Origin of the sequence: Pseudomonas sp. LM13, from assembly GCF_041381355.1 — a bacterium.
GTDB classification, from domain to species: Bacteria; Pseudomonadota; Gammaproteobacteria; order Pseudomonadales; family Pseudomonadaceae; genus Stutzerimonas; species Stutzerimonas frequens.
The window spans coordinates 1-115,343 of sequence record NZ_JACBXH010000005.1 but is presented as its reverse complement, the minus strand read 5'-3'; the positions used below and the strand labels follow the sequence as shown (position 1 = coordinate 115,343).

Below are 115,343 nucleotides of genomic sequence, written 5' to 3'. Positions count from 1 at the left end.
GCTGGCCAGCGTGCCGAGACCGATCAGGCAGCCGATCAGCGCCGCCATCGGCAGCATTTCGTACAGCCGGCGCGGCGAGGTCAGCAGGACGTATTGCAGAGCGTCACCCAGACCGTAGCTGCCCTGGACGTCACCCAGCTCGTCGATGAACGCGAACAGCAGCGCCAACCCAACGATGATGCCGAGCACCGTGAGGATGGCGAGAAAGACATGGATACCGATGTAGCGATCGAGCTTAACCACGAGCCACCTCCAGCTGCGCGTGGCGCTTCTTCATTCGCAGCCTGATCGGCTCCCAGAACAGCATCAGCAGGCCGATCGCCAGGAACAGCCCGTGCACCCACCACAAGCCCAGCGCCATGGGCAGGCGACCCTTGTCCAGCGCGCCGCGCACCGCGATCAGCAACGCGAGATAGGTCATGTACAACAGGATGGCCGGCAGTAGCTTGAGGAAGCGCCCCTGCCGCGGGTTGACCTTGGCCAGCGGCACGGCGAGCACGGTGACGACGAACACCAGCAGCGGCAATGACAGCCGCCATTGCAGCTCGGTTCTGTGCCTGATGTTGTCGCTGCCGAGCAACTCGTGGGTCGGCATGGCCTCGCGCTCGCTCAGCTCCATGCTCACCTCCGGCTTTGGCAGCAACACACCATAGGTGTCGTACTGGATCGCCCGGTAATCCGCCTGCCCCGGGTTACCGTCATAGCGGTAGCCATTTTCCAGGATCAGATAACGACTACCGTCCGGTTGAATTTCCTGACGCCCGCTTTCGGCAACGAGCACGGACAGCCCGCTTTCCTTGCCGGTCTGGCGTGAAACATTGGTCTCGGAAATGAACACCCCGCCCAGTTCGCTGCGGTCGGCCGACAGCTCACGGGTATAAGTCACGCGCGAACCGTCGCGCAGGGTCTGGAAACGCCCCGGAACGAGGGTGTCGAACTCGGTCAGCGAATCCTGCTGGCTGAGAATGCGCTCGACCTCGGCGATCCCCTGCGGCGCCAGGCCCAGACTCAGCCAACCGACCAGCGCGGCGACCAGCGCAGCCGGCGCCAAGCTGTAGACCAGCAGCCGGCGCTGGCTCATGCCGGTAGCCGAAAGCACGGTCATTTCGCTTTCCAGATAGAGGCGCCCGTAGGCCAGCAGGATGCCGAGGAACAGCCCCAGCGGCAGGATCAACTGCAGAAAGCCCGGCAGGCGGAAGCCCATGATCAGCAGCAGCACGCCCGGATCGAGCACCCCCTGCGCAGCCTGGGCCAGATACTTGATGAAGCGGCCGCTCATGATGATCACCAGCAGCACGGCACTGACCGCGCTCATGGTGATCAGCAGCTCTCGGGACAGGTAACGAAAGACGATCAAACCAGACACTCCAGGGTTGTCAGGCTCTGGCGGCAACGCTCAAACTAGCCGCCAGTTGCCGGCCCGCCGCAGCAGACCGTTGGAATTGATAATGGCGCGCAAGTCGCGTCGGCGCGATCACTGACAAGCTCAGGTGATTGCAACGTTTCTAGCCTAGCGCAGTCGCTTACAACGACCGAACAGGCGAACCACCGGAAAATAAGCCCGGCATTATCCTGCAAACCCGACTCTTTGTCTTGGGGACACCACGTCATGGAATTTGTTGTCAAAAGCGCCAAAGCCTCCACCCAGAAGACCGCCACCCTGATCCTGCCGCTCGGCGAGAACTGCCTGCTCGGCAGCGTCGCACAGAGCGTGGACAGCGCCAGCGCTGGCGCGCTCAGCACTGCGCTCAAGCGGGGCGACATCCAGGGCAAGTCGGGACAGACGCTGCTGCTGCACGGCCTGCCCGGCCTCAAGGCCGAGCGGGTGCTGCTGGTCGGCACCGGCAAGGCGGATGAACTCGACAGCCGCCAATGGCGCAAAGTGGTCAATGCAGCGCTGGCTGTCATCAAGAATCTGGGTGGTGGCGATGCCGCTTTCGCCATGCAGGACGTGCAGGTCAAGGGGCGCGACAGCTATGCCCGCACGCGCCTGCTGGTGGAGATCGTTGCCGACGGCCAGTACGTATTCGACCAATTCAAGAGCAAGAAGGCCGAACCGCGCGCACTGCAGAAGATCATCCTGCTCTGCGACAAGGCCGAACAGGCCGGTGTCGAGCGCGCCGCCCGCGAGGCCTCGGCGATCGCCACCGGCATGGCCTTCACCCGCGACCTGGGCAACCTGCCGCCGAACGTCTGCCACCCGACCTTCCTCGCCGATCAGGCCCGGCAGCTGAGCAAGGCCTACAAGGGTGTCAAGCTCGATGTGCTGGACGAGAAGAAACTGCGCGAACTCGGCGCCGGCGCGTTCCTCGCGGTATCACAGGGCAGCGACCAGCCGGGCTGCATCATCGTTCTGCAGTACAACGGCGGCAAGAAGGGCGATAAGCCCTACGCACTGGTCGGCAAGGGCATTACCTTCGACACCGGCGGCATCAGCCTCAAGCCGGGCCTGGGCATGGACGAGATGAAGTACGACATGGGCGGCGCCGCCAGCGTGCTCGGTACGCTCAAGGCCGTGCTCGAACTGCAGTTGCCGATCAATCTGGTCTGCCTGCTGGCCTGCGCCGAGAACATGCCCAGCGGCGGCGCGACTCGCCCGGGTGACATCGTCACCACCATGAGCGGCCAGACCGTTGAAATCCTCAACACCGATGCCGAAGGCCGACTGGTGCTGTGCGACACCCTGACCTACGCCGAGCGCTTCGAGCCGCGCGCCGTGGTCGACGTGGCCACCCTGACCGGCGCCTGCATCGTCGCGCTGGGCAGCAACACCTCGGGCCTGCTGGGCAACAACGACGAGCTCATCCAGCAGCTGCTGCAGGCAGGCGAGAGCGCCGCCGACCGCGCCTGGCAATTGCCGCTGTTCGACGAGTATCAGGAGCAGCTGGACAGCCCCTTCGCCGATATCGCCAATATCGGTGGACCCAAGGCCGGCACCATCACTGCCGCCTGCTTCCTCTCGCGCTTCACCAAGAAGTACCCCTGGGCCCACCTGGATATCGCCGGCACCGCCTGGACCAGTGGCGGCAAGGAAAAAGGCGCGACTGGCCGCCCCGTGCCCCTGCTGACCCAGTACCTGCTGGACCGGATCAACTGATGAGCCCGATCACCGCGCGCGACAGCGGCCGGCACGGCCCCGCGCTCGCCGGGCCGGCGGGCGCACGTCCATGACACGCATCGAGTTCTACGTACTGCCGGACGACAACCCGCTCGGGCGGCTGCGCGCCGCCTGCCAGCTGGCGGCCAAGGGCTGGCAGCATGGCCTGCAGGTGTTCGTCCGTTGCAGCGACGAAGAACAGTCGACCCGGCTCGACGAGCTGCTCTGGAGCTTTCGCGCGGAACGGTTCATCCCGCACGAGCCGTACGCCGAGGAGGTGCAGGCGCCAGTGGTCATCGGGCTCGAACAGGAACCACCGACCGCCCAGGGCCTGCTGATCAACCTGGCACCGACACTCTCGTCACATATCGACCGCTTCAGTCGGGTCATCGAGATCGTCAACCAGGAGCCGCAGCTGCTGACCGCCTGCCGGGAGAATTTTCGCCTGTATCGGCGCCAGGGCTATGATCCACAAAGGGTTGAGCTCTAGCCGCTCCAATTTAGATAGCAAGGGATACCCCCTGGCAAACAGCCGGGATGCACCAGCCCGGAACCACGCAGATGACACCGAAAGCCCCGAACAAACCCGCCGAACTGCTGAGCGATCTCGAATCCATTCGCGCGCTGCTCGGCGACGATTTCCCCGACACCGCCGCAACAGGCGCCCCCGTGGATCCCGATAGCATTCCGCTGCTCTCCGATATCGTAGAACCCGGACCGGCCATCGCAGCCACCACCCCCAGCGACGACGAGTCGCGGGAAACCAGCGTGCGCAGCGCCTTCCGCTCGCTGGCCGAGCGGCATATCGATCACGAGTTGCGCACCGCCGCGACCCTGATCCTGCAGGAAGTGATCGACGACTTCGTGCCGCAGATCGAAGCCGAGCTCAAGCGCCGCCTGGAAAGCCGGATCGACCGGCTGGTGCGTACACCCCCGCCCCGCCCCTGAGCCATCCCGCGCCAATGCAGAGTTAATCCGCACGGCCGCGAAATCTCGCGGCCGTTTGCCTTTATACTTGCCCGTTTTTCCGACCAGCCGTTTTAAGGGTCCCGCCGCATGGACAAGACCTACCAGCCGCACGCCATCGAGACTTCCTGGTACCAGACCTGGGAATCGAACAACTACTTCGCCCCGCAAGGCTCCGGCGAGCCCTACACCATCATGATTCCGCCGCCGAACGTCACCGGCAGCCTGCATATGGGCCATGGCTTCAACAACGCGATCATGGACGCGCTGATCCGCTGGCGCCGCATGCAAGGCCGCAACACCCTGTGGCAACCAGGCACCGACCATGCCGGTATCGCCACGCAGATGGTGGTCGAGCGCCAGCTGGCCGCGCAGGGCACCAGCCGTCACGACCTGGGACGCGAGAAGTTTCTCGAGAAGGTCTGGCAGTGGAAGGAAGAGTCCGGCGGCAACATTACCCGGCAGATCCGTCGCCTGGGCTCATCGGTGGACTGGTCGCGCGAGCGCTTCACCATGGACGACGGCCTCTCCGAGGCGGTCAAGGAAGCCTTCGTACGCCTGCACGAGGATGGCCTGATCTATCGCGGCAAGCGCCTGGTCAACTGGGATACCAAGCTGCACACCGCCATTTCCGACCTGGAAGTGGAAAACCACGACGAGAAGGGCCACCTCTGGCACCTGCGCTATCCGCTGGCCGATGGCTGCAAGACCGCCGATGGCCTGGACTACCTGGTGGTCGCCACTACCCGTCCGGAAACCATGCTCGGTGACGCCGCCATCGCAGTGCACCCGGAGGACGAGCGCTACAAGAGCCTGATCGGCCGCCACGTCATGCTGCCGCTGGTCAATCGCCTGATTCCCATCGTGGCCGACGATTACGTCGATCTCGAGTTCGGTACCGGCTGCGTGAAGATCACCCCGGCGCATGACTTCAACGACTACGAAGTCGGCAAGCGCCACCACCTGCCGCTGATCAACATCTTCGACCAGAATGCCTGCATCCTGGCCCGTGCCCAGGTGTTCAACCTCGACGGTTCGGTGAACGACAAGATCGACGGCAGCCTGCCGGACGGCTACGCGCACATGGATCGCTTCGATGCGCGCAAGGCCATCGTCGCCGAGTTCGACGCCATGAGCCTGCTGGAAAAGATCGACGACCACGCGCTGAAAGTGCCACGCGGCGACCGCTCGGGCACCATCATCGAACCCTGGCTGACCGACCAGTGGTACGTTTCTACCAAGCCGCTGGCCGAGAAGGCCATCGCCGCCGTGGAAAGTGGCGAGATCCAGTTCGTGCCCAAGCAGTACGAAAACATGTACTTCAGCTGGATGCGCGACATCCAGGACTGGTGCATCAGCCGCCAGCTCTGGTGGGGCCACCGCATCCCGGCCTGGTACGACGAAGCCGGCAACGTCTACGTCGGTCGCGACGAAGTGGAGGTGCGCAGCAAGTACAACCTCTGCAACAACGTCGAACTGCGGCAGGACGAGGATGTGCTGGACACCTGGTTCAGCTCCGGCCTGTGGACCTTCTCCACCCTCGGCTGGCCGCAGCAGACCGAGTTCCTCAAGACCTTCCACCCCACCGACGTGCTGGTCACCGGCTTCGACATCATCTTCTTCTGGGTCGCCCGGATGATCATGCTGTCCACCCACCTGACCGGGCAGATTCCGTTCAAGACCGTCTACGTGCACGGCCTGGTCCGCGATGGTCAGGGGCAGAAGATGTCCAAGTCCAAGGGCAACGTGTTCGACCCGCTGGACATCGTCGACGGCATCACCCTCGACGAGCTGCTGACCAAGCGCACCAGCGGCATGATGCAGCCCAAGCTGGCCGAGAAGATCGCCAAGCAGACCCGCGCCGAGTTCCCCGAAGGCATCGCCAGCTACGGCACCGATGCCCTGCGCTTCACATTCTGCTCGCTGGCTTCCACCGGTCGCGATATCAAGTTCGACATGGGTCGCGTCGAGGGTTACCGCAACTTCTGCAACAAGATCTGGAACGCGGCCAACTTCGTCTTCGAGAACACCGAAGGCAAGGACACCGGCGCCAACGACGAACCGGTGGAATTGTCCTCGGTGGACCGCTGGATCATCTCCGCGCTGCAGCGCACCGAGGCCGAAGTGACCCGCCAGCTGGAGGCCTTCCGCTTCGACCTGGCCGCGCAGGCACTCTACGAGTTCATCTGGGACGAGTACTGCGCCTGGTACCTGGAGCTGGTCAAACCGCTGCTGTGGGACGAGACCGCCAGCGCCGAACGCCAGCGCGGCACCCGCCGCACCTTGGTGCGCGTTCTGGAAACGGCGCTGCGCCTGGCCCATCCGTTCATGCCGTTCATCACCGAGGAAATCTGGCAGCGCGTCGCGCCGCTGGCCGGCAAGTCCGGCCCAACGCTGATGCTGCAGCCCTGGCCGGAGTTCAACCCGGAGCGCATCGACGAAGCCGCCGAAGGCGATATCGAGTGGGTCAAGGCCTTCATGCTGGGCATTCGGCAGATCCGCGGCGAGATGAACATCTCCATGGCCAAGCGTATCGACGTGGTGCTCGGCAACGCTTCGGCTAGCGACCAGCGCCGCCTGGCGGACAACGAGCCGCTGCTGAAGAAACTGGCCAAGCTGGAAAGCGTGCGCCTGCTCGGCGACGGTGAAGAAGCACCGCTATCGGCCATTGCGCTGGTGGGTGACATGCAGGTGCTCGTGCCGATGGCCGGGCTGATCGACAAGGATGCCGAGCTGGCGCGTCTGGACAAGGAGATCGCGCGACTGGACGGTGAGGTCAAGCGCGTCGGCGGAAAGCTGTCCAACGCCGGCTTCGTCGACAAGGCGCCGGCCGAGGTGATCGACAAGGAGCGCGCCAAGCTGGCCGAGGCCGAACAGGCCAAGGCCAGGCTGCTGGAGCAGCGCCAGCGGATCGCCTCGCTCTGATCCGCGAAGCGGCAAAAATGAAAAGGCCAGCCCGAAAGGTGCTGGCCTTTTTGCTTAAGGAGGTCATCTTGATTAATGACAAGTTATTACCGGCAAGGCTGTTACACTATGTCGCACACGAAACACCCTTTACAAACTGGCAGGCCGTTAAAGCCCAGACGATCAGCTCGACAACATGAAATGAGCCCTCAGCAGCGAGGCGTGATGCCTGATGCATTCCGCTGACGCGCGACCGTTTTCCCGTGGCAGGCGACTGCCTCACCTTCGCGGTTCCCGACTTGTTTCACCAGTGACAGCCAATCGTGCCCCTGCCAGCCGCCGAGGCTGCGTCGCCACGTCCGCATGCCCGGCAAGGTTCCTTAAGATGGAGTCCCTCCGATGTATGCACTCATGGCTGTCGTGTTCGTCATAGGCTATCTATGCATAGCCTTTGAACATCCACTGAAAATAGACAAGGCCGCCGCGGCGATCCTTACCGCCGTGCTCACCTGGACCATTCTGGTACTGGGCGCCGACCACATCCTGCCGCTGCTGCAGCATGGCAGCCATGACCCGGCCGACTCGTCGGCGGTGGTGGTGGAGGCGCTGCGTCACCACCTGGGCGAAGTCTCGGAGATCCTCTTCTTCCTCCTCGGGGCGATGACCATCGTCGAGCTGATCGACTCCCACGAAGGCTTCAAGGCCATCACCGACCGCATCCAGACCCGCAAGCGCGTACACCTGCTGTGGATCGTCGGTTTCCTCACCTTCTTCCTCTCCGCGGCGCTGGACAACCTGACCACCACCATTGTCATGGTCTCGCTGCTGCGCAAGCTGATCCGCGGCCGCCCTGAGCGCTGGCTGTTCGTCGGCGTGGTGGTGATCGCTGCCAACGCTGGCGGCGCCTGGTCACCGATCGGCGACGTGACCACCACCATGCTCTGGATCGGCAGCCAGATCACCGCCTCGGGCGTGATCAGCGGACTGTTCCTGCCGAGCCTGGTGTGCCTGCTGGTGCCACTGATCATCCTCAGCTTCACCCTGCGCGGCGAAGCGCCACGGCCGCGGCCGCGTGCCCACCTGGCCGAGAAGCATCCGCCGACCACTACGGTCTTTGAGCGCAACCTGGTGCTGGGCCTCGGCCTCGCCGCCCTGCTGTTCGTGCCGGTGTTCAAGACCGTGACCCACCTGCCGCCGTACATGGGCATTCTCTTCGGTCTCGGCGTGCTCTGGGTGACTACCGAATTCATCCACCGCAACAAGAACGCCGAGGACAAGCACCCGCTCTCGGTGGTCGGCGTACTGCGCAAGGTCGACACGCCCAGCGTGCTGTTCTTCCTCGGCATCCTGCTGGCGGTTTCCAGCCTCGCCACCGCCGGCCACCTGAACCAGGTCGCCACCGCGCTGCGCGAGTCGCTGGGCCATATCTATGCGATCAACTACGCCATCGGCCTGCTCTCGGCCGTGGTCGATAACGTGCCGCTGGTGGCTGGTGCGATGAAGATGTACCCGCTGGTCAGCGAGAAGATGTTGGCGGCAACCGCTGCAGAAGAACTCGGCTGGATGTCGCAGTTCGTCGTCGACGGCAACTTCTGGGAAATGCTGGCCTACTGCGCCGGCACCGGCGGCAGCACGCTGATCATCGGCTCGGCCGCGGGTGTCGCCGCGATGGGCATGGAGAAGATCAGCTTCACCTGGTACATCAAGCACGTCAGCCTGCTGGCCTTCCTCGGTTACACTGCGGGCGCCGCGACCTACATCGGCATGCTCGCCCTGCGCTGAACGTAGCGAGCCCGGCCAGGTCGCTGTCCCCACAGACGACCTGGCCAGGGACCTTCCATGACCGTCAGCAAGACCAAAACCAGCTTCTACCGTCGACTCTACGTCGCCTGGCTGATCGACAGCGGCACCGCCTGCAGCGTCCCGGCGTTGATGGAAGCCACCGGTATGCCGCGCCGCACCGCCCAGGACACCCTGGCCGCCCTGGCCGACCTGGATATCGACTGCGTCTTCGTCCAGGACGACGGCGAACGCCACAACGCCGGGCACTATGTGATCCGCAGCTGGGGCGCCATCGACAAGGGCTGGATCGAACGCCAGCTGCCGCAGATCAAAGCCATCCTCGATTACCCCTGATTGCCATGAACGGCGATCTGCTTCTGGTCCTCGCCCTGCTGGCCGGCTGCGTCGGCCTGTTCGTGCTGAACAGGCCGCGCATGGACGTGGTCGCGCTGCTGGCCATGGTCGCCCTGCCCCTGACCGGCGTGCTCAGCGTGCAGGAGGCATTGGCCGGCTTCAGCGATCCGAGCGTGGTGCTGATCGCCGCACTGTTCGTCATCGGCGACGGCCTGGTACGCACCGGCATCGCCTACCGCCTGGGCGACTGGCTGATGCGCGCCGCGGGCAGCAGCGAAACGCGCCTGCTGGTGCTGCTGATGCTGGCGGTCGCCGGGCTCGGCTCGGTGATGAGTTCCACCGGTGTGGTGGCCATCTTCATTCCCGTGGTACTGGGTATCGCCAACCGCATGAAGGTCTCGCCGCGGCGCCTGCTGATGCCGCTGGCCTTTGCCGGCCTCATCAGCGGCATGCTGACCCTGGTGGCGACGCCGCCGAACCTGGTGGTCAACAGCGAACTGCGCCGCGCCGGGCTCGACGGCTTCGCCTTCTTCGATTTCACGCCCATCGGCCTGGCGATCCTGCTGCTCGGGATTGGCTACATGCTGCTGGCACGTCGCTGGCTCGGCTCCGACAAGCACGGCCCCGCCCTGGAGCCGCGACACACCCTGGCCGATCTCGCGCGAGATTACCGGCTCGACGAGCGCGAGCGACGCCTGCGCGTGCTGCCCGGCTCGATCCTGGCCAATCAGGCACTGGACGCCCTGCGGCTGCGCAGCGAGTACGGTATCAACGTGATCGCGGTTGAGCGCCACGAACGTTTGCGCAACCTGCTGCTGATCGCCACCGGCAATACCGAACTGTTCGTCGGCGACGTCTTGCTGGTGGACCTGGCCAGCCCGGCCATCGGCCTGCTTGGTGCCTACCGCGAACTCGGTCTCGAGCCGCTGCAGCTGAGCACCTCCTACTATGCCGACCACGCCCGCGAGCTGGGCCTGGCGGAAGTGGCGCTGCCACCGGACTCGCGCCTGCCGGGCAAGACCATCCAGCAGCTGGGTTTTCGCAGCCGGCACAAGCTCAACGTCGTCGGGCTGCGGCGCAATCGAGAGGCGCTGCAGGGGCTGCTGGTGGACGAGAAGCTCAAGCCGGCCGACACCCTGCTGGTTGCCGGCAGCTGGAAGCACATCCACCGCTTGCAGGGTCTGAGCCGCGACTTCCTGGTGCTGAGCCTGCCGGCGGAGGTGGACGACGTGGCGCCCGCAGCCAACCAGGCGCCATTCGCCCTGCTCGGCCTGGCGCTGATGGTCGCACTGATGGTCAGCGGCCTGGTGCCCAACGTGCTGGCGGCGCTGATCGGCTGTCTGGTCATGGGCCTGTTCCGCTGCATCGACATGGACAGCGCCTACAAGGCGATCCACTGGCAGAGCCTGGTGCTGATCGTCGGCATGCTGCCGTTCGCCCTCGCGCTGCAGAAGACCGGCGGCATCGCCCTCGCCACCTCGGGGCTGGTCGGTCTGCTCGGCGATGCCGGGCCGCACGCGCTGCTCGCCTGCCTGTTCCTGCTCACCGCACTGATCGGCCTGTTCATCTCCAACACCGCCACCGCCGTGCTGATGGCGCCGGTGGCGCTGGCCACCGCCGAACAGCTGGGTGCCTCGCCCTACCCGTTTGCCATGATCGTCGCGCTCGCCGCCTCGGCCGCCTTCATGACGCCGATCTCCTCGCCAGTGAACACCCTGGTGCTCGGCCCGGGGCAGTACCGTTTCGGCGACTTCGTGCGCATCGGCGTGCCCTTCACCGTGCTGGTGATGATCGTCGCAGTGCTGCTGGTACCGCTGGTGTTTCCGCTCTGAGGGCGGCATCGCGCAGGGCACCGTGACGCTCAAAGTGGCATGGCGGGCAAGCGGCACAGCCGTTAAGCTCGGGGCCTCATTCGAAAAAGAACAACTCCATGCCTCAACGCGTCGCGCTGTTTCCGGTCCTGCTGGCCGGTGCCATTCTCTTGCTGGTCGTCCACGGCCTCGGCCGCTTCGTATACACCCCGCTGCTGCCCTGGCTGGTGGAAGACGGCCTGCTGAGCGTGCAGGAAGGCGCCAGCATCGCCAGCTGGAACTACCTCGGTTACCTGATCGGCGCGCTGCTCGCGGTGCGCTGGCACCGCGTCGCGCAGATCCGCCGCAGCCTGCCCTGGGCACTGGCGTTGCACGTGCTCAGCAGCCTGCTGCAGACCCAGGCCGAATCCGCCGATGCCCTCGCCGCGTTGCGCCTGGCCAACGGCATCAGCAATGGCCTGGTGTTCGTCCAGGCGCCCTCGCTGATCCTCGAGTGGCTGGCGCGCCAGCAACGCGTGTCGGCCAGCGGGCTGGTCTACCTCGGGGTTTGCGTCGGCCTGATCCTGTCCAGCCTGCTGGTCAGCCTGAGCGACGGCTACCTGCTGGGCGCCGATCGCTGGTGGCCGGCGGCGCTGCTGTCGATACCGCTGGCCTGGTGGGGCTGGCGCCAGCTGTCGCGGCTGGACCTGCCAACCGAGCAGGCACCCGCCCCGTCCGCGACGGCGCCGAGTGGCAAGCTGCTCGACCGCGCCAGCACGCCGCTGTTTCTTTCCTACGCCGGCGCCGGGATGGGCTACATCCTGCCGATGACCTTTCTGCCCATGGTGGCGCGCCTGCAGGTGGAGCCCGGCGACTTTCTCATCGGCGGCAGCTGGCTGGTGGTGGCGCTGGCAACCCTGCCCTCGCCCTGGCTGTGGAACCGTCTGGGTGTGCGCCTGGGCGACGACATCGCCCTGCGCCTGAGCTATCTGACCCAGCTGCTCGGCGTGCTGGCCGCGCTGCTGTTGCCGGGTGCCGTCGGCATCCTGCTGTGTGCGGTGCTGGTCGGCGGTACCTTCCTCGGCACCGTACTGCTGACCCAGCGCCTGGCCCGCGCGCTGCAGCCGCATCAGGGCCCGCGCCTGTCGGCGGCACTGATCGCGCTGTACGGCCTGACCCAGCTCGCCGCGCCCTGGCTGACCAGCATCTGGATGGGCATGGGCGGCAGCCTGCACAGCGCCTTCTGGCTTGGCGCCGGCGCGCTACTCTGGGGGCTGCTGTGGATGCTGATGGTGCCGCGCCGGCACTAGCCAGCCGAGGCGGTTGTGGGACAATGCGCGCCCAGCCGCCAACCTCCAGTCGATCCAATGCCACGCAAAACCTCGTCCCAGCCGCGCCCTGCCGAGCCGAAGGCCGTGCTGCATCCACGCAACCGCCACAGCGGCCGCTACGACTTTCCCAAGCTGATCGCCGCCTGCCCGGAGCTGGGCGAGTACGTCATTCTCAATCCCTACGGCAAGCAGAGCATCGACTTTGCCAATCCGGATGCGGTGCGGGTATTCAATCGCGCGCTGCTGCGGCAGTTCTACGGCATCCAGCACTGGGACATTCCTGCCGGCTACCTCTGCCCGCCGGTGCCGGGACGGGCGGATTACCTGCACGGCCTGGCCGACCTACTGGCCGCCGATAACGGCGGCGTCATCCCGCGTGGCGCCGCGGTCCGGGTGCTCGATATCGGCACCGGCGCCAACTGCATCTACCCGCTGATCGGCCATCGCGAATATGGCTGGCGCTTCACTGGCAGCGACATCGACGCCACGGCGCTGGCCTCGGCGCGCACCATCGTCGCCGCCAACGGGCTCGACAAGGCCATCGAACTGCGCCGGCAGGACGCGCCGAAGCAGGTCTTCAAGGGCATCCTGGCGGCGGAGGATCGCTTCGAGCTGACGCTGTGCAATCCGCCATTCCACGCCTCGCAGGCCGAGGCTGCCAGCGGCAGTCAGCGCAAGTGGCGCAATCTCGGCAAACTGGACCCGAGCCGCAAGTTGCCGAAGCTGAACTTCGGCGGCCAGGCGGCAGAGCTCTGGTGCGAGGGTGGCGAGGCGGCATTCGTCGCGCGCATGGCGGATGAGAGCCTGGCCTTCACCAGGCAGGTCTATTGGTTCAGTACGCTGGTATCGAAGGGCGGCAACGTGGCACCGCTGATGGCGCGCCTGCAACGCCTCGGTGCGCGGCAGGTTCAGGCGTTGGATATGGCCCAGGGGCAGAAGAAAAGCCGCTTCGTCGCCTGGACCTTTCTCGATGCAGCCGAACAGGCTGCCTGGCGCACCGAGCGCTGGCCGCGGACCTGAACCGCGGCGGCGCTCGACTGCCGATGCATCAGACCGCGAGATCCCAGACCTGACGGTCCTTGAGCGCCAGCGTACGGATGTAGCGCGGCTCGCCGTTGATCTCTTCCAGTTCGGTCATCCCGGCCAGCTCGCCTACCACGCGGTATCGCTTGCCGACGCGCTTGTCCTGCAGCGGATAGAGCTTGGCGATTTGCTGGGCGAGTTCGGTGAGAGTGGACATCGGTTATTGCTCCATTGACTGCGTGCGGCAGGTATTTACCAACTGTTGATGACGGTTATGCGACAGCCACGCCTGGAATCAGGGACCTGGACTGCCGCGTGTTCATGGGCGTGCACGCACAAATGCCGATAGCTTGCTGCTAAGAACCGGCGATTTGTTCTTAACTTCTTCTACGCCGCTTCGTCTTTGAGCAGTGATTGGCCGATTGATTCCCTACCCACCGTACCGTTTGGCGGCCGTTGCGCTCGCCATGCCTGCAGGCAGGAAGTTCAGGAAGCATCGGAAAGGTTGGAACCGCCGGAACGGCGTGTTCTCAGCAGGTGCCCAGGCCCAGCTGCAGCAGCGCCAGACCGCCACGCTGCCAGCCCCACCAGGCGAGTAGCGCCAGCGCGCCCAATAGCAGGGCACCCGCCGCGCCGAGCCACAGGCGACGCATCAGTTGGCCTGCGCCGCGCGCAACCTATCCACCGGCTGCTCGCGAATCGGCCAGTTGAGCAGCGCGGCGATCAGGCTGAGGGCGATCGCGATCTGCCAGACCAGGTCATAGCTGCCAGTACGGTCGTACAGCCAACCGCCCAACCAGCCGCCGAAGAACGAGCCCAGCTGATGGAACAGGAAGGCGATGCCACCGAGCATGGACAGGTTGCGCACGCCGAACATGGTCGCCACCGTGCCATTGGTGAGCGGTACCGTGGACAGCCACAGCAGGCCCATGGCAATGCCGAACGCATAGGCGCTCCAGACGGTCAGCGGCATCAGCAGGAAAACACTGATCACCACCCCGCGGATCAGGTACAGCCCGGCGAGCAGCTTCGGCTTGGAATAACAGCTGCCCAGCCAGCCGGCGGTATAGGTGCCTACCACGTTGAACAGCCCGACCAGCGCCAGCACGGTGGTGCCGACCTGCGCCGGCAGGTGCTGGTCGACCAGATAGGCCGGCAGGTGCAGACCGATGAACACCACCTGAAAGCCGCAGACGAAGAAGCCCAGCGCCAGCATGCGGAATCCGGAATGGCCAGCCGCCTCGCGCAACGCCTCGCCTAGCGACTGCTGCGTACCGGCCGCTACCGGTGCCTGCGCGGGACTGCGCATCATGCCGGCGAGCGGCACGATCAGGGCGACCAGCAAACCCAGCGCCAGCAGCGCCGAAGACCAGCCCAGCCACTCGATCAGCCCCAGACTGCCCGGCAGCATGATGAACTGGCCGAAGGAGCCGGCCGCACTGGCGATGCCCATCGCCATGCTGCGCTTCTCTGGCGGCACCGCCCGGCCGACAGCGCCGAGAATCACGGAAAACGAGGTACCCGACAGGCCCAGGCCGATCAGCAGTCCGGCGCTGAGGGTCAGCGTCGCTGGCGAATCGAACACCGCCATCAGCGCCAGCCCCACCGCATAGAGAATGCCGCCGATGAGCACGGCACGTGCGACGCCGAAGCGATCGGCCAACGCGCCGGTGACCGGCTGCACCAGACCCCAGATCAGGTTCTGCACAGCAATGGCGAAGGCGAACACTTCGCGCCCCCAGCCGAACTCGGCACTCATCGGAGGCAGGAACAGGCCGAAGCCGTGGCGTACCCCCAGCGAGATGGCGAGAATCAGCGAACCACCGGCGAGGATCCAGGCCGAGTTGCGCCATGCAGCAGTCATGAGCGTCATTCCTTGGAGAAAAGGCGAGCAGTTTACTCAGGATACCCAGAGCCTTAGCAACTGCTCGTCGAACTGTCCCGCTCGGTTAAACTGCAGCTGTTCTACCCACCTCTATGAGTGCCTCATGCCGATTCGCCACTGCATTGTTCATCTGATCGAGAAAAAGCCGGACGGAACCCCAGCCGTCCTCCACGCCCGCGATTCGGAGCTGGGCGAATCGCAGGCCATGGAAAACCTGCTGGCGGACCTCAACGAAAGCTACAACGCCAAGCAGGGCAAGGCCTGGGGCTTCTTCCACGGCGAATCCGGCGCCTATCCATTCAGTGGCTGGCTGGCGCAATACATGGAAGGCAATCAGGACTTCACAGCGTTCAGCCGCCAGGCCGTCGAGCACCTGCAGAAGCTGATGGAGGAATCCAACCTGTCCACCGGTGGCCACGTGCTGTTCGCGCATTACCAGCAGGGCATGACCGACTATCTGGCTATCGCCCTGCTGCATCACAGCGAAGGCGTGACGGTGACCGAGTCGCTGGATGTGGCGCCGGCCAAGCATCTGGACCTGGGTCAGCTGCATCTGGCGGCGCGCATCAACATCTCCGAGTGGCAGAACAACAAGCAGTCGAAGCAGTACATTTCCTTTATCAAGGGCAAAAACGGCAAGAAAGTATCGGAGTACTTCCGCGACTTCATCGGCTGCCAGGAAGGCGTCGACGCCCCGGGAGAGACGCGCACCCTGCTCAAGGCCTTCAGCGATTATGTGGAGAGCGAGGACCTGCCGGAGGAGCAGGCGCGCGAAAAGACCTCGGCACTGGTGGACTACGCCAGTACCCAGGCCAAGCTGGGCGAGCCGATCACCCTCGAGGAACTCTCCGGGGTGATCGACGAAGACCGCCCGCGGGCCTTCTACGAGCACATCCGTAACAAGGATTACGGCCTGTCACCGGAGATCCCGCCGGACAAGCGCACCCTCAACCAGTTCCGCCGCTTCACCGGCCGCGCCGAGGGGTTGTCGATCAGCTTCGAATCGCACCTGCTGGGCTCGAAGATCGAATACGACGAGGACCGCGACATGCTGATCATTCGCCAGCTGCCCACCCAGCTCAAGGACCAGCTCAAGCGCCGCAAGGACTGAATCCGCCATGCGCCTGCCGGACAGCCTGCTCGACGACTGCCTGTGCGACCCCGGCGCGCCGCTGGGGCGCGATCCGGCACGGGACTATGGTCTCGCCAAACAGCAGGCACAGGCGCAGCTGGCAGGCCTGAAGGACTGGCTGCGCGAGCAGCAGAGCATGCTCATGGCCAACCGACGTGACGTTCCGCTGCTGGTGCTGCAGGGGCCCGACTGCTCAGGCAAGAACGGCGTGGTGCGCCGCGTTCTTGCCGGCCTCGACCCGCTCGGCATGTCAGCCATCGGCTTCCAGGCGCCGAGCCCGGACGAGCGTCGCCAGGCATTTCTGCAGCGCTACCGCGAGCGCCTGCCGGCCCCGGGCACGCTCGGCGTGTTCAACCGCAGCTACTACGAGGCGCTGGTCAGCGATGTACGTGACGGCCTGTGCGCGGCGGCGGAGCTGCCACAACGCTACGCGGCGATCGCCGAGTTCGAACAGCAGATGGCCACGCGACGGATTCACCCGCTCAAGTGCTATCTGCAGCTTTCGCTCGCCGAGCAGAAGCGGCGCCTGCATCGCCGCCTGGATCATCCGGAAAAACGCTGGAAACTGACCCTCGGCGATCTGCGCGACCACCGCCACTTCGCCGAGCATCAGGCGCAATGGGCCGATGTGCTGAGGCGGACCCACCGCGATCCAGCACCCTGGTATGTGATTCCTGCTGACCATCGCTGGCTGCGCGACCTCATCGTCGCCAGCCTGCTGGCCCGTAAGCTCGAACGCCTGGCGTTGAGCTGGCCGAGCGGCCCGGCGCCGTTCAGCCATGCCGACCTGGACGGCACCCCATGAGCCGTTTCGCCTGGCTGCTATGGCTGCTATGGCTGCTGCCGTTGCTGGCGCGGGCGCAGGACGGCGGCGCGACGCCCGAGCCGTCGGTGGACGCGGTGCGTTTCACCGTGGCCAACGCCGAGTTCACCCTGATGCACGAAATGGGGCACCTGCTGATCAGCGAACTGCAACTGCCCGTGCTCGGTCGCGAGGAGGACGCTGCCGACCAGCTCGGTTTCATGGGCCTGTTCCTGCTGCAACGCGAACAGCACCGCGACGACTTCTACGCCAAGCTGATGGATGTCGCCGATTACTGGCGGCTGGAGTGGCAAGGCGCCGAGCGCAGCGGCACGCAGGTGCCGGTGTGGGACAGTCACGCGCTGGACGCCCAGCGTTTCTACAACATTGCCTGCCTGGCCTATGGCAGCGATCCGGACCGACTGGACTGGGTGCTGGAAGTCAGCGGGCTGCCGATGGAGCGCGCACTGTACTGCCCCGACGAGTACGAGCAGGTCGCCCATGCCGTGCAGTGGTTTCGTGAGCACTTCGGGCGCAGCAGCACGCAACCGCTGCGACACCGAATCAAGGTGGTCTACGACACGCCACCTGCGCACCTCTCCGGTGGTGCCGAGCTGCTGGCGAAGATCCGTGCCAGCGGCGAACTCGAAGCGGTGGCGGCCAAGGCCAGCGAAGCCTTCGCGTTGCCACGCGATCTGACCCTGCGCATGTCCACCTGCGGCGCTCCTGATGCCTGGTTCAACCGCATCAGCGGCGAGCTCACCCTATGCTACGAGCGCATCGCCTACTTCCGCGAACTGGCCGCGGAGCTGCCGAACGTGCGCCGCGCGGCCCCGGCGGCGCAGTAGGTCTCAGCGCGCCTCGATGCGATAGCCGCTGCGCGGGAAGTGCACATGCACGACGCCGGCGCGATCGTCTCTGCGGCGCAGGATCAGCTCCTCAGCACCAGCGAACACCAGCTCACCCTCGACCGGGTCGGCGCCGTAGTCCACCGCGGCGATCGTCACCGGCTGGCCTTCCTGGAAACCGTTCGGATCGACGAATGCTTCCTCGGGCAGCGCCGCCGGCTCGGCCTCGCGCGCGACGCGCACAGCATCCTCGCCGGACATCTCGCTGCTCGAGCCATGGCCGACGCCCAGCACCTTGCCCAGCCACGCATGGATATCCGGATAGCCGTCCACCAGCGGTGCGGTGACCGGCGTCGCGCGCAGGAACCAGAGGCAGTGCGCGACCGCGAAATCCGCCAGCGAAGGCGCAGCGCCGAGCAGGAACTCGCCCTCCTCGCGCGCCAGCTGCTGTTGCAGGCGCGACATGAACACCGGCCAGTTGCTCTTGGCCTGCTCCAGCGGCACCCGGTTCACCGAGCCGTTGGCGAACAACTGCGCGCGGTCCTGGCTGAACACCTGGACGAACTCCTTGGGCACCTGGGCGAAGCGCACGACCATGGATTCAGGCTGGAAGGCCAGGCTTACGGCATTCAGGAACAGCACCGAGTCGGCCCACTGGGCAAGTGTCGCTGCGGTGAATTCCTGGCCTTCGGGGAACAGCGCCGGGGTGGCCTTTTCGGCCTCGAGTCGACGCGCGATCAGGGCGGTGTCGCAGTAGATGTCGGCGCCGACCTGCAGCACCGGGGTGCGCCGGTAACCACCGGTCAGCGCGGTGAGATCAGGCTTGGGCATGACCGGCGGGATCATCACCGAACGCCAGGACAACTGCTTGAATCCGAGCATCAGGCGCGCCTTCTCGGCGAACGGTGAGGTGGGATAGTGGTGCAGGATCAGCTCGTGCATGACAGGTTCCGCCAGAGTGGATTGGGTCAAGGAGCATCAGCTTAGACGCTCCGCTCGGGCGAGCCTACCGGCTGATTAGCGCGTCATTCACGCGACGGTGCCGGCCGCGCTGACCAGACGCTCCTTGGCACGCTTGTCCAGACGCTTGATGGCGATTTCTCGGCGCAGCGCATCGCCCTTGCTGGCGCAGGCCTCGACATAGACCAGCGCCTGCGCCGGGCTGGAATGGAAAAAGCGCGCGCCACGCCCGCGCTGGTGCTCGGCGAAACGCCGCTGGGCATCGTCGCTGATGCCGCAGTACAGCGCACCGTTGGCGGCACGCACCAGGTAGACGAACCAGGGCTTGGGCTGGACCTCGGTCATGTTTGGCAACGATCTCGACGGCGGGGACAACAGGGCCGGCATTATGCCGAACTGACGCGCCGCGGTCGTCCATCCGGGCTGCGTCTAGCAGAGAGGCCGTTCGCTGTCCAGATATGGTGGCGGTTCGCCTTTGCGTATACTGCGCCGATGTTTGCCCATTCCCTGTTCCGCAAGCGCTGCGCCACCTGGCTGTTGGCGATCGGAATCTTCCTGATGCTCGGCAGCTGCGCCGAAAAGCCCAGCGAGCTCGAGCGCATTCAGGAGGAAGGCGTACTGCGCGTGATCACCCGCAACAGCCCTTCCACCTATTTCCAGGATCGCAACGGCGAAGCCGGCTTCGAATACGAACTGGTCAAGCGCTTCGCCAATACCCTCGGCGTCAAGCTGCAGATCGAAACCGCCGACAGCATCGAAGAAATCTTCAACCGCCTCAATCGCCCCGGTGGCCCGGCACTCGCCGCCGCCGGCCTGGTGGCCAGCGAAGGTCGGCAGGAGCTGGCGCGCTTCACCCGCTCGTATCTCGACGTCACCACCCAGGTCGTCTACCGCAGCGGCCAGCGCCGACCGACCAGCCCGAAGGATCTGATCGGCAAGCGCATCATGGTGCTCAAGGGCAGCAGCCAGGCCGAGAAGCTGGCCGCGTTGCAGGCCGAGTATCCGGACCTGCGCTACGAGCAGTCCGATGCGGTGGAAGTGGTCGACCTGCTGCGCATGGTCGACGAGGGGCAGATCGACCTGACCCTGGTGGAGTCCAACGAGATGTCCATGAACCAGGTGTACTTCACCAACATCCGTGCCGGTTTCGACGTCGGCGAGCAGAATAGCCTGGCCTGGATCGTACCCAAGGGCGAGGACGACAGCCTGCTCCAGGCAGCCAACTCCTTCCTTGAACAGGCCCAGGAGAACGGCACGTTGCAGCGCCTGCGCGAGCGCTACTACGGCCACGTCGACGTGCTCGGCTACGTCGGCGCCTATGCCTTCGCCAAGCATCTGCAGCAACGCCTGCCGCGTTACGAGAAAGCCTTTCGCGAGACGGCCAAGAAGCATGGCATCGACTGGCGCCTGCTGGCCGCCATCGGCTATCAGGAATCCCACTGGCAGCCGGAGGCCACCTCCAAGACCGGCGTGCGCGGGCTGATGATGCTGACCCTGCGCACCGCCAACGCCATGGGCGTGACCAATCGCCTCGACCCGGTGCAGAGCATCCAGGGCGGTGGCAAGTATCTGGTCAAGGTCCATGCCGGGCTGCCGGAAAGCATCTTGGAACCGGATCGCACCTGGTTCGCCCTGGCTGCCTACAACGTCGGCGGCGGCCATCTGGAGGATGCGCGCAAGCTGGCCGAAGCCGAAGGGCTGGATCCCAACAAGTGGCTGGACGTAAAACAGATGCTGCCGCGCCTGGCGCAGAAGCAGTGGTACAGCAAGACCCGTTACGGCTACGCCCGCGGCGGCGAACCGGTACATTTCGTGGCCAACATTCGTCGCTACTACGACATCCTCACCTGGGTGACCCAGCCGCAGATGGAGGGCCAGCAACTGGCCCACAGCGAACTGCACATCCCCGGCATCAACTCCACCGACCTTATGGAAGAGCTGCCGCCGCTCTGACCGGCACGCCGCCCGCTCCGCCTCAGGACGTGCCGACACCCATGCGCCGCAGCAGCGCCTTCTCGACCTCCAGGATCACCAACACCGCCACACCGGTCAGCACCACCAGCGCACCGGTGGCCAGCGGCAAGGCCTCGGAGGCGAACAGCGACTGCATGAACGGCGCGTAGGTGAACAGCAGCTGCAACGCGAACACCCCGAACACCGCCAACAGTACCCGCGGCGTGCCCTTCACACCCTGTACGGTGAACGACGGTGCTTTCAGATAGCGCACGCTGAACAGGTAGAACACCTCCATGCACACCAGTGTGTTCACCGCCACGGTGCGTGCCGTTTCCACCGTCGCGCCCTGCGCCAGCATCCACTGGAACATGCCGAAGATTCCAGCGAGGAACAGCGCGGAAACGAAGAAAATCCGCCAGATCACGAAGCGCGACAGCATCGGCTCGTCCGGTCGCCGCGGTGGACGCCGCATCACATCCGCCTCGGTCGGCTCGAAGGCCAGCACCATGGCCAGCGCCACGGAGCTGACCATGTTGACCCAGAGCACCTGAACCGGCGTGATCGGCAGCGCCAGGCCGAGCAGCACCGCCAGCAGCAGCGACAGCGACTCGCCGCCGTTGATCGGCAGCAGGAAGGTCACGGTCTTGCGCAGGTTGTCGTAGACGGTACGTCCCTCTTCCACCGCATGCGCGATGGAGGCGAAGTTGTCGTCCGCCAGCACGATGGCACCGGCCTGCTTGGCCGCCTCGGTGCCCTTCATGCCCATCGCCACGCCGACATCGGCCTGCTTCAGCGCCGGCGCATCGTTGACGCCGTCGCCGGTCATGGCGACCACCTCGCCATTGGCCTGCAGCGCACGCACCAACCGCAGCTTGTGTTCCGGGCTGGCACGGGCGAACACCCTTGCCTCGGCGACGGCCTGGCGCATGGCCGCATCGTCCATGGGCTCCAGCTCCGGGCCGGTGATCGCCTTGATGTCCTCGCCCATGCCCAGCTGCCGGGCGATGGCGCTGGCGGTCACGCCGTGGTCACCGGTGATCATCACCACACGAATGCCGGCCGCGCGACACTGGGCCACCGCCCGGATCGCCTCGTCACGGGGTGGATCGATGATGCCCACCAGACCGAGCAGGGTCAGCCCGCTGGCGACATCGGCATGCTCGAGGTCCTCCTTGCCCGCCTCCAGCCGGCAGCGGGCGAAGGCGAGCACCCGGCGTCCGGCGCGTGCCTGCGCCTCGATCTGGGTGTGCCAGTGCGCCTCATCCAGCGCCTGCTCCACGCCATCGGCCTGCAGCTGCTGGGAGCACATGGCCAGGATGCGTTCCGGCGCGCCCTTGACCAATACCTCGCTGCCGCCGTCGCAGGCGTGCAGGGTGGCCATGAAACGGTGCTCGGATTCGAAGGGAATCACGTCCAGCCGCGGCCGGTCGACCTGTCGTGCGGTAGGTGAAAGCCCGGCCTTCATCGCCAGGGTCAGCAGTGCGCCCTCGGTAGGATCGCCGGCCAGCACCCAGTGCTGATCCTTCTCATGCAGGCTGGCGTCATTGCACAGCGCGGCGGCCTCGACCAGCGCGGCCGCAGCCGGCGAGTGGGTGGTCAATGCTGCCGCATCGACCGCCGATCCCTGCAGCAGCAAGCTGCCAGTCGGCGCATATCCGGCGCCCTCGACCTCCAGTGACTGGCCCGCACAGATCACCTCCTGCACGGTCATCTCGTTGCGCGTCAGGGTGCCGGTCTAGTCCGAGCAGATAACCGTCACCGAACCCAGCGCCTCCACCGCCGGCAGCCGACGGATCACCGCGTTGCGCGCGGCCATGCGCTGCACGCCGATGGCCAAGGTGATGGTCATGATCGCCGGCAGTCCCTCGGGAATCGCCGCGACCGACAGGCCGACCGCGGCCATGAACATCTCGCCAGCGCCCATGCCACGCACCAGCGTGCCAAACAGGAACAAGAGCGCACCAGCCGCGAGAATGACCGCCGTCAACGCCCGGGCAACCTCGGCCATCTTGCGCAGCAGCGGCGTGGTGCCCTGCTCCACCGATTCGAGCATGCGGCCGATACGGCCGATTTCGGTGGCCGCGCCAGTGGCAACCACCACCGCCCGCGCCTGCCCCTGGGTGACCAGCGTGCCGGCGTAGCCCATGCAGAGCCGATCGCCGATCGCCGCGTCATCGACGACGGCATCGACCTGCTTGTCCACCGGCACCGACTCCCCGGTCAAAGCCGCTTCATCGACGCGCAGATTGCGCGCCTGCAGCAATCGCACATCGGCCGGCAGGCTGTCGCCGGAGGCCAGCAGCACCACGTCGCCGGGCACCAGATCGGCGGCATCGATATCCTGCTGCCGGCCGTCGCGCAGCACTACCGCATGCGGCGCCAGCAGATGGCGGATCGCCTGCAGCGCCTTTTCCGCCTTGCCTTCCTGGACGAAACCGATCACCACGTTCACCACCACCACCGCCAGGATCACCGAGGTATCGACCCAATGTCCCATCAGCCCGGTGACCAGCGCCGCGGCCATCAGCACGTAGAGCAACAGGTTGTTCAGGTGGCGCAGCAGGCGCTGCAGGATGCTCGTCGGCTTGGCCTCGTCGAGCCGGTTCGGCCCGTAGCGGAGCAGTCGTTCCCGTGCTTGCTCGTGCGTCAGGCCGGCGCTGGTGGAGTCCAGTTCCAGCAGGGCCTCCTCGGCCGGACGAGCGTGCCAGCGGGTCGATTGGGTCTGCTGTTCGGGCATTGGGTTCTCCAGGGTGGCTGATTCATTGCCGGGCGCACTGCAAAGCTAGCCCATGAGAGCCGAAACAGAGCGGCTCTGGCCATCGCAACGAAACGGCTTGCAACACTCGGGCAGTGGTCGATTGCCGCATGCCGGCCCGCTGCGCGCCGAGCCGATCCTCGCGCTATTCTTGTCCTCTTCATGAACTTCGAGATTGTTCCATGCCAAAGAACATACTGATTGTCGGCGCCTCCCGCGGCCTGGGCCTCGGCCTGGCGAAGCAGTTTTCCAGCGCAGGCTGGCAGGTGATCGCCACCGTGCGTGATCCGCAGCGCGCCGACGCGCTCAGTGGAATACCACAGCTGCGCATCGAAACCCTGGACATGGATGATGCAGCCAGCGTCGACCAACTGGCCGCGCGCCTGGCCGACACCCCGCTCGACGTGCTGTTCGTCAACGCCGGCATCGCCGGGCCGCAAGACAAACCGGCCACCCAGGCCAGCCAGGCGGAAGTCGGCCAGCTGTTCTTCACTAATGCTGTGGCGCCGGTGCGCCTGGCCGAGCGGCTGCTGCCGCGGGTGAACCCCGATCAGGGCGTGATCGTTTTCATGAGCTCAATCCTTGGCAGCGTCGAAACCGGTCCGGGCATGGGTATGGACCTGTACGGCGCGAGCAAGGCCGCGCTGAATCACATGACCCGGACCTTCGTCGCCGCGCTCGGCGAGACGAAGCTGACGGTGCTGTCGATGCATCCCGGCTGGGTCAAGACCGACATGGGTGGAGATCAGGCCCCGCTGGATGTCGAGACCAGCGCTCGCGGCATGGCCGAGCAGGTGACCCGGGCCATTGGGCAGGGTGGGCATCGATACATCGACTATCTGGGAGACGCACTGCCCTGGTGAGAAGGTAGGGGCGTGATCGACCGTGAACGGACTCTCCCGCTGCAGCTCCATTCGCGATCGAGACCGCCGCACTAACCGGCCCTTGGCAGCCCCCGCGGCATCCCTTATCGTTCCGCACCGCGGAAGAGGCAACCCTCCGCCCCTGGATCAGCAGACAGGGCATAACTGAGCTGGCTACTCTGAACTCAACCCTTCAGGAGAAAGCCGGCCATGCCTGCTGAGCGTATCTGGATCAAGAATCCCCTCGCCCTGTTCACCGCCAACGACACCCAGGCCCCTGGCGGGCTGGTGATCGAGAACGGCGTCATCGTCGAAATGCTCGCCGCCGGGGCCTCGCCCGCGCTGCCGGTGAACGAGACCTTCGACGCCCGCGAACACGTGGTGCTGCCGGGGCTGGTCAACACCCATCACCACTTCTACCAGACCCTGACCCGCGCCTGGGGGCCGGTGGTCAACGAGCCGCTGTTCAACTGGCTGCTGACCCTCTACCCGGTCTGGGCGCGGCTCACGCCACAGGCGCTGCAGCTGGCGAGCAAGGTGGCGCTGGCCGAGTTGCTGTTGTCTGGTTGCACCACGGCGGCGGATCACCACTACCTGTTTCCGGGCGGGCTCGAGGATGCCATCGACATTCAGGTCGAGGCCGTCCGCGAGCTGGGCATGCGCGCCATGCTCACCCGCGGTTCGATGAACCTGTCCAAGGAGAACGGCGGCCTGCCCTGCAAGAGCGTGGTGCAGGACGCCGAGACGATTCTTGCCGACAGCAAGCGGCTGATCGATCGCTACCACGAGCGCGGCGACGGCGCGCAGATCCAGATCGCCCTGGCGCCCTGCTCGCCCTTCTCGGTCACCACCGACATCATGCGTGCCTGCGCCGAGCTGGCCGAAGCGCGCGACGTACGTCTGCATACCCATCTGGCCGAGACGCTGGACGAGCAGGAGTTCTGCGCGCAGCGCTTCGGCATGCGCACCGTGGACTATCTGCAGAGCGTCGGCTGGCTCGGCCCGCGGACCTGGCTGGCCCATGGCATCCATTTCAACCAGGTGGAAATTCACCGCCTGGGTGCAGCCGGTGTGGGCATCTGCCATTGCCCGAGTTCCAACATGCGTCTGGCCTCCGGCATCTGCCACACGCTCGAGCTCGAGGACAAGGGCGCCATCATCGGCCTGGGCGTGGACGGTTCGGCCTCCAACGACGCCTCCAACATGATGCTCGAAGCGCGTCAGGCGTTGTTCATCCAGCGCCTGCGCTACGGCGCCGAGAAGATCACCCCGCAGAAGGTACTCGGCTGGGCGACCCGCGGCTCCGCGCGCCTGCTCGGGCGCAGCGACATCGGCGAGTTGGCGGTCGGCAAGCAGGCCGATCTGGCCCTGTTCAAGCTGGACGAACTGCGCTTCTCCGGCAGCCACGATCCCATCGCCGCGCTGCTGCTTTGCGCCGCCGACCGTGCCGACCGGGTGATGGTCGGCGGTAAATGGCGCGTCGTCGACGGTCAGGTCGAAGGCCTCGACGTGCAGGGACTCATCGCCGATCACCAGCAGGCGGCCCGGCAACTGGTAAACGGCTAAACAACCACGATCGAGGCTTGCACCAAAGCTGGGCGCCGTGGATTACTGGCGCACCAGCGCAAGTCTCGATCGAGCCTCGGCGTCGCGTCGAATCGGCCGCAATCCGGCACAACGAAGGTATCTGTCCAGTTGGTCAGCTTTTTGCTAACCAGCTATCAGCCAACACAGGCTCTGTAGCTAGACAAACAGGAGCGTCACCCGCCATGCAGAACAACTCACGGAAAACCCTGCTGCGCGCCCTTGCCGCAGCGATCGGCTTCAGCGCCGCTCTCACCACGGCCGCCGCTTCGGCCGCCGATCCGCTGAAGGTCGGCTTCGTCTATATCGGCCCGATCGGCGACCACGGCTGGACCTACCAGCATGAGCAGGGTCGCAAGTACATGGAAGAGCAGCTGGGCGACAAGGTGAAGACCAGCTTCGTCGAGAACGTGCCGGAAGGCGCCGATGCCGAGCGGGTCATCCGCAACATGGCCAAGAGCGACTATGACCTGATCTTCACCACCTCCTTCGGCTACATGAACCCCACGCTGAAGGTCGCCAAGCAGTTCCCCAAGGTCACCTTCGAGCACGCCACCGGTTACAAGCAGGCGAAGAACATCGGCACCTACCTGACCCGCTCCTATGAAGGCCGCTATGTAGGCGGCTTCCTCGCGGCGAAGATGACCAAGACCAAGAAGGTCGGCTACATCGCGTCCTTCCCGATTCCGGAAGTGATCCGCGACATCAACGCCATCCAGCTGGCGCTGGACAAGTACAACCCTGGCACCGAGATCAAGGTGGTGTGGGTCAACACCTGGTTCGATCCGGGCAAGGAAGCCGATGCCGCCAACGCGCTGATCGACCAGGGCGTCGACGTGATCTTCCAGCACACCGACAGCCCGGCACCGATCCAGGCCGCCGAGCGCCGTGGCGTCTATTCCGTCGGTTACGCCTCGGACATGCAGCACTTCGGGCCGAAGGCCGTGCTGACCTCCATCGTCAACGACTGGGGCCCGCACTACACCAAGTCCGCCGAAGCGGTAATGGCCGGCAACTGGAAATCCGAGGACTTCTGGGGCGGGCTGGCACAGGACAGCATCAGTCTGCCGATCAGCGATCTGGTGCCTGCTGACGTCAAGACCGAAGCCGAAGCGATCATCGCCAGCATCAAGAGCGGTGAGTTCCACCCGTTCACCGGCCCGATCAAGGACCAGGCTGGCGAAGTGCGCATCGCCGAGGGCGAGACCGCCAGCATCAAGGACCTCGCCTCGATGAATTACTACGTCCAGGGCGTCAAGGCTGAAATGCCGAAGTAAGCGTCACCTGCGCCGGTCCGACCGGCGCACTGCGGAATCTGCCTGCCGTCCCGCCTCCGGGCGAACCGCACGCAGGGGCATTGCCCTCGAAGGCCGCCGGTACGAGAAGACCGGCGGCGCCGTACCCGGAGTCAGCCATGAACTCACTGCCCATCATCGATATTTCACCGCTCTATAACGCCGACGAAGCCGGCCATCTGGCCGTCGCCGAGGCGATCGACCGCGCCTGCCGCGAGTGGGGCTTCTTCTATATCAAGGGTCATCCGATCAGCGCCGAGCGCATCGCCACCCTCACCGACCATGCCCAGCGTTTCTTTGCCCTGCCCGCCGACGAAAAGCTGAAGATCGATATCACCAAGAGCCGCCATCACCGCGGCTATGGTGCCGTCGCCACCGAGCAGCTGGACCCGAGCCAGCCGTGCGACCTCAAGGAAACCTTCGACATGGGTTTCCATATGCCTGCCGACCACCCGGACGTGCTGGCCGAAAAACCACTGCGCGGGCCCAACCGTCATCCGCTGCAGATCGAAGGCTGGACCGAGCTGATGGAAGGGCACTACCGCGACATGCAGGACCTTGCCTGCACGCTTCTGCGTGCCATCGCACTCGCCCTTGGCATCGAGCGGGACTTCTTCGACAAGCGCTTCGTCGAGCCCATCAGCGTGTTTCGCATGATCCACTACCCGCCCCGGCAGACCGCCACCGGCGCCGATCAGCAAGGCGCCGGCGCGCACACCGATTACGGCTGCGTCACCCTGCTCTATCAGGACCAGGCCGGCGGCCTGCAGGTGCAGAACGTCAAGGGCGAGTGGATCGACGCACCGCCCATCGAGGGCACCTACGTGGTCAACATCGGTGACATGATGGCGCGCTGGAGCAACGACCGTTACAAGTCGACGCCCCATCGCGTGATCAGCCCGCTGGGCGTGGACCGCTACTCCATGCCGTTCTTCGCCGAGCCGCATCCGGACACCGAGATCGCCTGCCTGCCCGGTTGCTACGACGAAACCAACCCGCCGAAATACCCGAGCACCACCTGCAGCCGGTACATGCTCTCGCGCTTCGCCGAGACCTACGCCTACCGACGGCAGGGCGAGGCCGAACCCGTCTGAACGGGCTTTAATTGCAGCATGCAAACATGGGCGAGCGCATCGATATGTCTCGCCCGATCTGCGCGCGTCCACCGCATTGACTTTTGAGTCAGGAATTAGTTGACCGAAAAGTCAGATAGCGATAGTTTGCGCGTCAGAACAACAACAGCGGAGGCATCGCCTTGATCCAGTTTCTCCTCAATCGAGAACTGCGCAGCGAGCGCGCACTCGATCCCAACACCACGGTGCTGCAGTATCTGCGCGAGTATCGTGGCAAGACCGGAACCAAGGAGGGCTGCGCCTCCGGTGACTGTGGCGCCTGTACCGTGGTGGTCGGCGAGCTGGTGGGCGAGCGCCTGCGCTATCGCACCCTCAACTCGTGCCTGACCTTCGTCTCCGCGTTGCACTGCAAGCAGCTGATCAGCGTCGAAGACCTCAAGGACCAGGGCCGTCTGCACAGCGTCCAGCAGGCGATGGTCGACTGCCACGGCTCGCAATGCGGCTTCTGCACGCCGGGCTTCGTCATGAGCCTGTTCGCCTTGCAGAAGAATCGCGGCGACAGCGTGCAGACCTACGATCCACATCAGACCCACGAAGCCCTGGCCGGCAACCTCTGCCGCTGCACCGGCTACCGACCGATCCTCGAAGCCGCCGAACAGGCCTGCAGTGCCAAGCAGCCGGACCAGTTCGATGCCCGCGAAGCCGAGACCATCGCTCAGCTCAAGGCCATCGCCCCGCGTGAAATGGCCGAGCTCAGCGACGGCGGAAAGCGTTGCCTGTCGCCGCTGACCGTCGCCGAACTGGCCGAGGTCTACGCAGCCAATCCCGATGCACGTCTGCTTGCTGGCGGCACCGACCTGGCACTGGAGGTCACCCAGTTCCATCGCGCGCTGCCGGTGATGATCCACGTCGGCCAGATCGCCGAGATGAAGCAGGTCCAGCTCACCGACCGCCATATCGAGATTGGTGCAGCCGCCCCGCTGACCGACTGCTACGAAGCATTGGCCGCCGAGTACCCGGATTTCGGCGAGCTGCTGCAGCGCTTCGCCTCGCTGCAGATCCGCAACCAGGGCACGCTCGGTGGCAACATCGGCAACGCCTCGCCGATCGGCGACTCGCCGCCGCTGCTGATCGCCCTGGGTGCCGAAGTTGTCCTGCGCAAGGGCGCCAGCAGCCGCACCCTGCCGCTCGAGGATTACTTCATCGACTACAAGGTCACCGCGCGCCAGCCCGGGGAATTCATCGAGAAGGTACGGGTGCCGCGCGCCACACCGGATCGCCTGTTCCGCGCCTACAAGGTTTCCAAGCGCCTGGACGACGATATCTCCGCTGTCTGCGCCGCGTTCGACCTGCAGATCACCGATGGCGTGGTCGCCGATGCCCGTGTCGCCTTTGGCGGCATGGCGGCGATTCCCAAGCGCGCCGCGGCCTGCGAGGCGACCCTGAACGGCGCACCGTGGAACCAGCAGACCGTGGAAGCCGCCTGCGATGCACTGGCCGAAGACTTCACGCCGCTGACCGACTTCCGCGCCAGCCGCGAGTATCGCCTGCTGGTCGCACAGAACCTGCTGCGCAAATGCTTCCTCGAACAACAAGCACCGAAGACCGAGACGAGGGTGACCGCTTATGTCTAACCACGTAACCACCCGCACTCAGGAAGAAATCGCGGCGCTGTTCACCCAGGACCTGGTCACCGGCGTCGGTCGCAGCGTCAAGCACGACAGCGCGCCCAAGCATGTCTCGGGCGAGGCGGTGTACGTCGACGACCGGCTGGAGTTTCCCAATCAGCTGCACGTCTATGCGCGCATGAGCGAGCGCGCCCACGCCCGCATCGTCCGCATCGACACCGCGCCCTGCTACCAGATTCCGGGCGTGGCCATCGCCATCACGGCGAAGGACGTGCCGGGCCAGCTGGACATCGGTGCCGTGATGCCCGGCGACCCGCTGCTGGCCGACGGCAAGGTCGAGTTCATCGGCCAGCCGGTGATCGCCGTGGCTGCCGACAGCCTGGAAACCGCACGCCAGGCGGCCATGGCCGCGATCATCGAATACGAGGATCTGGAGCCGGTGCTCGACGTGGTCGAGGCGCTGCACAAGAAGCACTTCGTGCTCGACAGCCACACCCACAAGCGCGGCGACTCGGCCACCGCCCTGGCCAGCGCGCCGCGTCGGCTGCAGGGTTCGCTGCACATCGGCGGGCAGGAGCACTTCTACCTGGAGACACAGGTGTCCTCGGTCATGCCTACCGAAGACGGCGGCATGATCGTCTACACCTCGACGCAGAACCCCACCGAGGTGCAGAAGCTGGTGGCCGAAGTGCTCGGCGTGCCGATGAACAAGATCGTCATCGACATGCGCCGCATGGGCGGCGGCTTCGGCGGCAAGGAAACCCAGGCCGCGGGACCTGCGTGCCTGTGCGCGGTGATCGCGCACCTCACCGGTCGGCCGACCAAGATGCGCCTGCCGCGCATGGAAGACATGACCATGACCGGCAAACGCCACCCCTTCTACGTCGAGTACGACGTCGGCTTCGACGATGACGGTCTGCTGCACGGCATCGAGATCGATCTCGCCGGTAACTGCGGCTACTCGCCGGACCTTTCCGGCTCGATCGTCGATCGCGCCATGTTCCACTCCGACAACGCCTACTACCTGGGCGACGCCACCATCAATGGCCATCGCTGCAAGACCAACCTCGCCTCGAACACCGCCTACCGCGGCTTCGGCGGCCCACAGGGTATGGTGGCCATCGAGGAGATCATGGACGCCGTGGCCCGCGAGCTGGGCAAGGACCCGCTCGAGGTGCGCAAGCGCAACTACTACGGCAAGACCGAACGCAACGTCACCCACTACTACCAGACCGTCGAGCACAACATGCTCGAGGAGATGACCGCCGAGCTGGAAGCCAGCAGCGACTATGCAAAGCGACGCGAAGCGATCCGCGCATTCAATGCCGCAAGCCCGATCCTGAAGAAGGGCCTGGCGCTGACGCCGGTGAAGTTCGGCATCAGCTTCACCGCCAGCTTCCTCAACCAGGCCGGCGCGCTGGTGCACGTCTACACCGACGGCAGCATCCACCTGAACCACGGTGGCACCGAGATGGGTCAGGGCCTGAACACCAAGGTCGCGCAGGTGGTGGCCGAGGTGTTCCAGGTGGATATCGAGCGCATCCAGATCACCGCCACCAATACCGACAAGGTGCCCAACACCTCGCCGACGGCAGCCTCCAGCGGCGCCGACCTCAACGGCAAGGCGGCGCAGAATGCGGCGCAGACCATCAAGCAGCGGCTGGTGGAGTTCGCCGCGCGCAAGTGGCAGATCTTCGAGGAAGACGTCGAGTTCAAGAACGGCCAGGTGCGCCTGCGCGACCACTACATCAGCTTCGAGGAGCTGATCCAGCAGGCCTATTTCGGCCAGGTATCGCTGTCGTCCACCGGCTTCTACCGCACGCCGAAGATCTACTACGACCGCAGTCAGGCGCGCGGGCGGCCGTTCTACTACTTCGCCTACGGCGCGGCCTGCTCGGAAGTGATCGTCGATACCCTCACCGGTGAATACAAGATGCTGCGCAGCGACATCCTGCATGACGTCGGCGCCTCGCTGAACCCGGCCATCGACATCGGCCAGGTCGAGGGCGGCTTCGTCCAGGGCCTGGGCTGGCTGACCATGGAAGAGCTGGTCTGGAACGACAAGGGCAAGCTGATGACCAACGGCCCGGCCAGTTACAAGATCCCGGCGGTAGCGGACATGCCGCTGGATCTGCGCGTGAAGCTGGTGGAGAACCGCAAGAACCCCGAAGACACCGTGTTCCACTCCAAAGCAGTCGGCGAGCCGCCGTTCATGCTCGGCATCTCGGTCTGGTGCGCGATCAAGGACGCCGTCGCCAGCCTGGCCGACTACCGGGCGCAGCCGCAGATCGACGCGCCGGCGACCCCCGAGCGCGTGCTCTGGGGCGTGGAGCAGATGCGCAGGTTGAAGCGGGCGGCGAGCAAGTCTGCGGCAACGGAGACCACCCCGGCCTGACGCAGGGTGGACAACGCTTTGCTTGTCCACCGTTAGCGCAACACGAACGTCCCGGTGGCGACGCTTTGCGCGCGCCACCGGGCGATACGAAGGACAGAACCATGAGCAACACGGCCTGGATCGAAGCACTCGCCGACCTGCAACAGCAAGGCGAACCCAGCGTGCTGGTCACCATCATCGAGGAGCGCGGCTCCACGCCGCGCAATGCCGGCTCGAAGATGGTGGTCAGCCGTGAGCGCCTGTACGACACCATCGGCGGCGGCCACCTGGAGTACAAGGCCCAGCAGATCGCCCGTGAAATGCTGGAAAAGCGCAGCCGTGACACCCGCCTCGAGCGCTTCTCCCTCGGCGCCAGCCTCGGCCAGTGCTGCGGTGGCGCCACGGTGCTGCTGTTCGAGCCCATGGGCCAGCCGCAGGCGCATATCGCCGTGTTCGGTGCCGGGCATGTCGGGCGCGCGCTGGTGCCGCTGCTGGCCAGCCTGCCGTGCAAGGTGCGCTGGATCGATTCGCGCGATAACGAATTTCCCGCCGAGATTCCGCGCGGCGTGGAAAAGGTGGTCAACGACGATGTGGTCGAGGAAGTGGATAACATGCCCGCCGGCAGCTACTTCATCGTCATGACCCACGATCATCAGCTCGACCTGGAACTGACCGCCGCGATCCTTTCGCGCAACGATTTCACCTACTACGGGCTGATCGGCTCCAAGAGCAAACGCGCCAGGTTCGAACACCGTCTGCGAGACCGCGGCTTCCAGCCGGAGACCGTGCAGCGCATGCGCTGCCCGATGGGCATCGCCGAGGTGAAGGGCAAGCTGCCGGTGGAGATCGCCGTGTCCATCGCCGGCGAGGTGATCGCCACCTACAACGCGCATTTCGGTGAAAAGGGTGGGGAGAACGCCGAGGACGGTGAAAAGCCGGTACCGATGCTGGTCCCCGCTTCGCGCCGCGCCCAGACCAACTGACCACCCGACCTTGTTGCAGGCACGCCATCGGCGGCGGCCTGCCCATGTCAACGCATCACCCTCATACAACGATTTTCGAGAGTCACCATGCCAAGCACCAAAGCCTACCGTGCCGCCCTGCTCCACTGCCTCGCCGACCCGCGCGAAGTGGGCATCGAGCAATCCCATGAATACTTCGAGGACGGCCTGCTGGTCGTCGAGGACGGCAAGGTCGCGCGCATCGGCCACGCCGCCGAACTGCTGCCGACCCTGGCGGCCGGTACCGAGGTTGTCGAATACCCGGACGCGCTGATCACTCCGGGCTTCGTCGACACCCATATCCACTACCCGCAGGTCGGCGTCATCGGCTCCTACGGCGCGCAACTGCTGGATTGGCTGGAAACCTACACCTTCCCCAACGAAGGCCGCTTCAGCGACATGGCCCACGCCCGCGAGCAGGCCGAGCTGTTTCTCGGCGAGCTGCTGCGCAACGGCACCACCACCGCGCTGGTGTTCGGCACGGTGCACAAGCAGTCGGTGGACGCCTTCTTCGAGGCCTGCGAGAAGCGCAATCTGCGGATGATCGCCGGCAAAGTGCTGATGGACCGCAACGCCCCGGAGTTCCTCACCGACACCGCCGAGTCCGGCTACGCCGACAGCCGCGAGCTGATCGAGCGCTGGCACGGCAAGGGCCGTCTGCACTACGCCGTCACCCCGCGTTTCGCCCCGACTAGCACGCCGGAGCAGCTCAGCCTGGCCGGCAAGCTCTTCGCCGAGTTCCCCGACCTGTACATGCACACCCACATCTCCGAGAACAAGCAGGAGGTCGAGTGGGTCAAGGAGCTGTTCCCCGAGCGCAAGGGCTACCTGGACGTCTACGACCACCACGGCCTGATCGGCCCGCGCTCGGTGTTCGCCCACGGCATCCACCTGTGCGACGACGAGTGCAAACGCCTCGGTGAGACCGGCTCGGCGGTGTCGTTCTGTCCGACCTCCAACCTGTTCCTCGGCAGCGGCCTGTTCGACCTGGCCAAGGTGGAAGGCTTCGGTGTGCGCGTCGGCCTGGGCACCGATGTCGGCGGCGGCACCAGCTTCTCGCAGCTAGCCAGCCTCAACGAGGCATACAAGGTGTTGCAGCTGCAGGGCCAGAAACTCGATGCCTTCAAGGCGCTCTACCTTGCCACGCTCGGCGGCGCACGAGCGCTCTATCTGGACGACCGGATCGGCAACCTGCAGCCGGGCAAGGAGGCCGACTTCGTGGTGCTCGACTACAAGGCGACGCCGCTGATCGACTATCGCCTGAGCCAGGCGACGACCCTGCAGGAAAAGCTCTTCGCCCTGATGATCCTCGGCGACGACCGCGCGGTGAAGGAGACCTTCGCCGCCGGCGTCTCGGTGCATCGCAAGGCTGGCTAGGGCTGCAACGCCTGCATCAGCGTATCGAGGTTGTGCTCGAACATGCCCAGGTAGGTGCTGGCCGGGCCTGCGCTGGCCAGCGCATCGGAGTACAGGGTGCCGCCGACCGTGGCGCCCGCCTCTTCGGCGATCTGCTCGATGAGCCGCGGATCACGGATGTTCTCCACGAACACGGCCCTCACCCCTTCCTCGCGGAGCTGGCGGATCAACGCGGCCACGTCGGCGGCCGAGGGTTCGTCATGGGTCGACAGCCCCTGCGGCGCGATGAACTGGAGCTGCCAGGCCTGCCCCAGATAGCCGAAGGCGTCATGACTGGTCACCACCTTGCGCTGGCTGGCCGGCAGGCTGCCGATACGGGTATCGGCCTTCTTCAGCAGCGCGTGTAGCCGGCTCAGATAGGCGTCACGGCGCCGCTCATAGTCGTTGCGATGCGCCGGATCGAGCGCCACGAGCGCCTTGGCGATATTGCGCACGTAGATTTCGGCATTGGTCAGGCTCTGCCACGCATGAGGGTCAGGCACCGCCTCGCCCTCCTCTTCCAGCATCAGAGGCACGACACCCGCACTGGCATCGATCCGCTTGCCCGCCGGCTCGCTGCTGGCCAGCAGGCGCTCCAGCCAGGGTTCGAAGCCTAGCCCGTTGGCGATGATCAGGTCGGCGCGGAGCAAGGCCTGGGCATCATCCGGGCTGGGTTCATAAAGATGCGCGTCGGCGTCGGGACCGACCAGATTGGTCAGTTCGATATGCTCGCCACCGACCTCCCGCGTCATGTCGGCAAGGATGCTGAAGCTGGTCACGACGCTGATCTTTTCGGCCGCCTGCAGGGAAAGGGGCAGCCAGAGGGCCAACAACAGAAACAGGTGACGCATGGGTTGATACCTCAGACGGTCTGGATTGAAGCGCGCGAATGCAGCAGGCCATATACCGGGCCCACAACGACTGAAATCAGGTAGCACGCACCCGCCAGCAGGACGATGCACGGCCCGCTGGGCAGGCTGGCGTAGAACGACAGCAGCAGCCCCAGCCATACACACAGGGCGCCCAGCAGCGCAGCCAGCGGCAACAGGACGGGCAGGCGTCGGCTCCAGAAACGCGCAGCCGCAGCCGGCAGCATCATCAGCCCCACCACCATCAGCGCACCGATTGCCTGGAAGCCGATCACCAGGTTGAGCACCACCAGAGTCAGGAAGCCCGCATGGGCGAATGGCCCGATTCGGCTGACGCTGCGCAGGAACCAACGGGTCCAGGCTGTCCAGCGCCAGGGCACGGTAGATCAGTGCCAGCACCAGCAGGCTGAACGCCGCCGTGGCGAGCATGCCGCTGAGGGTGTCGGCGTCTACGGCCAGCGCGGAGCCAAACAGCAGGTGCAGGAGGTCGAGCTTGCGTCCCGCCAGGCCGAGCAGCAGCACGCCGCTGGCCAGCGAAATGGGATAAAGCGCGGCGAGGCTGGCGTCTTCGCGCAAGCCGGTACGGCGGCTGACCCAGGCCGCTGCGCCGGCCATGCCGAGCCCGGCGGCCAGGCCACCGAGCGTCAGTGCAGGCAGGCTGAGACCGAACAGCCAGAATGCCAGCGCCGCACCCGGCAGGATGCCGTGGGCGATGGCATCGCCGATCAGACTCATCCGCCGCAGAATCAGGAAGACACCCAGCGGCGCCGCGCTGCAGGCCAGCGCCACGCCGCCGAGCAGCGCGCGACGCATGAAGGCGAATTCGGCAAAGGGGCTCCAGAGCAGATCGACCGTCACGCCACTCGCCCGAGCGGATCACGATCGAGTAGCTGATCGATCGGCGCTGCGACGCAGCCGCTGCGCGAGATACGCAGTGCGTTGCAGCGCTTCTCCCGTAGGCTGTCGAGGTTGTGGCTGACCAGCACCAGCGTTCTGCCTTGCTGCTGCCAGCGTCGGAGGTGCTGCCAGAGCAGATCGACACCGGTCTCGTCGAGTGCCGCCTCGGGTTCGTCGAACAGCAGTACCTGCGCATCGGTCAGGCTCATCCGGGCCAGCAGCGCCCGCTGCAGTTCCCCACCAGACAGCGCGTGCAGGCCCTGGGTCTGCAGATCGAGCAAGCCCCAATCGGCCAGTACCTGACGTAGCCGAGCCTGGCGTTCCCTACGGCCGAGCCGACTGCCCCAGAAACCGCCCTTGACCAGCTCCAGCAGACGTATCGGAAACTGCGGGTCGATCTGTTGCTGCTGCGGCAGATAGGCCACACCGCCCGGACGCGTCACGCCCAGTCGAATATGACCGGCCAGGGGGCGATCCAAACCGGCCAGTACCCTGAGCAGGCTGCTCTTGCCCGAACCATTGCTGCCGATCACCGCGGTCAGGCTGCCGGCCGGCAGCTTGAGGTTCAACGGCGGCGTGAGGGCCCTCCCGCCGGCGCCCCACTGCAACTCACGACATTCGATCACGATCAAGAAACTCCATCTCCGCACCGCTCGAAAAGCGGTATCAGCAACCAAAACAATAAAAGTTATAACATAACATTTACCAGCAGGCACAGCGCGGTAGCAGAGCGGTTCAATAAGCGTGAGATAGATTCAGCCGGCGGCGGCTGGAGGCTGACGCTGCCGCCTGCGATGCCGCACCGACACAGGAAAGATGGCGAGGCCAGCGGGATACGCGCGCTGCCGCCTGCAACGGCAGCGCGAACGAGGTCAGCGGGGCGTACGCGCCTTTTTCTTCATCAAGGTCAGATGCGAGAACACCGCGTGCAGGTCGTTCGAGGCACTGTCTTCCTCGAGGTTGAGCTTGCTGTCGATGTGATCCATGTGATGCATCATCAGGTGCACGGCCTTGTCGGCGTCGCGCGCGGCTATGGCATCGATCAGCTCATTGTGTTCGTCGTAGGAGCAATGCGAGCGACTGGCCCCTTCGTACTGCGCGATGATCAGCGAGGTCTGCGACACCAGGCTGCGCTGGAAGCTCACCAGTGGCGCGTTCTTCGCCGCCTCCGCCAGCTTGAGGTGGAACTCGCCTGACAGACGGATGCCAGCGCCGCGATCGCCGCGCGCGAAGCAGTCGCGCTCGTCGATGACCATTTGCCGCAGCTCGGCCAGTTGCGCGTCACTGGCATGCTGCACGGCCAGTTCGGTAATGGCCTTTTCCACCAACCGACGGGCGAAGAAGATCTGCCGTGCCTCCTCGACGCTCGGGCTCGCCACCACCGCGCCGCGATTGGGCCGCAGCAACACCACGCCTTCATGGGCCAGCCTCGACAATGCGCGGCGGATGATGGTGCGGCTGACACCGAAGATCTCGCCCAGGGCCTCCTCGCTGAGCTTGGTGCCAGGGGCCAGGCGTTGTTCGAGGATGGCATCGAAGATGTGCGCATAAACGATATCGTCCTGCGTCCCGGTGCGAGTCTTGCCGGTCTTGTTCGGCTTCTTCAGGGGCTGCAACTGTTCGTTCATCGATGGCTCGCAAGTGAAGTGTCGGCAAGGCCGAACTTTACTGCGTTCGCGGCTTCACTGGCAGTCGTCGAGCAAATAAAACGGGCAAAATCATCGCTCCGCTTGTGCACAATCAATTCCACGCCATCTTTTCACCAAAGGCAGCTCAATTCGCCGCCCTCAGCTCACATGCCAGCCGACGCTGAAGCGAGGGCGAATTATTGTTTGCATTTCTTGTATACAAAAGCATAATCCGGACGGCCCTTCCTGACCTTTCGGTCAACTAACAGAACGAAGGGCACACCATCACCCGCCCCTCGGGAGTGTCGTGCTCCGGGTGATCGACAACAAGAACGATGAGGAAAGCCCAGTGGAAAGCATCAAGCGCAAGCCCCAGGCAGCACCCTTGCAACGCACCGCCCCCGGCTGGCTGGACCGGCTGTTCAAGCTAAGCGAACACCGCACCAGCATCCGTACCGAACTGCTCGCCGGCCTGACGACCTTCGTCACCATGGCCTACATCATCTTCGTCAACCCGAACATCATGGCCGACGCCGGCATCGACCACGGCGCCGCCTTCGTTGCGACCTGCATCGGTGCGGCGCTCGGCTGCCTGTTGATGGGCCTGTACGCGAACTGGCCGGTGGGCCTGGCACCAGGCATGGGCCTGAACGCCTTCTTCACCTACACAGTCGTCGGCGAGATGGGCTACAGCTGGCAGATCGCCCTGGGTGCAGTGTTCATCTCCGGCGTGCTGTTCATGATCATGAGCCTGTCGCGCATCCGCGAATGGTTGCTCAACAGCATCCCCATGAGCCTGCGCTTCGCCATGGGCGCGGGGGTCGGCCTGTTCCTCGGGCTGATCGGCCTGAAGACCGCCGGCATCGTTGTCGACAGCCCGGCCACCCTGCTGACCATGGGCTCGTTCGGCGAACCCACCGCCCTCCTCGCCGCGGTGTGCTTCCTGATGATCGCAGTGCTCAGCCACCGCAACGTGTTCGGCGCGATCCTGCTGAGCATGCTGGCGGTCACCGGTATCGGTTGGGCCATGGGACTGGTCGAATACAACGGCCTGGTATCGATGCCGCCGAGCCTGGCGCCGACCTGGCTGGCGATGGACATCGCCGGCGCGCTCAACGTGGCGATGGTCAGCGTGATCCTGGCCTTCCTCTTCGTGAACATGTTCGACACCGCCGGCACCCTGATGGGCGTCGCCCATCGTGCCAACCTGGTGAACGAGGACGGCAAGATCGAGAACCTGTCCCGCGCGCTGAAGGCCGACAGCAGTTCCAGCGTGGTCGGCGCCTTCGTCGGCTGCCCACCGGTGACCAGCTATGTGGAAAGCGCCTCGGGCGTCGCCGCCGGCGGCCGCACCGGGCTGACCGCTGTGACCGTCGGCGTGCTGTTCCTGATCGCCATGTTCTTCGCCCCGCTGGCCGGCATGATTCCCGCCTACGCCACCGCCGGCGCGCTGATCTACGTGGCGATGCTGATGATGAGCGGCCTGGCCAACATTGATTGGAAGGATCACACCGACACCATCCCGGCGATCGTGACCGTGGTGATGATGCCGCTGACCTTCTCCATCGCCAACGGCATCGCCCTCGGCTTTCTCACCTATGCCACGCTGAAGCTGCTGACCGGCCAGCGCGATAAGGTATCCCTGAGCCTGTACGTGCTGTGCGTGGTATTCATCGCCAAATTCGCGTTCCTCTGAGCGAGGCGCGCATCGCCGCCCCGTCGCGCAGCGGCGGGGCTTTTTCATTTGTCAGGAGGGTGTGATGAGTCTGGAAATCTGGTTGTTGTATGCAAGTGCGGCGCTGGTGGTGATCCTGATTCCCGGCCCGCTGTCGCTGTTGATGATCAGCAACAGCCTGAACCATGGGGTGCGCCGCTCCTGGCCGGCCTTCCTCGGCGGGGTGACCGCCTCGATCCTTCTGCTTAGCGCCTCGGCGCTGGGCCTTGGCGCCATCCTGATGGCCTCGGAAAGGCTGTTCAGCACACTCAAGCTGATCGGTGCGCTGTATCTGTTCTATCTGGCCTGGCAGAGCTGGCAGGAGGCCCGTCAGGCGCCGGCAGCACGCGAGATCGCAGCCCCGACCCTCGCTCCGCGTTTCAGTCGGCTGTTCGGCCGGGCGTTCATCCTGGGTGGCAGCAACCCCAAGGACATTCTCTTCTTCGCCGCCTTCCTGCCGCAGTTCCTCAACGCGGAGCAGCCGTTGCTACCGCAGTTGCTGGTGATGATCCTGACCTGGTCGGTGCTCGACCTCTGCTGCAAGCTCGCCTATGGCCTGGGGGCGCAAAGCGCGGCGCGCTATCTGCGCACCGGTAGGGGGCATGTGTGGTTCAACCGGACCAGCGCGGCACTGTTTGGAGGCGCGGGGGCGGCGTCCTTGCTAAGCCGTTGACCTGGCTGCGCTGGTAGCACCGACTCACAGCTTAATGCGGGGCGATACACCTTCCTCGGCGCAACCTGTGGCCCCGCGCACAACAACGCACGCCGACCAGACTCAACCCATAAAAAACCCGCCATTACGGCGGGTAAAAGGGACTCCATAAGAGTCAGCACTGAACGAAAAACGCCTCAGCTACCCCGATAGGTCGAATAGCTGTACGGCGAAATCAGCAACGGCACGTGGTAGTGATCCTGCGCGGCATCGATGCCGAACCGCAGCACCACCTCGTCGAGAAAGGCCGGCGTCCCCAGCTGCACACCGCGACCGCGGTAGTAGTCGCCGGCGTGGAAATGCAGCTGATAGACCCCGGACCGGTAGTCCGCGCCTTCCAGCAACGGGCTGTCGCAGCGGCCATCAGCGTTGGTTTCACGCGTGGCGACCAGGGTCAGGCCCTGATCCTCGACGCGATGCAGTTCCACCTTGATACCGCTACCCGGACAACCGTGGGCGGCATCGAGTACGTGTGTGGTCAAACGGCCCACGGGCACCTCCGCTCTGTTGAATGGAAACTGACCCGAGCATAGCCAGCACGACCGACACACTCAAGACAATTTGAATATATTTTTGTACACAATTTAAAAATCCGCTGTTGGCCCGCTCTCTGCAGGCACCGCCTGTCGGCGCGAACCTTAGCCGAGCCGTTGGCGGCAGGGTTGAGCAGAAGGCATTCGGAAAAAAGCTATTTACAAGCCGTCAATCAATTTGTATACAATCTGGCCATCCGGTCGTTACATCACGACCCGCCATACAGGAAGCAGCCCAGTGAGCGCCGACTACCCACGCGACCTTATCGGTTACGCCAGCAACCCGCCCCACCCGCAGTGGCCGGGCGAGGCCCGTATTGCCCTTTCCTTCGTGCTGAACTACGAGGAAGGCGGCGAGCGCTGCGTGTTGCATGGCGACAAGGAATCCGAAGCCTTTCTCTCCGAGATGGTCGCCGCGCAGCCGCTGCAGGGCGTGCGCCACATGAGCATGGAATCGCTCTACGAATACGGCAGCCGCGCCGGCGTCTGGCGTCTGCTCAAGCTGTTCAAGCAGCACGAGATTCCGCTGACGATCTTTGCCGTGGCCATGGCCGCGCAGCGCCACCCCGAGGTCATCAAGGCGATGGTTGCCGACGGCCACGAGATCTGCAGCCACGGTTATCGCTGGATCGACTACCAGTACATGGACGAGGCCCAGGAGCGCGAGCACATGCTCGAGGCCATCCGCATCCTCACCGAGCTGACCGGCGAGCGCCCGCTGGGCTGGTACACCGGCCGCACCAGCCCCAACACCCGGCGCCTGGTGCGCGAGGAAGGCGGCTTCCTCTACGACTCCGACACCTATGACGACGACCTGCCCTACTGGGACCCGGACTCGGCGCCGGTCAAGCCGCACCTGGTGATCCCCTACACGCTGGACACCAACGACATGCGCTTCACCCAGGTGCAGGGCTTCAACACCGGCGACGATTTCTACAGCTACCTGAAGGACGCCTTCGACGTGCTCTACGCCGAGGGCTGCGAAGGCGCGCCGAGGATGCTCTCGATCGGCATGCACTGCCGGCTGCTCGGCCGCCCGGCGCGCATGGCCGCGCTGGCCCGTTTCATCGACTACGTGAAGGGTCATGAAAAGGTCTGGTTCGCCCGCCGCGTCGACATCGCCCGCCACTGGCACGCCACCCACCCCATGACCGCGGAGCGCAGCTGATGACCCCGTTCAAGACGATCAAGCCCTCGACCCTCGACCGCGACGCCTTCGTCGCCGCCTTCGCCGATGTCTACGAACATTCGCCCTGGGTCGCCGAGACGGTCTATGGCGCCGGCGTCGACGAGACGCTGGACTATGTCGAGGTGATGCACACCCGCCTGTCCCAGGCGATGCTCGCCGCCGACCACGACACCCAGCTGAAGCTGGTCAACGCCCACCCGGATCTCGCCGGCAAGGCCGCCATCCGCGGCGAACTGACCGCATCGAGCACCTCCGAGCAGGCCGGTGCCGGCATCCATGAATGCACACCGGAAGAGTTCGCCCGCTTCACCGAACTCAACGACGCCTACAAGGCGAAGTTCGGCTTCCCCTTCATCATGGCGGTCAAGGGCAGCAACCGGCACCAGATCCTCGCCGCGTTCGAGGAGCGCATCCACAACAGCCCCGAGCAGGAATTTGCCCGAGCGTTGGCGGAAATCAACAAGATCGCCCTGTTCCGCCTGCAGGCCATGTAGCCGGAACGGGAACACAGGCAACACCGCAACACAGGCAATAAAGGCAGAAACCGCTCCACTCAATTCAAGGCAGATCGCGATGAAAGCTTACGCCGTACCCTTCGAGAAATACGTCAACCTGGCCGACGCCCGCCTGGGCACCCGCGCCATTTCCGTCACCGACGACTGGTTCGCCGACGTCAACCGGCTGTTCCAGCCGACGCCGGCCGTATGGAAGGAGGGCGTGTTCGATGACAACGGCAAGTGGATGGACGGCTGGGAGTCGCGCCGCAAGCGCTTCGAAGGCTACGACCATGCCGTGATCCGCCTCGGCGTGCCCGGCTGGATCAAGGGCGTGGACATCGACACCAGCCACTTCACCGGCAACTTCCCGCCATCGGCCTCGCTGGAAGCCTGCTTCGTCGCCGAAGGCGATCCGAACGACGACACCGTCTGGAGCGAAGTCCTGCCGGCCGTCGAGCTCCAGGGCAACAGCCATCACTACCACGAGATCGCCTTCGACAAGCCGGTCAGCCACCTGCGCTTCAATATCTACCCGGACGGCGGCGTCGCCCGCCTGCGCGTGCACGGCATTCCGTACCGCGACTGGAGCAGCGTCGGCGACAACGAGCAGATCGACCTCGCCGCCGCCCTCAACGGCGGCCGCGCGCTGGCCTGCTCCGACGAGCACTTCGGGCGCATGAGCAACATCCTCAACCCCAACCGTGGCGAGAACATGGGCGACGGCTGGGAAACCGCGCGCCGCCGCACGCCAGGCAACGACTGGGTGATCGTCGCCCTCGGCCACCCGGGCGAGATCGAGCGCATCGTCGTCGATACCCTGCACTTCAAGGGCAACTACCCGGACAGCTGCACCATTCAGGCGGCCTACGTGAAGGGCGGCACCGACAGCCAGATCGAGACCCAGAGCCTGTTCTGGCGTGAACTGCTGCCGAGCCAGAAGCTGTCGATGCACGCCGAGCACGAGTTCGTCGAGCAGATCGCCAAGCTCGGCCCGGTGACCCACGTGCGCCTGAACATCTTCCCGGACGGCGGCGTCAGCCGGCTGCGCTTGTTCGGCAAAGTGGCGAAGTAAGGTGGCGATAGGCGGCATGGTGGACTGACGCGGAACACCGCCCACCCCCTGCTGAGCTCGCCCTAGGCCCCGGCCGTAGGGTGGGCTTCAGCCCACCGGATAAACCAGGCTCGCAAGCATGCGGGGCTACAAAGCAGAATTTTGATAACGAGAATGCCATGCGCACCCTGACCATCGAGCCACTGACCAAGGAAGCCTTCGCCCCCTTCGGCGACGTCATCGAGACCGAAGGCAGCGAGTTCTTCATGATCAACAACGGCTCGACCCGCCGCTATCACAAGCTGGCCACGGTCGAGACGGCCGAACCCGAGGACAGGGCGATCATCAGCATCTTCAGTGCCGAAGCGCTGGATATGCCGCTGGTCATCCGCATGCTGGAACGTCATCCGCTGGGCAGCCAGGCCTTCGTGCCGCTGCTCGGCCACCCCTTTCTGGTCGTGGTCGCGCCACTTGGCGATGCACCTGTACCGGGCCACGTCCGCGCCTTCCGCAGCAACGGCAGGCAGGGCGTCAATTACCACCGCGGCGTCTGGCACCACCCGGTGCTGACGATCGAAAAGCGGGATGAATTCCTGGTGGTCGATCGCAGCGGTTCTGGCGACAACTGCGACGAGTACTTCTTCACGGAGGATCAGCAACTCCTCCTCGACCCCCAACAGGTTTCGCGCTGAGCCCAACCGCGCGCGGTGACTCGGACCGATACCCATAAGAAGAAAGGACGGCAGCTGCAGCCGCCGTACAAGAGGTAATCAACGTGGACGCACATCTGACCGAATGGCTGAACCTGGGAATTCGCTGGATACACATGATCGTCGGCATCGCCTGGATCGGTGCCTCCTTCTATTTCGTCTGGCTGGAGAACAACCTCAACCGCAGCAACCCGCGCGAAGGGCTGTCGGGTGATCTCTGGGCCATCCACGGTGGCGGTATCTACCACCTGGAGAAATACAAGCTCGCCCCGCCACAGATGCCGGAGAACCTGCACTGGTTCAAGTGGGAGGCCTATACCACCTGGCTGTCGGGCGTCGCCCTGCTGCTGGTGGTCTACTACCTCAACCCCGGCCTGTACCTGATCGCACCGGGCAGCGACCTGGCGCCCGCCACCGCCGTGGCGATCGGCTTCGGCTCGCTGATCGTCGGCTGGTTCGTCTACGACCTGCTGTGCGATTCGCCACTGGGCAAGACCCCCGCGCTGCTCGGCCTGGTGCTGTTCGTGCTGGTCATCGCCGCCTGCTGGGGCTATTCGCAGATCTTCAGCGGTCGCGCGGCCTATATCCACACCGGCGCGCTGATCGGCACCATCATGGTCGGCAACGTGTTCCGCATCATCATGCCGGCCCAGCGCGCCCTGGTCACCGCCATCGAGCAGAACCGCACGCCCGATCCGGTGCTGCCGGCCAAGGGCCTGCTGCGCTCGCGGCACAACAACTACTTCACCCTGCCGGTGCTGTTCATCATGATCAGCAACCACTTCCCGAGCACCTATGGCAGCCAGTACAACTGGCTGATCCTCGCCGCCCTCGGTGCGTTGTCGGTACTGGCCCGTCACTATTTCAACACCCGCCACGACAGTAACCGCTTCGCCTGGGCCCTACCGGCCGCCGCGGTGGGGATGATCTGCCTGGCCTTCGTCACCTCGCCGAACCGCCCGAGCAGTGCGCCGAACCTTGCCGCCACCACGCCCGAGCAGGCCAGCGCCGCCGCCCAGGCGCATGCCGACGCGCCGCGCTTCAGCCAGATCAATGAAGTGATCGAGCAGCGCTGCACCGTCTGTCACTCGGCCAATCCGAGCAGCCCGATGTTCTCCAGCGCACCGGCCGGGGTGATGTTCGACACCCCCGAGCAGATCCGCCAGCAGGCCGCGAAGATCCATGCGCAGAGCGTCGCCAGCCAGATCATGCCGCTGGGCAACATCACCCAGATGACCCAGGACGAGCGTGACCTGCTCGGCGACTGGATCGCCAAGGGCGCACCGACCAACTGAGCCCACCCCAGCCGCACGCCTGGCGTGCGGCTTTTTTTTGCAATGACGTTTCACGGCCGGGCGAGTCCCGGTGCAGGCCATACCGGCCCCCGTGCAGGGGCTGTCGCGACAATCAATAACAAACGCGCCCGAGGTATCTTGCATGAACGACCTGAACGCCCGCCCCGCCGGGGCGAATCGGCTGCCCTGGCTGCAGCAATTGCTGGTGAGCCTGCAGCACGTGCTGCTGATGTACGGCGGCGCCGTCGCCGTCCCGCTGATCGTCGGTCAGGCAGCCGGGCTGTCGCGCGATGAGATCGCCTTTCTGATCAATGCCGACCTGCTGGTCGCCGGCATCGCCACGCTGGTGCAGTCACTGGGCATCGGGCCGATGGGTATCCGCATGCCGGTGATGATGGGCGCCAGCTTCGCCGCGGTGAGCAGCATGGTGGTCATGGCCGGCATGCCGGGCGTCGGCATGACCGGCATCTTCGGCGCGACCATCGCCGCCGGTGCCTTTGGCCTGGTGATCGCGCCCTTCGTCTGCCGCATCGTGCGCTTCTTCCCGCCACTGGTGACCGGCACCGTGATCACCGCCATCGGCCTGTCGCTGTTTCCGGTGGCGGTGAACTGGGCCGGCGGCGGCAGCGCCACCAGTCAGTTCGGCGCGGTGCACTATCTCGGCATCGCCGCTGCGGTGCTGGCCACCATCCTGCTGGTCAACCGTTTCCTGCGCGGCTTCTGGGTCAACGTTTCGGTACTGATCGGCATGGGCCTGGGCTACGCACTGGCCGGCGCGCTGGGCATGGTGGACCTTTCCGGCATGGCGGCAGCGCCGGCAGTGCAGGTAGTGACGCCCAACCACTTCGGCACGCCGACCTTCTCGCTGGCACCGATCCTCTCGATGTGCCTGGTGGTGGTGATCATCTTCGTCGAGTCGGCGGGCATGTTCCTCGCCCTCGGACGGATCACCGGCGAAACGGTGGACCCCAAGCGCCTGCGCCGCGGGTTGCTGTGCGATGCGGGCGCGACCTTCCTGGCCGGCTTCATGAATACCTTCACCCATTCCTCCTTCGCGCAGAACATCGGCCTGGTGCAGATGACCGGCGTACGCAGCCGCCACGTCACAGCCATCGCCGGGCTGATCCTGATCGCCCTGAGCCTGCTGCCCAAGGCCGCCTTCCTGGTCGCCTCGATCCCGGCCGCGGTGCTCGGCGGCGCGGGCCTGGCGATGTTCGGCATGGTTGCGGCCACCGGCATCAAGATCCTGCAGGAAGCGGACATCGCCGATCGCCGCAACCAGCTCCTGGTGGCGGTGAGCATCGGCCTGGGCATGATTCCGGTGGTGCGTCCCGAATTCTTCGCCCAGCTGCCGCACTGGCTGGAGCCGATCACCCACAGCGGCATCGCCCTGGCGACGCTGAGCGCAGTGACCTTGAACCTCATGTTCAACGTGCTCGGCGGCCCCGAGCGCGAAGCACTGACCGGCGCCGCCCACGCCTGAGCCCATAGCTGGCGACCCGGCGCGGGTCGCCGCCTCCTATTCGCACCCCGGTCAGCTGCCTGCCTCGACAAGAGGCTGCATCCCGTTACAATGCCGCGCCCCTCCCCCGCGCCGGATGCCGACCGTGATAGAAGCCAGCTGGATCGCCTTCGCCTTCGCCCTCGGGCTGCTTGCCCGCTTCATCGGCTTGCCGCCATTGATCGGCTATCTGGGCGCCGGCTTCGCCCTCGCGGCAGCGGGCGATTACGTGGGTGTGACCCGAGACGACAGCATCATCCTCGACCATCTGGCGCATCTGGGCGTGCTGCTGTTGCTGTTCACCGTCGGGCTCAAGCTCAAGCTCGGCAACCTGGTGCGCCGCGAAGTGATTGGCGGCAGTCTGCTGCACTTCTTCATCTCCAGCGTGCTGGTGTTGCCGGCCATCATGCTGATCCTCGACAGCGACTGGCGCGAAGCGATGCTGCTGGCCATCGCCCTGTCGTTCTCCAGTACCGTGCTGGCCGCCAAGGTGCTGGAAAGCAAGCGCGAGCTGCGCGCCTTCCACGGTCGCGTCGCGATCGGCGTGCTGATCATCCAGGACCTCATCGCCCTGGTGGTGATGAGCCTCGCCGCCGGCAAGCTGCCTTCCGCCTGGGCGCTGCTGGTGTTCCTGCTGCCGCTGCTACGACCGCTGCTGTTCCGCCTGCTCGATCACAGCGGCCACGAGGAGCTGATGGTGCTGCTCGGCCTGATGCTGGCGCTGGTCGCCGGTGGGCTCGGTTTCGAGTACGTGGGCCTGAGTTCCGAGCTCGGCGCCCTCGCCTTCGGCGCCATGCTGGCCAAGCACAAGCGCGCCAGCGAACTGTCCAACTCGCTGTGGGCAATCAAGGAAGTGTTCCTCGTGGGTTTCTTCCTGAAGATCGGCATCGGCGGGCTGCCGGATGCCGACGCCCTCTGGTTCGCTTTCGCCATGGCCTTGCTGCTGCCAGTCAAGGCCGTGCTGTTCTTCGGGCTGTTCATCGCCTTTCGCCTGCGTGCGCGCAGCGCCTTCCTCAGCGCTGCTAGCCTGACCAACTACAGCGAGTTCGGTCTGATCGTGGCCAGCGTGGTCCTGCCGCAATGGCTGATGCCACTGGCGATCACCGTGGCGCTGTCGTTCATCATCTCGGCGCAGATCAACCGCGTTGCCCACCCGCTGTACGAGCGCCTGGCACCGCGGCTGATCCGCTGCGAGCGCAACATTCGCCACCCGGACGAGCAACCGGTGTCGTTGGGTGATGCGCAGATCCTGATCATGGGCATGGGCCGCACCGGCCGCGCCGCCTACGACCACCTGAGTGCCAAGGGCTATCGCCTGGTCAGCCTCGACTCCGACCCGGTGATGGTCGAGCGCAATACCGCCGAGGGCCGCCGCATCCTGTTCGCCGACGCCGAAGACCAGATGTTCTGGCAGAGCCTGGAAATGAACGACGTCAAGGCGGTGATCCTGGCGATGAACGATCCCGAGGCCAAGATCATCTCCACCCGCAAGCTGCGTGAAAGCGGCTTTGGCGGGTTGATCGTCTCCCATGCGATGTACGAAGACATCGCCCAGCGCATCCAGGAAGCCGGTGCGGACCGCACCTACCTGACCATGAGCGAGGCCGGCGCCGGCCTGGCGGAGAACGTGGCGCGGGAGCTGCAACCAGACCGATGAGACGGGTGCGACCACCCGTCATTTTGTACACAATGCATAAATTTATTGTTCCAACGCTTGTCCACAGATTGCTATAGTCAGGTCATCCCGACGCCAGCCCTATAGCCGTCGCCGCGGAGAGAGGTGCCGTGACCCTCGAAAGCCCATGACCGTACAACAACAAATGGCAGGCTTGACCATGACCGCAACCGATACGAGCAGCGGTAGCGCTGCACCCCAGCAGGATCTCATCTACGGGCTGGACGATCGCCCGGCTCCCCTCCCGGCACTCTTCGCGGCGCTGCAGCACGTTCTGGCGAGCTTCGTCGGCGTCATCACCCCCACCCTCATCGTCGGCAGTGCCCTGGGCCTGGGTGCCTACGTGCCCTATCTGGTCAGCATGGCGCTGTTCGTCTCCGGCCTCGGCACCTTCGTCCAGGCCAAACGCATCGGCCCGATCGGCTCCGGCCTGCTCTGCCTGCAGGGCACCAGCTTCGGTTTTCTCAGCGCGATTCTCAGCGCCGGCTTCATCGTCAAGGCGCGCGGCGGCTCGCCGGAGGAAATCCTCGCCACGCTGTTCGGCGTGAGCTTCTGCGCAGCTTTCGTCGAAATCGCCTTCAGCCAGTGCATCAACAAGCTGCGCCGGGTGATCACACCGGTGGTGACCGGCACCATCATCTGTCTGATGGGCCTATCGCTGATCAAGGTGGCGATGACCGACATCGCCGGAGGCTACGGCGCGCCCGACCTCGGCGCCCTGCCGAACCTGGCGCTGGCGGGTCTGGTGATCGGCATCATCGTGCTGCTCAACCGCTTCCCCTGGCCGGTGCTGCGGCTGTCCGCGGTGATCGTCGCGCTCTCCGTCGGTTACGCCGTGGCGCTGGCGATGGGCAAGGTCGATCTGTCGGGCCTCGCCGAGCTGCCGATGGTCAGCGTGCCGCAGCCATTCCGCTTCGGCTTCGCCTTCGACTGGATGGCCTTCATTCCGATCGCCGTGATCTTCCTCATCACGCCGCTGGAAACCGCCGGCGATCTGACCGCCAACTCGATGATCTCGCGCCAGCCGGTGCGCGGCCCGCTGTACATGCGCCGCATCAAGTCCGGCATTCTCGCCGACGGCTGCGCCTCGGCCACCGCGGCGGTGTTCAACAGCCTGCCGATGACCACCTTCAGCCAGAACAACGGCGTGATCCAGCTGACCGGCGTGGCCAGCCGTCACGTGGGCTTCTACATCGCCGGGCTGCTGATCCTGCTGGGCCTGTTCCCGGTAGTCGGCGGCGTGCTGCAGGCGATGCCCAAGCCGGTGCTCGGCGGCGCCACGCTGATCATGTTTGGCACCGTGGCCATTGCCGGCATCAAGATCCTCGCCGAAGCCGGCCTGCACCGGCGCAACATGCTGATCGTGTCCATTTCCCTCGGCCTGGGCCTCGGCGTGGCCGGCGTGCCGGAAGTGCTGAGCGCGATGCCCGACGTGCTGAAGAACATCTTCGGCTCGCCGATCACCATCGGTGCCTTCAGCGCCATCCTGCTCAATCTGTTCCTGCCCCGCGAGCCGAGCGAAGCGGATGTCTTCGATCCGGAAGAGCTGATCGAGGATGCCGTGGGCACCAACACCCTGTCGGTGAACATTCCCGATTACCGGGAGCACGACGGCCACCGGCGCGACGCCATGCCGCAACCAGCAGGCGCCGATTTCAAAGGCTGATCACGCCACTTCGTTACAAACCGTACGACCGGAACGTTCCCGGTCGTGCGGCCCTGCCTATAACAAAAAACACAAGGGAATATCCCATGCGACTGAAGACTGCTCCCTGCTGCCTGGCGCTCACCGGCGCCCTGTTGGCGACCCCTGCCCTCGCCGCCGACCTCATGCATTGGCAGAACAACAGCCTGACCTATCTGTACGGCAAGAACTTCGCCGTTGACTCGGGCGAGGACGGCCGCGAGGCCTCGATCCAGCAGACCATCACCTTCGAACACGCCAGCGGCTGGAACTGGGGCGACATGTTCCTGTTCGTCGACCACAAGTGGTTCAACGGCCACACGGGCAAGGACGGCCGCACCTACTACGGTGAGTTCAGCCCGCGGCTGTCGCTCGGGAAACTCAGCGGCACGGACCTGTCATTCGGGCCGGTGAAGGACGTGCTGATCTCGGCCACCTACGAACGTGGCGAAAGCCTGGCCAACGGCACGCCGAACCAGAACTACCTGCTCGGCCCGGCCGTCGACCTCAGCGTGCCGGGCTTCGACCGTTTCGCCATCAACACCTACTACCGCAAGCCCGACGGCGCCACCGGCAAGCCAAGTGGCCAATGGCAGATCACCCCGACCTGGGCCATGACCATCCCGCTGGGCAAGTCCGACATCCTGTTCGACGGCTATATCGACTGGGTGGTGAACGACGCCGGCTCCAAGGCTCGCGGCAACTACCTGGCGAAGAACTTCCACTTCAATCCGCAGGTGAAGTACGACCTCGGCAAGGCCTTGGACCACGGGGCCGGCAGGCTCTATGTGGGCGTCGAATACGACTACTGGAGCAACAAATACGGCATCGAAGACAGCCACGTCTTCAACACCGACAACAACGTGGTCAACTTCATCGTCAAGGCGCACTTCTGACCAGACGCAAGCCGGCCCACCAGGCATGAACGCTGCAGATCGGGCCGGCAGCATCGCCGGCAATCGGCATACTGCGACGCCATGTCCGAGTCAATGCGGCTAATTCAGCCGCGAGCCGAGGCGTTAGGCGCTTCTCGCCACGACGGCATTGGACGACAATGACAACAAAAAGCCACCATCGACCCTAGGAGCACCACCATGCACCTGAAGACTCTCCCATCGCAGCCGCAGTCGCCGGCAGCCTGCTGTCAGCTCCGGCGATGGCCGAAGGGCTGCTGCACTGGCACAGCAACAGCCTGACCTACCTGTACGGCAAGGATTACAAGATCGATTCGCCGATTCAGCAGACCGTCACCTTCGAGCACGTCAATGGCTGGAAGTACGGCGACACCTTCTTCTTCGTCGACTCGATCCACTACAACGGCAAGGGCAACGACAACGGGCGCGATGACAGCACCTTCTACGGCGAATTCTCGCCGCGCCTGTCGTTCGGCAAGATCCTTCAGCGGGACCTGAGCTTCGGTCCGATCAAGGACGTGCTGGTCGCCATGACTTACGAGTTCGGCGAAGGCGATGTGGAAACCTACATGATCGGCCCGGGCTTCGACCTGAATGTCCCCGGCTTCGACTACTTCTCCGTCAACATCTATCACCGCGACACCGATGGTGACCGCGTGGGCGATGGCGTCTGGCAGATCACCCCGGTGTGGGGCTACACCCTGCCGGTGGGCAATTCCGACATCCTGATCGACGGCTTCATCGACTGGGTGGTGGACAACGACCGCAACTCCCGTGGCGAGGAATACCACGCCAACTTCCACTTCAATCCGCAGATCAAGTACGACCTGGGCAAGGCGTTGAACTGGGGCGAGAAGCAGCTGTACGTCGGTATCGAATACGACTACTGGACCAACAAGTACGGCATCGAGGATGGCGGTTTCGTAAGCGACAACTTCGTCGGCAAGACCGACCAGAACACCTTCAGCGCCATCGTCAAGGCGCACTTCTAAAGGTCGAGAATAAAAGGGGCGCCGAGAGGCGCCCGTTTTCATTTCGGCGGCTCCGTCGTCTACAGGCGGAAGCTGCCCATCTGCCGGCCGAGGTCCTCGGCCAGCTTCGATAGCGTCTGGCAGTCGGCCCGGCAACCCTGCACGTCCTGCGCGGTTGCCTGGGCCAGATCGGCGATGCCCTGCACGTTGTGGGTGATCTCCTCGGTGACGCTGCTCTGCTCCTCGGTCGCGGCGGCGACCTGGGTGTTCATGTCGCTGATGGCTTCCACCTGGGCAGTGATCGCCTGCAGGGACTGGCCGGTGCGCTGGCTGGCCTGAACACCGGTACCCGTTGCGGCCTGGCCGGCGTGCATCGCGCTGACGGCGGTTTCGGCGCCGTTCTTCAGCCGTCCGATCATCTGCTGGATCTCGTCGGTCGAGACCTGGGTGCGGCTGGCCAGGGTGCGCACCTCATCGGCGGCCACGGCGAAGCCACGGCCCATGTCGCCGGCGCGGGCGGCCTCGATGGCGGCGTTGAGGGCCAGCAGATTGGTCTGTTCGGAAATGCTGCGGATCACCGCCAGCACCTGATCGATGGAGGCCACCTGCTGCGCCAGTTCGGTCACAGAGCCCGCGGCCTGGCCAATGTCGCCCGACATCCGCTCGATATGCCCGATCGACTCGCCGACCACCTGACGCGCCTCGAGCGCCTCGCTGCGGGCGCCCTGGGAGGCCTGCGCCGCATTGCTGGCGTTGCGCGCGATCTCCTGCACGGTGAGCCCCATTTCGTGCACCGCAGTGGCCACCATGTCGGTCATCTCGTGCTGCCGCCCGGCACGCACCGCGGTGTCGTCCACCACCCGCGCCACCTGCCCGACCGCACTGCGCAGCTGTTCGCTGGTCTTGAGCACATCGCCGATAAGGCTGCGCAGGCTGCCGATGAACCGATTGAAGCCACGCGCCAGGTCGCCGAGCTCGTCGGCACGGCTTTCGTCCAGACGGCGGGTGAGATCGCCACCGCCACCACCGATTTCCACCAGCGCCGCCGTGACCTGGCGAATCGGCCGAACCAAGCCGCGCGCCAGCAGGACGATCACGCCGAGAAAGAACAGACCGATAGCCGAACCGATCAGGCTGGTCGTCCAGAGCGTACGACGCGCCTCGGCAAAGATTTCCGCCTCGGGCACCTCGGCGATCAGCGTCCAGCCGAGCCCATCCAGCGGTTGCGCCATGGCCAGAAACGTTTCTCCAGCACGCTCGAAACGCACCACCTGTCCGGCCTGGGCTTCCAGCTGCCGCGCAGCTTGCGTGCCGGCCAACTCGGCCAGCGCGGCGCGGCCGTTGTGCTCGCTGCGCGGATGGATTTTCACCTGGCCATCGCTGCCGACCAGATAGACCTCGCCGCGCTCGCCAAAGCGGAAGTCGGCGATCAGTGCGGACATGGCGCTCAGGCTGTAACCCAGCCCGGCCACGCCAAGCACTCGTCCGCCGGCGCTGATGCGCTGGTTGATGAACAGGGTCGGCTGGCCGGTGGCCTTGTCGACGTCCAGCTCCACCCGGCGTTCGAGGGCGCCGTCCACCAGGCTGTAGAACCAGCCATCGGCCGGTGTCGAGCGTGACAGGGTCCGGCTCAGCCCGGCGTCGGAGTAGTAGTGGCCGCTGCCAAGCACCGCGACCGAGGTGGTCAGCGCGTTCTGCTGGGCTTTCACACCATTGAGGTAGCGACCGATGGCCTCGGCCTGCCGCGAATCCTCGCCCTGGATCAGCCAGTCGTGCACCAGCGTGTTGCCGGCGATTCCGGCGGTGGCGGTGATGGGAGCCGCCAGGGTGCGCTCGATATCGTTGCGGATGGCATTGATATTCGCCGACAACGCCTCGTCGAGCAGGTAGCGCTCGGCGAGGCGCTCGACAGCCGAGGCATACACCAGGATGACGATCAGCAGGCTCGCCAGCAGCGCCGCGCCCATGCTGAGGATCAATTGCCACTGAATGCTGCGCTTGAAGAACTGCATGGAAGGCCCTCGCGTTATTATTGGACACATCAAAGTGCCATTACTGTACACAATTTATGACGCACGCAAGGTCATTTAGCGGCATGGCCGCCGCGAACTTGATGGCGTTTAGCCTTGGCTCGCGCTGAACCGACGGATGGCGGCTCGGTTGAGGCCGCAAAGAAGCGAGTGCTAGCATGCCGAACCGCCGCCAGGCCGGGCGGCGCCAGCCAAACAGGTCCGCATGTCCAGCATTCGAGAGCGCAACCGAGACGTGATCCTGCGAGCCGCCAGCGAGGAATTCGCGGAAAAGGGCTTCGCCGCCACCAAGACCAGCGACATCGCCGCCCGCGCCGGGCTGCCGAAGCCCAACGTCTACTACTACTTCAAGTCCAAGGAAAACCTCTATCGCGAGGTGTTGGAGAGCATCGTCGAACCGCTGCTCGAAGCCTCGGCACCGTTCAATCAGCCCGGGCATCCGGCCGAGGTGCTGCGCGCCTACATCCGCACCAAGATCCGCATCTCCCGCGATCACGCCTATGCCTCCAAGGTGTTCGCCAGCGAGATCATGCATGGCGCCCCGCACCTGTCACCGGAGCGCACCGCCCAGCTCAACGCCCAGGCCGCCCACAACATCGCCTGCATTCAGGGCTGGATCGACCAGCGTCTGATGGCCCCCATCGACCCCAGCCACCTGCTCTTCAGCATCTGGGCCGCGACCCAGACCTATGCCGACTTCGACTGGCAGATCAGCACCGTCACCGGCAAGAACCGCCTCGACGAGGCCGACTACGATGCGGCGGCCGACACCATCATTCGCCTGGTGCTCAAGGGTTGCGAAATCGCCGAACCGGTTCAGGCCGACTGACCGGCGGAAACGAAAAACGCCAGCATGCGCTGGCGTTCTTCAACTCTGACTGGCTGGGGAAGCATCAGCTCCGGGCGCGGGCCGCGTCGCGCAAAGCCTTCACCTGATCATGGTTGCGTTGTACGCCCTGGTACTGACGTTCGACCACGATCCGCACCTCGGCCGGCAGGTCTTTTTCCAGCGCCTTGCGGTAGCTCTTGACCGCCACATCCTCACCGCGCTCGCACTCGTTGAGAATCGCCTCATCATCCTTGCCGGTGATCATCGCCTTGAGGTCGACCCAGCGGCGGTGCATGTCGGCCGAGAGGCTGGTGCTGGTCTCCGGATCGCCACCCATCGAGCGCACCAGTTGCTGCAGTTCGGCTGCGGCGGTGGCGCAATCGCGCGAGCGCTGGTTCATGGTGCTCTTGAGCTGCGGGTCGCGCAGATCCTCGGCACATTCGAGAAAGCCCTTTTCCCCATCCTTGCAGGTCTCAATCAGATCGTTGAGCACGGAAATCGTCTCTTTCGTGTCCATCTCGTACCTCCTGGCAGGTCGACTCGGAGAAGGCCGCAGATGGCGGCCGGTGTTAGCAGTCGACTGCCGGCTGGCGCCAAAGGTTCAGCGAAACCAGACCGAGGCGCCAGCAGTAGCTGGACGCGTGCTACGTTCGGTTGGCCTTCGCGAGCGGGCCCAAAGGTGCCGGCCGACCGAGCAGGTAACCCTGGGCCTTGTTCACCTCCAGGCGACGCAGCATGGCCAGCTCTTCCTGCGTTTCGACCCCCTCGGCGACCACCTTGCAGCCGGTTTCCTCGGCGAAGCGGATCAGCGCTGCGGCCAGCGCACGGCAGCCGGTATCGCTGTCGACGTTGCGGATCAGACTGGCGTCGAGCTTGATGACGTCCGGCTTGAGTTTGAGGATGTGGCGGAAGCTCGCGTAGCCGGCGCCGGCATCGTCCACGGCGAGCCGCAGGCCCTCGCGGCGCAGCGGTTTTAGTGCCTCGGCGAGCCGCTCGTAGTCCTGCACCAGGGCATGTTCGGTGACTTCCAGCATCAGCCGGTCCAGTGGCTGGCGGGCGAGCACCTCGCCGACCGCCCCGGCCAGGATGGTTTCGGGCGAGACATTGAGCGACAGGTAGCTGTCGGCCGGTAAACGGTCGAAGCCCTGCAGCGCGGCCTCGATCAAGGCGATCTCCAGTTCCTTCTGCAGCCCGACCTGGCCCGCTTCATCGAACCATTTGTCCGGCGTGCGCTGCGGGTCGGCGCGGAAGCGCGCCAGCGCCTCGTGGCCGACGATGCGGTTCTCCACCAGATGCACGATGGGCTGGTAGACGACCCCATAGCTCCGCTCGGCCAGCACGCTCTCGATCCGGCTGCGCTTGCTGGCGCAGCTCTGCTGGCTTTTCGCCTGAGTCTCCAGCAGCCGCCCGGCGAAGGCAGCGAACAGCCGCAGCGTGTTGAGATCGCGCTCGTTCAGGCTGCCATCCGGCCGCGTGCTGAAGCAGCAGAAGGTGCCGTACACACCGCCGTCGCTGAAACGGATCGGCACACTCAGGTGCGCGCCGACCGGCAGTTCCCGGGTAACCGGCAGCTCCAGCGCCGCAGGCAGCTGGGTGGCGTCGTTGATCAATTCCGGCAGGCGGCCATCGACGACGCGCTGGCAGTAGCTCTCTTCCAGCGGATTGGAGTCGCCGACAGACAGCACCAGGTGCTCGGTCCGCCCATCGACATGGCGGAACACCCGGGCCCCCTCGCTGAACTCGGCGATGAACGCGACTTCCATTCCGAGATGGCTGCGCACCGCATGCAGCGCCTCGCACAGCATGGAGCCGATCGGCACATTGCCGGCTTCCAGCTTCGCCAGCACGGCGAGCGGATCGCTCAGATCCTGAGCGGCTGCAATCGGCCTCAAATTTCCAAGCATCCTTACCTCCAAGGTCTACGCCGTGCTGCATAACCCGCCGGGTTATCGGCCGGTCACATCCGCTGCGCAACAACCAGCCGCCACGCAGCCTCTCATCCGGGCGGTCGCGCCCATGGCACGACCGCCGTGACGATCAGTCCGCCTCGCGCGCCAGGCTGATCCAGGTCAGCGCGTGGTCACTGGCATGTTCCTGTCCGCGCACCCAGCGATCCACGCCGGCGTCCTGCAGCCGCGGCGCGAGGTCCGGGCTGAGTAGCAGGTGGTCGATGCGCAGCCCGGAGTTCTTCTGCCAGTGCTGTCGAAAGTAGTCCCAGAAGGTGTAGATGCGCTCGTCCGGGTATTTGGCGCGCAACGCGTCGGTCCAGCCCTGCGCCAGCAGGCGCTCGAAACATTCGCGGCTTTCCGGCTGCAGCAGCGCGTCCTTCAGCCAGGAGCGCGGGTTGTAGATGTCCTCGTCGGTCGGCACCACGTTGTAGTCGCCGGCCAGCACCACCGGATGCCCGCTGGCGAGCAAGCCTGCGGCGTGCTCGATCAGCCGCTCGAACCAGCTCAGCTTGTAGTCGAACTTCGGCCCCGGCTGCGGGTTGCCGTTGGGTAGATAGAGGCTGGCGACGATCACCCCGTGCACCGCGGCCTCCAAATAGCGGCTGTGGCTGTCGTCCGGGTCGCCGGGCAGGCCGCGGCGGATCTCCAGCGGCTCGCTGTCACGGGCGAGGATCGCCACGCCGTTCCAGGACTTTTGCCCGTGCCAGATGGCGCCATAGCCGGCGCCGCGGATGTCGTCGATGGGGAAGTCGGCATCCTGCGCCTTGAGTTCCTGCAGACAGACCACGTCGGGCTGCTCGCGCTCGAGCCATTCGAGCAGGTTGGGCAGGCGCGCCCGGATGCCGTTGATGTTGAAGGTGGCGATTTTCAGACGATCCACAAGCGCCTCTCTGCTCAGCTGGTGATATTCACCTTAGCTGTGACCTCACGGGCCGGCATCTATCCTTGGGCGCCGTCAGTCGGGATCAGCCGGCAAGCACAGGGTGAAGCGGGTCGCGCTGGCGTCGCTGTGCACCTCCACCTCGCCGCCATGCAGCTGCGCGATCGAACGTACGATGGCCAGCCCCAGTCCACCGGAGTCGCCCGGCTCGGCGCGCGAAGGGTCGCAGCGGTAGAAGCGGTCGAACAGGCGTGGCAGATGCTCCGGGGCGATGGGCGAGCCCTGGTTGATCACGCTGACGCGCCGCCAGCCGTCCCCCGTAGCGCTGACGATGCGCACCGGGCTGTCGGCCGCGCCGTAGCGCAGCGCGTTGGCGACGAGATTGGCCAGCGCCCGGCGGATCAGTTCGGGGTCGCCGCACAGCTCGCCCTCGCTTTCGTCGAGCAGCTGGATGCCGCGCTCTTCGGCGACGCCTTCGAAGTAGTCGCACAGTTGCTCGACCAGTGCCGGCAGTGCAAAGCGCTGCCGCTCGATGGCCGCCGCCGGCTGCTCGGCACGCGCGATGAACAGCATGTTGTCGATCATCCGCGCCAGGCGCTCGTACTCCTCCTGATTGGAGACCAGCAGCGCCTGGTAATCCTCCACCGAGCGGGCACGGTGCAGCAGTTGCTGGGTCTGGCCCATGAGGTTGCCCAATGGCGTGCGCATCTCGTGGGCCAGGTCCTCGCTGAAGCGCGACAGTCGGGCGAAACCCTGTTCCAGCCGGCCCAACATCTGGTTCAGCGCCGCGCGCAGCGGTTCCAGCTCGCTCGGCACGGTCGAGTCGTCGAGGCGCAGGTGCAGGTGCTGCACGTCGATCGCCAGGGCCTGACGCGTCAGCTGGCGCACCGGGCGTAGCGCGCGCCGGCTGATCAGCCAGCCGAGCACGGACGCCAGCAGCGCGCCGACACTCAGCGCCCACCAGAGCTTGACACGGTAAGCCGCGAGCATCTGTTCGCGCTCGGCGAGCAGGCGCCCGGCCACCAACGTCAGCCCCGCCTCGCCCGGCAGCCGCCGCCAGGCCAGCCGCGCCTCGCCGATATCCTGCAGCGCCGCAGCGTCGCTGGCCGGCAACGTCGGAATGGGCAGCCGCGCCGGGTTGATCTCGATCAGCGCGCGCCCCTGGGCATCCAGCAGCCAGAGTAGGCTGTCGCGGTTGCCCAGCATGTTCTCGTAGAGCTGCGGCCGCTGGCGCAGCGCGTCGATGCTGGCGCTGTCATCCAGCAGTGCCTGCATGCGCTCCAGCCGGCCGAGCAGCGCCTGGTCGTCGCGCCAGACGATCTCGCGCTCCAGCGAGCGATACAGGTAGAGGCCGATGGCACCGAGCAGCACCACCGCGACGAGGGCGAAGGCCAGTGCCAGGCGCAGGCTGAGTGAGCGTGGCAACAGTCTCATGCCGAGATGTCCAGCACGTAGCCCATGCCGCGCACGGTGTGGATGAGCTTGAGCGGGTACGGATCGTCGACCTTGGCGCGCAGGCGGCGGATCGCCACGTCGACCACATTGGTATCGCTGTCGAAGTTCATCTGCCAGACCTGCGAGGCGATCTGCGCGCGGGACAGCACCTCGCCCTGACGGCTGAGCAGCAGATGCAGCAAGGCGAATTCCTTGCTGGTCAGGTTGATGCGCTCGCCCTGACGGGTGACGCGGCGGCGCAGCAGGTCCAGCTCCAGGTCGGCGACGTGGAAACGTTCGACCTCGCGCGGCGGGCCGCGACGCAGCAGGGTGCGTACCCGCGCCAGCAGCTCGGCATAGGAAAACGGCTTGACCAGATAGTCGTCGGCGCCCAGTTCCAGCCCGCGCACCCGGTCTTCCACCGCATCGCGGGCGGTGAGGAACAGCACCGGCGTGTGCGCCGAACGCTGGCGCACCACCTGCACCAGCTGCCAGCCATCGAGCCCGGGCAGCATGACGTCGAGGATTACCAGATCGAACGTTTCCTCCTCGATCAGGTGCTTGCCGTCGACGCCGTTGCGCGCGACCTCCACCCGGTAGCCGGACTCCTCCAACCCTCGCTTGAGGTAATCGGCCGTCTTGGCCTCGTCCTCCACCACCAGAATTCGCATCGGGTCACCTTGCCAAATGTGCGTCGCAGGCCGTTGAAGAACGTCAGCGATGGCAACGCGGGTAGTTCTTCAACGGCCCGCTAGGTTATGGGAGCCGGCGACTACCAGCCATTACAAAAGCGTAATGCGCTGGCAACGGTTCTGACGGGCAGGCATCGGCACCATGCACCCCGAAGCCACGTCACCCAAGGAAAACCGATATGCGTATCGCCGCCACACTGTCACTGCTGGCCCTGGCAGTGCTTACCCCGGCCCTGAGCGCCAACGCCGCCACGCCGATGCCGATCACCCAGCAGAACGTCTCGCTGGCGCTGGCCGACGGCCTGATCCAGCAGACCCTGGATGCCTGCCATGCGCAGAACCGCACCGCGGTAGTCGCCGTGGTCGATCGCGGCGGCAACCTGGTCGCCCTGCGCCGCGACGACAACGTCGGTCCGCACAACACCCTCGCGGCGCAGCGCAAGGCCTACACCGCGCTGTCGAGCAAGACGCCGACCCGCCTGTTCGCCGAACGCGCCGCCAGCACGCCGGATGCCGCCAACCTCAACACCCTGGACGAACTGCTGCTGCTCGGCGGTGGCGTGCCGCTGAAGGTCGGCGACGAGGTGATCGGAGCCATCGGCGTGGCCGGCGCCGGCGGTGCCAGGAACGACGAGGCCTGCGCCGTGGCCGCCATCGAAAAACTGCTGCCCTCCTCCCACTGAAGAAAAGGAAAACACCATGAAAGCACTACGTTCAATCGCCGCCGGCTTGATGCTCAGTGGCCTGTCCGGTCTCACCCTCGCAGCTGGCAACCCGCTCAGCGTGCACGTGCTGAACCTGGAAAACGGTCTGCCCTCGCCAGATGTGCGCGTCACCCTGGAACAACGTCAGGGTGACACCTGGAAATCACTCAACAGCGGCGAGACCAACGCGCAGGGTCGGATCACGGCGCTCTACCCGGAAGGCAAGGCGCTGGAGAAAGGCACCTATCGCGTCACCTTCAAGACCGGCGACTGGTTCGCCGCGCAGAAGGCCAGTACCTTTTTCCCCGAAGTTCCGGTGATCTTCGAAGCCGATGGCAGCGTCGAGCACTACCACATCCCGCTGCTGCTGAGCCCCTACGGCTTCTCCACCTACCGCGGCAACTGAGTCGCTCAGCGCACTTCCCAGTAGCCCGGTGCGTTGTAGATGTCCTTCAGGTAGTCGATGAAGAAACGCACCTTGGCCGGCAGGTAGCGCTGCTGCGGGTAGACCGCCTGGATGTCGTAGGCCGGCAGCGCGTACTCGTCGAGTACCGTGACCAGCTCGCCGCGCTTGAGCTCGGCCTGGATCTCCCAGGTCGAGCGCCAGCCGATGCCCAGGCCCTGCTTGACCCAATCGAACAGCAGCTCGCCGTCATTGCAGTCCAGATTGCCGGCCACGCGGATCGCCACCTGCCGGCCGTCGCGCAGGAAGGTCCAGCCGCGCTGCTGACCGCCCTGCAGGTTGAAGGCCAGGCAGTTGTGCTCGGTCAGCTCTTCCAATGCCGTCGGCGTACCGTGGCGGGCGAAGTACTCCGGCGAGCCACAGACCACCCGCCTGTTCGGAAACAGCCGCACCGCCACATAGTTGGGGTCGGTCACCTCGCCGATGCGAATGCCCATGTCGTAACCGTGGCGCACCAGGTCGACCACGCTGTCGGTGAAGTTGAACGACAGTTGCAGGTCCGGGTAGCGCGCCTGGAACGCCGGTGCGTGCGGGCCGATATGCCGCCGCCCGAATGCCGCCGGCGCCGACACCACCAGATGGCCGCGTACCGAGATGCGGTCGTGGCTGATGCTGGCATCCACTTCATCGAAGTCCTTGAGCAGCCCGCGGGCGCGCTCCAGATACTGCTCGCCCAGATCGGTCAGCGACAGGCCGCGGGTGGAGCGGTGCATCAGCTTGACGCCCAGATGCCGCTCCAGCGCATCCAGCCGCCGCCCCATCACCACCGGGGTGACGTTCTCCTTGTGCGCGGAGGCGGCGAAGCTGCCGCAGTCGGCCACCAGCACGAAGCTGCGCAGGGTCGTATAGCGATCCATTCGATACTCCTGATATCGACAGAACTGAAGTCTCGGCCAATTCCGCCACAGAATCCAGGGCGGCATGCTTGGGCCACGTATAAAAACTATCGAATAAAAAGAAAGCCACGATCTAGCGAGCTAGAGACCTGCAAGGCAAAAGCAGGCGAGGAAGCGGAGTTTGCTGGTGCAAATGAGCATTCCGAGCCTGGTTTTAACGCAGCAGGGCCGACGCGCAGCAGATCGTGATTCCAAGAATCAGGAGGAAGAACAATGGCCCGAATGAGAGCAATCGATGCCGCCGTCGCGGTGTTGCGCAAGGAAGGCATCGACACCGCCTTCGGCATCCCCGGAGCCGCGATCAATCCGCTGTATTCCGCCCTGCGGGCCGATGGCGGCATCCGTCATATCCTCGCCCGCCACGTCGAGGGTGCCTCGCACATGGCCGAGGGCTATACCCGTGCCAAGCCAGGCAACATCGGCGTGTGCATCGGCACCTCCGGCCCGGCCGGCACCGACATGATCACCGGCCTGTACTCGGCTTCCGCCGACTCCATTCCGATCCTCTGCATCACCGGGCAAGCACCGCGTGCCCGCCTGCACAAGGAAGATTTCCAGGCCGTGGACATCGAGTCCATCGCCAAGCCGGTCACCAAGTGGGCGGTCACCGTACTCGAGCCGGCACTGGTCCCGCGCGTATTCCAGCAGGCCTTCCACGTGATGCGCTCCGGCCGCCCCGGCCCGGTGCTGATCGACCTGCCGTTCGACGTGCAGATGGCCGAGATCGAGTTCGACGTCGACACCTACGAGCCGCTGCCGGTCTATAAGCCGGCGGCAACCCGCAAGCAGATCGAGAAAGCCATCGACATGCTCTGCGCCGCCGAGCGCCCGCTGATCGTCGCCGGTGGCGGCATCTACAACGCCGCGGCCGAGACCTTGCTGGTGGAATTCGCCGAGACCGTGGGCGTGCCGGTGATCCCGACGCTGATGGGCTGGGGCTCGATCCCCGACGACCATCCGCTGATGGCCGGGATGTGCGGGCTGCAGACCAGCCACCGCTACGGCAACGCGACCCTGCTCGAATCCGACTTCGTGCTCGGCATCGGCAACCGCTGGGCCAACCGTCACACCGGCTCCGTGGAGACCTATACCAAGGGCCGCACCTTCGTCCACGTCGACATCGAGCCGACCCAGATCGGTCGGGTGTTCGCGCCGGACTACGGCATCGTCTCCGATGCCCGCGCCGCGCTGGAGCTGTTCGTCGACGTGGCCAAGGCGCGCAAGGCCGAAGGCCGTCTGCCGGATCGCCGCGCCTGGGCCGCCGACTGCCTGGAACGCAAGCGCACGATGTTGCGCAAGACCAACTTCGACAGCGTGCCGATGAAGCCGCAGCGCGTGTACCAGTGCATGAACAATGCCTTCGGCAAGGACACCTGCTACGTCAGCACCATCGGCCTGTCGCAGATCGCCGCCGCGCAGTTCCTGCACGTCTACCAGCCGCGCAACTGGATCAACTGCGGCCAGGCCGGCCCGCTCGGCTGGACCATTCCGGCGGCGCTCGGTGTGGTTGCCGCCGACCCGGCGCGCAAGGTGGTGGCGCTGTCGGGCGACTACGACTTCCAGTTCATGATCGAGGAACTGGCCGTCGGTGCGCAGTTCAAGCTGCCCTACCTGCACATCCTGGTGAACAACGCCTACCTCGGGCTGATCCGCCAGGCGCAGCGCGGCTTCGACATGGATTACTGCGTGCAGCTCGGCTTCGAGAACATCAATGCCGACCAGAGCGGCATGGAAGGTTACGGCGTCGATCACGTCGCGGTGGTCGAGGGCCTGGGCTGCAAGGCGCTGCGTGTGTTCAAGCAAGAAGACCTGCGCCCGGCCATCGAGCAGGCCCAGGCCTGGATGGCCGAACACCAGGTGCCGGTGGTGATCGAGGTGATCCTCGAGCGGGTGACCAATATTGCGATGGGCACCGAGATCGACGCGATCAACGAGTTCGAGGCGCTGGCCGCAGGCCGGGAAGACGCACCGACCGCGGTTGGATTGCTGGATTAGGCATCACCCGTACGCGTGGAAAACGCTTCGCGGTTTTCCACCCTACGCCACGCCAGCGCAGTGCAACCGTAGGGTGGCTATCGCGAAGCATATCCACCGCAAACGCAACACCCAGGGTGGCCACTACACCACCGCAATGCGAAACCGAATGTGATCCCTACAGATCAGGAGAGAACCATGCCCCGCTTTGCCGCCAACCTGTCGATGCTGTTCACCGAGCAGGACTTCATGGACCGCTTCGCCGCTGCCGCCCAGGCCGGCTTTTCCGGTGTCGAGTACCTGTTCCCCTATGACTTCCCTGCCGAGCAGATCAAGGCTCAGCTGGATGCCAACAAGCTGACCCAGGTGCTGTTCAACCTGCCGGCCGGTGACTGGGCCGGCGGCGAGCGTGGCATCGCCATCCTGCCGGAGCGGGTCGAGGAGTTCCGCGCCGGCGTGGACAAGGCCATCGCCTACGCCAAGGTGCTGGGCAACACCCAGGTCAACTGCCTGGCCGGCATCGCCCCGCGTGGCGCCGATCTCGGCCAGCTGGAAATCACCTTTATCGAAAACCTGCGCTACGCCGCGCAGAAGCTCGAGGAGGCCGGCATCCGCCTGGTGATGGAGATGATCAACACCCGCGACATCCCGCGCTTCTTCCTCAACAACACCTCCCAGGCGCAGGAGATCCGCGGCAAGGTCGGTCACGCCAACCTGTTCCTGCAGTACGACATCTACCACATGCAGATCATGGAGGGAGACCTGGCGCGCACCATCGAGAACAGCCTGGCCGCGATCAACCATATCCAGCTGGCGGACAACCCCGGACGCAACGAGCCAGGCACCGGCGAGATCAACTATCGCTTCCTGTTCGAGCACCTGGATCGCATCGGCTACCACGGCTGGGTCGGCTGCGAGTACAAGCCGGCCACCACCACTGAAGCCGGCCTTGGCTGGCTGAAAAGCCACAACGCCATCTGACCAACAGCGCGCCGCCCAGGCAGCAACGCGGGCCGCACAGCGGCCTGCACCACAGAATCGAGGAGAACACTCATGGCTAAAATCGGATTCATCGGCACCGGCATCATGGGCAAGCCCATGGCAATCAACCTGCAGAAGGCCGGCCACCAGATCTTCCTGTCCCAGCACCACGACCAGGCACCGGCCGAACTGACCGAAGCCGGCGCCATCGGCCTGGCCAATCCGCAGGAAGTCGCCCAGGAAGCCGAGTTCATCATCGTCATGGTGCCGGACACCCCGCAGGTCGACGACGTGCTGTTCCGTGCCGATGGCGTGGCCGCCGGCGTCGGCGCCGGCAAGGTGGTGATCGACATGAGTTCGATCTCCCCCACTGCCACCAAGCAGTTCGCCGAGAAGATCAAGGCCACCGGCGCTGAATACCTCGACGCCCCGGTATCCGGTGGTGAAGTCGGCGCCAAGGCGGCCACCCTGTCGATCATGGTCGGCGGTAGCGAAGCGGCCTTCGAACGCGCGCTGCCACTGTTCCAGGCGATGGGCAAGAACATCACCCGCGTCGGCGAGAACGGCGATGGCCAGACGGCCAAGGTGGCCAACCAGATCATCGTCGCGCTGAACATCCAGGCGGTCGCCGAGGCCCTGCTGTTCGCCGCACGCAACGGTGCCGACCCGGCCAAGGTGCGCGAGGCGCTGATGGGCGGTTTCGCCGGCTCGAAGATTCTCGAGGTGCACGGCGAGCGCATGATCAAGGGCACCTTCGACCCGGGCTTCCGCATCAGCCTGCACCAGAAGGACCTCAACCTCGCCCTGGCCGGTGCCCGCGAGCTGGGCCTGAACCTGCCCAACACCGCCAATGCCCAGCAGGTGTTCAGCACCTGCGCGGCAATCGGCGGCAGCGGCTGGGACCATTCGGCGCTGATCAAGGGCCTGGAGCACATGGCCAACTTCTCGATCCGCAAGGAGTAAAGCCTTCGAGCACGCTGCAATGGGCCAGCGACCCCACCTTCAGGGACAGACAGACCGGGTGGTGGGTCATCGCAACGCCCGCGCAGCGCCGCTCAAAGGGCCGGGCCAGAGGTGCGTCAGGTCGGAATCATCGCGTCTCCCCACGACCAGCATGACCTGCGCATCTCAGCCCGACCGCCGTCACCAGACGGCACCTTTTCGATTCGCCCGGCACAAGGAGTCACGGCCCGACTGCCGGGCGGGTCGATTTCAATTGCAGACCTTAGCGCTTGCATTGGCGAGCCCTAAGGTCTGGAATCGGTTGCAGACCTCATACAAGGAGCTTCAGATGACCCTCGACCCGCAAGCCCTGCTGCGCCAGTTGTTCGACAGTGCCATCGAGGCCGCCCATCCGCGCCATGTACTCGCCGACCATCTGCCCGAAGACCGCAGCGGCCGTGCCATCGTCATCGGCGCCGGCAAGGCGGCCGCGGCCATGGCAGAAGCCATCGAGAAGGTCTGGGAAGGTGAACTGTCCGGACTGGTGGTGACCCGCTACGAACACCACGCCGACTGCCGGCGTATCGAAGTGGTGGAAGCCGCACACCCGGTCCCGGACGACGCCGGCGAGCGGGTCGCCCGCCGTGTGCTGGAGCTGGTCAGCAACCTCGAGGAAAGCGATCGGGTGATCTTCCTGCTCTCCGGCGGCGGCTCGTCATTGCTGGCATTGCCGGCCGAAGGCATCTCGCTGGCGGACAAGCAGGCGATCAACAAGGCGCTGCTGCGCTCCGGCGCGCACATCGGCGAGATGAACTGCGTGCGCAAGCACCTCTCCGCGATCAAGGGCGGCCGCCTGGCCAGAGCCTGCTGGCCGGCCAGCGTGTACACCTACGCGATCTCCGACGTGCCCGGCGACGAAGCCACGGTGATCGCCTCCGGCCCCACCGTCGCCGACCCCACCACGTCGGCCGAGGCGCTGGCGATTCTCGAGCGTTACCACATCGAGGTGCCAGCCAATGTGCGCGCCTGGCTCGAGGATCCGCGCTCGGAAACCCTCAAGCCGGGCGATCCGATGCTCTCGCGCAGCCACTTCCAGCTGATCGCCACGCCGCAGCAGTCCCTCGATGCCGCGGCCCAGGCGGCCCGTGACGCCGGTATCACCCCACTGATGCTCGGCGATCTGGAAGGCGAAGCACGCGAAGTGGCCAAGGTGCATGCCGGCATCGCCCGCCAGGTGGTGCTGCACGGCCAGCCGATCGCCGCGCCCTGCGTGATCCTGTCCGGCGGCGAGACCACCGTCACCGTGCGCGGCAACGGACGCGGCGGGCGCAATGCCGAGTTCCTGCTCGCCCTGACCGAAGCGCTGCAAGGTCTGCCCGGCGTTTACGCCCTGGCCGGCGACACCGATGGCATCGACGGCTCGGAGGACAACGCCGGCGCGCTGATGACCCCGGACAGCTTTGCCCGCGCCGAGGCGCTGGGCCTGCGTGCCGCCGACTCGCTGGCCGACAACGACGGCTATGGCTATTTCGCTGCCCTGGACAGCCTGATCGTCACCGGCCCGACGCGCACCAACGTCAACGACTTTCGCGCGATCCTGATCCTGCCGTCGTCGGATTGACGGCCTCCGCTTCGTTCAGGCGCGCATCAGAACAACAACTGCCCCAGAGCACCGCCATGACACACGACAAGAAGGTCAAGATTCTCGCCACCCTCGGCCCGGCCACCCGCAGCGTCGACGACGTGCGCGCACTGGTCGAGGCCGGCGTGAACCTGTTCCGCCTGAACTTCAGCCACGGCGAGCACAGCGACCACGCCGAGCGCTTCGCCTGGATTCGCCAGGTCGAACGCGAGCTGAACCAGCCGATCGGCATCCTCATGGACCTGCAGGGGCCCAAGCTCAGGGTCGGCCGTTTCGCCGCCGGCAAGGTCCGCCTTGAGCGTGACCAGGCCTTTCGTCTCGACCTGGACCCGACACCGGGCGACAGTCGGCGCGTGAACCTGCCGCACCCGGAGATCATCGCCGCGCTGGAACCGGGCATGCAGCTGCTGATCGACGATGGTCGCCTGCGCCTGACGGTCGTCGAGCGCCATGCCGACGCCATCGAGACCCGGGTGGTGGCCGGCGGCGAGCTGTCCGACCGCAAGGGCGTGAACGTGCCGGAGGCGGTGCTGGAGCTCTCGCCGCTGACGGCGAAGGACCGCCAGGACCTGACCTTCGGCCTCGAACTGGGCGTGGATTGGGTGGCGCTGTCGTTCGTGCAACGCCCGCAGGACATCCAGGAGGCCCGCAAGCTGATCGGCGAGCGGGCCTTCCTCATGGCCAAGATCGAAAAGCCTTCCGCGGTGCAGCACCTGCGCGAGATCGCCAGGCTGTCCGACGCGATCATGGTGGCGCGTGGCGACCTGGGCGTGGAGGTACCGCCGGAAAACGTGCCGCGCATCCAGAAGAACATCGTGCGCATCTGCCGCCAGCTCGGCCGCCCGGTGGTGGTTGCGACGCAGATGCTCGAATCCATGCGCTTCGCCCCGGCCCCGACCCGTGCCGAAGTCACCGACGTGGCCAACGCCGTGGCCGAGGGTGCGGACGCGGTGATGCTGTCGGCTGAAACCGCCTCCGGCGACTACCCACTGGAGGCGGTGAGCATGATGAGCAAGATCATCCGCCAGGTGGAAAGCGGCCCGGACTTCCAGGCGCAGCTCGACGTGCACCGGCCCAACGCCGAGGCGACCCTGCCGGATGCCATCAGCTGCGCGATCCGCCGCATCAGCGGCATCCTGCCGGTGGCGGTGCTGGTCAACTACACCGAATCCGGCCGTTCCAGCCTGCGCGCCTCGCGCGAGCGGCCGGCCACGCCGATCCTCAGCCTGACGCCCAGCACCGCCACCGCACGCAAGCTGACGGTGGCCTGGGGCGTGTACTCGGTAGTGGATGCGCCGATGCGCGACATGGAGCAGGTCAGCGGCCACGCCGTCGAGCTGGCACGGGCGCAGGGCATGGCCGAGAGCGGCGATACGGTGCTGATCACCGCCGGTGTGCCACTGGGCCAGCCGGGTACCACCAACTCGCTGCGCATCGAAGTCCTGCCCTGACAGGAGCCGGGCGCTGGCCCGGCCGTTTCTCTTCGACTTCGCCGCCGGCTCCTTGCGAGCCGATGCCCTTGCGCTCGCCTCGGATTTCGTCGATGCCCGATTCTTTGCAGCTGCGCGCCGTGCTGCATGCCTTCGCCCAGATCATTCTGCAGCGCCATGCCGGCTGCGGGGCGCTGATCATGCTCGCACTGGCCAGCGGTGCCCCAGCGCAGCTCGCCGGTGCGCTGTGCGGCGTGCTGGTCGCCCACGTCGGCGCCAGCTGGCTGGGCTACTCGGCGGCTGACCGCAACGACGGCCTCTACGGTTACAACGCTGCCTTACTGGGCGCGCTGCTGGTTCATCTGCTGGGATTGACCGGCACCAGTCTGGCACTGGTCGGCGTGGCGGCGCTGGCCAGCTGTCCGCTACAGGCCTGGCTGCTCGCTCGACTGCGCCACAACGGCGGCCTGCCGGGCTTCACCCTGCCCTTCGTGCTGATCGGTCTGCTCACCGTGCGGCTCATCGAGCCGGCGCCGGTTACCTCGTCCGGTATGCCGTCGGCAGACGCAGCGACACTGCTGACCGCCTGGCTGCTGGGTATCGGTCAGGTGGTGTTTCTCGACGCGCCGCTCGCGGCGGCCTGCCTGCTGGTGGCCGTGGCCCTGGCCTCCTTGCGCGATGCCCTGTGGCTGCTGGCGGGCTCGGCGATGGGGTTGTTGGCTGCGGGCCTGTTCGGCGCACCCTGGGCGGACGGCCAGGCCGGTTTCAACCCGGCCCTTGCCGCGCTGGCGCTGGCGCAATGGCGTGGAGGCTGGCGCCTGCCGCTCTTGGGCATGCTCGCTGCCGTGGCGATCTGGCGGGCGTGCATCGAGCTGGGCCTGCCGACCCTGACCCTGCCGTTCCTGCTGGCGACCTGGCTGGGGCTGACGCTGCGTGCGCCCCGCCCCGACCGGGTCGAATAGCCCGCCAGGCCTCAGCCTCCGGTTGCCAGTGGGTCCTGCTCCTGCGGGTAGCGATGCTCTTCCGCGACCTCGCCATTCTCGGCATGCACCTTGACGAGAGATGTACGCAATTTCATGTAACCCGCGTCTCGTCGAGGATGTCCTCGCGCCGTGCGGCTTCGATCAACGCACGCTGATCGCCGTCTTCGCGCAGCACCCAACGGTCGTCTTCGTGAGTGATGTGGTAGATCTCCATGTGCCTGTCTCCTTGGTTATGACTGATGAGTCCTATATGAAAGCGGGCAAGCGGCGAGGTTCGGCCCCGCCGGCAACAGGGTTCTCACAACCATGAAAGGTGATTAGCACCCCGACGATCGAGGGTGAAATTCACCATGAGGGCCGGGAGAACCTTGATTCAAGTCAATTCCAACCTGGAACGATTGTTGAAACGCCTCTGGCACAACGGCACGTGTTCGCTTCGACGAACACCGTCCGGTTTTTCCCACCAGAGGAGTATTCAATGCTTTGCGCTGAACAGATCGCCCTAATCAAAGCCACCGTGCCATTGCTGGAAAGCGGCGGCGAGGCGCTGACCACTCACTTCTACAAGCTCCTGCTGAGCGAACATCCCGAGGTGAAACCGCTGTTCAACCAGGCGCACCAGGCCAGCGGTGAGCAACCACGCGCACTGGCCAATGGTGTGCTGATGTACGCCCGGCATATCGACCGCCTCGAATCCCTCGGCCCACTGGTGGCGCAGATCATCAACAAGCACGTCGCCCTGCAGGTGCTACCCGAGCATTACCCACTGGTCGGCAATTGCTTGCTGCGCGCCATCCGCGAGGTGCTTGGCGAGGCCATCGCCACCGATGCGGTAATCGACGCCTGGGCGGCGGCCTATCAGCAGCTCGCCGACCTGCTCATCGGCCAGGAAGAACGCCTCTACCAGGCCAAGGCCGAAGCGCCGGGAGGCTGGCGCGGCGCGCGCCCGTTCCGCATTGCGCGCAAGGTCAAGGAGAGCGAGGAGATCACCTCGTTTCACCTGCAAGCGGAGGATGGCGGGCCGCTGATGGAGTTCCTGCCCGGCCAGTACATCGGTCTGAGGCTGGAAATCAATGGCAAGGAAGAGCGCCGCAACTACTCGTTGTCCGCTGCCGGCAACGGTCGCGAGTATCGCATCAGCGTCAAGCGCGAGCCTGGCGGCGTGGTCTCCAATGCGCTGCACGACATGCCGGAGGGCGCGATCGTCGAACTGTTCGCGCCGGCAGGCGAGTTCACCCTTGCGCCCGGGAACAAGCCGTTGGTGCTGATCAGCGGCGGCGTAGGAATCACCCCGACCCTGGCGATGCTGGAGCAGGCGCTGGCGACGTCCCGGCCGGTGCACTTCATCCACTGCGCGCGCAATGCCGGGGTGCACGCCTTCCGCCGCGCCGTGGACGCACTCGCCGAGCGCCACACGCAGCTCCAGCGCTTCTACTGCTACGAGGAGCACGACGGCTCGGTTGATGCACCGGATGCCATCGGCCGGCTGACCGAGCAGCAGCTGGCCGACTGGCTTCCAGCGGACCGTGACGTCGATGCCTACTTCCTCGGCCCGAAGCCGTTCATGGCCGCCATCAAACGCCAGCTGAAATCCCTGGGCGTGCCGGAGCAGCAGACCCGCTACGAATTCTTCGGCCCGGCATCTGCCCTCGATTGACCCATCACGAGGCTCGTCACGGACGGGCCTCCTTCACAGGAGATCGAACCATGCGTCGTACCCGCTCCGCTGCGCTGAACCTGATGGCCCTCGCCAGTGCCTTGATGATTGGCGGCCTGCTGTTGCTGCTGCTCGGCATCACCGGGGCGTACTTCTTCGACCACAGACTGACGATGGCCGGCATCGTCGCTGCCCATTCGCTGGTCATTCTCGGCCCGACCGCAGTCAAGATCGGCTACGTGATGCGGCTGCTGGCAGAACGCCAGGAACGTCTCGCCAGTTACTCGACCCAACATATATAAAATCAACAAAGCGACAACTACCGTTTCGCTTGTAATTTCACGACGCCATAGTCCTACAGCGGATATGGAAAACCATTCGTCTGCACTTCGCCACAGTATGAAACTCCATCAGAGGAACCTCACTCAGACACAGTGAAGGCTGACGGAATATCTCTCTTTCAGCCGTTTGTGAAAGTGTCTATCCAATTGAGGAGAAAAACACATGGCAAATAACAATCCTGGCAACTTCGCCAACGATCGAGATAAAGCTTCCGAGGCCGGCCGCAAGGGTGGTCACAACAGCGGCGGAAACTTCGCCAACGACCGCGAGAAGGCCTCCGAGGCCGGCCGCAAGGGTGGCCAGAACAGCCACGGCGGTGGCCGCAGCAGCTAATTGCTGACGGCGTACAAAACAAGGCAGGCGCCTCGGCGTCTGCCTTGTTTTTTATAAGTCCCGATTAACTTTCCGGCAACTTCCCCGGCATTTAACTCCAGCCTTCAAACTCATCAACTTCGATATTAAACAGATATCAAATGAGCACGCCGAAGCTGCCGTGCCGACCATATCCTAATTGCACGCCAGACATCTCATCGTTTCACCGATGAAAATACCGCCTGCAGCACCTACCGTTTGTCGATACCATCGGCCGGAACCCTCCAGACGGGAGCAGCCGATGAGTAGTGCATTTTCTGAGCGGATCATCCAGAGCCTGCTGGACACCGACTTCTACAAGCTCACCATGATGCAGGCCGTTCTGCATCACTATCCCAATGCCGAGGTGGAATGGGCTTTCCGCAGCCGCTCAGGGGAAGATCTGCGCCCCTACCTCGACGCCATCCGCGAGCAGATCGAAGCGCTCGCCGAGCTACAGATGGCTCCCGAGGAGCTCGCTTATCTGGAGCGTATCCCCTACATGCAGCCGGACTTCATCCGCTTTCTCGGACTGTTTCGTTTCGACCTGCGCTACCTGCGCCTGGATGTAGAAGACGGCGAGCTGGTGATCCATCTGCGCGGCCCCTGGCTGCATGTGATTCTGTTCGAGGTGCCGCTGCTGGCGATCATCAGCGAAGTGCGCAACCGCGCCCGTTACCCGCAAGTGAGCCTGACGCAAGCGCGCGACCGGCTCGACGAGAAACTGGCCTGGCTGCGCAGCCAGGCCGGCGAACAAGAGCTGGCCACCTTCACCCTGGCCGACTTCGGCACACGCCGACGCTTTTCCTTCGCGGTACAGGAAATGGTGGTCGAACGTCTGCGCTGCGACTTTCCCGGCCGTTTCGTCGGTACCAGCAACGTGCACCTGGCGCGCACGCTGGACGTGAAGCCGATGGGCACCATGGCTCATGAATGGATCATGGCGCATCAGCAGCTCGGCCCACGGCTCATCGACAGTCAGATCGCCGCTCTCGACTGTTGGGTTCGCGAGTACCGGGGCGCGCTGGGTATCGCGCTGACCGACTGCATCACCATGGACGCCTTCCTGCGTGACTTCGATCTGTACTTCGCCAAGCTGTTCGATGGCCTGCGCCACGACTCCGGCGATCCTCTCGTCTGGGCTGAAAAAGCCATCGCGCATTATCGGCGACTGGGCATCGACCCGAGGACGCGCCAGCTGATCTTCTCCGACGGCCTGGATTTCGCCAAGGCGCTGCAGATTCATCGTGCACTGGCTGGTCGCAGCAATCCGAGCTTCGGCATCGGCACGGGACTGACTTGCGACATCCCGGGTGTCGAACCCACCAACATGGTCATCAAGATGACGGCGTGCAATGGCCAGCCGGTGGCGAAGATTTCCGACTCGCCGGGCAAGACCATGTGCCGCGACGAGGCCTTCGTCGGTTATCTGCGACATGTCTTCGGTCTGGCGTAACGCTGACCAGCAGCGCAGCGCCCGGCCGTCGCGACGAGTGCGTCGGGCCTAGCTTTCCAGGGCCAGCGCGCGCTGGTGCTGGGGCTTCTCCGACTCCGCGGCGCATAGCCGATTGCGGCCGCCGGTCTTGGCCAGGTACATGCGCCGGTCCGCCAGTTCGAGCAGGTCACGATAGTCATCGACCTGGTCGTTGCGGCGCTCGGCAAGGCCGATGCTTGCGGTCAGCGCCAGGCCATCCGGTCGCACGCCCAGCCCCTCGCCGACGATGCGTTCGATGGCCTTGTGGGCCTGCTCCGTGTCGGTCTCCGGCATGATCAGGAGAAACTCCTCGCCACCCCACCGCAACAGGCTGTCGGAGCTGCGCAGTGTCGCTACCAGCCGTCGAGCGGCCTCTCGCAGGACCTGATCGCCGGCTTCGTGGCCGTAGTTGTCGTTGATCGACTTGAAGTGATCCAGATCGATGAAAGCCAGGGCCAGCGCGGAATCCTTGCGCTGCGCGCTGTCCCACTGCAGGCGCAGGATTTCCTCGCCGCTCCCCCGGGAGAACACGCCAGTGAGCGGATCGCGGATCGCCTGACGCACCAGTGCGATCATGAACGCCAGCTGGCTCATGCTGGCCAGGCTGGCAACGCCGGCGATGAGAATCAGCAGCCAGAACGCTCCTGCGAACGATGGCCAGTTCAGCGTCGCCCAGCTGAGGTATCCGGCCAGTGCCTGCGCCAGAAGCAACAGGCTCGACAGGACCAGGTTCTCCACCAACGTCAGCGGGAAGATCGTCAGACCCGCCATCAGCACGAAAGGCAGAAAAGCGTAACCGGCCCCGACCACCGCGGAGAACTGCGCCAGCTGGTAGCTGCCGAGCAGGGTATGCGACGCGATATAGAAGGCGGTGGGGATGGCAAAGAGGATAGCGATCGCGCGGTAGGCATCCAGGAGGTTGCCACTGGGCCGGTAGAACAAGAGCAGGCCCGTGAAGGCGAGGCAGGCCATCATGCGCAACCCGGCCAGCGCCAGCCAGAGCTTCGGCTCGAACACCATCAGGTCGATCAGGCTCCACAGTGGCGTCAGCGCGGCGAAGAGGAAGGCGAACAGCCGCACGCGGTTGACGATCAGCGTCGCGCGACGCTGACAGAGCAGCACCGGATGGCGCCGGGGGTCGAGCAGATGGCGGAGCTCGCTGGACCTCAGCTCGCTGGGCAGCAGCGTCGTCAGTCGGTTTCGCAGCAGATCGAGAAGCGATGGCATTTTATTGTTCTGCTCCCATGTCGGGACGATCGTTTGCACGGTGAGCGCAACCCGGCGAATCCAGACGCCAGACTGGCCCTCAGCACCTTTTTCCAAGCAGGCAGTTGCTCATGGCCATGGCATTCCGTCACTCGAGCCACAAGCGCGGCCGATGGTAGCAGTTTGATATCTCCGCCTTTTGAGCCAGGACAATAAATGGCGTACGGTCAAACCGCCAGTAAGCCTTTAGTGCGATGCCCTGGGCTACCGACAATCGCCCTTTCGGGCGCTTATGCCGGCGCAGCACAGCCATTAGCGTGAGCAGGTCGCCCTGTTGTCCGGCGACGTATCCAAAAAAAGAACAATAAGGAGATACCTTCGTGCATAGCGCCCTCAAGCCGCTTGCGGCAGCCGTCCTGCTCGGCTGCACGACTGCCGTCAGCGCCGCCGATAGCGGACCGTTCAGCCAGTTCATCGTATTCGGCGACTCGCTCAGCGATGCCGGCAACTTCCCCGACCTGTTGAGCCCGACCCTGGGAGGCAACCCAACGGGCGGTCTGCGCTTCACCAATCGAACCGGACCGACCTATGGCGCCGGCGAATACATCGGGGAAGTCGGCACCCAGCGACTGGCCAGCATGCTAGGCCTGCAATCGCTTCCTTCCACGCCCCTGCTACCGTCCGTACTGACCGGTAATCCGGACGGCAGCAACTACGCCGTCGGCGGCTACCGGACCGACCAGATTCTCGACTCAATCACCGACACCTCGATCGTATCGGCCGGCGGCACAACTCGTACGCGCCCTGGCTATCTGGTCGAGAACCCCCGGGTGGACCGCAATGCCCTGTACTACATCAACGGAGGCGGCAACGACATCTTCCAGTTGGGCAGCAATCCGGTGACGATGGCGCAGGCCGCGAGCAATCTGGTGGCAGGTGTCGGCGCCCTGCAAATGGCGGGAGCACGCTACATCATCGTCTCCGACCTGCCGGATGTTGGTATCACACCACTGGGGGCCAACTCAGGCCCCGTCGGGGCCGCCACTCTTAACGCCCTGAGCGACCAGTTCAACATCGAGCTGGCGAGCCAGCTGCAAGCCCAGGGTGGCAATTACGTGCTGGTCAACAACCGTCTGTTGCTGGCGGAGGTTCGCGCGGACCTGGCCGCTTTCGGCTTCGACCCCAACGTCGCGCAAACTGCAGTCTGCTTCGACCCGGCATCCTCGACGTCGCCGTGTCTACCAGACCCGACCTACAGCCTGGGAGGCACAGCTCCTGATCCGAGCCGCCTGCTATTCAACGACGCGGTCCACCCCACCACCGCGGTTCATCAGATCAGCGCCGACTACCTCTACTCGATTATCTCCGCGCCCTGGGAAGTCTCGCTTCTGCCGGAAATGGGCCACTCGGCGCTACGCGCCCACCTGCAACAGCTCGATAGCGAACTGGCCGCCCAGCGTGGCGACTGGCAGGCAGTCGGTGCCTGGCGCACTTTCGTTCAGGGCGGTTACAACCGACCTGAGTACGACGGTTACGGTGGCGGCGACGGCCACGGCCTGAGCCTGTCGCTGGGTGTTACCCATCGACTGAGCGAAGCCTGGCTCGCCGGCCTCAGCCTCGGGCTGGCAGAGAACTCGTTGGAGCTGGGTCGCAGCGACTCCGATTACGACATGCGCAGCTACCTGGCCACGGCCTTCGCCCGTTACGAGCAACACCGCCTGTTCGCTGACTTCAGCCTCAGCGCCGGTTATCTGGATTACCACGACCTGCAACGCACCTTCGGTCTGGGCCTCACCGAACGCGAGGAGAAAGGTGACACCGAGGGCACCGTTTGGGGTGCAGGGGCCAAGGTCGGCTTCAATCTGATGCAGCCAGGCGAGCAGATGCAGTTCGGCCCATTCGTCGGAGCCAGCTATCAAAAGGTCGAAGTGGGCGCCTACAGCGAAGAGGGTGCCCGCTCCACTGCCTTGAGCTATGACGACCAGGACCTGGACTCTCTGCGCCTGTCGCTCGGGTTGTTCGGCGAGTACGCCTTGAGTGAGAGAACCCGCCTGTTCGGTGAGGTTGCGCGCGAAGTGGAACGCGAGGACGACGACCGGCGCGACCTGCGCATGTCCTTGAACAGCGTGCCGGGCAACAGCTTCGAACTACCCGGTGCAACGCAGACCGGCGACCAGACGCGTTTCAGCGTGGGGCTGGCGCACCGCTTGTCCCCCGGTCTGGCGCTACGCGCCAACTACCATTACCGCGGCAACGACAACCGCGACCATGGGGTGGGGCTGTCGTTAGCACTGGATCTGTAAGAAAGGGTCTGGCTGGAAGCGGCCGCCGTCGCGATACGCGCGGCGGCCAAACGCGGCGATAGTCAGCGCCCGTCGATCTGCCCTTGCAGATTGGCGATCTGCCCCTGCATGGCATTGATGGTGCGGGTGACCTGCGCGCGGAAGGAATCGAATTCGGCCCTGTTGGCGGCGCTCGGTGCCGGACGATTCTCCAACTCGCTGCGCAGAACCAGAATGTCCTGTTCGAGACGGCTGATCGCCTGACTCTGGTTGCCGGCCTGTTTCAGCGCCGCGACCTCCTTGCCCAGACCATCGATTCGCGCCGCCAGCTTGGATTGCTCGTCGACTGCAGACTTCAGCGTGGCCTGCTCGCTGCGCAGAGTCTTCACCGTGTCGGCCAGGGTCGCACTGCTGCCTTGCTGGGCCTGCAGATCAGCAGTCAGGCGCTCCATACGCTTGCCCTGCTCATCCAGGCGCTGGTCCTGATTGCCCTGCCTGCCCGTCAGGCTCTGCTGCTCGGTGGCGAAGGCCTGTTGCTTGCGTGCGAGCTCCTGCGTCTGTTGCTCGAGCTGCTTGATGCGCAGCTTCACGGCTTCGCTCTCGGTCGTCACGTTGGATTCGGTGGCGACCACTTTGCCGGAGATATCCTGCAAGCGACCGGCGGCGTCCTCGCTGATCCTGGCGAAACTCTCCTGCGTGGCGACCAGCTGCAGTTCCAGCATGGCGATCTGCCGATAACTCCACCAGCCCAGCGCAGCGAGGCTGATCAACAACGCCACGACCGTTACCCACAGCGGCGCGGTGCTGGCCTTCGCAGCGCCTGCCGGGCGACGCCGTTGGCGCGCACGCGAATCATCGCCGTAGTCATCCGGCGTTCGGCGAATCGGCTCGAGATCCGGCGCCGGATAGGGCTCCACACGGTCACGGCCTGCGGTCAGGCTGGGGATGTTGTCCAGTTCGTCGTGAGCATCGTTGCGCATGGGTTACCTTCGATGGCGCGGTGCGAAAAACAACGCGCAGTATAACGGTTCGGGGTGAGGCTATCAGCGACTCACGTCTGCCATCCTGGCTGCACCGCAGTGGAGCATCGCGACGGCGGCAACGCGCATCACGGTGCATTTAAAGCCGGGGCCGGCTCGATCACCGACGAGCCACTGGACGCGTTTGCGCAATGGATCGACAGTCTGCACGCCTCGCCGGCCGGGGGTTTCGCTTGTCGGTCACACTTCTGCCGAGACGCAGCCAGCAGATCTGGTACGCCGCTTGCTCCGTCATCCTGGCCAGCGGATAGACACTTCCGACAGGGATGTCGGGCCTTAGGGCAATCAAGAGGAATACAGCATGGAGCTGAACAAGGCAGTGATCGACTGCATGCGCGCCCTGCGCCGCAGACTGCGCGACGAACAGCAACTGGACATCCATCTCAACCAGCCGGACGCGGTGGTGGCAATGCTCGCAGCGAGCATGCGCTCAAACGACGAGCTGACCCGCGAACTCGGCCGTCAGCTCGCGACCTTCAGCGACCAGCTACCGCCCGCACCTCCGCCACCGGCACGTCCCGCCAGCAGTGGCCCGGCGGTTCGCATCTACCGAGGCCAGCGCGTGCTCGCCTGACCCGCACCTCACTCGACCAGCAGCCAGTCGCTGGCGCAACGCACCAGATGCCGCGTCAGCTCATCGAGCAGTTGTCCGCCGTTACGCCAGTGATGCCAGTACAGCGGCACGTCGATCGGCGGCCCGGACAGCACATCGACCAGTTCACCACGCGCAAGTTCGCCGCGCACCTGCAGCTCAGGCGCCAGCCCCCAGCCCAGGCCGCTTCGCAACATGCACACGAAGCCCTCCGACGAGGGGCACAAATGGTGAATGAACACCTCGCCGCCACCGACCGCCGACATGTAACGATGCTGCAGCTGATCGTCCGGGCCGAACACCACGGCCGGGACACGCGCCAGATCCGCGGCGTTCGCACCACGCTGAAAATGCCGCTCGATGAACGCCGGGCTGGCCAGCGCCCGATAGCGCATCGCTCCGAGAAACTGGCTGCGCGCGCCAGCCACCGGCCGCTCGGCAGCGCAGACGCAGGCCGCGACCTCGCCCGCGCGCATGCGTTTGAGCCCGACTGCCTGATCTTCCACCACATGATCGAGCAACACCTGGTGCTCGGCACAGAACGGCGCCACCGCACCGGCCCACCAGGTCGCCAGGCTGTCGGCGTTCAGCGCGATACGCAGGCGCTCCGGCAGACGGTTTTCATCGAGCGCCGGAACCTGCCCCTGCAGGTCGCGCTCGAGCAGGCGCACCTGCTGCACATGGTTGAGCAGGCGCTGGCCCAACTCGGTGGGTCTCGGCGGTGTGTCGCGCAGCAATACCGGCTGGCCGACACGCGCCTCGAGCAGCTTGATCCGCTGTGATATCGCCGATTGCGACAGGCCCAGCGCCTGCGCGGCGCGTTCAAAGCCGGCCTGCTCCACAACCGCCGCAAGCGCGGCCAGCAACTTGTAGTCGAACATCATTTTCCCTAATGCTACGTGAGAAAAATTGGTTTCTCTTATAGCTCGTCAATCCGCAGACTCGCCAGCAGAAAACGAACGAGGCGTGCGACATGAGTGCGATCTGGCAGAGCTATATCAACGGACTTCTGGTAGCGGCAGGGCTGATCATGGCAATCGGCGCGCAGAATGCCTTCGTGCTGGCCCAGAGCTTGCGCCGCGAGCATCACCTGCCGGTGGCGGCGCTGTGTATCGTCTGCGACGTCCTGTTGGTCAGCGTCGGGGTGTTCGGGCTGGCCGCGATGCTGGCGAGCAGCCCGCTGTTGCTGGAGATCACCCGCTGGGGCGGTGTGGCCTTTCTGCTCTGGTACGGCACGCTGGCCCTGCGTCGTGCGGCCAGACCGCAGAGCCTGCGCAGCGAAGACGCACAACCGCGCCCGCTACGCGCGGTATTGCTGGCCGCACTGGCGGTGACGCTGCTCAATCCGCATGTCTATCTGGATACCGTGGTACTGATCGGCACCCTTGGCGCGCAGCAGCCCGAGCCCGGGGCTTATACCCTGGGGGCCGCCAGCGCTTCGACTCTGTGGTTTCTCACCCTGGCGCTGGGCGGCGCATGGCTCGCCCCCTGGCTGGCGCGTCCGCTGACCTGGCGGCTGATCGATCTCGGCGTGGCCGCCATGATGTTCGCCATCGCCGCCCAACTGGCATTCGCTGCCTGAACGTCAGCGCGCGGCATTGCACCGCGCACCTTTTCCCACATCGTACGGAACACCACGCCCGACTATGCGGTCCACGCAAGGCGCAGCCAGTGCTTGGCATCCAAGGCGCCGCGCCGCAACCGCTCTGGAACCAATAGTCCATACAGTTGCCGCGTGGTTTTGCCGCAGGTCGGGTGCTATGATCGCTGGCTCGCAGACATGGAGCGGAAGGCTTCAGTCTGTCTGTTCGGCCGACCGTGAACGGCCAGAGATTGCGCAAGCATGTAGCGAGCGAAGGGAACGACAGAGGCAAGAGCAGGACGCGATGCAGCGCCTGCTCACCGGCTACGCCGGCAAACCCCGTACGTCCCTCCGAGCTGGCCGCATCAATCCTCGACACCTGAGTAGGAGATACATCATGGCTTTCGAATTGCCGCCGCTGCCTTACGAAAAGAACGCCCTCGAGCCGCACATGTCCGCCGAGACGCTCGACTACCATCACGACAAGCACCACGCTGCCTACGTGACCAACCTGAACAACCTGATCCCGGGCACCGAGTTCGAAGGCAAGGATCTGGAATCCATCATCAAGACCTCTTCGGGTGGCATCTTCAACAACGCCGCCCAGGTCTGGAACCACACCTTCTTCTGGAACTGCCTGGCGCCGAACGCCGGTGGCCAGCCGACCGGCGCGCTGGCTGATGCCATCAACGCCTCCTTCGGCTCGTTCGACAAGTTCAAGGAAGAGTTCACCAAGACCGCCATCGGCACCTTCGGCTCCGGCTGGGCCTGGCTGGTGAAGAAGTCCGACGGTAGCCTGGGCCTGGCCAGCACCATCGGTGCCGGCAACCCGATGACCGCTGGCGACAAGCCGCTGCTGACCTGCGACGTCTGGGAACATGCCTACTACATCGACTACCGCAACGCTCGTCCGAAGTTCGTCGAGGCGTTCTGGAACCTGGTCAACTGGGACTTCGTCGCGAAGAACTTCGCCGGCTAAGCGCCTCAGCGCCGTACAGAGAATGCCCGCACCCGTGCGGGCATTTTCATTTAAGGCTTCTGCATCACCTGCCGCTATATGCTTTACGGGCCCGTAAAGGCGCGACCCGACGGATGAATTCGGCACACGGCGGGCCTTCGAGGATAATCCGCACTTGCATGCCCTGTTGTATCGCCCGCACATTCGGTGCTACTGGTTTTCCCGGTGATAACTGCCTCTTTGACGATTGCTCAATGACTATCAATACTTACGCAACCGAGCACGTGGCACGGAAAAGGACCTTCACTTGAAGCTGGAATTGCGCAATAGCCTGTCGCGGAAGCTCCTACGTATCGTTCTCCTGTCAGCCCTGGCGGTGGGGCTTGTGCTGAGCTGCGCACAGATCATCTTCGGCGCCTACAAGACCCGCCACCTGATCGAGGCCGACGCCCAACGCATCCTGCGCATGACCCGCGACCCGTCCACCCAGGCGATCTACAGCCTCGACCGGGAGATGGGTGCCCAAGTGATGGAGGGCCTGTTTCAGCACGAGTCGATCCGCATGGCCTCGATCGGTCATCCGGACGAAGGCATGCTGGCGCTGAAGATCCGCCCACCGATCAAACTGCCGACACGCTGGCTGACCGACCCGATCCTCGGCCGCGATCAGCAATTCTCGATTCCCCTGGTCGGTAAACCGCCCTACAACGAATATTACGGCGACCTGCGCATCACCCTGGATACCGCCCAGTACGGCCAGGAATTCATCAGCGACTCGGTGGTGATCTTCATCGTTGGCATACTGCGGGCGCTGACGCTGGGGCTCATTCTCTATCTGATCTACCAATGGCTGCTGACTCGTCCGCTCACCAAGCTCATCGAGCACCTGGCGCAGATCAACCCGGACCGCCCCGGTGCGCACAAGCTGCCGATGATCAAGGGCCACGAAGCCAATGAGCTCGGCCTCTGGGTGGAAACCGCCAACGGCCTGCTCGCCTCCATCGAGCACAACATGCACCTGCGCCAGCAGGCCGAAAGCAGCCTGCAGCGCATGACTCAATATGATTCGCTGACCGGCCTGCCCAACCGCCAGCAGCTGCAGCGGCAGCTCGACCACATCCTCGACGAGGCAAGGCGCCTGCAACGCCGCATCGCGGTGCTCTGCCTGGGCCTCGACGACTTCAAAGGCATCAATGAACAGTACAGTTACCAGGCCGGCGACCATTTGCTCAAGGCGCTGGCCGACCGACTGCGCGACTCGGGCGGCCGGCTCGGCGCACTGGCGCGACTGGGCGGCGACCAGTTCGTCCTGGTGCTCGGCGGCATCGAACAGCCCTACGAAGCCGCCGAGCTGGCGCAGGAGTTGCTCGACGACCTGGAGAATCCGATCGAGCTCAACGGCCATCTGATCCGCCTGCGCGCCACCATCGGCATCACTCTTTACCCCGAAGACGGCGACAGCACCGAGAAGCTCCTGCAGAAGGCGGAGCAGACCATGACCCTGGCCAAGAGCCGCTCGCGCAACCGCTACCAGTTCTATGTCGCCAGTATCGACAGCGAGATGCGTGCACGCCGGGAGCTGGAGAAGGACCTCAGCGAGGCGCTCAAGCGGGATGAGTTCCACCTGGTCTACCAGCCACAGGTGGACTATCAGCAGAACCGCATCATCGGCGTCGAGGCGCTGATCCGCTGGAAGCACCCCCAGGGCAAGCTGGTTCCGCCGGATCTGTTCATTCCACTCGCCGAGCAGAACGGCAGCATCATCGAGATCGGCAGATGGGTACTGGACCAGGCGTGCAGCCAGCTGCGCCATTGGCATGCGCTGGGCTACACCGGCCTGCGCGTGGCGGTGAACCTCTCGACCGTGCAGCTGCGTCACCCGCAGCTGCCGGAGATGATCGGCGAGCTGCTGCAGGCCCATCAGCTGCCAGCCGAAACCCTCGAGTTGGAGGTGACCGAAACCGGACTGATGGAAGACATCGAAGCCGCGGCACACAACCTGCACAGCCTGCGGCGCTCCGGGGCGCTCATCGCCATCGATGACTTCGGCACCGGGTATTCCTCGCTCAGTTATCTCAAGAGCCTGCCGCTGGACAAGATCAAGATCGACAAGAGCTTCGTCCAGGACATCGGCCAGGACGAAGGCGCCACCATCGTTCGGGCAATCATCCAGCTCGGCAAGAGCCTCGGCATGACAGTTATCGCCGAGGGGGTCGAAACCCCGGAGCAGGAGGCCTATCTGATCGCCGAGGGCTGCCAGGAAGGTCAGGGCTACTACTACAGCAAGCCATTGCCTGCGCGCGACCTGGAGTTGCTCCTGCGCCAGTCACAACCCTTCGATCGGGCCGCCAATTCCGAGTTGCGCTAAGCGCAGAAGAAACGGCTTGTGCGAACGGCGGCGCGCTCACCAGGGAGGCCTGCATCCGCTACAAGCCTTGTGAACAAGGGAGGCGAAGTCCGGGCCAACCGCACGCGCTTGTGGGAGCCGAGTGCATCGACGCAGCCGCCGGAGCGGTACGCCTTACCAGCCGTCCACACCCAGCTGTGAGGCCAGCCATAGAGCGCCGGCCAGACACATCAGCACCCCACCCGCGGCCTGCCAGTAGAAGCGTCGAGCAAGGACCTCCTCGCCATGACTGGACAGGACGAACGGCAGCGCCTCCTGCGGACGGCTCAGCTGGTGCCGCTCCGGGACTGCGCTGCGCTGGCGGTGCTGGTCTTCCGCTTCGAGCGTTGCAGCCAGTTGCACCCGGCGCCATTCCTGCTCGTCGAGCACGCCGTCGGCATTACTGTCGAAACGCTGCAACAGACCGGCAAAATCGCCCTTCCAGTGACGGATAACCTCTCGCCGGGCCGCGTCGAGATCAAGCCCCTGGCGCCCACCACCACTGGTGCGAAAGTCGCCGATGGCATACAGCGGTTCACCTTCGTGCAGGCGCTCCTCGGTATAGCGATAGCGCATGCTGCCAGCAAACAGGCTCAGCCAGCCGCTCGGCGCAGTGCCGCGCGGGTGGCGCAGATCGCCGGTCCAGACCCTGCGAAAGGCCGGATGGACCTCCGCACCGCGCGGATCGATCAGGCATTCGCCGGTGGCATCGGCCAGACGCAGCCAGGCATCGCTGACACCTCGCTCGACCACGCGCCAGCTGCTGCGCTTACCGTTGGAGCGGTACTCCTCGATACGGTAGCGCCACCATAGGCACTGCTCACCCGTCAGCGGCGCCACCGGCTGCGGCACCGCCAGTTCGCGCAGGATGCCAACCAGCTCGACATAACCCTGGGCAGCCGAGCGGATGCGCGAGGTAGGCGTGTCGAGCAGATGGCGAGCACGTGCCCACCGCCCAATGCTTAACCCTGCGCCACCGACGGCGAGGGCACCTGCTGCGACAAGGCTGAAGACCTGAGCGAAATCCATTTAGCCAAACAGCGCCTTCAGATTCACATCGGCCTTCTCTGCCTCGCTGAACTGCAGCAGAGCCGCCTCCTTGAAGCCGAACAGACGTGCAAGGATGACGTCGGGAAACTGTTCGATGCGCACGTTGTTCAGATTGACCGCTTCGTTATAAAGCTCGCGCCGATCGGCAATGCCGCTCTCCAGTCCACTGATGCGCTGCTGCAAGTGGCGAAAGCTCTCGTCGGCCTTGAGCTGCGGATAGTTCTCGGCCAGCGCGAATAGCCGCCCGAGCCCAGCGCGCAGCCCGGTCTCGGCCTGCCCCAGTGCACCGACATCACCCTGCTCACGCGCACTGGAAACGGCATTGCGAGCGCTGATCACCTGCTCCAGCGTGCTGCGCTCGTGCTGCATGTACTGCCGACAGGTCTCCACCAGCTTGGGCAGTTCCTCGTGGCGCTGACGCAGCAGCACATCGATGTTGGCCCAGGCCTTACCGACTCCATGTTTGAGGCGGACCAGCCCGTTATAGAGAGTCACCGCATACGCAGCGATAAGGAACAGGATTACCAGCACAGCCACTACGCCAAGGCTCATCGTCGCGTCTCCGGGGATAGATAAGCAAATCGCCAGCATTCTACCGACGGGGGCGGAACGGAATAGAGAGCCCGTGCACGCATTGGCTTTGCACAAAATGAAAATCTTTCGCATTATTAGGCGCTTCCGAGCAGCACTCTGCTTCGTTCACCCGCACGCAAAGGAATCCGCACATGCTACGCACTCCCACCTGGGCAACCGCCAGCCTTCTCGCCGTGGCTATTTCGCTCGCCGGTTGCGGCGAGGACAAGACGCCCACGAACCAGACGGCGGCCCCGCAGGCGACAACCGAGTCAGTGCCTGCCGAACAGGCAAAGACGCTCGACGAAAAAGCCGCCAAGGCCGTCGTGGCTCATTACGCCGACCTGGCGCTGGCCGTGTTCAGCGATGCTCATGCCACCGGCGTGAAGCTGCAGGAAGCGGTCGACAGCCTGCTCGCCAATCCCAGCGAAGAAACGCTACAGGCGGCCCGTGAGGCCTGGCTGGCAGCCCGGGTGCCATACATGCAGACCGAAGTCTTCCGCTTCGGCAACGCGGTGGTGGACGACTGGGAAGGTCAGCTCAACGCCTGGCCGCTCGACGAGGGCCTGATCGACTACGTCGAGGGCGACTATCAGCATGCCCTGGGCAACCCGGGCGCGACGGCGAACATCATCGCCAATCCGGAAGTACAGATCGGCGAAGACAAGATCGATACGAGCGTGATCAACGGTGAGCTGCTGGCCAGCCTCAACGAGCTTGCCGGCTCGGAGGCGAACGTCGCCACCGGTTACCACGCCATCGAATTCCTGCTCTGGGGGCAGGACCTCAACGGTACCGGCCCAGGCGCCGGCCAGCGCCCATATACCGACTACGTCGAGGGCGAAGGCTGCACCGGTGGCAACTGCGACCGCCGTCGGACCTATCTGAAGGCAGCGACCGACCTGCTGGTCAGCGATCTACAGGACATGGTCGAACAGTGGCAGCCGGGCGCCGAGAACTACCGCGCCAGCCTCGAGGCAGAGTCCGCCGAGAATGGCCTGCGCAAGATGCTGTTCGGCATGGGCAGCCTGTCGCTCGGCGAGCTGGCGGGCGAGCGTATGAAGGTCGCACTGGAGGCGAACTCCACCGAGGACGAGCATGACTGCTTCAGCGACAACACGCATAACTCGCATTTCTTCAATGCGCGTGGTATCCGCAACGTCTATCTGGGCGAGTACAAGCGCATCGACGGCACCACGCTGACCGGCCCGTCCCTCGCCTCCCTCGTCCAGGATGCGAGCCCGGAAGTGGACAGCACGCTGAAGACCGACCTGGAGAGCACCGAAGCCAAACTACAGGTGCTGGTGCAGAGCGCTGAGGATGGCGAAGCCTTCGATCAGCTGATCGCGCCGGACAACGCCGAAGGCCAGGAAAAGGTGCGCAACGCCATCGCCGCTCTGGTCAAGCAGACCGCATCGATCGAACAGGCCGCCGCCGCCCTCGGCATCAGCGACCTCAACCCCGATACGGCCGATCACGAGTTCTGATCGCTCAGCCCTGGCGCGACGCTTTGTCGCGCCAGGGCTTTTCCCTTCAGCGTTGCGGGACAGGCCTTCCGCGCAAATGCAAATCCCTCTTATTTCAAGTCGATTAGCCTGCTAAGATTGCGCGGCTTAATTCACCGCTGTGCAGGTATTTCCGATGCGCCCGTTGGTCCGCGGCCTCCTCCCGTTGCTGGTTCTGGTTCTGGCCGCCTGCAACAACGACGAAACTCCCAGTTTCACACAGGCCGAGCCCGGCGAAGCCCTGTCCGCGGGCAATGCCACCGTGATGAAGTTCGACCACAACGCCTTCTCCATGCCCGCTGCGAACCTGGCGCCGATGCGCCGGCTCGACTTCAGTGTCGGCAACAGTTTCTTCCGCAATCCCTGGGTCATCGCGCCGTCCTCCACCACCGCGCGCGACGGACTCGGTCCGCTGTTCAACACCAATGCCTGCCAGAACTGCCATATCAAGGACGGCCGTGGCCATCCGCCCGCGGAAGACGCGGCCAGCGCGGTTTCGATGCTGGTGCGCCTGTCCATCCCGGCGGGTCCCGAGCATGCCGAAGTCGTCCGCGAACGAGGCATCGCCCCGGAGCCCAGCTACGGCGGTCAGCTGCAAGACATGGCGGTGCCCGGAGTCGCACCCGAAGGCAAGGCTCGCCTGCGTTATTCGACCGAGCGGGTACGCTTCGCCGATGGCACCGAGGTGGAACTGCGCAAGCCCGAGGTCGAGCTGAGCGAGCTGGCTTACGGCGAGATGCATCCAGACACCCTTGTGTCGCTGCGCATCGCGCCGCAGATGATTGGTCTCGGCCTGCTCGAAGCCATCCCCGAGCAAGCGCTGCTGGCCAATGCCGACCCGGACGACCGCAACGGTGACGGCATCTCCGGGCGCCCCAATCGGATTTTCGATCAGACTACCCGGGAGACCGTGATGGGTCGCTTCGGCTGGAAGGCCGGGCAACCGAGCCTCAATCAGCAGAACGCCGACGCCTTCTTCAACGACATGGGCTTGTCCACCAGCCTCTTCAGCGGAAACAGCTGCACGGAGCGCCAGACCGATTGCCTGGCGATGCCCCACGGTGGCGAGCCGGAAGTCAGCGACAACATCCTTGCCCAGGTGCTGTTCTACACGCGCAACCTCGGCGTGCCGGCGCGGCGCAACGTCGACGATCCCAAGGTCCTGGCCGGCAAGACGCTGTTCCACCGGGCCGGCTGCCAAAGCTGCCATGTGCCGCAGTTCACCACCGCAGCCGACGCGGCGGAACCGGAGCTGGCCAACCAGCTGATCCGCCCATATACCGACCTGCTGCTACATGACATGGGCGAATGCCTGGCCGACCATCGTCCCGAGTTCGAGGCCAGCGGTCGCGAGTGGCGCACCCCACCGCTCTGGGGCATCGGCCTGACCCAGACGGTCAGCGACCACAGCCAGTTCCTGCATGACGGCCGCGCCCGCAACCTGCTCGAAGCGATACTCTGGCACGGTGGCGAGGCGGAGAAAGCACGCCAGGTCGTGCTCGGCTTCGACCAGCAGGAGCGTGACGCGCTGCTGAGCTTCCTGGAGTCGCTCTGAGTCTCCAGATCTAACATTCAGCCGGGCTTGCGTATCGCTGCAGGCCTGCAAACCGGCTCCGCCAAAGAGGACACCATGATCCGTTCGAATTCCTTGCGCATCGCCAGCGGCGGATTGCTCGCCGCGCTCCTGCTGAGCGCCTGCACCCCGGCCGATCCGCAAGTGGAAACCAGCAAGGCGCTGGCCGATGACGTGCTGCTACCCGCCTACACCCAATGGTCGGAAGTGGATCGTCGCCTCGCGGCGAGCGCCATCGCTTATTGTGCCGACAACCAGACGCTGGAGGAGGCGCGCGAAGCCTTCGTGCACGCCCAGACAGCTTGGGCGGGCCTGCAGCCCCTGCTGATCGGCCCGCTGGGCGAGGGCAATCTGGCCTGGCAGGTCCAGTTCTGGCCGGACAAGAAGAACCTGGTCGCGCGTCAGGTCGGCGCCCTGCTCGAAGCCAAACCCGACCTCAGCCAGGCCGACCTCGACAATGCCAGCGTAGTGGTCCAGGGACTGAGTGCCTACGAATACATCCTGTTCGACCGCAGCATTGATCTGAACGACCAGGCCACTAAGGCCCGGTATTGTCCGCTGCTGGCGGCTATCGGCGAACATCAGCAGAAACTCGCCGCGGGCGTGCTTCAGCGCTGGCAGGACAAGGACGGCATGGCCGACCAGCTGCGCAGCTTTCCCAACGAGCGCTATGCCGAACCGAACGAGGCCATTGCCGAGCTACTGCGGATACAGGTCACCGCCCTCGATGGCCTGAAGAAGAAACTCGGCGCGCCCCTCGGCCGGCAGTCCAAGGGTCATCCGCAGCCCTACCAGGCCGAAGGCTGGCGTAGCGACACGACGCTCGGCAGCATCGAGGCCGCGGTCAAGGGCGCCGAGCGCTTGTGGTCAGGCGCCGAGCAGAACGGGCTGCGCGCGCTGCTGGGCCAAGAGCAGAGCGAACTGGCTGCACGTATCGATGCCAGCTACGGCGAGGTGCTGCAGCAACTGGCGAGCCTGAAGCAGCCGTTCGGCAAGTTGCTCGCCGAGCAAGAGGGTCGAGCACAACTCGACGAGCTGTACGCGCGAATCGACCGTCTGCACCGCCTGCATCAGCTGGAGCTGGCCCGCGCGCTAGGTGTGCAGATCGGCTTCAACGCTCACGACGGAGACTGAACATGAAGCGTCGAACCCTGCTCGGCCTCGGTGGTGCCATGCTGGCCGCCGGCGGAATTGCCGGCTGGACGCTGACGCGTAACGGCGGGCAACCGGTGCTGCTCTCGGCCCGTGATGGCAATGACGGCCAGCACTACGCCGTCGGCTATCGGCTCGATGGCAGTCAGGTGTTCGCCACCCCGGTCGCCGAACGCTGCCACGACGTCTATCCGCACCCCTACCTGCCGCTGGCGGTCTTCGTCGGCCGCCGCCCGAGCCGCGAGAGCTACCTGATCGACTCTCGCGACGGGCAGCTCTTGCAGGTGCTGGTCTCGCCGAAGGATCGCCATTTCTACGGCCACGGCGTGTTCCATCGCGACGGCGAATGGTTCTACGCCACCGAGAACGACACCGCCGACCCAGGCCGCGGAGTACTCGGCGTCTACCGCCTGGACGGCCGGCAACTCGTGCGGGTCGGCGAACATGCCACCCATGGCATCGGCCCGCACCAACTATTGTGGATGCCCGACCACGAAACCTTGGTCATCGCCAACGGCGGCATCCGCACCGAGGCCGACAGCCGCGAGATGATGAATCTCGACGCCATGGAGCCGAGCCTGGTGCTGCTGCGCCGCGATGGCAGCCTGGTGAGCAAGGAACAGTTGCCCGAGCAGATGAACAGCGTGCGTCACCTCGCGGTTGCGGCGGACGGCACCATCGTCAGCGGCCAGCAGTACGAAGGCGACGCCATGGACCGCGTCCCGCTGCTGGCGATCAAGCGTCCGGGTCAGCCGTTCCAGCATTTTCCTCTCGGCGAGGCGCAGCGGCAGAGCATGAACCAGTACACCGCGAGCCTGGCCATTCACGATGAACTACGCCTGCTGGCCGTAACCGCACCGCGTGGCAACAAGGTGTTCTTCTGGGACCTGGACTCCGCAGAGCTGCGCCAGGAGACCCATTTGCCCGACTGCGCGGGTGTCGCCGCAGTCACCGAAGGCTTCGTCGTCAGCTCCGGACAGGGCCGCTGCCGGCTGTTCGACTGCCGGGGCGCGCATATCGTCAGCAGCCACCTGAAAATGCCGGCCGGGCTCTGGGACAACCATTTGCGCATCGTTTAGCTCAAGAAAAACGTCAGCCGGCCGATGATGCTGGGCAACGGCAGGGATGCTCATTGACGTTTTCTCAAATGACGAGACCTTGCCCATGCTCCAAAAATCCCTGCGCGCGCAGATCCTCGCGCTGATCGGCGGCAGCTTGCTGCTGACCCTCCTCATCGCCCTAGCCTGCATTCGCCTGCTCAGCAACAACATCGACCACTTCCAGACGCTGCTCGACGGCCCGCTGACCGAAGTGCAGCTGATCGACGAGGCCAACCTCGAGTTCAAGGTGCAGGTCCAGGAATGGAAGAACGTACTGCTGCGCGGCAAACAGCCCGAGCAGCGCAACCGCTACTGGAGCCAGTTCGAGGCCCAGGAAGCCAAGGTACAGAAGATTCTCGGCGACCTGCTGGTATTGAGCGCCGACGAGCCGGAGTTGGCCAAGCAGATCGAGAGCCTGCGCAACGAGCACCGCACTCTCGGCGCTGCCTATCGCAAGGGCCTGGATGCCTACATTGCCGCCGACAGCGACCCGCTCACCGGGGACGCCGCGGTCGCCGGTATCGACCGGGCGACCAGCGCTCAGCTGAGCGAGCTGGTCGAACAGCTGGGAGACGCCGCCGCGCAGCGCTCGGAGACCATCCGTGCCGACGCACAGAGCACCGCATCCTTCGGCCCGATCATCATGATCCTCGCCAGTGTGGTGGTGGCGCTGTTCAGCCTGTGGCTGGTCAATCGCCGGATCATCGAACCGATTCGCAACCTGATCGAGCACATCGCGCGCCTCAGCCAGGGCAAGTTCGCCGACCGCGTGGATGCCAGCCGCAGCGACGAACTGGGCCGCCTCGCCGCCGCCGCCAACGTGCTGCGCGACTTCCTCGCCGATACCTTCACCCGCCTGCAACAGAGCACCTCGAATCTGGACAGTGCCAGCGGCGAGCTGAACGCCATCGCCAGGCTAATGGCCGAAGGCGCCCGTGAGCAGTTCTCGCGCACCGATCAGGTCGCCACGGCGATGCACGAGATGTCCGCGACTGCTCAGGAAGTCTCGCGGCATGCTGCCGAAGCCGCGCAGGCTGCCGACGACGCTGACCATTCCGCCCAACAGGGTGAAGAGGTGATGCGCGGCACGATCGCCACGATCACCGACATGAGCAACGAGATCGCCAGCACGGCAGACGTCATCCGCCGCCTGGAGGGTGACAGCAGGCGCATCGGCAAGGTGCTGGAAGTGATCCGCGGGATCGCCGACCAGACCAACCTGCTCGCGCTCAATGCCGCCATCGAGGCCGCTCGCGCGGGCGACGCCGGCCGCGGCTTTGCCGTGGTCGCCGACGAGGTGCGCACCCTGGCCCAGCGCACCGCCGAGTCCACTGCCGAGATTCACCAGATCATCGACACCGTGCAGACCGGCGCGAGCAATGCGGTACGCGCCATCGAAAGCGGTCAGGCGCGCAGCGAACAGGGCGTCGGCCAGGTGACCGAGGCCGGTCAGATGCTGCAGCGCATCACGGAAGCGGTCGAGGCGATTCGTGACATGAACCGCCAGATCGCCACGGCCGCCGAGGAACAGACCGCGGTGGCCGAAGACATTTCACGCAACATCACCGAGATCACCTCGATCGCCACCATCAACCAGCAGAACGTCGAGCGCACCGAAACCGCCAGCCAGAACCTGCATGGGCTGTCGGCGCAACTTACCGAAGTCACCCAGCGCCTCGCCGGCTGATGATCAGCGGGCGCGCCGACAGTCTGTCGCCCGCCCCGCACCTGCGCGGCTTTCCGGCCGTTCTCCCCCTTTACTTGGCCTCGATTCGGGGCTAAGTTCCTCCCTCCCCGGTCCAGCTGCGCCATCGCCAGCATCGCCCATCGCGACGATGACCGGACCGTTCGAACGGCTGCCTCGATCACGGCAGTAGACAGCCGGCTCACATCTCCAAGGAAATCGGAAAATGTTGCGCCGCATGCTGTTCATGCTGGGCGCGGTGGTCGTCGTCGTTGCGATCCTCGCCGCCTTCAAGTTCAACTCGATCTACCAACAGATTCAGCAGTTCCAGGCGCCCAAGCCGGCGATCAACGTCGAGGCGGAGGTCGCCCGGCGCATGGACTGGCAGAGCCGCCTGCCGGCGATCGGTACGCTCAAGGCATCGCAGGGCATCGACCTCAGCGTCGAGATCGCTGGCACCATCAGCGACGTGCAGTTCCAGTCCGGCGAGAAAGTCAGCAAGGGCCAGGCCATCGTGCTGCTGGACAGTGAAGTGGAGCAGGCCAGCCTGGCCAGCGCCGAGGCCGACCTGAACCTGTCCCGCCTGGAGTTCCAGCGCGCCCGCAGCCTGCTCGACCGCCAGGCCATTTCCCGCAGCGAGTACGACCGGCTCAATGCCCAGTCGCAGAAGGCCGAGGCCAGCGTCGCCCAGTTGCGCGCCAGCCTGGCGAAGAAGCGTGTGCTCGCGCCCTTCTCCGGCACCATCGGCATCCGCCAGGTGGATGTCGGCGACTACCTCGCCGCCGGTACGCCGATCGCCACGCTTCAGGACCTGTCCACGCTGTACGTCGACTTCTTCCTGGCCGAACAGCATGTGCCGCTGCTGGCACTCGGGCAGAAAGTGCAGCTGCGCGTGGCGGCCTACCCGAACGAGCGTTTCGAAGGCGAAATCACCGCGCTGAACCCGAAGGTGGAAACCACAACGCGCAACGTGCAGGTGCGCGCTGAACTGGCCAACCCCGACGGCCGCCTGCTGCCCGGCATGTTCGCCGACCTGCAGGTGCTGCTACCGACCGAAACCGCGCAAGTGGTGGTGCCGGAAACCGCCATCACCTACACCCTGTACGGCAACTCGGTACTGCTGGTGACCGAAGGCACGCCGCCGGAGGGGGTCAGCAGCGACGAGCCGTACCTGGTGGTCGAGCGCCGCTTCGTCACCACTGGCGAGCGTCGCGACGGCCTGGTGGTCATTCTCGACGGCCTGGAAGGCGGCGAACAGGTGATCACTGCCGGCCAGCTCAAGCTCGACAGCGGCACCCATGTCGCTATCGCCGAGAGCCGCACGCTCAAGCTGGACGGCGCCGAGCCGGCGTCCGAATAAGCGGCCTGCCGCTCCGGCGGTAGCGCCACATCGAACAGTTCCAGGGACTTGCCCATGGCCTTCACCGATCCCTTCATCCGCCGCCCGGTACTGGCGAGCGTCATCAGCCTGCTGATCGTGCTGCTCGGCATTCAGGCCTTCAACAGCCTGACCATTCGCCAGTACCCGCAGATGGAAAGCGCGCTGATCACGGTGACCACCGCCTACCCCGGCGCCAACGCCGAAACCATTCAGGGCTACATCACCCAGCCGCTGCAGCAGAGTCTGGCCAGCGCCGAAGGGGTGGACTACATGACCTCGGTCAGCCAGCAGAACGCCTCGGTGATCTCGGTCTACGCGCGCATCGGTGCCGACACCGATCGCCTCTACACCGAGCTGCTCAGCCAGGCCAACTCGGTGAAGAACCAGCTGCCGCAGGACGCCGAGGACCCGGTGCTGAACAAGCAGGCGGCCGACTCCACCGCGCTGATGTACATCAGCTTCTACAGCGACCAGCTGAGCAACCCGCAGATCACCGACTACCTGTCGCGGGTCATCCAGCCCAAGCTGGCGACGCTGCCTGGCATGGCCGAGGCGGAGATCCTCGGCAACCAGGTGTTCGCCATGCGCCTCTGGCTCGACCCGGTGAAACTGGCAGCCTACGGGGTCTCCGCGGGCGACGTGAACGAGGCGGTGCGCAAGTACAACTTCCTCTCGGCGGCCGGCGAAGTGAAAGGCCAGTACGTGGTCACCAGCATCAACGCCGACACCGAGCTGAAGACACCGGAAGCATTCGCCGCCATCCCGCTCAAGACCCAGGGCGACAGCCGCGTCCTGCTGGGCGACGTGGCACGGGTGGAGATGGGCGCCGAAAGCTACAACTCGATCAGCTCGTTCGACGGCATCCCGTCGGTCTATATCGGTATCAAGGGCACGCCCAGCGCCAACCCGCTGGACGTGATCAAGGAAGTGCGCGCAGTCATGCCGCAGATCGAGGCGCAACTGCCGCCGGGCCTGAAGGCGACCATTGCCTACGACGCCACCGAGTTCATCCAGGCCTCCATCGACGAGGTGGTAAAGACCCTGGCCGAAGCCGCGGTGATCGTGATCGTCGTGGTCTTCCTGTTCCTCGGCTCACTGCGCACGGTGCTGATCCCGGTGGTAACCATCCCGCTGTCGATGATCGGCGTGCTGTTCTTCATGCAGACGATGGGTTACTCGATCAACCTGCTGACGCTGCTGGCCATGGTATTGGCGATCGGCCTGGTGGTGGACGATGCCATCGTCGTGGTGGAGAACATCCACCGGCACATCGAGCAGGGCAAATCGCCGTTCCAGGCGGCGCTCGACGGCGCCCGGGAGATCGCCATGCCGGTGGTCTCGATGACCATCACCCTGGCCGCGGTCTATGCCCCCATCGGCTTCCTGCAGGGGCTGACCGGTGCGCTGTTCCAGGAGTTCGCCCTCACCCTGGCCGGCGCCGTGCTGATCTCCGGCGTGGTGGCGCTGACGCTGTCGCCGATGATGTGCTCGAAGCTGCTGCGCCACGAAGAGAACCCCAGCGGCTTCGCCCATCGCCTGGACGAGCTGTTCGAGCGCCTCAAGCAGCGCTACCAGCGCGCCCTGCACGGCACCCTGAACACCCGCCCGGTGGTGCTGGTGTTCGCCGTGCTGGTGCTGGCGCTGATTCCGGTGCTGCTGATGTTCACCGAGAGCGAACTGGCGCCGGAGGAGGACCAGGGCATCGTGTTCATGATGGCCAGCGCACCGAAGACCGCCAACCTGGACTACCTGAACGCCTACACCGACCAGTTCCTGGAGATTTTCCAGAGCTTCCCGGAGTACTACTCCTGGTTCCAGATCAACGGCTTCGACGGCGTGCAGAGCGGCATCGGCGGCTTCCTGCTCAAGCCCTGGGACGAGCGCGAGCGCTCGCAGATGGAAATCCTCCCCGAGGTCCAGGCCAAGCTGGATCGCCTGCCCGGCCTGCAGATCTTCGGTTTCAATCTGCCTTCGCTGCCGGGCACCGGCGAAGGCCTGCCCTTCCAGTTCGTGATCAACACCGCCAACGACTACGAGACGCTGTTGCAGGTGACCGAGCGCATCCGCAAACGCGCCGAGGAGTCCGGCAAGTTCGCCTTCCTCGACGTGGATCTCGCCTTCGACAAGCCAGAGATCGTGGTCGATATCGACCGCGAGAAAGCCGCGCAGATGGGTGTTTCCATGGAAGACCTGGGTCTGACCCTGAGCACCCTGCTTGGCGAAGGCGAGATCAACCGTTTCACCATCGAAGGCCGCAGCTACAAGGTCATCGCCCAGGTCGAGCGCGCCTACCGCGACAACCCCGGCTGGCTGAGCAACTATTACGTACGCAACCAGCAGGGCCAGATGCTGCCGCTCTCGACCTTGATCAAGGTACGCGACCGCGCCCGCCCGACCCAGCTCAAGCAGTTCCAGCAACTCAATGCCGCGATGATCCAGGGCTTCCCCATCGTCAGCATGGGCGAGGCGATCGAGACGCTGCAGGGGATCGCCCGCGAGGAAGCGCCGGAGGGCTTCAGCTTCGATTACGCAGGCGCTTCGCGCCAGTACATTCAGGAAGGCAATGCGCTGTACCTGACCTTTGCCCTGGCACTGGCGGTGATCTTCCTGGTGCTGGCCGCGCAGTTCGAGAGCTTCCGCGATCCGCTGGTGATCCTGGTCACCGTACCGCTTTCGGTGTGCGGGGCGCTGGTGCCGCTGTTCCTCGGCCTGTCGAGCATGAACATCTATACCCAGGTAGGCCTGGTGACGCTGATCGGCCTGATCAGCAAGCACGGCATCATGATCGTCGAGTTCGCCAATCAGCTGCGCCGTGAGCGCGGCCTGAGCCGCCGTGAAGCGGTGGAGGAAGCGGCAGCGATTCGCCTGCGACCGGTGCTGATGACCACCGCGGCGACTGTGTTCGGCATGGTGCCGCTGATCATCGCCAGTGGGGCCGGTGCGGTCAGCCGATTCGACATCGGCCTGGTGATCGCCACCGGCATGTCGGTCGGCACGCTGTTCACCCTGTTCGTGCTGCCTGCCGTCTATGAACTGCTGGCCAGGCCGGACAAGGCACCGCAGCCGGCCGCCGCGCCCGGCATCGCCTGACGCCAGAGGCGTTAGCGCATGCCTTGTGACAGGCCGTAGAGAAGCAAGAGCAGATCCTGATCGGGACGCGCCGCCTCGAAGCGGGATCTGCCGTCTGGCGGCAACGGGCAATAGCTGCGGCTTTCGCTGCTCTGCACCAGTGTCGCTCCGGGCTCATTCCATGCCGCTACGCAAAGCGTGGTCACTCCGAGCGCGCCGATGAGGAACAATCCTCGAGCGATTTCCAGCTTCATGGCGTAAACCCTTGATTAGGCGGTGGTTAACTGACCGTAGCCCAGCTAGCTAATTCCTGCGTTGTTTTTGACGAACGGTCGAGGATGCACTGAACGGCACGCAAAAAAAACCCCGCACGAGGCGGGGTTCTTTTTTATGGTGCCAAGAGGCCGGTCGGCTTACATCATGCCGCCCATGCCACCCATGCCGCCCATGTCCGGCATAGCCGGGGCCGGCTTGTCTTCTACCACTTCGGCAACCATGGCTTCGGTGGTGACCATCAGACCGCCGATGGAGGCAGCAGCCTGCAGCGCGGAACGGGTGACCTTGGCGGGATCGAGGATACCCATCTCGATCATGTCGCCATAGGTGTCGGATGCAGCGTTGAAGCCGTAGTTGCCCGAACCCTGCTTGACCTTGTCGACCACCACGCTCGGCTCGCCACCGGCGTTGGAGACGATCTGGCGCAGCGGCGCTTCGACAGCGCGACGCAGCAGCGCGATACCGACGTTCTGGTCTTCGTTGTCGCCCTTGAGCTCGGAGATGGCCTGCAGAGCGCGTACCAGAGCCACGCCACCGCCAGGCACCACGCCTTCTTCGACGGCTGCACGGGTGGCGTGCAGGGCGTCTTCGACACGGGCCTTCTTCTCTTTCATCTCGACTTCGGTACCGGCACCGACCTTGATCACGGCAACACCGCCGGCCAGCTTGGCCAGACGCTCTTGCAGCTTCTCTTTGTCGTAGTCGGAGGTGGTGTCTTCGACCTGCTTGCGGATTTGCGCAACGCGGGCTTCGATATCAGCCTGGGCGCCAGCGCCGTCGATGATGGTGGTGTTTTCCTTGTTCAGCACGACGCGCTTGGCGTTACCCAGGTGCTCCAGGGTAGCGGTCTCCAGGCTCAGGCCGACTTCTTCGGAAATCACGGTACCGCCAGTCAGGATGGCGATGTCCTGCAGCATGGCCTTGCGGCGGTCGCCGAAGCCAGGCGCCTTGACAGCCGCGACCTTGACGATGCCGCGCATGTTGTTGACGACCAGGGTCGCCAGCGCTTCGCCTTCGACGTCCTCGGCCACGATCAGCAGCGGACGACCGGCCTTGGCGACACCTTCCAGCACCGGCAGCAGTTCGCGGATGTTGGAGATCTTCTTGTCGACCAGCAGCAACAGCGGGTTGTCCAGTTCGGCCACCATGGTGTCCGGCTTGTTGATGAAGTACGGCGACAGGTAGCCGCGGTCGAACTGCATGCCCTCGACGACGGACAGTTCGTTCTCGAAGCCCGAACCTTCCTCGACGGTGATCACGCCTTCCTTGCCCACGCGCTCCATGGCCTCGGCGATGATCTGGCCGATGGACTCGTCGGAGTTGGCGGAGATGGTGCCGACCTGGGCGATGGCCTTGGAGTCGGTGCACGGCTTGGCCAGTTGCTTGAGCTCGGCGACGATGGCGATGGTCGCCTTGTCGATGCCGCGCTTCAGATCCATCGGGTTCATGCCGGCAGCGACGGCCTTCAGGCCTTCGTTGACGATGGCCTGGGCCAGAACGGTGGCGGTGGTGGTGCCGTCACCGGCCTCGTCGTTGGCCTTGGAGGCAACGTCCTTGACCAGCTGAGCGCCCATGTTCTCGAAGCGATCCTTCAGCTCGATTTCCTTGGCAACGGAAACGCCGTCCTTGGTGATGGTCGGAGCGCCAAAGCTCTTTTCCAGCACCACGTTGCGGCCTTTCGGGCCGAGGGTCGCTTTCACCGCATCAGCCAGGACGTTCACGCCGACCAGCATCTTCTTGCGTGCGGAATCGCCGAATTTGACTTCTTTAGCAGCCATGTTGATTGATCCTCAATTCTTGAATTATCGATGGAGATTCGCGGGTGATCAGGCTTCGATGACAGCGAGGATTTCGTTCTCGCTCATCACCAGCAGGTCTTCGCCGTCGACCTTGACGGTATTGCTGCCGGAGTACGGGCCGAACACCACCTTGTCGCCGACCTTAACGGCCGGAGCGCGCACTTCGCCGTTGTCCAGCACACGTCCGGTACCGACAGCAACGACTTCGCCACGGTTCGGCTTCTCGGCAGCGGAGCCCGGCAGGACGATGCCGCCTGCGGTCTTGGTTTCTTCTTCGCTGCGACGAATCACGACGCGGTCATGCAGAGGACGAAGCTTCATTGTCGATCTCTCCTAGTAGAGTGGTTCCATGCCGATGACCCTTCATCGGCGGGTTGGGCAAATCCGGCGGTGCCGGTTGCGGCCCGCAACGCGAGCCGCAGAAGACGGACTGTCGAACACGACAGCGACCTTGCGGTGTCCGCTACATGCGGGCGTTGAAGAGCATTTCAAGGGGCGCGGATGAAATTTTCATGGCTACAAATGCAAACCGGCATGCCTGCTGGCATGCCGGTCTTCGAGCGAGCGGATCATTTGTCCTGATCGCGCCGCTCCCATTCGCCTTCGATCACGTTCGGCCGCTGCGGGTTGGACCGCGCCTGCAAGTCATCGGCAAAGGCGCGCTGGCGGCGCACCTGCGCCTCCATGCGCCGGTTGATCTGACGGAAGAGGAAGTTGCGGGTCGGCGGGAACAGCACGATCAGCGCCAGCACGTCGCTGATGAAGCCCGGCAGGAACAGCAGGCCGCCGCCGATAGCCATCATCAGGCCCTGCAGCATCTCGCGCTCGGGTAGCTCGCCGCGCGCCAGGCGCTCGCGGGCACGCCAGGCGGTGGCGAAACCGGCCAGACGCAGCAGCAGGACACCGGCGATGCCACTGAGCACCAGCAGCAAGATGGTAGCCAGCGCGCCGATGGAGCTGCCGACCTTGATCAGCACGAACAGCTCGGCCAGCGGAAACAACAGAAACAGCACAAAGAAGATTCGCATCGATGGTCCTTGGCGGAAGATCAGCTTCCAGTCCTCTGTAGATGGCGGCATCCCGGGTCTAATTCAACCCGGGTGAAAAAAGCCCTGTAACCGGATTATGCGCAGCGCCGCTGAAGCCAAGCTGAATCGAATCAGCGACGCGCCATCGCCACCAACGCCTGCCGCACCGCCCCGGGCGTCGCGCAGGGTTCGGGGAAGGCTAGCCAATGCAGCGCCTGGCCGATGCGCAGGTGGAAGCCTTCGCTGTCGATGCCGGTCATCCGCGCCGCGGATTCGCGCGGCAGCCCGGCCTGTTCGACATAGTGCGCGATGGCCGCGGCATGATCGTCATTCATGTGCTCGACCATGCCCCGCTCCACCTCGCCGTTCTCCGCCGCGAAGGGGTTGGCCAAGGCGACCTGATCCAGCCAGTGGATCGCACCGAAACCGCCAATGTAGCGCCAGCGCACCGGTTCCAGCACCCAGAAGTCGAAGTCGTGTACGCGGTGGTAATCCTGCGATTCGGGGAAGTAGCTGTAATAACGCTGGGCAGCCGCCTCGACCGTCGCCGCGTCGTCGAGCTGGCGGGCCTCGGCCAGCAGCGTGAGCCGACCCGCCGCCTGCACGTCCTCGGCGGCGCGATCGCCGACCAGCAACGAGCAGCGCCCGTCGGCCTTGAGATTGCGGGTGTGCTGGGCGATCCGGCTGATGAGGATCAGCGGCCAGCCATTGGCGTCCAGGCAGTACGGCACGACCGAGCCGAACGGAAAGCCGGGCATGGCCTGGGAATGGGTGGAGAGCACGCCGCGGTATTCCTTGAGCAGGAGTTTTCGGGCATGCTTGCGGGCTTCGGCGCTCACCTGTGGCTCCTCGAGACGGGTCCGGGACGACGGAGCGCCCAGCATAACGATTTCCCTGGCGGGCGTCGTTCCCGCCTTACAAGGACAACAGGAGACGCGCATGCAACTGCAAGACAAGGTCATCATCGTCACCGGCGGTGGCCAGGGCCTCGGCCGGGCCATGGCCGAGTACCTGGCGAGCAAGGGCGCGCGACTGGCGCTGGTGGACCTCAACCAGGAGCGTCTGGACGAGGCCGTCGCCGCCTGCAAGGCCGCCGGCGGCGAGGCACGCGCCTATTTGTGCAATGTCGCCAACGAAGAGCAGGTCAGCGACATGGTCACGCGCGCGGCCGAAGACTTCGGCGGCCTGCATGGCCTGGTGAACAATGCCGGCATTCTGCGCGACGGCCTGCTGCTCAAGGTCAAGGACGGCGAGATCAGCAAGATGAGCCTGGCGCAGTGGCAGGCGGTGATCGACGTCAACCTCACCGGCGTGTTCCTCTGCACCCGCGAAGTCGCGGCGAAGATGGTCGAATTGAAGAGCGAAGGCGCGATCATCAACATCTCGTCGATCTCCCGCGCCGGCAACATGGGCCAGACTAACTACTCCGCGGCCAAGGCCGGCGTGGCCTCGGCCACCGTGGTCTGGGCCAAGGAGCTGGCGCGCTACGGCATTCGCGTGGCAGGCGTGGCGCCCGGCTTCATCGAGACCGAGATGGTCGCCAGCATGAAGCCCGAAGCCCTGGAGAAAATGACGTCCGGCATTCCGCTCAAGCGCATGGGCAGGCCGGCGGAGATCGCCCACTCGGTGGCGTACATCTTCGAGAACGACTATTACACCGGCCGCATCCTCGAACTGGACGGCGGGCTGCGTCTCTGATCGGGGCGTCAGGGCCAAAGAAGAAAGGCAGCCAGATGGCTGCCTTTCTTATATATGCACACCGGATCGATAAGGCTTACCAGCCCACGCCGAAACCGATGCTGTAGCGGGTCAAGTCGAGATCGTTGTCGGCACCGCTGATGATGTCCTTCTCTGCCTTCATGTTCAGCGAAGCCCAGTCGGTCACCTTGTAACGCAGGCCGACCTCGGCATCGAGCGCGTAATCGGCCACGTTCTCCAGCGGCTTGCCGAGTTCGCCGGTACTGAACAGCTCGAAGGTCTTGCCCACCAGGTAGCGGTTGTAGTCCCACTTCATCACCGCCAGGTAGAAGTTCTCCTTTTCGCCGTCGGCAAACTCGTAGTCGCTACGGTTGATCAGCCCTGCCAGGGAGAAGGCGCCCAGCTCGTTGTCCCAGAACTGGTAACCGGGACCGGTACCGATGGTGCGCTGACGGCGCACGTCCTCGATCTGGTCGCGCTTGTAGCTCAACCGCCCCTGCCAGAACCAGTGCTGATCGAGGAAGCGGTCCAGCGCGTACTCGGCATCCCAGTTGTCGGTGACCGTCACGCCGTCGCGGTACTCGCGGTTGTAGTTGCCGGTGCCGTTGTGGCGCCACAGCCCGTGCCGCGCCTTGGTGTCGAAGGAGACGTCATAGTCATCCGTATCGGTTTCGGCACGCTTGTAGTCCATCGCCACATCGACGTTGCCGCTCCAGGTGAAATCCTGAATCAGCGGTTTGGGATGGATGATCTGGGTGATGCTCGCCAGCTCCACCGTGCGCGGCGCGGCACCGTTGGCGATGACGACCTTGCCCTCGTCGGCTGCCTGCAGGGACTGAGCGACCTCGCCGGTCACGTCGTCCTGCTTGATCAGCAGTTTCTGGTCGCTTTCCAGCGTGGCGATCTTGCTCCACTTCAGCGGAATCGAACCGCCATACTCGGTTTCGATGAGCAGCTTGCCGCCGTCGAGCACACTGATCTTGCCGGTCAGGCGATCGCCGTTCTTCAGCCATACGGTGTCGGCGAACGATGGCAGAGCAAGAGCGGAGAGGGTCACGCAAAGCAGGGTTCTGGGGAACATACGGGTATTGAAATCAGGTCTGGGTCGGTTGAAAGGCTGGCATTATCCCTATGCGTCTAACCACAGCAAGCACAGACCGCCGAACGGAACCCGAGTTCTCCGGCCCGTCGATTTACCTCCCCGGAAGCCCCAGCATGAATGACCACGCACCGCTGCTGCCGCCCTCCGCCGACGCTGAAACGCGCCGAGCTGCCGTCTATCTAGTGATGTCGCAAATCCCGCCCGGCAAGGTGGTGAGTTATGGCGAGCTGGCCGCCATGGCGGGGCTCGGCCGGGCTGCACGTTGGGTCGGCCGGCTGATGTCGCAGCTGCCCGAGGACACCACACTCCCCTGGCATCGAGTGATTGCCGCCGGCGGCCGCCTCAGCCTGCCAGCCGGAACAGCAGCAGGTCACGAACAGCGGATGCGCCTGCGGGCAGAGGGCCTGACCATCGTCAACGACCGAGTGGACATGCGTCGGCATGGCTGGCATTCGACGGAGCACAGCGGTTAGAGTGCGCCCTTCGTCCAATCCGTGCAGAACCTCGATGTATGTCCCGTGAAACCTGGCGCGATGCGCTAGCCGCCTACGCCAGCCCCGCTACGCTAGCCCTGCTGTTGCTGGGTTTCGCTGCGGGTCTTCCCGCCGTTCTGGTGTTCTCCACACTGTCGGTCTGGCTGCGCGAAGCGGGCGTCTCGCGGGAAACCATCGGCTTCGCCAGCTGGATCAGCCTGGCCTACGCCTTCAAGTGGGTGTGGTCGCCGATGCTAGACCAATGGCGGCTGCCCTGGATCGGCGCATTGGGCCGACGCCGCTCGTGGCTGGTGCTGTCGCAGGCATTGATCGCCCTCGGCCTGATCGGCATGGCTTTGTGCAACCCGCAGCACAACCTGGCGATGCTCATCGCCCTGGCGGTGGTCGTGGCATTCTCGTCGGCCACCCAGGACATCGCCATCGACGCCTATCGCCTGGAGATCGTCGAGGACAAGCTGCAGGCGACCCTCGCCGCCAGTTACATGACCGGCTATCGCATCGCCATGCTGCTCGCCAGCGCCGGCGCCCTCTTCCTCGCCGAATGGCTGGGCTCGAGCAGCCTCGACTACAACCAGGCGGCCTGGACCACGACCTATTTCGTCTTCGCGCTGCTGATCCTGCCCGGTCTGATCACCAGTCTGGTGATCCGCGAGCCGGACGTAGCCGCGCCACTGCCTAACGAGCCCTCGCGCTACACCTTCAATCATCAGCTGGCCGCGGTCGGCCTGCTGCTGGTGCTGCTGGTCTCGGTGCCGGCGATGATCAATGCGCTGATCGCCCAGGCCTGGCCGCGCGCCACGCTGTACGCACTGTTCATCCTCGGCAGCGTATCGCCGGTGGGCCGGGCGCTGTTCGTCCCGGTACGGCATATCTTCAGTCAAGCCAAGCAACGCCAGCGACCGGTGCGCTTCGACTTCGCCCACCAGGCCGTGTCGGTAATCGTGCTGATCATCCTGATGGTTTCCACTACCGGCATGTTCCAGTCCTACTGGGGCGGCTACTGGCCGCGCGGCACCATGTATCTGCTGATCTGCTGGGGCTGCCTGTCGGCCCCAGGACGCATCCTGATGGGGCCGGTGCTGACGCCGATCACCGATTTCATCGTGCGCTACCGCTGGCAGGCGCTGCTGCTATTGGGGCTGATCGCCACCTATCGCATGTCGGATACGGTGATGGGCGTGATGGCCAACGTGTTCTACATCGATCAGGGTTTTTCCAAGGACGAGATCGCCAGCGTAAGCAAGCTGTTCGGGCTGGTGATGACGCTGCTGGGAGCGGCCTTCGGCGGTTTGCTGATCGTGCGTTTCAGCATCCTGCCGATCCTGTTCATCGGTGGCGTCGCCTCCGCGGCGACCAACCTGATGTTCATGCTACTGGTGGAGATGGGCGCGAACCTGAACATGTTGATCGTCACCATCTCCTGCGACAACTTCAGCGGCGGCCTCGCCTCCACCGCGTTCGTCGCCTACCTGTCGAGCCTGACCAACCTGAAGTTCTCGGCGACCCAGTACGCGCTGCTCAGCTCGCTGATGCTGCTGCTTCCGCGCCTGCTCGGTGGGTATTCCGGCGTCATGGTGGAGCACCTGGGTTACAGCAACTTCTTCCTTGTCACCGCCCTGCTCGGCATACCGACACTGGTATTGATCGCCTGGCAATGGAGCCGAGATCGCCAGCAACCCGGCGACGCGCAGCGCGAAGCAGCCTCGGAACAGTCCTGAGGCGACCAGCAGAAACGACGAAGCCGGCAGATGCCGGCTTCGCTTCGTTCAGGCAAGGCTTCAGCTCTGGACCAGGTGCACCACGCGCTGCGGAAACGGAATGCCGATCCCAGCAGCGTCGAAACGCTCCTTTACCAGTTCGGTGAAACCGAAGGTCACCGGCCAGAAATCGCCGGTCGCGACCCACACCCGCAACGACAGATTGACCGAGCTGTCACCCAACCCGGTGACGAACACCACCGGCTCGGGATCGCGCAGAACACGCTCATCCTGCGCGATTTCCAGCAGGATCTGCCGTGCCAGCTTGATGTCCGCGCCGTAGTCGATACCGACGTTGATATCGGCACGGCGCCGCGGCTCGCGGGAGTAGTTGGTGATATGCCCGTTGGATAGAGCACCGTTGGGCACCACGATGGTCTTGTTGTCGGCGGACTTGAGCACCGTATGGAAGATCTGAATCGAATCGACGGTGCCTGCTACGCCCTGGGCTTCAATCCACTCGCCGACCCGAATCGGGCGGAACAGCAGGATCAGCACGCCGCCGGCGAAGTTCGCCAAGCTGCCCTGCAGGGCCAGACCGATGGCCAGGCCGGCAGCACCGATCACGGCGATGAACGAAGTGGTTTCCACCCCGATCATCGAGGCCACACTGACCAGCAACAATACCTTGAGGATGATACCGGCCAGGCTGCCGATGAAACCGTGCAGGGTCGGATCCACCTTGCGCCGCTGCAACAGAGCGCTGACCTTGGCGGTCAGCGTATTGATCAGCCACCAACCGAATAGAAAGGTCAGCAATGCCAGCGTCACCTGGGCGCCGTATTGCAGAACGACCGGCAGCCAGGCTTCGGAGAGATCGACCAGATAATCGATAGAGAGGTCCATGCAGAGATGCTCCTTCAGGAATCGGTGCCGGCGAGCCGGGCACCGAGAACAGCGGGGTTGGTGCGTGCGCCGAAGCGCGGCGGGAATCAGTCGCGGAAGTTGTTGAATTGCAGCGGCATGCCGAACTCGTGTCCGCGCAGCAGGGCGATGGCTTCCTGCAGGTCATCGCGCTTCTTGCCGGTGACGCGCACCTGCTCGCCCTGGATGGCAGCCTGCACCTTGAGCTTGGCGTCCTTGATGTGCGCGACGATCTTCTTCGCCAACTCCTTGTCGATGCCTTCGCGCAGCGTCACTTCCTGCTTCGTGGTCTTGCCGGAGGCATAGGGCTCCTTGACTTCCAGGCACTGGATATCGATCTTGCGTTTGACCAGGCTCAACTTGAGAATCTCTAGCATCTGCTCCAATTGGAACTCGGCTTCTGCCGTCAGCTGCACGGTCAGGTCCTTCTGCTCGAAGCTGCCTTTGCCACGCAGGTCGTAGCGACGATCGAGTTCCTTGATCGCGTTGTCGATCGCGTTGGTGACTTCGTGCTTGTCCAGTTCGGACACCACGTCGAACGAGGGCATGGGATTCCTCCACTATGTAGCGCGACGGGCCGCATGAGCCGAGCGCGCGTGTCTTGACGGTTAAGAAAGCGCGGTCATTATAACGCTTCGACGTTTCAGCGCCCGCCCCTACGGAGTGACAGGACGTCCCCCTCCAACTGATTGAGCTTGCCATGCCCAACCCCCACCTGAGCATCCTCGTGGTCGATGACGCCAAGTTCTCCAGCGTCATGATCGGTCGTGCCCTGAGCAAGGCCGGCTACCAGGATATCCGCTTCGCCAGCAGCGCCGCTGACGCGCTGGCGCAGCATGCGCAACGTCCTGCCCACGTACTGTTGGCCGACTGGCTGATGCCGGAGATGGATGGCCTCGAGTTGACCGGACAGATTCGCCAACGCGACGCCCTGAGCGGCCACTACAGCTACGTCATTCTGCTCACCGGGCGCGACAGCGAGAATGCGCTCGGCCTGGCATTCGACCATGGCGTCGACGATTTCATCAGCAAGTCGGCAATGAACGAGCAACTACTGCCGAGAATCTTCGCTGCCGACCGGCTATGCGCCTCGCTGCAGCAGCTGAAGCAGGAGAACCATCAGCTGGCCGAAAGCGTCGCCAGCCTCGAAGAGCAAAGCCTGCACGACCCACTGACCGGGTTGGGCAACTGCCGCTATCTACAGCAGCGCCTGGCCGCCAGCCTGCGGCAAATGGAGAATCGTGGTACCGCGCTGTACTACCTGCAGATCGGCCTGCCGGACGCGGATGCACTGCGCGAACGTTACGGAAAGCCCGTCTATGCGGAAATCCTCTGTGCCATCGGCGCTCGCCTGCAGCAGCTGGTCCGCCCACTGGATGTGGTGTGCCGGATCGATGAGCAACAGTTCGGCCTGCTGGCGCTGGTCGATGACCTGAAGGGCTGTTCGCCGAGCAGCTTCAAACGCCTGCACGAGGGTCTGAACCTGCGCGCGCTGAAGACCAGCGAAGGCTTCATTTCGATCAAGGCAGGCATCAGCCTGATCAGCCTCGATGCCGACGCGCTCCCGGTCACACCGCAGGCCATCATCGAACGTGCCGCTGCGCTGCTGCCGAGCGCCTACAGCACGGGCCGTATCGTCCCCTTCCGGCTCAAGCAGTCGGCATGAGTCGATGACCTGGCACATTCTCGGCGCCGGTGCGCTCGGCAGCCTGTGGGCCACCCGGCTGGCTCGTGCCGGTCTGCCGGTACGGTTGATCCTGCGCTCGGCGCAACGCCTGGACGAATACCAACGCGCCGGCGGGCTCGGCCTGCGGGAGAACGACAATCTCGAGCGCTTCGACATCCCCGCGGAGCTGCCCGACGCACCGACCACCATCAGACGACTGCTGGTTGCCTGCAAGGCCTACGATGCCGAAGCCGCTGTGTCCCGGGTCGCCGCTCGCCTGGCCCCGGGCGGCGAACTGCTCCTGCTGCAGAACGGTCTCGGCAGTCAGCAAGCGATCGCCGAGCGCTGGCCGCAGGCCCGCTGCATCTTCGTGTCGAGCACCGAAGGGGCCTATCGCGAGACTGATTTCCAGGTACTGTTCGCAGGCCGCGGGCAGAACTGGCTGGGCGACCCGCATGGCGGCGCAGCGCCTGCCTGGCTGAGCGAACTGGACCTGGCCGGCATCGGGCAGACGTGGAGCACGGAAATTCTCTCGCGGCTCTGGCGCAAACTGGCGCTAAACTGTGCAATCAATCCACTGACCGTGCTCCATGACTGCCGCAACGGCGAGCTGCTGCAGCACCCTGTGCAACTCGCTGTGCTGAGCGAAGAACTCGGCAGACTTCTCGTAGCCAGCGGCCAGCCAGCGGCCGCCAACGACCTGGAAAACGAAGTGCTACGGGTCATCGAAGCCACGGCGGCCAACTACTCGTCCATGCATCAGGACGTCCGTCTTGGCCGTCGCACGGAGATCGCCTATCTGCTCGGCCACGCCTGTGCCACGGCCGAAACCCTGGGGCTGCCCGCTCCGACGCTGCACGCGCTGCACCAGCGTCTTTGCGAGCACCTGCGCCAGCGCGGATTGCCCACCGACTGAGCCGCGGCTACCCTGCAGAAACCTCTGCCGCCTCGTACCGCCAATGATCCTGCGTCAACGCCTCGAAAACCTCCCGGTCGGCCGCAAGCTACTGCTCGCCCTGCTCGTCCTCCTGGCTGCGGTCCTGCTGGTGTCCAACCTCACCTTCATCAGCGCCGCCTATTGGATCTCGCGGCAGAGCGTAGCGCCCCAGGCCATGCATACGCTGGGCGAACTGTTCGCTACCGAAGAACTGAGTACGCGCGCGCTGACCTCACCAGAAGCGGCAAATTCGTTACTCAGACGCCTGGACGGCTATGCGCCGCTGCGCGCAGCGATCATCTACGACCGCGACGGCAACAGCCTGGCACAGGTCCAGCAGGGCGAGCGCCTGCGTCTGCCCGAGCGGCTGAGCGCGGTCGCCGACTGGCGCGCCGGCGAGATCCGCGCCAATCTGCTGGTCCGCTTGCCACAACCGGACGGCAGCGCCGGGCATCTGCTGATGGTCGCCAGCAGCGAACTGCCCGGGGCGTTCTACACCGGCACGCTGACCGCGAGCCTGGCGATCCTCGTGGCCAGCCTGCTGCTGTGGGTTCTGGTCGCCCGGCAGATCCGCCAGCTGATCACGCGGCCAATTCGCGACCTCGAAGCGTTGTCCCGCCAGGTAACCCGCGAGGAGAACTATTCGCTACGGGCCAAGCCCGGCAACCAGGACGAGATCGGTCGCCTGGCCGACGCTTTCAACACCATGCTGTCACGCATGGAGGCTCGCGAGCAGCAGCTCAAGCGCGCCCGTGACGATGCCCAGGAAGCCTTCGATCACGCCCAGGGGCTGGCCGAGGAAACGCGGCACTCCAACCGCAAGCTGGAGCTGGAGGTCCAGGTTCGCAGCAAGATCGAGCAGAAACTCACCGGTTTCCAGAAGTACCTCAACAGCATCATCGATTCGATGCCCTCTGCGCTGATCGCCCTCGATGAGCAGCTCTACGTCACCCAATGGAATCAGGAAGCCAGTGCCCTCTCCGGAACGCCGCTGGACGACGCGCTGAATCAGCCGGTGTTCGTCGCCTTCGAGCCGCTCAAGCCCTTCCTGGCGCAGATCCGCCGCACTTCCGAGCAGCACGTGGTGGAAAAGATCGAGCGGGTGAGCTGGCAGCGCAACGACGAGCCGCACCACTATGCACTGACCTTCTACCCGCTCAGCGGAGCAGGTGGCCGCGGCGTGGTGATCCGCATCGACGACATCACCCAGCGCATCAACATGGAAGAGATGATGGTGCAGTCGGAGAAGATGCTCTCGGTGGGCAGCCTGGCCGCCGGCATGGCTCACGAGATCAACAATCCCCTCGGCGCCATCCTGCACAACGCGCAGAACATCCGCCGCCGGCTTTCGCCCGAACTGGAACGCAATCGCGAAGCAGCGGAGGAAACCGGCGTGCGTCTGGAGGCGGTCAACCAGTACCTGCAACGCCGCGAAGTGCCGCAGTTGCTCGACGGCATCCAGCAGGCCGGCTCCCGGGCCGCGAAGATCGTCAGCCACATGCTCAGCTTCAGCCGCATGAGCAACCGGCAGCTGGCCGATTGTCAGCTGCCGATGCTGATCGACCAGGCGCTGGAGATCGCCGGCAACGATTTCGCCCTGATGGAGGGTTTCGATTTCAGGTCGATCGAGATCGTTCGCGACTTCGATCCGCAGATCGATCGCGTACCCTGCATCGCCAACGAACTGGAACAGGTTCTGCTCAATCTGCTGAAGAACGCCGCCCAGGCAATCCACCAGAACCAGGCTCAGGAACGCGGGCGCATCATCCTGCGCACTCGACTGAACCCGCCATGGGCAGAGATTCAGGTCGAAGACAACGGTGGCGGCATTCCGGAGAACGTTCGCAAACGCATATTCGAACCGTTTTTCACCACCAAGGAAGTCGGTCAGGGAACCGGACTGGGCCTTTCCGTCTCGTATTTCATCATTACCAACAACCACCAGGGCCAGATGGAGGTGCAGTGCCAACCCGGCCATGGCTCCACCTTTACCCTGCGCCTGCCACTGAGTTCGCCTGGCGAGCCGCCGGCGGCCTGAACAAGGAACCAATAGATGGGCAATCGACTGTCGAAGATCTACACCCGTACCGGCGATAGCGGTGAAACCGGCCTGGGCGATGGCCGCCGGGTCGCCAAGGATCATCCCCGTGTGGAAGCCATGGGCGAGGTCGACACGCTCAACAGTCAGCTCGGCCTGCTGCTTGCCGAACTGGCTGAGGCGCAAGTGCAATGGCCTGCGCTCGATGAGCTGATCAGCGTGTTCGGCCCGTGCCAACACCGCCTGTTCGATCTTGGCGGCGAGCTGGCGATGCCCGACTACCAGGCGCTGCAGGAAAGCGAGATCGAGCGGCTGGAGCAGGCCATCGACAGCTGGAATCAGGAGCTGGGGCCGCTGAAGGAGTTCATCCTGCCGGGCGGTTCCAGGCTCATCGCCCTCGCCCACCTGTGCCGCAGCGTGACGCGCACTGCCGAGCGCCGGTGCCAGCAGCTCAATGCCAGCGAAACCGTGCGCCCGGTGCTGCTGGCCTATCTGAACCGGCTGTCCGATGCGCTGTTCGTCGCCGCGCGCCTGATTGCGCGGCGCCAGGGGTGTGGCGAGATCCTCTGGCAACCCGCCGCCGCGGCAGCCGGCGCGGATGACTGAGCACCGCGTGGATCAACAGGCGCGACGGCGCGACGGGCTGCATGCCGCTTGGGAAGCCTTCATCGTCCTGCTGGTCTGCGTGAACCTGGCGCTCATCCTGTTCGACAGCCTGTTCGCGCTGCAGCCGGTCAACACGGCGCTTGCCAACCTGCTGCCGCAACTGCACGAGCGCTATCAGCAAAGCATCCACGTCAACTTCCAGTACATCGACCTGGCCTTCGTCGCGGTCTTCATTCTCGACGTGCTGCTCGGCTGGACGGTCGCACTGTTCGAGCGCCGTTATGCGCGCTGGTACTACTACCCGTTCGCCCACTGGTATGACGTGCTCGGCTGCATTCCGCTGGCGGGATTCCGCTGGCTGCGGGTACTGCGGGTTGGCAGCCTGCTGATCCGCCTGCAGCGTCTGGGCCTGATCGACATGCGCCGGTGGGCCGTCTACGGGCTGTTCAGCCGCTACTACTACCTGTTGATCGAGGAGCTCTCCGACCGGGTGATGGTGCGCCTGTTCGGCCGTCTGCAGCAGGAGATCGGCGCCAGCGATGACCTCTCCCGGCGTCTTCTGCAGGAGGTGGTCCGACCGCGCAAGCAGCGCGTGCTCAACGACCTGTCGCGGCGCCTGCGGGACATGCTGGAGACCGGTTACCGGGACAATCGCGGCGCCATTGAAGGCTATGTCAGCCAGCTGATCCACCAGGCGCTGCAGGACAATCCGGAGATGCACAGCCTCAGAAGGCTGCCGCTCGGCAATCGACTGGCTGCGACGCTCGACGACGCGCTCAGCGATATCGCCGCACGCCTCCTGCAGGGCGCCATCGAAGGCATGCGCGGGCCGCAGTTCCAGGCCCTGGCGGCCAATCTCGCCGACGAGTTCTTCGATGCCTGGGTCTATCAGGACGAACACACCGACCTGGCCCTGGAAGAACTGTTGGTGGATGTCATCGAGGTGCTCAAGCAGCAGGTGCTCGACCGACGCTGGAGTCGTTTCGTCGGACCGACGCCACCCGCAACGCCGCCCGATTGATCGGATCAGCTCGACTGCGCCGCGCCGCGCCCGGGCTCCTCGCCCTCATCCACGCCCCGGAAACCGGCCGCCGACTTCTCGTCGAGACGCGCACCAATGACCATTTCCGTCGCCCAGTTGACCAGGATCGATGTGTAGGCCTCCTGGCAGCGCTCGTTGCTCAGCGCATGGTCGGCGCCCTCGATGATGCGATGGGTCAGCGACTGGGTGCGGTGAAAGGCGGCGCGATAGCTCATGATGGTTTCGTGAGGCACGAAGGTGTCGTGCTGCGACTCGACGATCAACACATCTCCGCGAAAGGCGGAGCAAGCGGCCAATGCACGGTTCTCTTCCGGCAACACCCGCCGGCTGCGCAGTTGATTGAGCACATCGCGGTCCAGTTGGCGCTTGGGCAGGTTCCAGTCCTCGTCGCGATAGAGCGCAGGCACCCGCAGCGCCAGCCATTTGACCGGCCGCAGAGAGGTCAGGATGGTGGCCAGATACCCGCCATAGCTGGTTCCGACCACGGCGATGGCGGACGGATCGATATGCGGATGTTGAGCAAGCAGGTCGTAGGCAGCCAGGAGATCGGCGAGGTTCTGCTCGCGGGTCACCGATTCCTGTTGCGCGCGGGTCTGCGCGTGTCCCCGCAAGTCGAATGACAGGCAGACACAGCCGAGCCCGGCGATGCCGCGGGCGCGGGTGAGATCGCGCTGCTGGCTGCCGCCCCAACCGTGAACGAACAGCACGCCGGGCATCTTGGCCGGCGGTGAAAGGAACGTACCGGCGATATGCTCATCGCCAACCAGAATGTCTACTGTCTCGCTATGCGTCGCCATATTGCTCCACCACTACGCATTTGGTGACGAAACCAACCTCGTCATCCTGACCCTGATACAGGATCGTGGCTGCCGCCGGCGCCGGGCGTTCTCGACCATAGATCTCGAGCGAAGATGCCCGTACAACTCGCGCGCACGTGCCCTGACGGAAGAGTTCCAGCGCCGCGATTTCAGCGCTGCTGGCACCACCGATGCGCCAGGATTGTTCCAGCACACCCGAGCGCGGCTGGCCGCGACCGTCGATCCCCTGGGCGATGTCGTAGTTGCGCCTGGAGGCGAAGAAGTTTCGGTAGCAGGCCGAAGCGGCCTCGTCGTACACCTGTGCCTGGCTGACGGCGAGCCGTGTGGTTTCCGTTAGTTCAAGCGCCAGCAGCGCCTCGAAGTCACCGTCCACGACGACCAGATCGGAACCGCCGTACACCTCGTTGCCGGCGTTATCCTCGGTCAACCGCTGGGTACCGTAGTAGCTCGCCAGGCGGCCGCCGACCCGCACCTGTCCGACGCTGAAGGTCGTGACGTGCTCCAGATGGGCCTCTAGCACCAGGCCGTACTCGGCCAGCTCCTGCTCATCGAGCGCAAACAGAGCCTGATCGAGGGCGTCACTGTCATCGACGCGCTGCTGGCCGCGTCCACCGGTAGCTCGGACCGGCTTGATGCGCACAGAGCCCTCGTGCAGCAGCCGACGCCCGGCATCTCTGGCATCCTCCAGACTGAAGACGCTATAGCCAGCGAGCACACTGCCCTTGACCTGCGTACTGAAATCGCGCGACCAGCCGACCGGCGCAGCGGCGTCCGGGCGAATCAGTGGGTGGGTAATGGCCTTGGTTTCGACGAAGGCCTGCGGTACCACACCGCCGAACAGGTCAGACTCCCCGCACAGGCCCAGCGCCTGGGCTTCACGCAGGCCGACCACCGTACCGGATGGCACGAGATAGGGTTGAGCCTCATAGCGACGGGTCGGATCGTAATCGCCGCCATAAGTCAGCCCTAGCAGTGCAGCCAGACGCTCGGCCAAGGCTGCATGTACGACCCGTTCGTGCTGTGGCTCATTGGGTCGGTTGGCATGGGTCAGTACGACCCTGCGCGAGTTTTGCGACGTTTGCGCATTCATCATTTCGTGGACAGCTCCATGGACTGCTCGACATGCGCGCCCGGAGCCCATGGCCATCGCGAGCGCTCGCTACCACCTGAGCCGTAGCGCGGTGTACCGCAGTAGACCGCAGACACCTCGCAACGATCCTCGGCAGACCGCCGGGCGAATCCAATAACCCCCCAACCAGACGCAAAAAAGGGGAACAACCTCGCGGTTGCTCCCCTTCTTTTTCGCGCTTCGATCAAGCCGGCGCGGAGGCACGGATCAGGTGATCGAAGGCGCTCAGCGAAGCCTTCGCGCCTTCACCGACGGCGATCACGATCTGCTTGTACGGCACCGTGGTCACGTCACCGGCAGCGAACACGCCGGGGATGCTGGTCTGTCCCTTGGCGTCGACGATGATCTCGCCGAAGCGCGACAGCTCCAGGGTGCCCTTGAGCCATTCGCTGTTGGGCAGCAGGCCGATCTGCACGAAGATGCCTTCCAGCTCGACTTCGTGCATCTCGTCATTGTTGCGATCCTTGTAGACCAGGCCGGTGACCTTCTGACCGTCGCCCTTGACCTCGGTGGTCTGCGCCATCTTCAGCACGCGGACGTTGGGCAGGCTGGCGAGCTTGCGCTGCAGCACGGCGTCGGCACGCAGGTCTTCGCCGAATTCCAGCAGGGTGACGTGGGCGACGATGCCGGCCAGGTCGATGGCCGCTTCCACGCCGGAGTTGCCA

99 protein-coding genes and 5 pseudogenes (1 of these 104 running past the window's edge) are annotated in these 115,343 nt (G+C 64.9%); 66 read left to right on the top strand and 38 right to left on the bottom strand.

What is annotated here, in order from left to right; translation table 11 throughout:
- Positions 1–243 carry the 5' end (the start) of an LPS export ABC transporter permease LptG gene (gene lptG, locus HZR81_RS06335; RefSeq protein WP_500127624.1) on the bottom strand. It extends 819 nt beyond the left edge of the window, so the window shows 243 of its 1,062 coding nt (coding positions 1–243); its start codon is at positions 241–243; the stop codon falls past the left edge of the window.
- A complete protein-coding gene (gene lptF / locus HZR81_RS06330) occupies positions 236–1,357 on the bottom strand; it encodes an LPS export ABC transporter permease LptF (RefSeq protein ID WP_133456396.1) in 1,122 nt (373 codons plus the stop codon). Before lptF ends, lptG begins: the two co-directional genes overlap by 8 nt.
- Before the next feature lie 252 nt (positions 1,358–1,609).
- On the opposite strand from lptF, the gene HZR81_RS06325 reads away from it, so the two are divergent.
- From HZR81_RS06325 to rlmF, 9 genes are all read left to right on the top strand, one after another.
- A complete protein-coding gene (locus HZR81_RS06325) occupies positions 1,610–3,097 on the top strand; it encodes a leucyl aminopeptidase (RefSeq protein WP_500127623.1) in 1,488 nt (495 codons plus the stop codon).
- Positions 3,098–3,167: 70 nt separating this feature from the next.
- Positions 3,168–3,587 carry a DNA polymerase III subunit chi gene (locus tag HZR81_RS06320; protein WP_500127622.1) on the top strand — a complete coding sequence of 140 codons (420 nt, stop codon included), beginning with the start codon at positions 3,168–3,170 and terminating at the stop codon, positions 3,585–3,587.
- 71 nt (positions 3,588–3,658) lie between these two features.
- Complete coding sequence (locus HZR81_RS06315) at positions 3,659–4,045, top strand: DNA polymerase III subunit chi (protein ID WP_500127621.1); 387 nt, start codon at positions 3,659–3,661, stop codon at positions 4,043–4,045.
- A 108-nt stretch (positions 4,046–4,153) separates the two neighbouring features.
- Positions 4,154–6,988 (top strand): valine--tRNA ligase, encoded by a 2,835-nt coding sequence (locus HZR81_RS06310; protein ID WP_500127620.1) that lies wholly within the window; start codon positions 4,154–4,156, stop codon positions 6,986–6,988.
- A gap of 378 nt (positions 6,989–7,366) precedes the next feature.
- On the top strand, positions 7,367–8,749 hold the full coding sequence (gene nhaD, locus HZR81_RS06305) for a sodium:proton antiporter NhaD (RefSeq protein ID WP_500127619.1): 1,383 nt from the start codon (positions 7,367–7,369) through the stop codon (positions 8,747–8,749).
- Between the two features lie 57 nt (positions 8,750–8,806).
- Complete coding sequence (locus HZR81_RS06300) at positions 8,807–9,103, top strand: winged helix-turn-helix domain-containing protein (RefSeq protein WP_500127618.1); 297 nt, start codon at positions 8,807–8,809, stop codon at positions 9,101–9,103.
- 5 nt (positions 9,104–9,108) lie between these two features.
- Positions 9,109–10,935, top strand: coding sequence for an SLC13 family permease (locus tag HZR81_RS06295; RefSeq protein WP_500127617.1), 1,827 nt, complete (start codon positions 9,109–9,111; stop codon positions 10,933–10,935).
- 98 nt (positions 10,936–11,033) lie between these two features.
- Positions 11,034–12,203 carry a YbfB/YjiJ family MFS transporter gene (locus tag HZR81_RS06290; protein WP_125460428.1) on the top strand — a complete coding sequence of 390 codons (1,170 nt, stop codon included), beginning with the start codon at positions 11,034–11,036 and terminating at the stop codon, positions 12,201–12,203.
- Positions 12,204–12,260: 57 nt separating this feature from the next.
- Positions 12,261–13,244, top strand: a complete 984-nt coding sequence (rlmF, locus tag HZR81_RS06285) for a 23S rRNA (adenine(1618)-N(6))-methyltransferase RlmF (protein ID WP_500127616.1) — start codon at positions 12,261–12,263, stop codon at positions 13,242–13,244.
- Positions 13,245–13,272: 28 nt separating this feature from the next.
- Here the strand turns inward: rlmF and HZR81_RS06280 are convergent, their stop codons facing one another.
- From HZR81_RS06280 to HZR81_RS06270, 3 genes are all read right to left on the bottom strand, one after another.
- Entirely contained in the window at positions 13,273–13,464 is a 192-nt protein-coding gene (locus tag HZR81_RS06280) for a hypothetical protein (RefSeq protein WP_063542403.1), read from the bottom strand.
- 313 nt (positions 13,465–13,777) lie between these two features.
- The gene (locus HZR81_RS06275) at positions 13,778–13,900 is read right to left on the bottom strand and encodes a hypothetical protein (protein ID WP_013983667.1); all 123 of its coding nucleotides are present in this window, start codon (positions 13,898–13,900) and stop codon (positions 13,778–13,780) included.
- Positions 13,900–15,111, bottom strand: a complete 1,212-nt coding sequence (locus HZR81_RS06270) for an MFS transporter (RefSeq protein WP_500127615.1) — start codon at positions 15,109–15,111, stop codon at positions 13,900–13,902. Before HZR81_RS06270 ends, HZR81_RS06275 begins: the two co-directional genes overlap by 1 nt.
- 124 nt (positions 15,112–15,235) lie before the next feature.
- Here HZR81_RS06270 and yejK point away from each other — a divergent pair, with 124 nt between their 5' ends.
- From yejK to HZR81_RS06255, 3 genes are read left to right on the top strand one after another with little or no spacing between them, the layout of a single operon-like run.
- On the top strand, positions 15,236–16,243 hold the full coding sequence (yejK, locus tag HZR81_RS06265) for a nucleoid-associated protein YejK (protein WP_063542399.1): 1,008 nt from the start codon (positions 15,236–15,238) through the stop codon (positions 16,241–16,243).
- A gap of 7 nt (positions 16,244–16,250) precedes the next feature.
- Positions 16,251–17,069 (top strand): polyphosphate kinase 2 family protein, encoded by an 819-nt coding sequence (locus HZR81_RS06260; protein ID WP_500127614.1) that lies wholly within the window; start codon positions 16,251–16,253, stop codon positions 17,067–17,069.
- A complete protein-coding gene (locus tag HZR81_RS06255) occupies positions 17,066–17,914 on the top strand; it encodes a DUF4344 domain-containing metallopeptidase (RefSeq protein WP_500127613.1) in 849 nt (282 codons plus the stop codon). Before HZR81_RS06260 ends, HZR81_RS06255 begins: the two co-directional genes overlap by 4 nt.
- 3 nt (positions 17,915–17,917) lie before the next feature.
- Here HZR81_RS06255 and HZR81_RS06250 read toward each other — a convergent pair whose 3' ends face one another.
- On the bottom strand, positions 17,918–18,856 hold the full coding sequence (locus HZR81_RS06250) for a glutathione S-transferase family protein (protein ID WP_500127612.1): 939 nt from the start codon (positions 18,854–18,856) through the stop codon (positions 17,918–17,920).
- Positions 18,857–18,943: 87 nt separating this feature from the next.
- Entirely contained in the window at positions 18,944–19,219 is a 276-nt protein-coding gene (locus HZR81_RS06245; RefSeq protein ID WP_044316459.1) for a GIY-YIG nuclease family protein, read from the bottom strand.
- A gap of 147 nt (positions 19,220–19,366) precedes the next feature.
- Here HZR81_RS06245 and mltF point away from each other — a divergent pair, with 147 nt between their 5' ends.
- Positions 19,367–20,827, top strand: coding sequence for a membrane-bound lytic murein transglycosylase MltF (mltF, locus tag HZR81_RS06240; RefSeq protein WP_253748252.1), 1,461 nt, complete (start codon positions 19,367–19,369; stop codon positions 20,825–20,827).
- A gap of 22 nt (positions 20,828–20,849) precedes the next feature.
- On the opposite strand, the pseudogene HZR81_RS06235 reads toward mltF, so the two are convergent.
- Positions 20,850–23,567: pseudogene (locus HZR81_RS06235) on the bottom strand (HAD-IC family P-type ATPase).
- A gap of 200 nt (positions 23,568–23,767) precedes the next feature.
- Between HZR81_RS06235 and HZR81_RS06230 the strand changes: the two are divergent.
- The 8 genes from HZR81_RS06230 to guaD all read left to right on the top strand — a co-directional run bounded on the left by HZR81_RS06230 (position 23,768) and on the right by guaD (position 34,780).
- On the top strand, positions 23,768–24,448 hold the full coding sequence (locus HZR81_RS06230) for an SDR family oxidoreductase (protein ID WP_125869105.1): 681 nt from the start codon (positions 23,768–23,770) through the stop codon (positions 24,446–24,448).
- Positions 24,449–24,658: 210 nt separating this feature from the next.
- Positions 24,659–26,014 (top strand): 8-oxoguanine deaminase, encoded by a 1,356-nt coding sequence (locus tag HZR81_RS06225; RefSeq protein ID WP_500127611.1) that lies wholly within the window; start codon positions 24,659–24,661, stop codon positions 26,012–26,014.
- Positions 26,015–26,217: 203 nt separating this feature from the next.
- Positions 26,218–27,309 (top strand): BMP family ABC transporter substrate-binding protein, encoded by a 1,092-nt coding sequence (locus tag HZR81_RS06220; RefSeq protein ID WP_500127610.1) that lies wholly within the window; start codon positions 26,218–26,220, stop codon positions 27,307–27,309.
- A gap of 137 nt (positions 27,310–27,446) precedes the next feature.
- A complete protein-coding gene (locus HZR81_RS06215) occupies positions 27,447–28,421 on the top strand; it encodes a 2-oxoglutarate and iron-dependent oxygenase domain-containing protein (protein WP_500127609.1) in 975 nt (324 codons plus the stop codon).
- Between the two features lie 161 nt (positions 28,422–28,582).
- Positions 28,583–30,034 (top strand): xanthine dehydrogenase small subunit, encoded by a 1,452-nt coding sequence (gene xdhA, locus HZR81_RS06210; RefSeq protein ID WP_500127608.1) that lies wholly within the window; start codon positions 28,583–28,585, stop codon positions 30,032–30,034.
- Positions 30,027–32,423, top strand: a complete 2,397-nt coding sequence (xdhB, locus tag HZR81_RS06205; RefSeq protein WP_500127607.1) for a xanthine dehydrogenase molybdopterin binding subunit — start codon at positions 30,027–30,029, stop codon at positions 32,421–32,423. The genes xdhA and xdhB overlap by 8 nt, the downstream gene beginning before the upstream one ends.
- Before the next feature lie 101 nt (positions 32,424–32,524).
- Positions 32,525–33,385 (top strand): xanthine dehydrogenase accessory protein XdhC, encoded by an 861-nt coding sequence (xdhC, locus tag HZR81_RS06200; protein ID WP_500127606.1) that lies wholly within the window; start codon positions 32,525–32,527, stop codon positions 33,383–33,385.
- Positions 33,386–33,472: 87 nt separating this feature from the next.
- On the top strand, positions 33,473–34,780 hold the full coding sequence (gene guaD, locus HZR81_RS06195; RefSeq protein WP_500127605.1) for a guanine deaminase: 1,308 nt from the start codon (positions 33,473–33,475) through the stop codon (positions 34,778–34,780).
- Here the strand turns inward: guaD and HZR81_RS06190 are convergent.
- From HZR81_RS06190 to HZR81_RS06175, 4 genes and pseudogenes are all read right to left on the bottom strand, one after another.
- Positions 34,777–35,649 (bottom strand): metal ABC transporter substrate-binding protein, encoded by an 873-nt coding sequence (locus HZR81_RS06190; RefSeq protein WP_500127604.1) that lies wholly within the window; start codon positions 35,647–35,649, stop codon positions 34,777–34,779. The two genes, guaD and HZR81_RS06190, sit on opposite strands and share 4 nt — an antisense overlap.
- A gap of 11 nt (positions 35,650–35,660) precedes the next feature.
- Positions 35,661–36,480, bottom strand: a pseudogene (locus HZR81_RS06185) (metal ABC transporter permease).
- A gap of 41 nt (positions 36,481–36,521) precedes the next feature.
- Positions 36,522–37,196, bottom strand: coding sequence for a metal ABC transporter ATP-binding protein (locus HZR81_RS06180; RefSeq protein ID WP_500127603.1), 675 nt, complete (start codon positions 37,194–37,196; stop codon positions 36,522–36,524).
- A 240-nt stretch (positions 37,197–37,436) separates the two neighbouring features.
- Positions 37,437–38,192 (bottom strand): GntR family transcriptional regulator, encoded by a 756-nt coding sequence (locus tag HZR81_RS06175; RefSeq protein WP_011914179.1) that lies wholly within the window; start codon positions 38,190–38,192, stop codon positions 37,437–37,439.
- Positions 38,193–38,541: 349 nt separating this feature from the next.
- On the opposite strand from HZR81_RS06175, the gene HZR81_RS06170 reads away from it, so the two are divergent.
- Both HZR81_RS06170 and HZR81_RS06165 read left to right on the top strand, forming a co-directional pair.
- Positions 38,542–39,888, top strand: coding sequence for an NCS2 family permease (locus tag HZR81_RS06170; protein WP_500127659.1), 1,347 nt, complete (start codon positions 38,542–38,544; stop codon positions 39,886–39,888).
- 64 nt (positions 39,889–39,952) lie between these two features.
- Positions 39,953–40,579 carry a LysE family translocator gene (locus tag HZR81_RS06165; protein ID WP_500127602.1) on the top strand — a complete coding sequence of 209 codons (627 nt, stop codon included), beginning with the start codon at positions 39,953–39,955 and terminating at the stop codon, positions 40,577–40,579.
- A gap of 176 nt (positions 40,580–40,755) precedes the next feature.
- On the opposite strand, the gene uraH (HZR81_RS06160) is transcribed toward HZR81_RS06165, so the two are convergent.
- Positions 40,756–41,109, bottom strand: coding sequence for a hydroxyisourate hydrolase (gene uraH, locus HZR81_RS06160; RefSeq protein WP_063540025.1), 354 nt, complete (start codon positions 41,107–41,109; stop codon positions 40,756–40,758).
- 280 nt (positions 41,110–41,389) lie between these two features.
- On the opposite strand from uraH (HZR81_RS06160), the gene puuE reads away from it, so the two are divergent.
- The 10 genes from puuE (at position 41,390) to HZR81_RS06110 (ending at position 52,659) form a co-directional block, all read left to right on the top strand.
- Positions 41,390–42,319, top strand: a complete 930-nt coding sequence (puuE, locus tag HZR81_RS06155) for an allantoinase PuuE (RefSeq protein ID WP_500127601.1) — start codon at positions 41,390–41,392, stop codon at positions 42,317–42,319.
- Positions 42,319–42,834 (top strand): 2-oxo-4-hydroxy-4-carboxy-5-ureidoimidazoline decarboxylase, encoded by a 516-nt coding sequence (uraD, locus tag HZR81_RS06150; protein ID WP_063540026.1) that lies wholly within the window; start codon positions 42,319–42,321, stop codon positions 42,832–42,834. Before puuE ends, uraD begins: the two co-directional genes overlap by 1 nt.
- Positions 42,835–42,913: 79 nt before the next feature.
- Complete coding sequence (gene alc / locus HZR81_RS06145) at positions 42,914–43,909, top strand: allantoicase (protein WP_312379700.1); 996 nt, start codon at positions 42,914–42,916, stop codon at positions 43,907–43,909.
- 158 nt (positions 43,910–44,067) lie between these two features.
- On the top strand, positions 44,068–44,580 hold the full coding sequence (locus tag HZR81_RS06140) for an ureidoglycolate lyase (protein WP_500127600.1): 513 nt from the start codon (positions 44,068–44,070) through the stop codon (positions 44,578–44,580).
- Positions 44,581–44,663: 83 nt separating this feature from the next.
- On the top strand, positions 44,664–45,893 hold the full coding sequence (locus tag HZR81_RS06135; protein ID WP_285361128.1) for a urate hydroxylase PuuD: 1,230 nt from the start codon (positions 44,664–44,666) through the stop codon (positions 45,891–45,893).
- Positions 45,894–46,035: 142 nt separating this feature from the next.
- Positions 46,036–47,376 carry a nucleobase:cation symporter-2 family protein gene (locus HZR81_RS06130; protein WP_500127599.1) on the top strand — a complete coding sequence of 447 codons (1,341 nt, stop codon included), beginning with the start codon at positions 46,036–46,038 and terminating at the stop codon, positions 47,374–47,376.
- 124 nt (positions 47,377–47,500) lie between these two features.
- Complete coding sequence (locus HZR81_RS06125; RefSeq protein ID WP_500127598.1) at positions 47,501–49,051, top strand: cation:proton antiporter domain-containing protein; 1,551 nt, start codon at positions 47,501–47,503, stop codon at positions 49,049–49,051.
- A 178-nt stretch (positions 49,052–49,229) separates the two neighbouring features.
- The gene (locus HZR81_RS06120) at positions 49,230–50,735 is read left to right on the top strand and encodes a uracil-xanthine permease family protein (RefSeq protein WP_500127597.1); all 1,506 of its coding nucleotides are present in this window, start codon (positions 49,230–49,232) and stop codon (positions 50,733–50,735) included.
- 86 nt (positions 50,736–50,821) lie between these two features.
- A complete protein-coding gene (locus tag HZR81_RS06115; RefSeq protein ID WP_500127596.1) occupies positions 50,822–51,649 on the top strand; it encodes an outer membrane protein OmpK in 828 nt (275 codons plus the stop codon).
- A 260-nt stretch (positions 51,650–51,909) separates the two neighbouring features.
- The gene (locus tag HZR81_RS06110; RefSeq protein ID WP_500127595.1) at positions 51,910–52,659 is read left to right on the top strand and encodes an outer membrane protein OmpK; all 750 of its coding nucleotides are present in this window, start codon (positions 51,910–51,912) and stop codon (positions 52,657–52,659) included.
- A gap of 59 nt (positions 52,660–52,718) precedes the next feature.
- Here the strand turns inward: HZR81_RS06110 and HZR81_RS06105 are convergent, their stop codons facing one another.
- Complete coding sequence (locus HZR81_RS06105) at positions 52,719–53,447, bottom strand: methyl-accepting chemotaxis protein (RefSeq protein ID WP_500127658.1); 729 nt, start codon at positions 53,445–53,447, stop codon at positions 52,719–52,721.
- 129 nt (positions 53,448–53,576) lie between these two features.
- Positions 53,577–54,605, bottom strand: a pseudogene (locus HZR81_RS06100) (cache domain-containing sensor histidine kinase); the annotation flags it as partial.
- A gap of 268 nt (positions 54,606–54,873) precedes the next feature.
- Here HZR81_RS06100 and HZR81_RS06095 point away from each other — a divergent pair.
- Positions 54,874–55,497 carry a TetR/AcrR family transcriptional regulator gene (locus tag HZR81_RS06095; RefSeq protein WP_270053038.1) on the top strand — a complete coding sequence of 208 codons (624 nt, stop codon included), beginning with the start codon at positions 54,874–54,876 and terminating at the stop codon, positions 55,495–55,497.
- A gap of 64 nt (positions 55,498–55,561) precedes the next feature.
- Here HZR81_RS06095 and HZR81_RS06090 read toward each other — a convergent pair whose 3' ends face one another.
- The 5 genes from HZR81_RS06090 to HZR81_RS06070 form a co-directional block, all read right to left on the bottom strand.
- Positions 55,562–56,014 carry a PA2169 family four-helix-bundle protein gene (locus tag HZR81_RS06090; protein ID WP_500127594.1) on the bottom strand — a complete coding sequence of 151 codons (453 nt, stop codon included), beginning with the start codon at positions 56,012–56,014 and terminating at the stop codon, positions 55,562–55,564.
- Between the two features lie 127 nt (positions 56,015–56,141).
- The gene (locus HZR81_RS06085) at positions 56,142–57,401 is read right to left on the bottom strand and encodes a sensor domain-containing phosphodiesterase (protein ID WP_500127593.1); all 1,260 of its coding nucleotides are present in this window, start codon (positions 57,399–57,401) and stop codon (positions 56,142–56,144) included.
- A 133-nt stretch (positions 57,402–57,534) separates the two neighbouring features.
- Positions 57,535–58,326 (bottom strand): exodeoxyribonuclease III, encoded by a 792-nt coding sequence (xth, locus tag HZR81_RS06080; RefSeq protein ID WP_500127592.1) that lies wholly within the window; start codon positions 58,324–58,326, stop codon positions 57,535–57,537.
- Between the two features lie 75 nt (positions 58,327–58,401).
- A complete protein-coding gene (locus tag HZR81_RS06075; protein ID WP_500127591.1) occupies positions 58,402–59,760 on the bottom strand; it encodes a heavy metal sensor histidine kinase in 1,359 nt (452 codons plus the stop codon).
- On the bottom strand, positions 59,757–60,431 hold the full coding sequence (locus HZR81_RS06070) for a heavy metal response regulator transcription factor (RefSeq protein WP_500127590.1): 675 nt from the start codon (positions 60,429–60,431) through the stop codon (positions 59,757–59,759). Before HZR81_RS06070 ends, HZR81_RS06075 begins: the two co-directional genes overlap by 4 nt.
- Before the next feature lie 200 nt (positions 60,432–60,631).
- On the opposite strand from HZR81_RS06070, the gene HZR81_RS06065 reads away from it, so the two are divergent.
- Together HZR81_RS06065 and uraH (HZR81_RS06060) are read left to right on the top strand one after the other, a co-directional pair.
- Positions 60,632–61,135: a GlcG/HbpS family heme-binding protein gene (locus HZR81_RS06065; RefSeq protein WP_500127589.1), complete on the top strand. Its 504-nt coding sequence runs from the start codon at positions 60,632–60,634 to the stop codon at positions 61,133–61,135.
- A 16-nt stretch (positions 61,136–61,151) separates the two neighbouring features.
- Positions 61,152–61,562 (top strand): hydroxyisourate hydrolase, encoded by a 411-nt coding sequence (gene uraH, locus HZR81_RS06060; RefSeq protein WP_106442214.1) that lies wholly within the window; start codon positions 61,152–61,154, stop codon positions 61,560–61,562.
- Between the two features lie 5 nt (positions 61,563–61,567).
- Here the strand turns inward: uraH (HZR81_RS06060) and HZR81_RS06055 are convergent, their stop codons facing one another.
- Positions 61,568–62,476: a LysR family transcriptional regulator gene (locus HZR81_RS06055; protein WP_500127588.1), complete on the bottom strand. Its 909-nt coding sequence runs from the start codon at positions 62,474–62,476 to the stop codon at positions 61,568–61,570.
- Positions 62,477–62,728: 252 nt separating this feature from the next.
- Between HZR81_RS06055 and gcl the strand changes: the two genes are divergently transcribed.
- From gcl to HZR81_RS06025, 6 genes are all read left to right on the top strand, one after another.
- On the top strand, positions 62,729–64,510 hold the full coding sequence (gcl, locus tag HZR81_RS06050) for a glyoxylate carboligase (RefSeq protein WP_500127587.1): 1,782 nt from the start codon (positions 62,729–62,731) through the stop codon (positions 64,508–64,510).
- A gap of 177 nt (positions 64,511–64,687) precedes the next feature.
- Positions 64,688–65,470, top strand: a complete 783-nt coding sequence (gene hyi, locus HZR81_RS06045; protein WP_500127586.1) for a hydroxypyruvate isomerase — start codon at positions 64,688–64,690, stop codon at positions 65,468–65,470.
- Between the two features lie 72 nt (positions 65,471–65,542).
- Positions 65,543–66,433 (top strand): 2-hydroxy-3-oxopropionate reductase, encoded by an 891-nt coding sequence (locus HZR81_RS06040; protein WP_019406980.1) that lies wholly within the window; start codon positions 65,543–65,545, stop codon positions 66,431–66,433.
- A 328-nt stretch (positions 66,434–66,761) separates the two neighbouring features.
- A complete protein-coding gene (locus HZR81_RS06035; RefSeq protein ID WP_500127585.1) occupies positions 66,762–68,033 on the top strand; it encodes a glycerate kinase type-2 family protein in 1,272 nt (423 codons plus the stop codon).
- A gap of 56 nt (positions 68,034–68,089) precedes the next feature.
- Complete coding sequence (gene pyk / locus HZR81_RS06030; protein ID WP_500127584.1) at positions 68,090–69,505, top strand: pyruvate kinase; 1,416 nt, start codon at positions 68,090–68,092, stop codon at positions 69,503–69,505.
- 92 nt (positions 69,506–69,597) lie between these two features.
- Positions 69,598–70,446: an urea transporter gene (locus tag HZR81_RS06025; protein ID WP_500127583.1), complete on the top strand. Its 849-nt coding sequence runs from the start codon at positions 69,598–69,600 to the stop codon at positions 70,444–70,446.
- A gap of 11 nt (positions 70,447–70,457) precedes the next feature.
- On the opposite strand, the pseudogene HZR81_RS06020 reads toward HZR81_RS06025, so the two are convergent.
- Positions 70,458–70,681: pseudogene (locus tag HZR81_RS06020) on the bottom strand (DUF2188 domain-containing protein).
- A gap of 264 nt (positions 70,682–70,945) precedes the next feature.
- Between HZR81_RS06020 and hmpA the strand changes: the two are divergent.
- From hmpA to pncB, 4 genes and pseudogenes are all read left to right on the top strand, one after another.
- Positions 70,946–72,124: an NO-inducible flavohemoprotein gene (gene hmpA, locus HZR81_RS06015; RefSeq protein ID WP_500127582.1), complete on the top strand. Its 1,179-nt coding sequence runs from the start codon at positions 70,946–70,948 to the stop codon at positions 72,122–72,124.
- 50 nt (positions 72,125–72,174) lie between these two features.
- Positions 72,175–72,426, top strand: coding sequence for a hypothetical protein (locus tag HZR81_RS06010; RefSeq protein ID WP_500127581.1), 252 nt, complete (start codon positions 72,175–72,177; stop codon positions 72,424–72,426).
- A 220-nt stretch (positions 72,427–72,646) separates the two neighbouring features.
- Positions 72,647–72,799, top strand: a pseudogene (locus tag HZR81_RS06005) (con-10 family general stress protein); the annotation flags it as partial.
- A gap of 280 nt (positions 72,800–73,079) precedes the next feature.
- A complete protein-coding gene (gene pncB, locus HZR81_RS06000) occupies positions 73,080–74,273 on the top strand; it encodes a nicotinate phosphoribosyltransferase (RefSeq protein ID WP_125869074.1) in 1,194 nt (397 codons plus the stop codon).
- Between the two features lie 48 nt (positions 74,274–74,321).
- On the opposite strand, the gene HZR81_RS05995 is transcribed toward pncB, so the two are convergent.
- Positions 74,322–75,518 carry a GGDEF domain-containing protein gene (locus HZR81_RS05995; RefSeq protein WP_500127580.1) on the bottom strand — a complete coding sequence of 399 codons (1,197 nt, stop codon included), beginning with the start codon at positions 75,516–75,518 and terminating at the stop codon, positions 74,322–74,324.
- Positions 75,519–75,877: 359 nt separating this feature from the next.
- Here HZR81_RS05995 and HZR81_RS05990 point away from each other — a divergent pair, with 359 nt between their 5' ends.
- A complete protein-coding gene (locus tag HZR81_RS05990; RefSeq protein WP_500127579.1) occupies positions 75,878–77,800 on the top strand; it encodes an autotransporter domain-containing protein in 1,923 nt (640 codons plus the stop codon).
- A gap of 62 nt (positions 77,801–77,862) precedes the next feature.
- Here HZR81_RS05990 and HZR81_RS05985 read toward each other — a convergent pair whose 3' ends face one another.
- Entirely contained in the window at positions 77,863–78,759 is an 897-nt protein-coding gene (locus HZR81_RS05985) for an ATPase (RefSeq protein ID WP_500127578.1), read from the bottom strand.
- 361 nt (positions 78,760–79,120) lie between these two features.
- Between HZR81_RS05985 and HZR81_RS05980 the strand changes: the two genes are divergently transcribed.
- Positions 79,121–79,393, top strand: a complete 273-nt coding sequence (locus tag HZR81_RS05980; protein WP_156244733.1) for a hypothetical protein — start codon at positions 79,121–79,123, stop codon at positions 79,391–79,393.
- Between the two features lie 8 nt (positions 79,394–79,401).
- Here the strand turns inward: HZR81_RS05980 and HZR81_RS05975 are convergent, their stop codons facing one another.
- Positions 79,402–80,295 (bottom strand): LysR family transcriptional regulator ArgP, encoded by an 894-nt coding sequence (locus tag HZR81_RS05975; protein ID WP_500127577.1) that lies wholly within the window; start codon positions 80,293–80,295, stop codon positions 79,402–79,404.
- Positions 80,296–80,384: 89 nt separating this feature from the next.
- Here HZR81_RS05975 and HZR81_RS05970 point away from each other — a divergent pair, with 89 nt between their 5' ends.
- The 3 genes from HZR81_RS05970 (at position 80,385) to HZR81_RS05960 (ending at position 84,319) form a co-directional block, all read left to right on the top strand.
- Positions 80,385–80,993 (top strand): LysE/ArgO family amino acid transporter, encoded by a 609-nt coding sequence (locus HZR81_RS05970; RefSeq protein WP_253748173.1) that lies wholly within the window; start codon positions 80,385–80,387, stop codon positions 80,991–80,993.
- Positions 80,994–81,390: 397 nt separating this feature from the next.
- On the top strand, positions 81,391–81,972 hold the full coding sequence (locus HZR81_RS05965) for a superoxide dismutase (protein ID WP_003299885.1): 582 nt from the start codon (positions 81,391–81,393) through the stop codon (positions 81,970–81,972).
- Between the two features lie 286 nt (positions 81,973–82,258).
- On the top strand, positions 82,259–84,319 hold the full coding sequence (locus HZR81_RS05960) for a putative bifunctional diguanylate cyclase/phosphodiesterase (protein ID WP_133456347.1): 2,061 nt from the start codon (positions 82,259–82,261) through the stop codon (positions 84,317–84,319).
- Between the two features lie 153 nt (positions 84,320–84,472).
- Here HZR81_RS05960 and HZR81_RS05955 read toward each other — a convergent pair whose 3' ends face one another.
- Positions 84,473–85,366, bottom strand: coding sequence for a GIDE domain-containing protein (locus HZR81_RS05955; protein WP_500127576.1), 894 nt, complete (start codon positions 85,364–85,366; stop codon positions 84,473–84,475).
- Entirely contained in the window at positions 85,367–85,939 is a 573-nt protein-coding gene (locus HZR81_RS05950; RefSeq protein ID WP_110776138.1) for a LemA family protein, read from the bottom strand.
- 173 nt (positions 85,940–86,112) lie between these two features.
- On the opposite strand from HZR81_RS05950, the gene HZR81_RS05945 reads away from it, so the two are divergent.
- From HZR81_RS05945 to HZR81_RS05915, 7 genes are all read left to right on the top strand, one after another.
- A complete protein-coding gene (locus tag HZR81_RS05945; protein ID WP_125869067.1) occupies positions 86,113–87,447 on the top strand; it encodes an imelysin family protein in 1,335 nt (444 codons plus the stop codon).
- A 154-nt stretch (positions 87,448–87,601) separates the two neighbouring features.
- Complete coding sequence (locus HZR81_RS05940) at positions 87,602–89,020, top strand: di-heme oxidoreductase family protein (protein WP_500127575.1); 1,419 nt, start codon at positions 87,602–87,604, stop codon at positions 89,018–89,020.
- Positions 89,021–89,095: 75 nt separating this feature from the next.
- Positions 89,096–90,172, top strand: a complete 1,077-nt coding sequence (locus HZR81_RS05935) for an imelysin family protein (protein WP_125869065.1) — start codon at positions 89,096–89,098, stop codon at positions 90,170–90,172.
- A gap of 2 nt (positions 90,173–90,174) precedes the next feature.
- Positions 90,175–91,269, top strand: coding sequence for a DUF1513 domain-containing protein (locus HZR81_RS05930; protein ID WP_500127574.1), 1,095 nt, complete (start codon positions 90,175–90,177; stop codon positions 91,267–91,269).
- An 85-nt stretch (positions 91,270–91,354) separates the two neighbouring features.
- On the top strand, positions 91,355–92,977 hold the full coding sequence (locus HZR81_RS05925; protein WP_500127573.1) for a methyl-accepting chemotaxis protein: 1,623 nt from the start codon (positions 91,355–91,357) through the stop codon (positions 92,975–92,977).
- 223 nt (positions 92,978–93,200) lie between these two features.
- Positions 93,201–94,334, top strand: a complete 1,134-nt coding sequence (locus HZR81_RS05920) for an efflux RND transporter periplasmic adaptor subunit (protein ID WP_500127572.1) — start codon at positions 93,201–93,203, stop codon at positions 94,332–94,334.
- A gap of 54 nt (positions 94,335–94,388) precedes the next feature.
- Positions 94,389–97,445 (top strand): multidrug efflux RND transporter permease subunit, encoded by a 3,057-nt coding sequence (locus HZR81_RS05915; RefSeq protein WP_500127571.1) that lies wholly within the window; start codon positions 94,389–94,391, stop codon positions 97,443–97,445.
- Positions 97,446–97,456: 11 nt separating this feature from the next.
- Here HZR81_RS05915 and HZR81_RS05910 read toward each other — a convergent pair whose 3' ends face one another.
- From HZR81_RS05910 to HZR81_RS05890, 5 genes are all read right to left on the bottom strand, one after another.
- Positions 97,457–97,678, bottom strand: coding sequence for a hypothetical protein (locus HZR81_RS05910; RefSeq protein ID WP_500127570.1), 222 nt, complete (start codon positions 97,676–97,678; stop codon positions 97,457–97,459).
- 159 nt (positions 97,679–97,837) lie between these two features.
- Entirely contained in the window at positions 97,838–99,478 is a 1,641-nt protein-coding gene (groL, locus tag HZR81_RS05905) for a chaperonin GroEL (protein ID WP_500127569.1), read from the bottom strand.
- A 48-nt stretch (positions 99,479–99,526) separates the two neighbouring features.
- Positions 99,527–99,820, bottom strand: a complete 294-nt coding sequence (locus tag HZR81_RS05900; RefSeq protein ID WP_011914234.1) for a co-chaperone GroES — start codon at positions 99,818–99,820, stop codon at positions 99,527–99,529.
- A gap of 248 nt (positions 99,821–100,068) precedes the next feature.
- Positions 100,069–100,527 (bottom strand): FxsA family protein, encoded by a 459-nt coding sequence (locus HZR81_RS05895; RefSeq protein WP_110776129.1) that lies wholly within the window; start codon positions 100,525–100,527, stop codon positions 100,069–100,071.
- Positions 100,528–100,658: 131 nt separating this feature from the next.
- The gene (locus HZR81_RS05890; RefSeq protein WP_500127568.1) at positions 100,659–101,366 is read right to left on the bottom strand and encodes a HugZ family pyridoxamine 5'-phosphate oxidase; all 708 of its coding nucleotides are present in this window, start codon (positions 101,364–101,366) and stop codon (positions 100,659–100,661) included.
- Between the two features lie 100 nt (positions 101,367–101,466).
- Between HZR81_RS05890 and HZR81_RS05885 the strand changes: the two genes are divergently transcribed.
- A complete protein-coding gene (locus HZR81_RS05885; protein WP_500127567.1) occupies positions 101,467–102,225 on the top strand; it encodes an SDR family oxidoreductase in 759 nt (252 codons plus the stop codon).
- 76 nt (positions 102,226–102,301) lie between these two features.
- Here the strand turns inward: HZR81_RS05885 and HZR81_RS05880 are convergent, their stop codons facing one another.
- Positions 102,302–103,306, bottom strand: coding sequence for a DUF481 domain-containing protein (locus HZR81_RS05880; RefSeq protein ID WP_063540070.1), 1,005 nt, complete (start codon positions 103,304–103,306; stop codon positions 102,302–102,304).
- A 134-nt stretch (positions 103,307–103,440) separates the two neighbouring features.
- Between HZR81_RS05880 and HZR81_RS05875 the strand changes: the two genes are divergently transcribed.
- Positions 103,441–103,800, top strand: coding sequence for an MGMT family protein (locus tag HZR81_RS05875; protein ID WP_063540071.1), 360 nt, complete (start codon positions 103,441–103,443; stop codon positions 103,798–103,800).
- A 38-nt stretch (positions 103,801–103,838) separates the two neighbouring features.
- Positions 103,839–105,539, top strand: coding sequence for an AmpG family muropeptide MFS transporter (locus HZR81_RS05870; protein ID WP_500127566.1), 1,701 nt, complete (start codon positions 103,839–103,841; stop codon positions 105,537–105,539).
- 60 nt (positions 105,540–105,599) lie between these two features.
- Here HZR81_RS05870 and HZR81_RS05865 read toward each other — a convergent pair whose 3' ends face one another.
- Both HZR81_RS05865 and HZR81_RS05860 read right to left on the bottom strand, forming a co-directional pair.
- Positions 105,600–106,424 (bottom strand): mechanosensitive ion channel family protein, encoded by an 825-nt coding sequence (locus HZR81_RS05865; protein ID WP_125852665.1) that lies wholly within the window; start codon positions 106,422–106,424, stop codon positions 105,600–105,602.
- 86 nt (positions 106,425–106,510) lie between these two features.
- The gene (locus HZR81_RS05860; protein WP_063540074.1) at positions 106,511–106,990 is read right to left on the bottom strand and encodes a YajQ family cyclic di-GMP-binding protein; all 480 of its coding nucleotides are present in this window, start codon (positions 106,988–106,990) and stop codon (positions 106,511–106,513) included.
- Positions 106,991–107,142: 152 nt separating this feature from the next.
- Between HZR81_RS05860 and HZR81_RS05855 the strand changes: the two genes are divergently transcribed.
- The 5 genes from HZR81_RS05855 to HZR81_RS05835 are packed head-to-tail and all read left to right on the top strand — an operon-like array spanning position 107,143 to position 112,710.
- Positions 107,143–108,108 carry a GGDEF domain-containing response regulator gene (locus HZR81_RS05855; protein WP_156244746.1) on the top strand — a complete coding sequence of 322 codons (966 nt, stop codon included), beginning with the start codon at positions 107,143–107,145 and terminating at the stop codon, positions 108,106–108,108.
- A gap of 4 nt (positions 108,109–108,112) precedes the next feature.
- Entirely contained in the window at positions 108,113–109,024 is a 912-nt protein-coding gene (locus tag HZR81_RS05850; protein ID WP_500127565.1) for a putative 2-dehydropantoate 2-reductase, read from the top strand.
- A 43-nt stretch (positions 109,025–109,067) separates the two neighbouring features.
- Positions 109,068–111,083, top strand: coding sequence for a sensor histidine kinase (locus HZR81_RS05845; protein ID WP_313409778.1), 2,016 nt, complete (start codon positions 109,068–109,070; stop codon positions 111,081–111,083).
- 15 nt (positions 111,084–111,098) lie between these two features.
- Positions 111,099–111,689: a cob(I)yrinic acid a,c-diamide adenosyltransferase gene (locus HZR81_RS05840; protein WP_102839761.1), complete on the top strand. Its 591-nt coding sequence runs from the start codon at positions 111,099–111,101 to the stop codon at positions 111,687–111,689.
- The gene (locus HZR81_RS05835) at positions 111,682–112,710 is read left to right on the top strand and encodes an ion transporter (RefSeq protein WP_500127564.1); all 1,029 of its coding nucleotides are present in this window, start codon (positions 111,682–111,684) and stop codon (positions 112,708–112,710) included. The genes HZR81_RS05840 and HZR81_RS05835 overlap by 8 nt, the downstream gene beginning before the upstream one ends.
- A gap of 5 nt (positions 112,711–112,715) precedes the next feature.
- Here the strand turns inward: HZR81_RS05835 and HZR81_RS05830 are convergent, their stop codons facing one another.
- The 3 genes from HZR81_RS05830 to HZR81_RS05820 all read right to left on the bottom strand — a co-directional run.
- Positions 112,716–113,528: an alpha/beta hydrolase family protein gene (locus tag HZR81_RS05830; RefSeq protein WP_500127563.1), complete on the bottom strand. Its 813-nt coding sequence runs from the start codon at positions 113,526–113,528 to the stop codon at positions 112,716–112,718.
- Positions 113,515–114,642 (bottom strand): DUF3182 family protein, encoded by a 1,128-nt coding sequence (locus tag HZR81_RS05825; protein WP_500127562.1) that lies wholly within the window; start codon positions 114,640–114,642, stop codon positions 113,515–113,517. The genes HZR81_RS05830 and HZR81_RS05825 overlap by 14 nt, the downstream gene beginning before the upstream one ends.
- A gap of 220 nt (positions 114,643–114,862) precedes the next feature.
- Positions 114,863–115,343 (bottom strand): FAD-dependent oxidoreductase (locus HZR81_RS05820; protein ID WP_500127561.1); only part of this gene is annotated, 481 nt, incomplete at its 5' end.

Bases quoted from the DNA above. Each gene is read 5' to 3' on its own strand.
- HZR81_RS06325 (WP_500127623.1), top strand. From the start codon at position 1,610: ATGGAATTTGTTGTCAAAAGCGCCAAAGCCTCCACCCAGAAGACCGCC.
- HZR81_RS06320 (WP_500127622.1), top strand. From the start codon at position 3,168: ATGACACGCATCGAGTTCTACGTACTGCCGGACGACAACCCGCTCGGG.
- HZR81_RS06315 (WP_500127621.1), top strand. From the start codon at position 3,659: ATGACACCGAAAGCCCCGAACAAACCCGCCGAACTGCTGAGCGATCTC.
- HZR81_RS06310 (WP_500127620.1), top strand. From the start codon at position 4,154: ATGGACAAGACCTACCAGCCGCACGCCATCGAGACTTCCTGGTACCAG.
- nhaD (WP_500127619.1), top strand. From the start codon at position 7,367: ATGTATGCACTCATGGCTGTCGTGTTCGTCATAGGCTATCTATGCATA.
- HZR81_RS06300 (WP_500127618.1), top strand. From the start codon at position 8,807: ATGACCGTCAGCAAGACCAAAACCAGCTTCTACCGTCGACTCTACGTC.
- HZR81_RS06295 (WP_500127617.1), top strand. From the start codon at position 9,109: ATGAACGGCGATCTGCTTCTGGTCCTCGCCCTGCTGGCCGGCTGCGTC.
- HZR81_RS06290 (WP_125460428.1), top strand. From the start codon at position 11,034: ATGCCTCAACGCGTCGCGCTGTTTCCGGTCCTGCTGGCCGGTGCCATT.
- rlmF (WP_500127616.1), top strand. From the start codon at position 12,261: ATGCCACGCAAAACCTCGTCCCAGCCGCGCCCTGCCGAGCCGAAGGCC.
- HZR81_RS06280 (WP_063542403.1), bottom strand. From the start codon at position 13,464: ATGTCCACTCTCACCGAACTCGCCCAGCAAATCGCCAAGCTCTATCCG.
- HZR81_RS06275 (WP_013983667.1), bottom strand. From the start codon at position 13,900: ATGCGTCGCCTGTGGCTCGGCGCGGCGGGTGCCCTGCTATTGGGCGCG.
- HZR81_RS06270 (WP_500127615.1), bottom strand. From the start codon at position 15,111: ATGACTGCTGCATGGCGCAACTCGGCCTGGATCCTCGCCGGTGGTTCG.
- yejK (WP_063542399.1), top strand. From the start codon at position 15,236: ATGCCGATTCGCCACTGCATTGTTCATCTGATCGAGAAAAAGCCGGAC.
- HZR81_RS06260 (WP_500127614.1), top strand. From the start codon at position 16,251: ATGCGCCTGCCGGACAGCCTGCTCGACGACTGCCTGTGCGACCCCGGC.
- HZR81_RS06255 (WP_500127613.1), top strand. From the start codon at position 17,066: ATGAGCCGTTTCGCCTGGCTGCTATGGCTGCTATGGCTGCTGCCGTTG.
- HZR81_RS06250 (WP_500127612.1), bottom strand. From the start codon at position 18,856: ATGCACGAGCTGATCCTGCACCACTATCCCACCTCACCGTTCGCCGAG.
- HZR81_RS06245 (WP_044316459.1), bottom strand. From the start codon at position 19,219: ATGACCGAGGTCCAGCCCAAGCCCTGGTTCGTCTACCTGGTGCGTGCC.
- mltF (WP_253748252.1), top strand. From the start codon at position 19,367: ATGTTTGCCCATTCCCTGTTCCGCAAGCGCTGCGCCACCTGGCTGTTG.
- HZR81_RS06230 (WP_125869105.1), top strand. From the start codon at position 23,768: ATGCCAAAGAACATACTGATTGTCGGCGCCTCCCGCGGCCTGGGCCTC.
- HZR81_RS06225 (WP_500127611.1), top strand. From the start codon at position 24,659: ATGCCTGCTGAGCGTATCTGGATCAAGAATCCCCTCGCCCTGTTCACC.
- HZR81_RS06220 (WP_500127610.1), top strand. From the start codon at position 26,218: ATGCAGAACAACTCACGGAAAACCCTGCTGCGCGCCCTTGCCGCAGCG.
- HZR81_RS06215 (WP_500127609.1), top strand. From the start codon at position 27,447: ATGAACTCACTGCCCATCATCGATATTTCACCGCTCTATAACGCCGAC.
- xdhB (WP_500127607.1), top strand. From the start codon at position 30,027: ATGTCTAACCACGTAACCACCCGCACTCAGGAAGAAATCGCGGCGCTG.
- xdhC (WP_500127606.1), top strand. From the start codon at position 32,525: ATGAGCAACACGGCCTGGATCGAAGCACTCGCCGACCTGCAACAGCAA.
- guaD (WP_500127605.1), top strand. From the start codon at position 33,473: ATGCCAAGCACCAAAGCCTACCGTGCCGCCCTGCTCCACTGCCTCGCC.
- HZR81_RS06190 (WP_500127604.1), bottom strand. From the start codon at position 35,649: ATGCGTCACCTGTTTCTGTTGTTGGCCCTCTGGCTGCCCCTTTCCCTG.
- HZR81_RS06175 (WP_011914179.1), bottom strand. From the start codon at position 38,192: ATGAACGAACAGTTGCAGCCCCTGAAGAAGCCGAACAAGACCGGCAAG.
- HZR81_RS06165 (WP_500127602.1), top strand. From the start codon at position 39,953: ATGAGTCTGGAAATCTGGTTGTTGTATGCAAGTGCGGCGCTGGTGGTG.
- uraD (WP_063540026.1), top strand. From the start codon at position 42,319: ATGACCCCGTTCAAGACGATCAAGCCCTCGACCCTCGACCGCGACGCC.
- alc (WP_312379700.1), top strand. From the start codon at position 42,914: ATGAAAGCTTACGCCGTACCCTTCGAGAAATACGTCAACCTGGCCGAC.
- HZR81_RS06140 (WP_500127600.1), top strand. From the start codon at position 44,068: ATGCGCACCCTGACCATCGAGCCACTGACCAAGGAAGCCTTCGCCCCC.
- HZR81_RS06130 (WP_500127599.1), top strand. From the start codon at position 46,036: ATGAACGACCTGAACGCCCGCCCCGCCGGGGCGAATCGGCTGCCCTGG.
- HZR81_RS06120 (WP_500127597.1), top strand. From the start codon at position 49,230: ATGACCGCAACCGATACGAGCAGCGGTAGCGCTGCACCCCAGCAGGAT.
- HZR81_RS06115 (WP_500127596.1), top strand. From the start codon at position 50,822: ATGCGACTGAAGACTGCTCCCTGCTGCCTGGCGCTCACCGGCGCCCTG.
- HZR81_RS06110 (WP_500127595.1), top strand. From the start codon at position 51,910: ATGGCCGAAGGGCTGCTGCACTGGCACAGCAACAGCCTGACCTACCTG.
- HZR81_RS06105 (WP_500127658.1), bottom strand. From the start codon at position 53,447: ATGGTGGCCACTGCGGTGCACGAAATGGGGCTCACCGTGCAGGAGATC.
- HZR81_RS06095 (WP_270053038.1), top strand. From the start codon at position 54,874: ATGTCCAGCATTCGAGAGCGCAACCGAGACGTGATCCTGCGAGCCGCC.
- HZR81_RS06090 (WP_500127594.1), bottom strand. From the start codon at position 56,014: ATGGACACGAAAGAGACGATTTCCGTGCTCAACGATCTGATTGAGACC.
- HZR81_RS06085 (WP_500127593.1), bottom strand. From the start codon at position 57,401: ATGCTTGGAAATTTGAGGCCGATTGCAGCCGCTCAGGATCTGAGCGAT.
- HZR81_RS06075 (WP_500127591.1), bottom strand. From the start codon at position 59,760: ATGAGACTGTTGCCACGCTCACTCAGCCTGCGCCTGGCACTGGCCTTC.
- HZR81_RS06070 (WP_500127590.1), bottom strand. From the start codon at position 60,431: ATGCGAATTCTGGTGGTGGAGGACGAGGCCAAGACGGCCGATTACCTC.
- HZR81_RS06065 (WP_500127589.1), top strand. From the start codon at position 60,632: ATGCGTATCGCCGCCACACTGTCACTGCTGGCCCTGGCAGTGCTTACC.
- uraH (WP_106442214.1), top strand. From the start codon at position 61,152: ATGAAAGCACTACGTTCAATCGCCGCCGGCTTGATGCTCAGTGGCCTG.
- HZR81_RS06055 (WP_500127588.1), bottom strand. From the start codon at position 62,476: ATGGATCGCTATACGACCCTGCGCAGCTTCGTGCTGGTGGCCGACTGC.
- gcl (WP_500127587.1), top strand. From the start codon at position 62,729: ATGGCCCGAATGAGAGCAATCGATGCCGCCGTCGCGGTGTTGCGCAAG.
- hyi (WP_500127586.1), top strand. From the start codon at position 64,688: ATGCCCCGCTTTGCCGCCAACCTGTCGATGCTGTTCACCGAGCAGGAC.
- HZR81_RS06040 (WP_019406980.1), top strand. From the start codon at position 65,543: ATGGCTAAAATCGGATTCATCGGCACCGGCATCATGGGCAAGCCCATG.
- HZR81_RS06035 (WP_500127585.1), top strand. From the start codon at position 66,762: ATGACCCTCGACCCGCAAGCCCTGCTGCGCCAGTTGTTCGACAGTGCC.
- pyk (WP_500127584.1), top strand. From the start codon at position 68,090: ATGACACACGACAAGAAGGTCAAGATTCTCGCCACCCTCGGCCCGGCC.
- HZR81_RS06025 (WP_500127583.1), top strand. From the start codon at position 69,598: ATGCCCGATTCTTTGCAGCTGCGCGCCGTGCTGCATGCCTTCGCCCAG.
- hmpA (WP_500127582.1), top strand. From the start codon at position 70,946: ATGCTTTGCGCTGAACAGATCGCCCTAATCAAAGCCACCGTGCCATTG.
- HZR81_RS06010 (WP_500127581.1), top strand. From the start codon at position 72,175: ATGCGTCGTACCCGCTCCGCTGCGCTGAACCTGATGGCCCTCGCCAGT.
- pncB (WP_125869074.1), top strand. From the start codon at position 73,080: ATGAGTAGTGCATTTTCTGAGCGGATCATCCAGAGCCTGCTGGACACC.
- HZR81_RS05995 (WP_500127580.1), bottom strand. From the start codon at position 75,518: ATGCCATCGCTTCTCGATCTGCTGCGAAACCGACTGACGACGCTGCTG.
- HZR81_RS05985 (WP_500127578.1), bottom strand. From the start codon at position 78,759: ATGCGCAACGATGCTCACGACGAACTGGACAACATCCCCAGCCTGACC.
- HZR81_RS05980 (WP_156244733.1), top strand. From the start codon at position 79,121: ATGGAGCTGAACAAGGCAGTGATCGACTGCATGCGCGCCCTGCGCCGC.
- HZR81_RS05975 (WP_500127577.1), bottom strand. From the start codon at position 80,295: ATGATGTTCGACTACAAGTTGCTGGCCGCGCTTGCGGCGGTTGTGGAG.
- HZR81_RS05970 (WP_253748173.1), top strand. From the start codon at position 80,385: ATGAGTGCGATCTGGCAGAGCTATATCAACGGACTTCTGGTAGCGGCA.
- HZR81_RS05965 (WP_003299885.1), top strand. From the start codon at position 81,391: ATGGCTTTCGAATTGCCGCCGCTGCCTTACGAAAAGAACGCCCTCGAG.
- HZR81_RS05955 (WP_500127576.1), bottom strand. From the start codon at position 85,366: ATGGATTTCGCTCAGGTCTTCAGCCTTGTCGCAGCAGGTGCCCTCGCC.
- HZR81_RS05950 (WP_110776138.1), bottom strand. From the start codon at position 85,939: ATGAGCCTTGGCGTAGTGGCTGTGCTGGTAATCCTGTTCCTTATCGCT.
- HZR81_RS05945 (WP_125869067.1), top strand. From the start codon at position 86,113: ATGCTACGCACTCCCACCTGGGCAACCGCCAGCCTTCTCGCCGTGGCT.
- HZR81_RS05940 (WP_500127575.1), top strand. From the start codon at position 87,602: ATGCGCCCGTTGGTCCGCGGCCTCCTCCCGTTGCTGGTTCTGGTTCTG.
- HZR81_RS05935 (WP_125869065.1), top strand. From the start codon at position 89,096: ATGATCCGTTCGAATTCCTTGCGCATCGCCAGCGGCGGATTGCTCGCC.
- HZR81_RS05930 (WP_500127574.1), top strand. From the start codon at position 90,175: ATGAAGCGTCGAACCCTGCTCGGCCTCGGTGGTGCCATGCTGGCCGCC.
- HZR81_RS05925 (WP_500127573.1), top strand. From the start codon at position 91,355: ATGCTCCAAAAATCCCTGCGCGCGCAGATCCTCGCGCTGATCGGCGGC.
- HZR81_RS05920 (WP_500127572.1), top strand. From the start codon at position 93,201: ATGTTGCGCCGCATGCTGTTCATGCTGGGCGCGGTGGTCGTCGTCGTT.
- HZR81_RS05915 (WP_500127571.1), top strand. From the start codon at position 94,389: ATGGCCTTCACCGATCCCTTCATCCGCCGCCCGGTACTGGCGAGCGTC.
- HZR81_RS05910 (WP_500127570.1), bottom strand. From the start codon at position 97,678: ATGAAGCTGGAAATCGCTCGAGGATTGTTCCTCATCGGCGCGCTCGGA.
- groL (WP_500127569.1), bottom strand. From the start codon at position 99,478: ATGGCTGCTAAAGAAGTCAAATTCGGCGATTCCGCACGCAAGAAGATG.
- HZR81_RS05900 (WP_011914234.1), bottom strand. From the start codon at position 99,820: ATGAAGCTTCGTCCTCTGCATGACCGCGTCGTGATTCGTCGCAGCGAA.
- HZR81_RS05895 (WP_110776129.1), bottom strand. From the start codon at position 100,527: ATGCGAATCTTCTTTGTGCTGTTTCTGTTGTTTCCGCTGGCCGAGCTG.
- HZR81_RS05885 (WP_500127567.1), top strand. From the start codon at position 101,467: ATGCAACTGCAAGACAAGGTCATCATCGTCACCGGCGGTGGCCAGGGC.
- HZR81_RS05880 (WP_063540070.1), bottom strand. From the start codon at position 103,306: ATGTTCCCCAGAACCCTGCTTTGCGTGACCCTCTCCGCTCTTGCTCTG.
- HZR81_RS05875 (WP_063540071.1), top strand. From the start codon at position 103,441: ATGAATGACCACGCACCGCTGCTGCCGCCCTCCGCCGACGCTGAAACG.
- HZR81_RS05870 (WP_500127566.1), top strand. From the start codon at position 103,839: ATGTCCCGTGAAACCTGGCGCGATGCGCTAGCCGCCTACGCCAGCCCC.
- HZR81_RS05865 (WP_125852665.1), bottom strand. From the start codon at position 106,424: ATGGACCTCTCTATCGATTATCTGGTCGATCTCTCCGAAGCCTGGCTG.
- HZR81_RS05860 (WP_063540074.1), bottom strand. From the start codon at position 106,990: ATGCCCTCGTTCGACGTGGTGTCCGAACTGGACAAGCACGAAGTCACC.
- HZR81_RS05855 (WP_156244746.1), top strand. From the start codon at position 107,143: ATGCCCAACCCCCACCTGAGCATCCTCGTGGTCGATGACGCCAAGTTC.
- HZR81_RS05850 (WP_500127565.1), top strand. From the start codon at position 108,113: ATGACCTGGCACATTCTCGGCGCCGGTGCGCTCGGCAGCCTGTGGGCC.
- HZR81_RS05845 (WP_313409778.1), top strand. From the start codon at position 109,068: ATGATCCTGCGTCAACGCCTCGAAAACCTCCCGGTCGGCCGCAAGCTA.
- HZR81_RS05840 (WP_102839761.1), top strand. From the start codon at position 111,099: ATGGGCAATCGACTGTCGAAGATCTACACCCGTACCGGCGATAGCGGT.
- HZR81_RS05835 (WP_500127564.1), top strand. From the start codon at position 111,682: ATGACTGAGCACCGCGTGGATCAACAGGCGCGACGGCGCGACGGGCTG.
- HZR81_RS05830 (WP_500127563.1), bottom strand. From the start codon at position 113,528: ATGGCGACGCATAGCGAGACAGTAGACATTCTGGTTGGCGATGAGCAT.
- HZR81_RS05825 (WP_500127562.1), bottom strand. From the start codon at position 114,642: ATGATGAATGCGCAAACGTCGCAAAACTCGCGCAGGGTCGTACTGACC.